At 61.8% G+C, this 111,293-nt stretch carries 103 protein-coding genes and 1 tRNA gene; 55 read left to right on the forward strand and 49 right to left on the reverse strand.

What is annotated here, in order from left to right; genetic code table 11:
- Window positions 1–241: 241 nt before the first annotated feature.
- A complete protein-coding gene (chrA, locus tag LJ738_RS13605) occupies window positions 242–1,534 on the forward strand; it encodes a chromate efflux transporter (protein ID WP_410779921.1) in 1,293 nt (430 codons plus the stop codon).
- Window positions 1,535–1,622: 88 nt separating this feature from the next.
- On the opposite strand, the gene LJ738_RS13610 is transcribed toward chrA, so the two are convergent.
- Window positions 1,623–2,990, reverse strand: a complete 1,368-nt coding sequence (locus tag LJ738_RS13610) for a lysophospholipid acyltransferase family protein (protein WP_227786955.1) — start codon at window positions 2,988–2,990, stop codon at window positions 1,623–1,625.
- A 135-nt stretch (window positions 2,991–3,125) separates the two neighbouring features.
- A complete protein-coding gene (locus LJ738_RS13615; protein ID WP_227786956.1) occupies window positions 3,126–3,644 on the reverse strand; it encodes a DUF6799 domain-containing protein in 519 nt (172 codons plus the stop codon).
- A 442-nt stretch (window positions 3,645–4,086) separates the two neighbouring features.
- On the opposite strand from LJ738_RS13615, the gene LJ738_RS13620 reads away from it, so the two are divergent.
- Window positions 4,087–5,031 carry a DnaJ C-terminal domain-containing protein gene (locus LJ738_RS13620; RefSeq protein WP_227787067.1) on the forward strand — a complete coding sequence of 315 codons (945 nt, stop codon included), beginning with the start codon at window positions 4,087–4,089 and terminating at the stop codon, window positions 5,029–5,031.
- Window positions 5,032–5,049: 18 nt separating this feature from the next.
- The gene (locus tag LJ738_RS13625) at window positions 5,050–5,373 is read left to right on the forward strand and encodes a chaperone modulator CbpM (RefSeq protein WP_227786958.1); all 324 of its coding nucleotides are present in this window, start codon (window positions 5,050–5,052) and stop codon (window positions 5,371–5,373) included.
- A 34-nt stretch (window positions 5,374–5,407) separates the two neighbouring features.
- Here the strand turns inward: LJ738_RS13625 and LJ738_RS13630 are convergent, their stop codons facing one another.
- From LJ738_RS13630 to LJ738_RS13650, 5 genes are all read right to left on the reverse strand, one after another.
- Window positions 5,408–6,157 carry a ZIP family metal transporter gene (locus LJ738_RS13630; RefSeq protein ID WP_227786960.1) on the reverse strand — a complete coding sequence of 250 codons (750 nt, stop codon included), beginning with the start codon at window positions 6,155–6,157 and terminating at the stop codon, window positions 5,408–5,410.
- Between the two features lie 201 nt (window positions 6,158–6,358).
- Window positions 6,359–6,724: a hypothetical protein gene (locus tag LJ738_RS13635; RefSeq protein ID WP_227786961.1), complete on the reverse strand. Its 366-nt coding sequence runs from the start codon at window positions 6,722–6,724 to the stop codon at window positions 6,359–6,361.
- An 82-nt stretch (window positions 6,725–6,806) separates the two neighbouring features.
- The gene (locus LJ738_RS13640) at window positions 6,807–7,430 is read right to left on the reverse strand and encodes a hypothetical protein (RefSeq protein WP_227786963.1); all 624 of its coding nucleotides are present in this window, start codon (window positions 7,428–7,430) and stop codon (window positions 6,807–6,809) included.
- Window positions 7,431–7,516: 86 nt separating this feature from the next.
- The gene (gene nadC, locus LJ738_RS13645) at window positions 7,517–8,383 is read right to left on the reverse strand and encodes a carboxylating nicotinate-nucleotide diphosphorylase (RefSeq protein WP_227786965.1); all 867 of its coding nucleotides are present in this window, start codon (window positions 8,381–8,383) and stop codon (window positions 7,517–7,519) included.
- 373 nt (window positions 8,384–8,756) lie between these two features.
- Window positions 8,757–9,158, reverse strand: coding sequence for a DUF4783 domain-containing protein (locus LJ738_RS13650; RefSeq protein WP_227786967.1), 402 nt, complete (start codon window positions 9,156–9,158; stop codon window positions 8,757–8,759).
- 170 nt (window positions 9,159–9,328) lie between these two features.
- Here LJ738_RS13650 and gpmI point away from each other — a divergent pair, with 170 nt between their 5' ends.
- Together gpmI and LJ738_RS13660 are read left to right on the forward strand one after the other, a co-directional pair.
- Complete coding sequence (gpmI, locus tag LJ738_RS13655) at window positions 9,329–10,879, forward strand: 2,3-bisphosphoglycerate-independent phosphoglycerate mutase (RefSeq protein ID WP_227786969.1); 1,551 nt, start codon at window positions 9,329–9,331, stop codon at window positions 10,877–10,879.
- 4 nt (window positions 10,880–10,883) lie between these two features.
- Entirely contained in the window at window positions 10,884–11,468 is a 585-nt protein-coding gene (locus LJ738_RS13660) for a hypothetical protein (RefSeq protein WP_227786971.1), read from the forward strand.
- 7 nt (window positions 11,469–11,475) lie between these two features.
- Here LJ738_RS13660 and LJ738_RS13665 read toward each other — a convergent pair whose 3' ends face one another.
- Together LJ738_RS13665 and prfA are read right to left on the reverse strand one after the other, a co-directional pair.
- Complete coding sequence (locus LJ738_RS13665) at window positions 11,476–13,020, reverse strand: hypothetical protein (RefSeq protein WP_227786973.1); 1,545 nt, start codon at window positions 13,018–13,020, stop codon at window positions 11,476–11,478.
- A 166-nt stretch (window positions 13,021–13,186) separates the two neighbouring features.
- On the reverse strand, window positions 13,187–14,260 hold the full coding sequence (prfA, locus tag LJ738_RS13670) for a peptide chain release factor 1 (protein WP_068189992.1): 1,074 nt from the start codon (window positions 14,258–14,260) through the stop codon (window positions 13,187–13,189).
- A gap of 113 nt (window positions 14,261–14,373) precedes the next feature.
- Here prfA and thrA point away from each other — a divergent pair, with 113 nt between their 5' ends.
- The 5 genes from thrA (at window position 14,374) to LJ738_RS13695 (ending at window position 21,504) form a co-directional block, all read left to right on the forward strand.
- A complete protein-coding gene (gene thrA / locus LJ738_RS13675) occupies window positions 14,374–16,818 on the forward strand; it encodes a bifunctional aspartate kinase/homoserine dehydrogenase I (protein WP_227786975.1) in 2,445 nt (814 codons plus the stop codon).
- Between the two features lie 82 nt (window positions 16,819–16,900).
- Window positions 16,901–17,833, forward strand: a complete 933-nt coding sequence (locus LJ738_RS13680; RefSeq protein WP_227786977.1) for a homoserine kinase — start codon at window positions 16,901–16,903, stop codon at window positions 17,831–17,833.
- A 157-nt stretch (window positions 17,834–17,990) separates the two neighbouring features.
- Complete coding sequence (gene thrC, locus LJ738_RS13685; RefSeq protein WP_227786979.1) at window positions 17,991–19,289, forward strand: threonine synthase; 1,299 nt, start codon at window positions 17,991–17,993, stop codon at window positions 19,287–19,289.
- Window positions 19,290–19,338: 49 nt separating this feature from the next.
- Window positions 19,339–20,076 (forward strand): c-type heme family protein, encoded by a 738-nt coding sequence (locus LJ738_RS13690; RefSeq protein ID WP_227786981.1) that lies wholly within the window; start codon window positions 19,339–19,341, stop codon window positions 20,074–20,076.
- A 135-nt stretch (window positions 20,077–20,211) separates the two neighbouring features.
- A complete protein-coding gene (locus LJ738_RS13695; protein WP_227786982.1) occupies window positions 20,212–21,504 on the forward strand; it encodes a protoporphyrinogen/coproporphyrinogen oxidase in 1,293 nt (430 codons plus the stop codon).
- A 4-nt stretch (window positions 21,505–21,508) separates the two neighbouring features.
- Here the strand turns inward: LJ738_RS13695 and LJ738_RS13700 are convergent, their stop codons facing one another.
- The 6 genes from LJ738_RS13700 to LJ738_RS13725 all read right to left on the reverse strand — a co-directional run bounded on the left by LJ738_RS13700 (window position 21,509) and on the right by LJ738_RS13725 (window position 30,480).
- A complete protein-coding gene (locus LJ738_RS13700; protein ID WP_227786984.1) occupies window positions 21,509–22,609 on the reverse strand; it encodes a glycosyltransferase in 1,101 nt (366 codons plus the stop codon).
- A gap of 115 nt (window positions 22,610–22,724) precedes the next feature.
- Window positions 22,725–24,137, reverse strand: a complete 1,413-nt coding sequence (locus LJ738_RS13705; RefSeq protein ID WP_227786985.1) for an MFS transporter — start codon at window positions 24,135–24,137, stop codon at window positions 22,725–22,727.
- Window positions 24,138–24,234: 97 nt separating this feature from the next.
- Complete coding sequence (locus LJ738_RS13710) at window positions 24,235–26,058, reverse strand: alpha-amylase family glycosyl hydrolase (protein WP_227786987.1); 1,824 nt, start codon at window positions 26,056–26,058, stop codon at window positions 24,235–24,237.
- 94 nt (window positions 26,059–26,152) lie between these two features.
- Entirely contained in the window at window positions 26,153–26,860 is a 708-nt protein-coding gene (locus LJ738_RS13715; protein WP_227786989.1) for an SDR family oxidoreductase, read from the reverse strand.
- 156 nt (window positions 26,861–27,016) lie between these two features.
- Window positions 27,017–28,906 (reverse strand): alpha-amylase family glycosyl hydrolase, encoded by a 1,890-nt coding sequence (locus tag LJ738_RS13720; protein WP_227786991.1) that lies wholly within the window; start codon window positions 28,904–28,906, stop codon window positions 27,017–27,019.
- Window positions 28,907–29,091: 185 nt separating this feature from the next.
- Window positions 29,092–30,480 carry a hydrolase gene (locus LJ738_RS13725; RefSeq protein WP_227786993.1) on the reverse strand — a complete coding sequence of 463 codons (1,389 nt, stop codon included), beginning with the start codon at window positions 30,478–30,480 and terminating at the stop codon, window positions 29,092–29,094.
- 584 nt (window positions 30,481–31,064) lie between these two features.
- Between LJ738_RS13725 and glgP the strand changes: the two genes are divergently transcribed.
- The 3 genes from glgP (at window position 31,065) to LJ738_RS13740 (ending at window position 34,109) form a co-directional block, all read left to right on the forward strand.
- The gene (gene glgP, locus LJ738_RS13730; protein ID WP_227786995.1) at window positions 31,065–32,711 is read left to right on the forward strand and encodes an alpha-glucan family phosphorylase; all 1,647 of its coding nucleotides are present in this window, start codon (window positions 31,065–31,067) and stop codon (window positions 32,709–32,711) included.
- A 137-nt stretch (window positions 32,712–32,848) separates the two neighbouring features.
- The gene (locus LJ738_RS13735) at window positions 32,849–33,511 is read left to right on the forward strand and encodes an SOS response-associated peptidase (RefSeq protein ID WP_227786996.1); all 663 of its coding nucleotides are present in this window, start codon (window positions 32,849–32,851) and stop codon (window positions 33,509–33,511) included.
- A 223-nt stretch (window positions 33,512–33,734) separates the two neighbouring features.
- Window positions 33,735–34,109 carry a hypothetical protein gene (locus LJ738_RS13740; RefSeq protein ID WP_227786997.1) on the forward strand — a complete coding sequence of 125 codons (375 nt, stop codon included), beginning with the start codon at window positions 33,735–33,737 and terminating at the stop codon, window positions 34,107–34,109.
- A gap of 58 nt (window positions 34,110–34,167) precedes the next feature.
- On the opposite strand, the gene LJ738_RS13745 is transcribed toward LJ738_RS13740, so the two are convergent.
- Both LJ738_RS13745 and LJ738_RS13750 read right to left on the reverse strand, forming a co-directional pair.
- Window positions 34,168–34,362: a hypothetical protein gene (locus LJ738_RS13745; protein WP_068189954.1), complete on the reverse strand. Its 195-nt coding sequence runs from the start codon at window positions 34,360–34,362 to the stop codon at window positions 34,168–34,170.
- Window positions 34,363–34,407: 45 nt separating this feature from the next.
- On the reverse strand, window positions 34,408–34,854 hold the full coding sequence (locus LJ738_RS13750) for a septal ring lytic transglycosylase RlpA family protein (protein ID WP_227786998.1): 447 nt from the start codon (window positions 34,852–34,854) through the stop codon (window positions 34,408–34,410).
- An 83-nt stretch (window positions 34,855–34,937) separates the two neighbouring features.
- Between LJ738_RS13750 and LJ738_RS13755 the strand changes: the two genes are divergently transcribed.
- A complete protein-coding gene (locus LJ738_RS13755) occupies window positions 34,938–35,171 on the forward strand; it encodes a hypothetical protein (protein WP_227786999.1) in 234 nt (77 codons plus the stop codon).
- Window positions 35,172–35,252: 81 nt separating this feature from the next.
- Here the strand turns inward: LJ738_RS13755 and LJ738_RS13760 are convergent, their stop codons facing one another.
- Complete coding sequence (locus tag LJ738_RS13760) at window positions 35,253–36,116, reverse strand: glycoside hydrolase family 25 protein (RefSeq protein WP_227787000.1); 864 nt, start codon at window positions 36,114–36,116, stop codon at window positions 35,253–35,255.
- Window positions 36,117–36,213: 97 nt separating this feature from the next.
- Between LJ738_RS13760 and LJ738_RS13765 the strand changes: the two genes are divergently transcribed.
- Window positions 36,214–36,489 (forward strand): VF530 family protein, encoded by a 276-nt coding sequence (locus tag LJ738_RS13765; protein ID WP_068189944.1) that lies wholly within the window; start codon window positions 36,214–36,216, stop codon window positions 36,487–36,489.
- 5 nt (window positions 36,490–36,494) lie between these two features.
- Window positions 36,495–36,818: a hypothetical protein gene (locus tag LJ738_RS13770; protein WP_227787001.1), complete on the forward strand. Its 324-nt coding sequence runs from the start codon at window positions 36,495–36,497 to the stop codon at window positions 36,816–36,818.
- A gap of 177 nt (window positions 36,819–36,995) precedes the next feature.
- Here LJ738_RS13770 and LJ738_RS13775 read toward each other — a convergent pair whose 3' ends face one another.
- The 8 genes from LJ738_RS13775 to LJ738_RS13810 all read right to left on the reverse strand — a co-directional run bounded on the left by LJ738_RS13775 (window position 36,996) and on the right by LJ738_RS13810 (window position 51,676).
- Complete coding sequence (locus tag LJ738_RS13775) at window positions 36,996–37,379, reverse strand: Hsp20/alpha crystallin family protein (RefSeq protein WP_227787002.1); 384 nt, start codon at window positions 37,377–37,379, stop codon at window positions 36,996–36,998.
- A 279-nt stretch (window positions 37,380–37,658) separates the two neighbouring features.
- On the reverse strand, window positions 37,659–39,497 hold the full coding sequence (locus LJ738_RS13780) for a BamA/TamA family outer membrane protein (protein WP_227787003.1): 1,839 nt from the start codon (window positions 39,495–39,497) through the stop codon (window positions 37,659–37,661).
- 115 nt (window positions 39,498–39,612) lie between these two features.
- A complete protein-coding gene (locus LJ738_RS13785; RefSeq protein ID WP_227787004.1) occupies window positions 39,613–41,169 on the reverse strand; it encodes a glycoside hydrolase family 32 protein in 1,557 nt (518 codons plus the stop codon).
- Window positions 41,170–41,201: 32 nt separating this feature from the next.
- The gene (locus LJ738_RS13790; protein WP_227787005.1) at window positions 41,202–42,104 is read right to left on the reverse strand and encodes a carbohydrate kinase family protein; all 903 of its coding nucleotides are present in this window, start codon (window positions 42,102–42,104) and stop codon (window positions 41,202–41,204) included.
- A 21-nt stretch (window positions 42,105–42,125) separates the two neighbouring features.
- The gene (locus LJ738_RS13795; protein WP_410779922.1) at window positions 42,126–43,448 is read right to left on the reverse strand and encodes a sugar porter family MFS transporter; all 1,323 of its coding nucleotides are present in this window, start codon (window positions 43,446–43,448) and stop codon (window positions 42,126–42,128) included.
- Window positions 43,449–43,616: 168 nt separating this feature from the next.
- A complete protein-coding gene (locus LJ738_RS13800; protein WP_227787006.1) occupies window positions 43,617–45,344 on the reverse strand; it encodes a RagB/SusD family nutrient uptake outer membrane protein in 1,728 nt (575 codons plus the stop codon).
- Window positions 45,345–45,366: 22 nt separating this feature from the next.
- Window positions 45,367–48,531 (reverse strand): SusC/RagA family TonB-linked outer membrane protein, encoded by a 3,165-nt coding sequence (locus LJ738_RS13805; RefSeq protein WP_227787008.1) that lies wholly within the window; start codon window positions 48,529–48,531, stop codon window positions 45,367–45,369.
- A 361-nt stretch (window positions 48,532–48,892) separates the two neighbouring features.
- Entirely contained in the window at window positions 48,893–51,676 is a 2,784-nt protein-coding gene (locus LJ738_RS13810) for a substrate-binding domain-containing protein (protein WP_227787009.1), read from the reverse strand.
- 288 nt (window positions 51,677–51,964) lie between these two features.
- Here LJ738_RS13810 and hemW point away from each other — a divergent pair, with 288 nt between their 5' ends.
- From hemW to LJ738_RS13835, 5 genes are all read left to right on the forward strand, one after another.
- Window positions 51,965–53,113 (forward strand): radical SAM family heme chaperone HemW, encoded by a 1,149-nt coding sequence (hemW, locus tag LJ738_RS13815; RefSeq protein WP_227787010.1) that lies wholly within the window; start codon window positions 51,965–51,967, stop codon window positions 53,111–53,113.
- Window positions 53,110–53,544, forward strand: coding sequence for a hypothetical protein (locus LJ738_RS13820; RefSeq protein WP_227787011.1), 435 nt, complete (start codon window positions 53,110–53,112; stop codon window positions 53,542–53,544). Before hemW ends, LJ738_RS13820 begins: the two co-directional genes overlap by 4 nt.
- Before the next feature lie 30 nt (window positions 53,545–53,574).
- Window positions 53,575–54,249: an alpha/beta hydrolase gene (locus tag LJ738_RS13825; protein WP_227787012.1), complete on the forward strand. Its 675-nt coding sequence runs from the start codon at window positions 53,575–53,577 to the stop codon at window positions 54,247–54,249.
- A 309-nt stretch (window positions 54,250–54,558) separates the two neighbouring features.
- Window positions 54,559–55,338 carry a cyclase family protein gene (locus LJ738_RS13830; protein WP_227787013.1) on the forward strand — a complete coding sequence of 260 codons (780 nt, stop codon included), beginning with the start codon at window positions 54,559–54,561 and terminating at the stop codon, window positions 55,336–55,338.
- 177 nt (window positions 55,339–55,515) lie between these two features.
- Window positions 55,516–56,259, forward strand: coding sequence for a hypothetical protein (locus LJ738_RS13835; protein WP_227787014.1), 744 nt, complete (start codon window positions 55,516–55,518; stop codon window positions 56,257–56,259).
- 78 nt (window positions 56,260–56,337) lie between these two features.
- On the opposite strand, the gene rpmA is transcribed toward LJ738_RS13835, so the two are convergent.
- Together rpmA and rplU are read right to left on the reverse strand one after the other, a co-directional pair.
- Window positions 56,338–56,613 carry a 50S ribosomal protein L27 gene (gene rpmA, locus LJ738_RS13840; protein ID WP_227787015.1) on the reverse strand — a complete coding sequence of 92 codons (276 nt, stop codon included), beginning with the start codon at window positions 56,611–56,613 and terminating at the stop codon, window positions 56,338–56,340.
- Window positions 56,614–56,694: 81 nt separating this feature from the next.
- Window positions 56,695–57,000: a 50S ribosomal protein L21 gene (rplU, locus tag LJ738_RS13845; protein ID WP_068198144.1), complete on the reverse strand. Its 306-nt coding sequence runs from the start codon at window positions 56,998–57,000 to the stop codon at window positions 56,695–56,697.
- 522 nt (window positions 57,001–57,522) lie between these two features.
- Between rplU and LJ738_RS13850 the strand changes: the two genes are divergently transcribed.
- The 11 genes from LJ738_RS13850 (at window position 57,523) to LJ738_RS13900 (ending at window position 67,966) form a co-directional block, all read left to right on the forward strand.
- Window positions 57,523–58,482 carry a ribonucleoside-diphosphate reductase small subunit gene (locus LJ738_RS13850; protein WP_227787016.1) on the forward strand — a complete coding sequence of 320 codons (960 nt, stop codon included), beginning with the start codon at window positions 57,523–57,525 and terminating at the stop codon, window positions 58,480–58,482.
- Between the two features lie 147 nt (window positions 58,483–58,629).
- On the forward strand, window positions 58,630–58,911 hold the full coding sequence (locus LJ738_RS13855) for a GIY-YIG nuclease family protein (protein WP_227787017.1): 282 nt from the start codon (window positions 58,630–58,632) through the stop codon (window positions 58,909–58,911).
- Window positions 58,912–59,268: 357 nt separating this feature from the next.
- Complete coding sequence (locus tag LJ738_RS13860; RefSeq protein ID WP_227787018.1) at window positions 59,269–59,892, forward strand: YceI family protein; 624 nt, start codon at window positions 59,269–59,271, stop codon at window positions 59,890–59,892.
- A gap of 278 nt (window positions 59,893–60,170) precedes the next feature.
- Window positions 60,171–62,552 carry a ribonucleoside-diphosphate reductase subunit alpha gene (locus LJ738_RS13865; RefSeq protein WP_227787019.1) on the forward strand — a complete coding sequence of 794 codons (2,382 nt, stop codon included), beginning with the start codon at window positions 60,171–60,173 and terminating at the stop codon, window positions 62,550–62,552.
- Between the two features lie 75 nt (window positions 62,553–62,627).
- Window positions 62,628–63,374: a DUF3800 domain-containing protein gene (locus tag LJ738_RS13870; protein ID WP_227787020.1), complete on the forward strand. Its 747-nt coding sequence runs from the start codon at window positions 62,628–62,630 to the stop codon at window positions 63,372–63,374.
- Between the two features lie 298 nt (window positions 63,375–63,672).
- A complete protein-coding gene (locus tag LJ738_RS13875; RefSeq protein WP_227787021.1) occupies window positions 63,673–63,984 on the forward strand; it encodes a hypothetical protein in 312 nt (103 codons plus the stop codon).
- A gap of 110 nt (window positions 63,985–64,094) precedes the next feature.
- A complete protein-coding gene (locus LJ738_RS13880; protein WP_227787022.1) occupies window positions 64,095–64,520 on the forward strand; it encodes a nuclear transport factor 2 family protein in 426 nt (141 codons plus the stop codon).
- 273 nt (window positions 64,521–64,793) lie between these two features.
- Complete coding sequence (locus tag LJ738_RS13885) at window positions 64,794–65,543, forward strand: DUF4386 domain-containing protein (protein WP_227787023.1); 750 nt, start codon at window positions 64,794–64,796, stop codon at window positions 65,541–65,543.
- A 229-nt stretch (window positions 65,544–65,772) separates the two neighbouring features.
- Window positions 65,773–66,672: an Abi family protein gene (locus tag LJ738_RS13890; protein WP_227787024.1), complete on the forward strand. Its 900-nt coding sequence runs from the start codon at window positions 65,773–65,775 to the stop codon at window positions 66,670–66,672.
- 73 nt (window positions 66,673–66,745) lie between these two features.
- Complete coding sequence (locus LJ738_RS13895) at window positions 66,746–67,468, forward strand: MBL fold metallo-hydrolase (RefSeq protein ID WP_227787025.1); 723 nt, start codon at window positions 66,746–66,748, stop codon at window positions 67,466–67,468.
- Window positions 67,469–67,666: 198 nt separating this feature from the next.
- The gene (locus tag LJ738_RS13900) at window positions 67,667–67,966 is read left to right on the forward strand and encodes a hypothetical protein (protein WP_227787026.1); all 300 of its coding nucleotides are present in this window, start codon (window positions 67,667–67,669) and stop codon (window positions 67,964–67,966) included.
- Between the two features lie 115 nt (window positions 67,967–68,081).
- On the opposite strand, the gene LJ738_RS13905 is transcribed toward LJ738_RS13900, so the two are convergent.
- Together LJ738_RS13905 and LJ738_RS13910 are read right to left on the reverse strand one after the other, a co-directional pair.
- Window positions 68,082–68,417 (reverse strand): DUF5615 family PIN-like protein, encoded by a 336-nt coding sequence (locus LJ738_RS13905; protein WP_227787027.1) that lies wholly within the window; start codon window positions 68,415–68,417, stop codon window positions 68,082–68,084.
- Between the two features lie 9 nt (window positions 68,418–68,426).
- The gene (locus LJ738_RS13910; protein WP_227787028.1) at window positions 68,427–68,651 is read right to left on the reverse strand and encodes a DUF433 domain-containing protein; all 225 of its coding nucleotides are present in this window, start codon (window positions 68,649–68,651) and stop codon (window positions 68,427–68,429) included.
- Between the two features lie 151 nt (window positions 68,652–68,802).
- On the opposite strand from LJ738_RS13910, the gene LJ738_RS13915 reads away from it, so the two are divergent.
- The gene (locus LJ738_RS13915) at window positions 68,803–69,198 is read left to right on the forward strand and encodes a hypothetical protein (RefSeq protein ID WP_227787029.1); all 396 of its coding nucleotides are present in this window, start codon (window positions 68,803–68,805) and stop codon (window positions 69,196–69,198) included.
- A gap of 188 nt (window positions 69,199–69,386) precedes the next feature.
- On the opposite strand, the gene LJ738_RS13920 is transcribed toward LJ738_RS13915, so the two are convergent.
- Window positions 69,387–70,253, reverse strand: a complete 867-nt coding sequence (locus LJ738_RS13920) for an SDR family oxidoreductase (RefSeq protein ID WP_227787030.1) — start codon at window positions 70,251–70,253, stop codon at window positions 69,387–69,389.
- A 94-nt stretch (window positions 70,254–70,347) separates the two neighbouring features.
- Between LJ738_RS13920 and LJ738_RS13925 the strand changes: the two genes are divergently transcribed.
- A complete protein-coding gene (locus LJ738_RS13925) occupies window positions 70,348–70,764 on the forward strand; it encodes a winged helix-turn-helix transcriptional regulator (protein ID WP_227787031.1) in 417 nt (138 codons plus the stop codon).
- Window positions 70,765–70,831: 67 nt separating this feature from the next.
- Here the strand turns inward: LJ738_RS13925 and LJ738_RS13930 are convergent, their stop codons facing one another.
- Complete coding sequence (locus tag LJ738_RS13930; protein WP_227787032.1) at window positions 70,832–71,584, reverse strand: DeoR/GlpR family DNA-binding transcription regulator; 753 nt, start codon at window positions 71,582–71,584, stop codon at window positions 70,832–70,834.
- A gap of 43 nt (window positions 71,585–71,627) precedes the next feature.
- On the opposite strand from LJ738_RS13930, the gene nudK reads away from it, so the two are divergent.
- Window positions 71,628–72,266 (forward strand): GDP-mannose pyrophosphatase NudK, encoded by a 639-nt coding sequence (gene nudK, locus LJ738_RS13935; protein ID WP_410779923.1) that lies wholly within the window; start codon window positions 71,628–71,630, stop codon window positions 72,264–72,266.
- Window positions 72,267–72,363: 97 nt separating this feature from the next.
- A complete protein-coding gene (locus LJ738_RS13940; protein ID WP_227787033.1) occupies window positions 72,364–72,675 on the forward strand; it encodes a hypothetical protein in 312 nt (103 codons plus the stop codon).
- A 19-nt stretch (window positions 72,676–72,694) separates the two neighbouring features.
- On the opposite strand, the gene LJ738_RS13945 is transcribed toward LJ738_RS13940, so the two are convergent.
- Both LJ738_RS13945 and LJ738_RS13950 read right to left on the reverse strand, forming a co-directional pair.
- Window positions 72,695–73,672 carry a hypothetical protein gene (locus tag LJ738_RS13945; protein WP_227787034.1) on the reverse strand — a complete coding sequence of 326 codons (978 nt, stop codon included), beginning with the start codon at window positions 73,670–73,672 and terminating at the stop codon, window positions 72,695–72,697.
- Window positions 73,673–73,811: 139 nt separating this feature from the next.
- Window positions 73,812–74,429, reverse strand: a complete 618-nt coding sequence (locus LJ738_RS13950) for a helix-turn-helix domain-containing protein (protein WP_227787035.1) — start codon at window positions 74,427–74,429, stop codon at window positions 73,812–73,814.
- Window positions 74,430–74,695: 266 nt separating this feature from the next.
- On the opposite strand from LJ738_RS13950, the gene LJ738_RS13955 reads away from it, so the two are divergent.
- The gene (locus LJ738_RS13955; RefSeq protein WP_227787036.1) at window positions 74,696–75,616 is read left to right on the forward strand and encodes a bestrophin family protein; all 921 of its coding nucleotides are present in this window, start codon (window positions 74,696–74,698) and stop codon (window positions 75,614–75,616) included.
- A 30-nt stretch (window positions 75,617–75,646) separates the two neighbouring features.
- Here the strand turns inward: LJ738_RS13955 and LJ738_RS13960 are convergent, their stop codons facing one another.
- On the reverse strand, window positions 75,647–76,063 hold the full coding sequence (locus LJ738_RS13960) for a hypothetical protein (RefSeq protein WP_068189882.1): 417 nt from the start codon (window positions 76,061–76,063) through the stop codon (window positions 75,647–75,649).
- Between the two features lie 238 nt (window positions 76,064–76,301).
- Between LJ738_RS13960 and LJ738_RS13965 the strand changes: the two genes are divergently transcribed.
- The 5 genes from LJ738_RS13965 to LJ738_RS13985 all read left to right on the forward strand — a co-directional run bounded on the left by LJ738_RS13965 (window position 76,302) and on the right by LJ738_RS13985 (window position 80,681).
- Window positions 76,302–76,871 (forward strand): GNAT family N-acetyltransferase, encoded by a 570-nt coding sequence (locus LJ738_RS13965; RefSeq protein ID WP_227787037.1) that lies wholly within the window; start codon window positions 76,302–76,304, stop codon window positions 76,869–76,871.
- A gap of 195 nt (window positions 76,872–77,066) precedes the next feature.
- The gene (locus LJ738_RS13970) at window positions 77,067–78,359 is read left to right on the forward strand and encodes a TPM domain-containing protein (protein WP_227787038.1); all 1,293 of its coding nucleotides are present in this window, start codon (window positions 77,067–77,069) and stop codon (window positions 78,357–78,359) included.
- 165 nt (window positions 78,360–78,524) lie between these two features.
- Window positions 78,525–79,082, forward strand: coding sequence for a GNAT family N-acetyltransferase (locus tag LJ738_RS13975; RefSeq protein WP_227787039.1), 558 nt, complete (start codon window positions 78,525–78,527; stop codon window positions 79,080–79,082).
- A 115-nt stretch (window positions 79,083–79,197) separates the two neighbouring features.
- Window positions 79,198–79,965: a creatininase family protein gene (locus LJ738_RS13980; protein WP_227787040.1), complete on the forward strand. Its 768-nt coding sequence runs from the start codon at window positions 79,198–79,200 to the stop codon at window positions 79,963–79,965.
- A gap of 77 nt (window positions 79,966–80,042) precedes the next feature.
- Window positions 80,043–80,681, forward strand: coding sequence for an HAD family hydrolase (locus tag LJ738_RS13985; protein WP_227787041.1), 639 nt, complete (start codon window positions 80,043–80,045; stop codon window positions 80,679–80,681).
- Between the two features lie 17 nt (window positions 80,682–80,698).
- Here the strand turns inward: LJ738_RS13985 and LJ738_RS13990 are convergent, their stop codons facing one another.
- From LJ738_RS13990 to LJ738_RS14005, 4 genes are all read right to left on the reverse strand, one after another.
- Window positions 80,699–82,360 carry an MFS transporter gene (locus LJ738_RS13990; RefSeq protein WP_227787042.1) on the reverse strand — a complete coding sequence of 554 codons (1,662 nt, stop codon included), beginning with the start codon at window positions 82,358–82,360 and terminating at the stop codon, window positions 80,699–80,701.
- A 395-nt stretch (window positions 82,361–82,755) separates the two neighbouring features.
- Window positions 82,756–83,790 (reverse strand): LacI family DNA-binding transcriptional regulator, encoded by a 1,035-nt coding sequence (locus LJ738_RS13995; protein WP_068189864.1) that lies wholly within the window; start codon window positions 83,788–83,790, stop codon window positions 82,756–82,758.
- Window positions 83,791–84,100: 310 nt separating this feature from the next.
- On the reverse strand, window positions 84,101–84,703 hold the full coding sequence (locus LJ738_RS14000; protein ID WP_227787043.1) for a pentapeptide repeat-containing protein: 603 nt from the start codon (window positions 84,701–84,703) through the stop codon (window positions 84,101–84,103).
- A gap of 218 nt (window positions 84,704–84,921) precedes the next feature.
- The gene (locus LJ738_RS14005) at window positions 84,922–86,994 is read right to left on the reverse strand and encodes an ExeM/NucH family extracellular endonuclease (RefSeq protein ID WP_227787044.1); all 2,073 of its coding nucleotides are present in this window, start codon (window positions 86,992–86,994) and stop codon (window positions 84,922–84,924) included.
- A gap of 207 nt (window positions 86,995–87,201) precedes the next feature.
- Between LJ738_RS14005 and LJ738_RS14010 the strand changes: the two genes are divergently transcribed.
- The 3 genes from LJ738_RS14010 to LJ738_RS14020 all read left to right on the forward strand — a co-directional run bounded on the left by LJ738_RS14010 (window position 87,202) and on the right by LJ738_RS14020 (window position 90,244).
- A complete protein-coding gene (locus LJ738_RS14010; protein ID WP_227787045.1) occupies window positions 87,202–88,542 on the forward strand; it encodes a Gfo/Idh/MocA family protein in 1,341 nt (446 codons plus the stop codon).
- A 282-nt stretch (window positions 88,543–88,824) separates the two neighbouring features.
- Window positions 88,825–89,679 (forward strand): pirin family protein, encoded by an 855-nt coding sequence (locus LJ738_RS14015; RefSeq protein ID WP_227787046.1) that lies wholly within the window; start codon window positions 88,825–88,827, stop codon window positions 89,677–89,679.
- Window positions 89,680–89,812: 133 nt separating this feature from the next.
- Window positions 89,813–90,244: a hypothetical protein gene (locus LJ738_RS14020; protein ID WP_227787047.1), complete on the forward strand. Its 432-nt coding sequence runs from the start codon at window positions 89,813–89,815 to the stop codon at window positions 90,242–90,244.
- Here the strand turns inward: LJ738_RS14020 and lysA are convergent.
- Window positions 90,241–91,473, reverse strand: a complete 1,233-nt coding sequence (gene lysA / locus LJ738_RS14025) for a diaminopimelate decarboxylase (RefSeq protein ID WP_227787048.1) — start codon at window positions 91,471–91,473, stop codon at window positions 90,241–90,243. The two genes, LJ738_RS14020 and lysA, sit on opposite strands and share 4 nt — an antisense overlap.
- 92 nt (window positions 91,474–91,565) lie before the next feature.
- Here lysA and LJ738_RS14030 point away from each other — a divergent pair, with 92 nt between their 5' ends.
- Window positions 91,566–92,102: a DinB family protein gene (locus tag LJ738_RS14030; protein ID WP_227787049.1), complete on the forward strand. Its 537-nt coding sequence runs from the start codon at window positions 91,566–91,568 to the stop codon at window positions 92,100–92,102.
- A 102-nt stretch (window positions 92,103–92,204) separates the two neighbouring features.
- Here LJ738_RS14030 and LJ738_RS14035 read toward each other — a convergent pair whose 3' ends face one another.
- Window positions 92,205–93,296 (reverse strand): NADH:flavin oxidoreductase/NADH oxidase, encoded by a 1,092-nt coding sequence (locus tag LJ738_RS14035; protein ID WP_227787050.1) that lies wholly within the window; start codon window positions 93,294–93,296, stop codon window positions 92,205–92,207.
- 476 nt (window positions 93,297–93,772) lie between these two features.
- Between LJ738_RS14035 and LJ738_RS14040 the strand changes: the two genes are divergently transcribed.
- From LJ738_RS14040 to LJ738_RS14060, 5 genes are all read left to right on the forward strand, one after another.
- Entirely contained in the window at window positions 93,773–94,657 is an 885-nt protein-coding gene (locus tag LJ738_RS14040) for a prephenate dehydratase (protein ID WP_227787051.1), read from the forward strand.
- A 17-nt stretch (window positions 94,658–94,674) separates the two neighbouring features.
- Window positions 94,675–95,880 carry a pyridoxal phosphate-dependent aminotransferase gene (locus LJ738_RS14045; protein ID WP_227787052.1) on the forward strand — a complete coding sequence of 402 codons (1,206 nt, stop codon included), beginning with the start codon at window positions 94,675–94,677 and terminating at the stop codon, window positions 95,878–95,880.
- A gap of 83 nt (window positions 95,881–95,963) precedes the next feature.
- A complete protein-coding gene (locus LJ738_RS14050; RefSeq protein WP_227787053.1) occupies window positions 95,964–96,809 on the forward strand; it encodes a prephenate dehydrogenase in 846 nt (281 codons plus the stop codon).
- Between the two features lie 175 nt (window positions 96,810–96,984).
- Entirely contained in the window at window positions 96,985–98,055 is a 1,071-nt protein-coding gene (locus LJ738_RS14055) for a chorismate mutase (RefSeq protein ID WP_227787054.1), read from the forward strand.
- A gap of 317 nt (window positions 98,056–98,372) precedes the next feature.
- Window positions 98,373–98,963 (forward strand): Hsp20/alpha crystallin family protein, encoded by a 591-nt coding sequence (locus LJ738_RS14060; protein ID WP_227787055.1) that lies wholly within the window; start codon window positions 98,373–98,375, stop codon window positions 98,961–98,963.
- Between the two features lie 226 nt (window positions 98,964–99,189).
- On the opposite strand, the gene LJ738_RS14065 is transcribed toward LJ738_RS14060, so the two are convergent.
- From LJ738_RS14065 to LJ738_RS14080, 4 genes are all read right to left on the reverse strand, one after another.
- Window positions 99,190–100,542: a M56 family metallopeptidase gene (locus LJ738_RS14065; RefSeq protein ID WP_227787056.1), complete on the reverse strand. Its 1,353-nt coding sequence runs from the start codon at window positions 100,540–100,542 to the stop codon at window positions 99,190–99,192.
- Between the two features lie 2 nt (window positions 100,543–100,544).
- Window positions 100,545–100,910: a BlaI/MecI/CopY family transcriptional regulator gene (locus LJ738_RS14070; RefSeq protein WP_227787057.1), complete on the reverse strand. Its 366-nt coding sequence runs from the start codon at window positions 100,908–100,910 to the stop codon at window positions 100,545–100,547.
- Between the two features lie 166 nt (window positions 100,911–101,076).
- Window positions 101,077–101,505: a hypothetical protein gene (locus LJ738_RS14075; RefSeq protein ID WP_227787058.1), complete on the reverse strand. Its 429-nt coding sequence runs from the start codon at window positions 101,503–101,505 to the stop codon at window positions 101,077–101,079.
- An 80-nt stretch (window positions 101,506–101,585) separates the two neighbouring features.
- On the reverse strand, window positions 101,586–102,842 hold the full coding sequence (locus tag LJ738_RS14080) for a TCR/Tet family MFS transporter (RefSeq protein WP_227787059.1): 1,257 nt from the start codon (window positions 102,840–102,842) through the stop codon (window positions 101,586–101,588).
- A gap of 165 nt (window positions 102,843–103,007) precedes the next feature.
- On the opposite strand from LJ738_RS14080, the gene LJ738_RS14085 reads away from it, so the two are divergent.
- The gene (locus tag LJ738_RS14085; RefSeq protein ID WP_227787060.1) at window positions 103,008–104,105 is read left to right on the forward strand and encodes an acyltransferase family protein; all 1,098 of its coding nucleotides are present in this window, start codon (window positions 103,008–103,010) and stop codon (window positions 104,103–104,105) included.
- A gap of 92 nt (window positions 104,106–104,197) precedes the next feature.
- Here LJ738_RS14085 and LJ738_RS14090 read toward each other — a convergent pair whose 3' ends face one another.
- Window positions 104,198–104,848, reverse strand: a complete 651-nt coding sequence (locus tag LJ738_RS14090; protein ID WP_227787061.1) for an alpha/beta hydrolase — start codon at window positions 104,846–104,848, stop codon at window positions 104,198–104,200.
- Between the two features lie 178 nt (window positions 104,849–105,026).
- Here LJ738_RS14090 and LJ738_RS14095 point away from each other — a divergent pair.
- Window positions 105,027–105,099, forward strand: a tRNA-Met gene (locus LJ738_RS14095).
- Window positions 105,100–105,140: 41 nt separating this feature from the next.
- On the opposite strand, the gene uvrA is transcribed toward LJ738_RS14095, so the two are convergent.
- Entirely contained in the window at window positions 105,141–107,708 is a 2,568-nt protein-coding gene (gene uvrA / locus LJ738_RS14100) for an excinuclease ABC subunit UvrA (protein WP_227787062.1), read from the reverse strand.
- 275 nt (window positions 107,709–107,983) lie between these two features.
- Here uvrA and gntA point away from each other — a divergent pair, with 275 nt between their 5' ends.
- On the forward strand, window positions 107,984–108,676 hold the full coding sequence (gene gntA / locus LJ738_RS14105) for a guanitoxin biosynthesis heme-dependent pre-guanitoxin N-hydroxylase GntA (RefSeq protein ID WP_227787063.1): 693 nt from the start codon (window positions 107,984–107,986) through the stop codon (window positions 108,674–108,676).
- The gene (locus tag LJ738_RS14110; protein WP_227787064.1) at window positions 108,645–109,235 is read left to right on the forward strand and encodes a DUF1989 domain-containing protein; all 591 of its coding nucleotides are present in this window, start codon (window positions 108,645–108,647) and stop codon (window positions 109,233–109,235) included. The genes gntA and LJ738_RS14110 overlap by 32 nt, the downstream gene beginning before the upstream one ends.
- Before the next feature lie 55 nt (window positions 109,236–109,290).
- Here LJ738_RS14110 and LJ738_RS14115 read toward each other — a convergent pair whose 3' ends face one another.
- Together LJ738_RS14115 and LJ738_RS14120 are read right to left on the reverse strand one after the other, a co-directional pair.
- Window positions 109,291–110,823 carry an NCS1 family nucleobase:cation symporter-1 gene (locus LJ738_RS14115; protein WP_227787065.1) on the reverse strand — a complete coding sequence of 511 codons (1,533 nt, stop codon included), beginning with the start codon at window positions 110,821–110,823 and terminating at the stop codon, window positions 109,291–109,293.
- A 275-nt stretch (window positions 110,824–111,098) separates the two neighbouring features.
- The coding region (locus LJ738_RS14120; RefSeq protein WP_317206804.1) for a glycerol-3-phosphate dehydrogenase C-terminal domain-containing protein at window positions 111,099–111,293 on the reverse strand (195 nt) is incomplete at its 5' end.

Consider the following 111,293-nt stretch of genomic DNA (forward strand, 5'->3'; position numbering starts at 1 on the left):
TCCGGATTACCAACCCGGCCTGTAAAGCGCAGGCCGGATTATCACCCCCACCTGTATAGCTATAGCCGGACGAGACAGCATGGCACTTTAGCTCAACCCGGCCCTGGTCCCGTTTAGCCATTGCTCAAAGAGACTTAATTGAGCCGTTGGTTGGCTAAGAGGCGGTGTAAATGTGCACTGTGCCTCGTCTACTGACTTCCGCATTTGCCTTACCTTCGGTATCAGGCAGCTGTTCTTCCCCGTGCAACCCCACCCCACCACGCCACCTACCCCCGTTTCGCTCACGCCGCCCCCGCGGCGCTCGGGCAAGCGCACCCGGCGGGTGCGGGGCATTATTTTTCTGAAGGACGTGGCCGCGCTGGCTTTCACGGCTTTTGGGGGGCCGCAGGCGCACCTGGCTATGATGTTCCGGCTGCTGGTAGACAAGCGCCGCTACCTGAGTGCGGCCGAACTGCTGGAATTGCAGGCACTGTGCGCGCTGCTGCCTGGGCCCACCTCGACCCAAACCATCACCGTCATTGGCTTCCGGCTCGGCGGGCCCAACCTGGCCTACCTCACCCTGCTGGTCTGGGTGACGCCCGCCGTGACCCTGATGACGCTGGCCGGCCTCACCCTCAGCCACCTCGACCCCGCCCGGGTCGCGGCGCTGGTGCAGTTTGTGCAGCCCGTGGCGGTGGGCTTTGTGGCGTTCTCCGCCTACCGCATCGCCGAAAAAGTCATCCATACCAAAATGGCGGTGGCCCTGATGGTGGCTTCGGCCATGCTGGCCTACTTTTTCCAGCTGCCGTGGATGCTGCCGCTGCTGCTGCTAGCCGGCGGCGCCGTAACCACGGTGCGCTACCGCAAGCACGCCATCATTCAGGAGAAAAAGCCGCTGCGGGTGGAGTGGGCCAACTTCCTGCTTTGGCTGGGCATTCTGGTGGGGGCGGCCGTGCTGGGCCATTACACCCGGCTGTTGCCGGTGCGGCTCTTCGAGAACTTTTACCGCAACGGCTCCTTGGTATTTGGGGGCGGGCAGGTGCTGGCGCCGCTGCTGTACGCGGAGTTTGTGGAGTTTAAGCACTACCTCACGGGCCCGGAATTCCTGTCGGGGCTGGGGCTGGTGCAGGCCATGCCGGGCCCAAACTTTTCGATAGCCGCCTACATCGGCGCGCTGGCCATGCGGCCCGCGGGCGGGGCTGGCATGCAGGTGATGGGCGCGCTGGTGGGCACGGCGGGCATCTTTTTGCCGGGCACATTCCTCATCTTCTTCGTGATTCGGTTCTGGGACCGGCTACGGCAATACCGCGTGGTGCAGGCTTCGCTGGAAGGCATTAATGCCGTGAGTGCCGGGCTGGTGTGCGCGGCCACCTTCCTGCTGTATCACCCGCTGCCCGACACAATGATTGCCTTGCCGTTCCACCTGGGCCCCATCAATACCCTGCCCGTGAACCCGCTGCTGGTGGGCACCACCTTCCTGCTGCTGCTCTGGGAAAAAGTGCCGAGCGTCGCCATCATCGCGGCCGCCTTATTGGCCGGCGCCATGTTGAGCTAAATCGTTGGTTGAGCCAAAGTTATTGGGCCGTTTTTGCTTGAAATTAAAGTTGAGCTAACACCCGTAACAGTCCATGGCAGGCCGGTTCTTATTGCTTAGCTACGCGTGCTAAATAAGCTTCCCGCGCTTCTTCCAACTGCTCCACCAGGGTGGCCCGCTGGCTCAGCAGCTCTTTGCCCACGGCCGGGGCGCTGCGGAACAGGCGCAAGGCGCGAAGCCGGTCCAGGCGGGCCGTCAGCGTTTCCCAATAGCTCAGGGCGTAGAAGCCGCTAAGGGGCAGGCTCAGCACGTAGAGGGCCGTCAGGCGCCAGTCGTGGGTGAGCCAGTGCTGCACGGCGGCCGCTTGCAGGGTGTACGCCAGGGGAAACGTTAGCATGCCCATCACCAGCATGATGGGAGCCACAAACTCCACGTCTTTGGTCGCGCGTTGGGCTACCATGGAGGGCAGAATGTAGGGCAGGTAGTTGTTCAGCACGCCATACAGCCACACGGGTGCGCCAAACACCAGGTTGAGCAGGCCCACCACGGTGCCCCGCTGCTGGCTTTCGAGGGCATCGTCGGTGAGGCGGTAGCGGCGCAGGTTTTCCAGGTACGATTGGAACTGCAGGCGCATGGACACCAGCCGGGAAGGTGCGTGCTGCTCAAACCAGGCCAGGGCTTGCAACAGCGTCTGGCTCAGCTGGAAGTTGTCGTAGAGGGTAGAAGCGTCATCGTTCGGGTTGAGGTGGTCGCCAAACGTTCGCTCCACCTGCTGCACAAAGACATCTTCGGCCGCGTCCCGTGTGATGACCAGGCGCCGCTCCAGCGCTTCGCGTATCGCATCGGTGAGCTGGTCGGCAGCCGCTTCGGGGTCCTGGGCGTAGAGTTCGGCGTAGTCGGCCACCACAATGGGCGTGGCCACGTTGAGCAGCACGTCGGACCGAAAGCGCGAGGGGTCGAAGTAATTGATGGCAATGGGCACTACCCTCAGCCCCAGCTTGAAGTGATGCCGGGCCTCGGCGCCCAGGGCAATGCGAGCGGCGCCGGTTTTGAGGGGGCGTAGCCGGCGTTCGCTCACGCTGGAGCCCTCCGGAAAAATCATGATGGTGCCGCCCCCGCTCAGATAATCATAGCAGCGGCCGAAGCTGGCTTCGTTTTGGGCCGCTACCTGCTCGGCCGTAGCCGGGGCGCCGCCCACCTCGGCGTCGTGCCGCCGGTAGATGGGAATGGAGTTGCCCGATTCCATGATGGCCCGCAAAATGGGATTCTGGAAAAACGTGCTTTTGGCCAGAAAGGCCACTGGCTGCCGGCACTGGATGGCGGTCAGCAGCGGGTCCATCAGGGTGTTGGGGTGGTTGCCGGCAAACAGCAGCGGCCCGGGCAGATTCAGCCGGTCCCGGTGCCGTACCTCGATGTGCCGGAAAAATACCCGCAGGGCCACCTGCACCACTGGCTTGATAACGGTATAAAAGAGCATGGGCCAAAAGGGGTTAGAACCGCTAAGGTAGGGGCGCCGCCGGTGCACCAGCGTGCTCCGGTAAGTGCAAAAAAAATCGCCGCCCTGCCCGAAGGCATGGCGGCGACTAATACACTTGGGCAGTGCGGAGCCGGTTTAGCGCTTGGCTTTTGCTTTGGCCCGCTTTTCGGCCGCTTTGGCTTTCTCCTCCGCCAGCTTGGCCTTGGCCTTGTCCTTGCGCTCCTTTTCTTCTTCCATTTTCTTGCGCTTGCCGGGGTATCTCAGGTCAAACGTCTTGATTTTGAGCAGGCTGTCGGCCTCAACAATCGACGCGCGGGTGGTAACGCGGCCGGTGAGCGATACCATGTCGCCCTCGTTCATTTGGGTCGTGGTGCCGTCGGTGGCGGTCACCAGGCCAGCGGGGGTAATGACAGTGCCATTAATCAGCTTCTTGTCGGCCGTGAGGGGGTTGGTAATGCCCAACTCGGTGAGCACGACCCGTCCTTTTTGCATGGTCAGGCCATCTTTGAGGCCCACGCCGGCATTAGCCGTCACGCGGGGCTTGGGGGCCACGCTGCCGGGGCGGCGTGGGGGTACGCGGGTTTGGGCCTGGGCGGCGGTGCCGGCCAGCAGCGCCACCAGTAGAATGCTATTAATGAGGAAGCGAGAATTCATAAGGAAGAGTTGAGGCAGAAAAAAAAGAAATAAAGGTTGAGTGGGTTAATAGCGCAATATACAATACTTTGTGCTAGCACTGGACCCGCCAACAATGTATTAGTGCAAAAGCAAGGCCAATTTTGCCCAAGCTGGCCTATTAACTTTCAGGGGCCGCATTCGTTCAATCAATTTCACCGGGGTAGGTTCGCCTGGTAATGGTGGCAACTGCTTTTTCGGTTGGTTAATATGAGCAACCTGGATACCTCAATCCCACCCGCTGCCGCTCGGTGTTGCTTCCGCCGCGAAGTGAATCGGCCGTTGGTTGAGCTGGAACGCGGACCAAAAACCGCTAGGCTGCCGCCGATATGGCCGCCCATCGGTGGAAGTTGCGCTATCGGCCACCATTGGGGCGAGTACCTCGTGTGCATATGACCCCGTCACCTCATCGCTCACCAACAAGATGGATTACAAAGACTATTACAAAGCGCTGGGTGTAGAAAAAACGGCCACAGCTGAGCAAATCAAAAAGGCTTACCGCAAGTTGGCCCGGCAGCATCACCCCGATGTGAACCCGAACGATAAGGGCGCGGAGCAAAAATTCAAGGAGATAAACGAAGCGAACGAGGTCCTCAGCGACCCGGAAAAACGAAAAAAGTACGACCAGTTTGGGGCCGACTGGCAGCGCTACCAGCAGCAGCCGAGTGGCGCGGGCCGCGGCGGCCAGCCCGGCGGTGGTTTCGACTGGAGCCAGTACACGCAGGGCGGCGGGGGCTTTGGCCAAGGCGGCCAGTTTGGCGAGGACGAAGACTTTTCCGACTTCTTTAGCTCGCTGTTTGGCGGCATGGGCGGGGGCGGGCGCCGGGCCGGAGGCGGCGGTAGCCGCCCCGGAGCCGGCGCCGACTACCAGGCCGAGCTGGAGCTGACCCTGGAGGAAGCTTACCACGGCGGGCCGCGCACCATCACGGTGAACGGCAAAAACCTGCGGCTCAACATTCAGCCCGGAGTGGCCGATGGCCAAACCATCCGGCTGCGCGACCAAGGCGGGCCCGGCCGCAACGGCGGGCCCAACGGCTCGCTGCTCATCACGTTCCGCATCAAGCCCGATGCCCGTTACGCCCGCACCGGCGACGACCTGACCCAGGACGTACCCGTAAGCATCTATAAGGCCCTGCTCGGTGGCGAGCAAACCGTCGAGACGCTCAGCGGGCCCGTCAAAATCAAGCTCAAGCCCGAAACCCAGAATGGCACCCGCCTACGCCTGCGCGGCAAGGGCTTCCCCGTTTATAAGCACCAGGGCCAGTTCGGCGACTTGTACCTGCGCCTGAACCTGACACTGCCCCAGCACCTGACGCCGCAGGAAAAAGAGTTGATACAGCAGCTGGCTGCCCTCCGGCCCGAAGACTAACCCCTATGTTTCGTTGCTATGGAAACGCACCTCCTCACCCTCACTTTTCAGGAATGCTCGACGCGCTACGGCCTGGGCCCGGCCGATTTGCAGGAGTTTTTGCAAGCCGGTTTGCTGCGTTTGGCCTCCACTCCCGAAACCATCATCGTAGATGAGCCCGACGACTTGCCTCGCTTGGCCCGCCTGCACTACGAGCTGGGCCTCTCCCCGGAGGCGCTCGACATCGTGCTGACCATGCGGCAGCGGCTGGTGCGGCTCCAGGCCCGGCTGGAGTACGAAACTGCCCGCGCCCGCCAACTGGAAAACTTCGTGCGCGGGGCCGGGCCGCTACTGGAAGGCTAGCGCTGCCTTCTGAAAACCAACCAGCTTTTTGAAGCTACGCCACGGCCAGGGCCAGCAACAGCCCGCCCATGGTAGCGCTCAGCTTGGGCCAGTTGAGCCGATGCTCTGGGCTGGTTTCGAACAGGATGGTGGTGGAAACGTGCAGGAAATTGCCGGCCACCAGCCCTAGTAGTGCTGCGTACAAGCCCCCGCGAAGCAGTTCCGACAGCACCACGTAATTGCTGAACACAATGCCAACCGGCGAGGCCAGTGCAAACACCAGCAGCCACGGCCACACCCGCCGGAAGGCGCCCAGCCGCAGCCTAAGCAGCGTGGCTAGTGCAAAGGCGGCCGGCATGTGGTGCAGGGCCACGCCCACCACAATGGCGTAGAAGTTCTGGCTCATTTGCCCCACTTCCGGAGTGCGCACCAGGATGCTGCCTTCTAAAAAAGAGTGCACTACCAGCGCGGCCAGCAGCAGGAATGGCACCCGGCCGGCAGGGTCGTGGGGGCCGTGGGCCGCCTCGTGGTGTACGTGCCCATGCTCCACGCCCTGCGAAAGCACTTCGAGCAGCAGCTGCCCAAAAAAACCGGCCAGCACCCAGTACCCCACCCGTTCCGGGTGGGCCGGTAGCAGTTGCAGGGCTTCGGGCAAAATGTGCGTGACCGTCAGCGTAAAGAGGTACGCGCCGCTAAAGGCCAGCAGTGGCTTCAGCCACTGGCTGCCCCGTGCCACCGGCACCCATGCCGCCGCCGCGCCCGCGCCCAGCACCGTGAGCAGCAGCAAAAAAATAGCAAACCCCATGCAAAACAGAATGAGGAATGAAGAATGAAGAATGAGGAATAAAGGCGTTGGGCCGCACCGGCCAATTCCTCATTCCTCATTCCTCGTTCTTCATTCAAAGGAAAAATGCCAGCTCCCAGCAGACGCAAAGCGGCAGCTTTGCGACCGCCGGCCGGCGGGCAAAGCTGCCACCCAACTAGTTATTACAACGCGGCCGAAGCCCTAGCGCTGTATCTGATGGCCACTGGCGGCGGTGTCTTCCTGGGTCGACTTGCCGGCGTCGTGCAGCAGGCCGCGCTTGCGCAGGCCTTCCTCCGCGTTGGCCGTCATGGCCGACTTTGCCGAAGGAGCCGGGCGCTGGTCCAGGTCGGCCGACGAGCTGATGGGCTTGGTGATGGCACCGCCTTTGGCCTGGTTGGGGGCGTAGGCTGTATTCTGGTCGAAATTGTCGGTAGGGCGGGTGCCGGGCGCAACCAGGTCGGAGGAAACTTTGTCGTCGTCGCGCCAGTCGGAGGGCTCGCTGCTGCAGGAGGTCAGGGCCAGGGAGGCGGTGGCTACGGCCAGCAACAAGGTGTGGGTCAATTTCATCGGAGAAAAATTAGCAGGGTATGAAGTTCAGAGAAAAGCGGCAAGCGCCGGGTTGCTACTGGTTGCAAAACGAGGCTGAACCTTAAACGGTTGTGGCCGTGGCATCGGCCGGCAGCAGGTTCTTGCGGCGCAGCAGGGCCTCAAACAACTTCACGTCGTTGGGCGAATTGAAGATGCGCAGGGGCAAATGTAAAAACACGGGCACGTCGAACGTGCGCGCCAGCCACAGGCGCCAGGGCGCCAGGCCCTCGGGTGGCGTGCCGGGCTTGAGGTACAGCAGGTAGGCGTCGGCATCGCGGCGGGCGCGGCCCACCATGTCCCAGGTCAGCTGCATGGCTTTTTCGGGGCCCACGCGCAGCAACAGCTGCTTCTGGTCCATCTCAAAGTTCATGCGCTCAAACAACGGCTTGCTCTGCTCCATCTGCGTCACGCCCGTGACCTGGGCCGAGCGGAACAGCACAAACAGCAGCGTGAGCACCAGCGCCAGGGCCAGCCACCACCACGAATGCACAAAAATGGCCGGCAGCAGCCCAATGGCAAACGGAATCAAGGCGTACACCCAATCCTTTTTCCACACTTCGGCCATGGCCAGGCGGGTGTAGGTGTTGGTGTCAAACTGGGTTTTCTTGGTGCGAATGGCCAGCGGCGACGCTTGCTGTGCCTGGCGGAAGCCGCCGCCTCCACCACGTTGGTTGGGTTGGTTCATTAGTGATAATTAAGTTAGTAGCTGATTGCGGAGGAGTAATGGCTGGCCCCAAACGGAACAACATTCAGCTCCAAAACAATCACCAATTAGTATGCTTTCAAGCTCAAGTCCAGGCTTTTCACGGAATGGGTAAGGGCGCCTACCGATATGTAATCGACGCCGGTGCTGGCGACTTCGGCAATTGTTTGCTCGGTAATGCCGCCGCTGGCCTCGGTGGGGAAGCGGCCGCCGATGAGGGCCACGGCTTCGCGTAGCAGCTCGGGGCTCATATTGTCGAGCATGATGCGGTCGATGCCGCCCGCGTCCACGGCCTGCTCCACTTCTTCGAGGGAGCGGGTTTCAATTTCGATGGGCAGTTGCCGGCCGATTTTGCCTAGGTAGGCGTGGGTAGCGGCAATGGCCTGGGCAATGCCACCAGCATAATCGACGTGGTTGTCCTTCAGGATAATCATGTCGAAGAGCCCGTAGCGGTGGTTTACACCGCCGCCGATGAGCACGGCCCACTTCTCGCAAATGCGGAAGTTGGGGGTGGTTTTGCGGGTGTCGAGCAGCTTGGCCTTGGTGCCGGCCAGTAGCGTGTTCAGGTGGGCCGTATAGGTGGCAATGCCGCTCATGCGCTGCATGCAGTTGAGCACCAGGCGTTCGGCCGTAAGGATGCTGCGGGCGGGGCCTTCCACGGTGAAGGCGATGTCGCCGTGCTTCACGGGCGTGCCGTCGGCCAGGAGCGCCGTCATGGTGAGGGCCGGGTCCACTTCTTCAAAAATGAGGGGCGCCAGCGCCATGCCGGCCAGTATGCCTTCGCCCTTCACCAGCAGGTGGGCCCGGTTGCGGGCGTCGGCCGGAATGGAAGAAAGGGCCGAATGGTCCCCGTCGCCCACATCCTCGGCCAAAGCCGTGCGAATGAAGTTGGTCAGGGCTTCGGGCGTGAGATAGGAAGCAGTAGGGGTTTGCACAGGACAAAGGTACGGCCCTTGTCTTTGCGAATAAAACGTGGATTTCAGGCTGTTTTAAACCATGTGCTGAGCAACGAGAAGGCTGTGTGAAGCGCGCAGCCTGCTAATCGTTTGTCATGCTAATCGTCCGCCTGCTAATCGTCTGTCATGCTGACGAAGGAAGCATCTTATCACGTTTGAACAAGTCGTTCTGCGGTGATAAGATGCTTCCTTCGTCAGCATGACAGGCGATTGGATAACTAAATGAGCTAGAGAAGCGCTGGGAGTGCTTCTGGAGTTGAGCTAAAGTCTTGTTCCCTTTAGCCCAATTTAGCTGCTCACAAAAAAGCCCCGGCCTGAAAAGGTCGGGGCTCTGTATGCTTAATGAGGAAGGTTATTCTTTGGTAAAGTCCAGCGTATCAATCAGCGGGGCGCCACGGGAGGGCTTGAGCTTCACGAACACGCGATACGTACCGTTGCGGCCGATATAGCGGCCAATGGCGTATTGAATGCCCTCTTTGCTTTCGCCTTGGTGAATAAACTCGAAGCTGCTGGGGGTGTTCTTCGCAAAGAAGTCCTTGATGACAATCTCCGCCTGGGTGGAGTTGTAGCCTTGTTTGTCGCCGTCGAAGCCAACCTCAACGGTAGGGGCGAGGTACTGTGATAGTTCACGGGACGAGCCATTGCGCATGGCCGCGCGCACCGCTCCGAGGTTATCGGCCTGCGCGTGGGCCGCTACGGCGCCGAACAGAAAGAGCCAACCAAAGAATAGAGTCCTAAAAAAATAGCGTTTCATTAGTACAGGTATAAATGCGTCATCCGCGTCAGATTAAAAGCTAAAATGGTGCCAGGAAGTAAAAGGGCTGTTTGCCGGCCAATAAACCCGTGCAAAAAGAAAGGAAAGTTAAAGCAGCCACGAAGGTAGATAATCCCAACCCATAGGCAGGTCGGCCGTATCTTTGTGCCATGAATAAGCAGGTTTTATTGGTGATTCTGGATGGGTGGGGAATTCCCCAGAATTCGGCGGTGTCGGCCGTGGACGCGGCTAATACGCCGTTCTACAATGAGCTGTTGCAGCGGTATCCGCACAGCACCTTGCAGGCCTCCGGCGAGGCCGTGGGGCTGCCCGAGGGCCAGATGGGCAACTCGGAAGTCGGCCACATGAACATTGGGGCCGGCCGCGTGGTCAACCAGGAGCTGGTGCGCATCGGCAAATCCATTCGCGAGCGGAAATTGGGCCAAATGCCGGCGCTGGTGAAGGCGTTTGAGTACGCCATTGCCAACGACAAGCCGCTGCACCTGATTGGCTTGCTGTCCGATGGCGGCGTGCATTCGCACATCGACCACGTAAAAGCCCTCTGCACCATTGCCCACGAAGCGGGCGTGCGGCGCGTATTTGTGCACGCTTTCACCGACGGCCGCGACACCGACCCCAAGAGCGGGGTGCGCTTCGTGAACGAGCTGGAACAGTCCCTGGAACGCAGCGGCGCCAAAATCGCCTCGGTGGTGGGCCGCTATTATGCCATGGACCGCGACCAGCGCTGGGAGCGGGTGAAGGTGGCGTACGACCTGCTGGTGAACGGCATCGGTACCCCATCGCAAAACCTGATTCAAACCATTCAGGAGCAGTACCGCGAAGACATTACCGACGAATTCCTGAAGCCCATCGTGAAGGTGGGCGCCGACGGGCAGCCGCTGGCCACCATTCAGGAAGGCGACGTGGTGCTGTGCTTTAACTTCCGCACCGACCGCGGCCGCGAAATCACGGAGGTGCTGACCCAGCACGACATGCACGCGTTCCAGATGAAGCGGCTGAACCTGCATTACCTGACGCTGACGAACTACGACGACACCTTTGCGGGCGTGACGCCCATTTTCGAGAAAGACAACCTCAACAATACGCTGGGGGAAGTGCTGGCGGCGCACGGCAAAACCCAGATTCGCATTGCCGAAACCGAGAAGTACCCGCACGTCACGTTCTTCTTTTCGGGCGGCCGCGAAAACACGTTTGAAGGCGAAACGCGCATCCTCCGGGCCTCGCCCAAAGTAGCGACCTACGACCTGCAGCCCGAAATGAGTGCCCGCGACTTGGTGGAGGCCTTGGTGCCGGAGCTGCAAGCCAAGGCGGCTGACTTTGTGGTGCTGAACTTCGCCAACCCCGACATGGTAGGACACACCGGCGTGTTTGAGGCAGTGGTGAAAGCCGTGGAAACGACCGACGCCTGCTGCCGCGTGGTGGTGGAAACGGCCCTGGCCGCCGGCTATGCCTGCATCATCATCGCCGACCACGGCAACGCCGAGTTCATGCGTAACGCCGATGGCTCGCCCAACACGGCCCACACCACCAACCTGGTGCCCTGCATCCTGGCCGATAACGACTACGTGGGCACTCTGGCCAACGGCAAACTGGGCGACCTCGCGCCAACAATCCTGGAGCTGATGGGCGTGCCGCAGCCGCTGGAAATGACCGGCCAGAGCCTGTTGCGGCCCAGTGTTGCGCCTGCGCCGAATGCGTAATCGCATGGCTCCGCTGCATCGGGCTTCGTGGTGGGCGTGGGTGGCCAGCGCCTTGCTGCTGGGCGGCTGCGGCGACGCCAGTCCCGCGGCACCGGCCGCCCGCCGCCCGCTCTACTTTGATGTAAAAGGCCTGCTCACGCAGCAGGTGGAGCAGCTGGCCCGGCGCCGGGCAGCCGTCACCAAGCGCGTGAGCCTGCGCGGCAACGCCCCCGAAACCGTGCGCGTGCCCGCCGTAAAGTGGGCCGATGAGCTGCAGATTTTCTTTCAGGCAGACATCAACAAAGCGGCCCTGCGCGGCGCCTACGCCGTGGATTCGGTGGCGCTGCCCGGTGGGCTGCTGCGCCGCACCTATACCCGCCTGCCCGGCCAGCCCAACGCTCCGGTGGCCCGGCTAACGGTGGTGCAGCAAGGGGCCGTAGCTCAGGAAGTATCCGCTACTATTGTCCAAAACAACCCGCTGTTTTCGGCCCAGAAGCAGCTGCGCTTCCAGCTGCAAAACGGGCAGCTACGCCATTACGAAGTGGTGGGAACCCAGAAGCTGGTGCTGTTCGACACGCTGCGCTACGCCGCGGCGGGGCAAGTAGAATAAGCCGCAGCTATTTGTGCTCATAGGCGCCCAAGCTGGGCTGGCTGGGGCGCGGCAGGTTGCGCAAATCCTTGGCGAGCACCGGGGCTACTGGTGTGCGCCGGGGCGTAGTAGCCGGCGATTTATCCTGCAGGGTATAATCCGGGTCGACAAAGGAGGTGCGTTTGAAGGCTGGGTCCACGTTGAGCAGGTTGACTCCGGCGGTGCCAACGACGCTGGGCGTGGTGGCGTAGAGCTTGGTGCGCAGCAGCGAGTTGCGGATGCTGAGCGTGGTGGCGTAGTCGGCGTAGTTTATTACCTGCAGCTCGTCTTCAAACGAGCCCCAGACGATGGAATTCTGCAGGTTCAGCGTGAGTGGCAGCTTTACCTGGGGGTTGTAAGGACTTTCGTTACTGAACGTGAGCGAGGCCGTTTCACGCAGGAAGGCCGGCGAGTAGTTGGCGATGGTGCAGAAGTTGAGGTTATACACCCCGCCGCCCACGCCCAGCACGGCAAACTCGCCGCAGTTGGTAAACAGGCAGTTGTTGGCCGTCACGCTGCCCGAGTAGCTGATGATGCCGCCCCCGGAAGCGGCCGTGGTGTTGGCGAAGGAAAGCTTGGCGCCGGAAATGTTGCGGATAACCGAATTCTCAATGGTCAGGCTCGGGTGGGGCAGGGTAATGCTTTCCGGGCTGATGAGCAGGGCGCCGAAAGTGGCATTTTTGATTTCCGCGTAGCGAATGCGGTTGTTCTTGCTGGTTTCGGTGAACACGATGCCGCCCCACTGGCCCGGGGCCTCGGCGTAGTACGGCTCGAGCCGGTCGGCCTGGAAGCGCACGATGTTGGCGTTGGTGGCCTTCACCGTGTCGGTGGGTACAAAGGCCGCGGGCTCGGTTAAGTCATTTACCAGCAAGGTGCCATCGACTTGCAGATAGGCACCGGCGTGCGAGTAGATGCGGGCGCCCTTGGGAATGCGCAGCGTAACGCCCTGTGCCACCACCACGCCCACGGTATAGGTTTTGCCCTGGCTCACGTAGGGGCTGTTGATGATGACGTGGGGCTTGTCGGTGGCCCAGGTCGTGTTCGTGCGGATGATGTCGGCGCGGTGGAAGTAGGCGTTCTGGCCGTAGGCCACCAGCTTCACGTTCTGGTCAGTGCCGTTGGTGCGGAAGCGCAGCTCGTCGGTGACGAGGAACTGCTTGGGCGAAGTGGCTTGGCCGTTGTCGCCCACTACGGCCCGCACCAGCACCAGCAGGCTGTCTTTGCCCCGGATGGTCACGCCCTGCGCCGAGGGGCGGGCATCACCGTTGATAACCACCGAAAACGCCGTGCCCGCGATGCCAGCCAGGTTAATGTCCGTCTTCACCGCGCCGCCGTTGCGGTTGTAAACCCACAAGCGTTTCGTCACCGTTTTGATGGTCGTAAACACCGTATCAAACAGGACCGTGTCCGTCCGGAATTCCGACCTGAACTCGAGGCTGCCGGAGGTTTGCACCAGGTCTTCTTTCGGCTCGCAGCCAGGCAGGAAAGCGAGCAGGCAGCTCAGAACAATAAATAGCGGGAAGAGGTGGCGCATGAAGGAGCGTAGAACCGAAGGGGAGCGCAAGTAACGGCAAGTCAGCTGGAAAAGTATTGCCGGCTGGAACCGCCCGTTGGACAGCGTTCCACAAGCCATTTAGCTCAATTTTTCTTGAGCAAAAATATCCCCTCCGGTCTACGGAGGGGATATTTTTGTTCGGCTATTACTTCGTTACGCCTTCCTGCAGGCGCTCGGCGCTTTCGGCAATGCGGAGCTGCTCCACAAAGTCGTCGATGTTGCCTTCCATGACGCTGGACAGGTTATACACCGTGTAGCCGATGCGGTGGTCGGTCACGCGGCCCTGGGGGTAGTTGTAGGTGCGGATTTTATCCGAGCGGTCGCCGCCGCCAATCATGCTTTTGCGCACGAGGCCGTCGGCTTCGTTCTTCTTGGCCAATTCCATGTCGTACACGCGGGAGCGCAGCACGGCCAGTGCCTTGTCGAAGTTCTTGAGCTGCGACTTCTGGTCCTGGCACTGGGCCACGAGGCCAGAGGGCAAGTGGGTGAGGCGCACGGCCGAATACGTCGTGTTTACCGACTGGCCGCCGGGGCCGCTGGAGCAGAAATAATCCTTGCGGATGTCGCTCATGTTCAGCTCCACGTCGAATTCCTCCACTTCCGGAATAACCACAATGGATGCCACGCTGGTGTGGATGCGGCCCTGGGTTTCGGTGGCCGGCACGCGCTGCACGCGGTGCACGCCGCTCTCAAACTTAAGCTTGCCGTACACGTCTTCGCCGCGCACGGCCACGATGATTTCTTTGTAGCCGCCGGCCGTGCCTTCCATGGCGTCAATCAGCTCCATTTTCCAGTTCTGCTTTTCGGCGAAGCGCATGTACATGCGCTGCAGGTCGCCGGCAAAAATGGCGGCTTCGTCGCCGCCCGCGCCGGCCCGGATTTCCATGATGACATCTTTCGAGTCGTTGGGGTCCTTGGGCAGCAGCAGGTCTTTAATAACGTCTTCGAGGCGCTCCTGCTCGGGCAGCAGCTCGTCGAGCTCGTCCTTGGCCATCTGGCGGAAGTCCTCGTCCTTTTCGGTCGAGATTACCTGGCGGGCATTTTCGATGTTGCTGAGCACGCCCTGGTAATTGCGATATTCAGTTACAATTTTCCCCAGTTCTTTATATTCTTTGTTGAGCGCTTTATAGCGCTTCAGGTCCGACATGACGTCGGGCTGCATCAGTTCCTCGTTTACATTATTGTAGCGCTGGCTGATGGCTTCTAGTTTATCAAGCATCGGTGTTCGGTAATTAGTCTGTAGTTTGCAAAGGTACTGAATTCAAACACCGCCGTTTGGCCTGGACGTTCCTTCAGAACCATTACCTAACATCTGCCCTGAAGTCCGAGTTTATGCAAGTGTTAAAATTCGGGGGTACCTCCGTTGCCTCCGCCGAAAATATTCGAAAATCGATTGCCATCGTAGCCACGGCTGCGGGCCAGGGAGAAGTGGTAATGGTGGTATCCGCGCTGGGCGGCACCACCGATGCGCTGATTGGCGCCGGCCGGGCCGCGGCCTCCGCCGACCCCGCTTATAGCGAAGCCCTCAACCAGCTGCAGCACCGCCACATAGCGGCGGCCCAGGCGCTGCTGGATGGCGGCGTGCAAAAGTCCGAGGCCGATGCCATTACCGTGCAATTTGTGGAGCTGCGGCGGTTTTGCGACGGCATTTTTGCCTTGGGCGAATTGTCGGCCCGCACGCTGGATAAGCTCATGAGCTACGGCGAGCTGCTGTCGTCGCGGCTGGTAGCGGCCGCGGCCAAATCCCAAGGCCTGGACGCCGTGTGGGCCGACGCCCGGCAGCTGATTCGCACCAATTCCCGCTTCGGCACCGCCGAGGTGAATACGGCGGCCACCGAGCAGCAGGTAGCCGCGTTCCGGGCCAAAAACCCAGGCAAAGTGTGGGTGGTGCCAGGGTTCATCGGGTCCGATGGGTACGGCGTGACCACGACGTTGGGCCGGGGCGGCTCCGACTACACTGCCGCCCTGCTGGCCGCCGCGCTCAACGCCGACGTGCTGGAAATCTGGACCGACGTGAGCGGCATGATGACCGCCGACCCGCGCCTAGTGCGCGGCGCGCGGCCTATCGACCGCATTTCGTACCAGGAGGCCATGGAGCTGTCGCACTTTGGCGCCAAGGTGCTCTACCCGCCCACCATTCAGCCCGTGATGCGGCGCGGCATTCCGCTCTGGATAAAAAATACCTTCGCGCCGGCAGACTACGGCACGCTGGTGGAGGTGAAGCCGCCCCGCACGGCGGCCGTGGTGCAGGGCATTTCTAGCATCGGCAACCTCACGCTGCTCAACCTGGAAGGCAGCGGCATGGTGGGCATTCCCGGCTTTTCGATGCGGCTGTTTGCGGCCCTGGCCCGCGAGCGCATCAACGTGGTACTCATCACCCAGAGCTCGTCGGAGCACTCCATTTGCGTGGGGGTAAACGAAGCCGACACGGCCACGGCCCAGGTAGCCGTGGATGAGGAGTTTGCGGTAGAAATTGCGGCGGGCCGCATCGAGCCGCTGCGTCCCGAGCGGGAGCTGGCCATTGTGGCACTGGTGGGCGAAAACATGAAGGACCACCCCGGCATCAGCGGCAAGCTGTTTGGGGCCCTGGGCCAGAACGGCGTGAACATCCGGGCCATTGCCCAGGGCGCTTCGGAGAAGAATATTTCGACCGTGATTCGGGCCGCCGACGTGCGCAAGGCCATTAACGTGCTCCACGAGGCCTTTTTTGAAGCCACCTACAAGCAGGTCAACCTCTTTATTCTGGGCCCCGGCAACGTGGGCAGCAAGCTTCTCGAGCAGCTGGCACATCAGCAGCAGCACTTGCTCGAAAAGCTGGGCTTGCAGGTGCGGGTGGTGGCCATTGCCAGCAGCCGCCACTGCATCGTGAACGAGCAGGGGCTGGACCTGACTGCCTGGCCCGCCGAGCTGGCCGACGCCCCGCCGCAGAGCCTGGAAGAGTTTACCCAGCTCATCATCAGCCGCAACCTGCGCAATTCCATCTTCGTGGACGTGACGGCCAACCCCGCCGCGGCCAACTGCTACGCCCACCTGCTGGAAAAAAGCATCGCCGTGGTGGCCTGCAACAAGGTGGCCTGCTCTTCAGACTACGCCCACTACGCGCGCCTCAAAAGCCTGTCGACGGAGTTCAACGCCAGCTTCCTGTTTGAAACCAACGTGGGCGCCGCCCTGCCCATCATCGGCACCCTCAACGACCTCACGCGCAGCGGCGACGTGGTGCGGCGCATGCAGGCCGTGCTCTCGGGCACGCTCAACTTCGTCTTTAATAACTACGACGGCACCCGGCCCTTCGCCGAGGTGGTGCGCCAGGCCCAGACCGAAGGCTACACCGAGCCCGACCCGCGCCTCGACCTGAGCGGCAGCGATGTGGCCCGCAAAATCCTGATTCTGGCCCGCGAAGCCGGGGAAGTGATGGAAATGAGCGACATCGAAATCGACACCTTTCTGCCCCCGGCCTGCCTCGACGGCGACGTGGAAGCCTTCTATACCCAGATGGCCGCGCACGAAGCCCACTTCCGGGCGCTATACGACGAGGCCACCGCGGCGGGAAAGCGCCTGAAATTTGTGGCGCGCTATTCTGACGGGCACGCCGCCGTGGGCCTGCAGCAGGTAGCGCCGGGCCACGATTTGTACGACCTGCGCGGCAAAGACAACGTGGTCCTCTTCTACACCGACCGGTACGTGGAGCAGCCGCTCGTGGTGAAAGGCGCTGGCGCCGGCGCCGAAGTCACCGCCTCGGGCGTATTCGCCGACATTGTCCGCGCTGCGCGGGTGTAAATCAGTGAACAATTATCAGTGAGCAGTTAACAATGCATACTGCTCACTGGTAACTGACAACTGTTAATTGTTTACTGAAAATATGCCCGATTCCGTTCTCGTTCACTCACCCGCTACCCTTTCCAACCTGGGCTGCGGCTTCGATGTGCTGGGCCTGGCCCTGGCCGCTCCCTACGATACCATCCGCATGCGGCGCACTGCCACGCCGGGCGTGTGCATCCGGCACCTCGATGGCTATAACCTGCCCACCGACCCCACCCGCAACGTGGCCGGCGTGGCCCTGCTGGCGCTCCTGCGGGAAGTGCCGGAAGAAGTCGGGTTCGATGTCGAAATCACCAAAGGCATTATGCCCGGCAGTGGCGTAGGCAGCAGCTCGGCCAGTGCCGCGGGCGCCGTGGTGGCAGCCAACGCGTTGTTGGGCAACCGCTTTACCAAAATGGAGCTGATTGACTTCGCCATGGCCGGCGAGGCCGTGGCCTCCGGCGCACGCCACGCCGACAACATCGCGCCGGCCATTTTTGGCGGATTCACCGTGGTGCGGGCCCTGGAGCCGGCCATTGACATTGTGGCCCTGCCCGCGCCGCCCATGTGGGTGGCCGTGGTGCACCCCCAAATTGAAGTGAAAACCAGTGAGTCGCGCAAAGTGCTGCCAGCCGCGGTGCCGCTGGGGCTGGCCGTGCGCCAGTGGGCCAACGTAGCCGGGCTGGTATCGGGCTTTCTCACGGCGGATTATGAGCTGATTGGCCGCTCGCTGGAAGATTACATCGTGGAGCCGGCCCGGCAGGCGCTCATTCCGGGTCTGGCTGAGGCGCGGAGACGGGCGCTGGCCGCCGGGGCCATCGGGGGCGGCATTTCCGGCTCAGGCCCATCCATTTTCATGCTTAACAAAACCGAGGCCATTGCGCAGGCGGTAGGGGAGGCGCTCGGCAGTGTTTTTGCGGAGCTGGGCATTGAGTTCAAAACCTACGTGGGGCCTGTGGGAACGGAAGGGGCTAAGGTTATTTGTGAATCGTAAGGTTTATAGTGAAGAACGTCATGCAGAGCGCAGCGAAGCATCTCGCCCGCTTCGTTGTGCCAATTGATTACTGCGGCACGCGAGATGCTTCGACTTCGCTCAGCATGACCGTTTAACGTGTCGTTGTTCCTGATAAATGTTAGCTGTTAATTGTTAAATGAAATACTACAGCCTCCGCCACCAGTCGCCGCGGGTTGACTTTCGCACCGCCGCCGTAACCGGGCAGGCGCCCGATGGCGGCCTGTATTTCCCCGAATCCATCCCGAAGTTTCCGGCGGGCTTTGTGCGCGAGCTGCGCAGCCTGAGCAAAGCCACGGTGGCCCTGAACGTGATGCGGCCCTACGTGGGCAGCACCATGCCCGACAGCGACTTGCAGCGCATTTGCGCCGAAGCAGTAGACTTTGACTTCCCGCTGGTGCCCGTGGAGCCGGGCGTGACGGCGCTGGAGCTGTTTCACGGGCCCACGCTGGCTTTTAAAGATGTGGGCGCGCGGTTTATGAGCCGCTGCCTGGGCTACTTTGCCCAACGCGGCGACACGCCGCCCGTGACGGTGCTGGTGGCCACGTCCGGCGACACAGGCGGTGCGGTGGCCAGCGGCTTTCTGGGCGTGCCGGGCGTGGAGGTGGTGATACTCTACCCCTCGGGCAAGGTGAGCCCGGTGCAGGAGCAGCAGCTCACTACCCTGGGCCAAAACATCACCGCCCTCGAAGTAGACGGCACCTTCGACGATTGCCAGGCCTTGGTGAAGCAGGCGTTCCGCGACCCGGATTTAGCCCAACGGCGCTATCTCACCTCGGCCAACTCCATCAACGTGGCCCGGTGGCTGCCGCAGCAGCTCTACTACTGCTTTGCCTGGCAGCAGTGGCCGGCTACGGCGCCCGCGCCGGTGGTGTCGGTGCCCAGCGGCAACTTCGGCAACCTGTGCGCCGGCTTGCTGGCGCAGGCCTCGGGGCTGCCGTTGGGCCATTTTATTGCCGCCTGCAACGCCAACGACCCCGTGCCGGTGTACCTGCGCACCGGCCATTTTACGGCCCGCTCCGCCGTGGCCACGTTCTCAAACGCCATGGACGTGGGCAACCCCAGCAACTTTGCGCGCATTCTGGAACTGTTCGACAACGACCTGGGCAAGATGCGGGCGGCCCTGAGCGCCGATACCGTGACCGATGCCGAAACCGTGGCCGCCATTCGGCAGGTCTGGGCCAAGGATGGCTACCTGCTGGACCCGCACGGCGCCGTGGCCTACACCGCCTTGCGCCGCTACCAGGAGCAGCACGCCGCGGCCGATGGGCTGATTCTGGCCACGGCCCACCCCGTTAAATTCCCCGACGTAGTGGAGCCGATTCTGGGCCACGCCATTCCGCTGCCCGCGGCGGTGCAGCACCTGCAGGGCCGGCCCAAACGAAGTATCCCGCTGGCGGTTGATTACGAACAACTCAAAGCCTATCTGATGGCGTAGGAACGGGCCGCGGCGCGTTCCCCGTTTCTTCGACTGCATGCAAACCTTGATGTCAAACCCCCTTTTTCGCCTCTTCAACTTGCTGCGCCCGGCAGCCAGTCGCGCCGGAAAGCGCAGCTCCCTTGTGCTGGCCGTGGCCCTGGCGGCCACCAGCTGCCGCCCCGACCAAATTGAGCACCTCAAGGACAGCAAGCGCATCGGCATCGAAGCCGAGAACTGGGAAGTGAAGCGCATCATGCCCAAAGACCTGCTGCACGCCACCCGGTGGGCCGGCGACTCGCTCAGCGCCACGGCCGATACGCTGCTGCGCCGAACCCTGGCCCGTGAGCTCGCTGCGGGCGGCGTGGCCCGGGCGGCCGCGTTTTGCAAGCCGGAAACCTACCCATTCGTGGATTCGCTGGCGGGCGTACTCAAGGCCACGCCCCGCCGCGTGAGCGAGCGGCCCCGCAACCCCGCGCACCGCGGCGTGCTGCCGGCCGGCGAAATGCGCACCGACACCACCCGCACCATCTCGCGCGAGTCGCAGGAAGTGTTTTTCTACCAGCGGCCCATTGTGCTCAATAATGCCCTCTGCTTGCGCTGTCACGGCGAAATCGGCAAAGACATTGCCCCCGCCGACTACGCCCTCATCCAGAAGCAGTACCCGCAGGACCAGGCCACCGGCTATCGCTTGGGCCAGCAGATGGGCGCCTGGCAAATGAGCCTGCGGCGCGACGGCGTGGCCGAGTTCTGGACCATGAAGACGCGCAAAAAGTGGAAGGAACACAAGATGCCCAAGCTGTTTTGAGCCGGCCTCGACTTTTGCGCGGCTAACTGCGTATGGAGCCTACTTCACGCAGTTCTGGTTATTACAACGATTCGCACGGTCCGGGCCCGGCAGTATTCCTAACCGGATTGGGCGTTATGTGCCATCTTTCCCTTCATGATTCTTAGTTCCAAACCCATTATCATCGTTGGTGCTGGCATGGCTGGCCTGGCTTGTGCCACATGGCTGCACCGCGCCGGCCGGCCGGTGCTCGTGCTCGATGCGGCGGATGCGGTGGGCGGCCGCGTGCGCACCGACGTTACCGCCGAGGGCTTCCGGCTCGACCGAGGCTTTCAGGTGCTGCTAACCAACTACCCGGAGGCCCGGCGCATGTTCGACTACCAGGCGCTGAACCTGAGAGCCTTCCGCTCGGGCGCCGTTATTCGGATGCCCGACGGCCAGGAAACCACCTTGCAAAACCCGTTGCAGCGCCCGCTAGCGGCCTTTTCGGCGCTTAAATCCCCCGTCGGTACCCTGGCCGATAAGCTGCGCATCGTGAGCCTGGTGCGGCACGTGCTGAAATACACGCCGGAAGAGCTGCTGGCTCGCCCGGCCACCGATACGCTCACCTTCCTGCGCCGCTACGGCTGGAGCGAGCAGATGATAAATACCTTTTTCAAGCCGTTTTTCGGGGGCGTTTTCCTCGACCGGGGCCTGAGTACGGCCAGCAATTTCTTCGAGTTCGTGTTTCAGCAGTTTGTGACCGGCGAAGCGGCCATTCCGGCCCTGGGCATGCAGCAATTGCCCGAGCAGCTGGCGAGCCGCCTGCCCGCCGGGTCCGTGCGCCTGAGCACGCCCGTGGCGGCGGTGGAGGGCACGCAGGTGCGGCTCACCTCGGGGCAGGTGCTGCAGGGCGCGGCCGTGGTGCTGGCCACCGATGGGCTCACGGCCCTGCGCCTGCTGGCCGGCCGCAGCGGCAACGCAGACGACGGCTTCAGCGTGAAGGCCGCCAGCTTTCCCACGGCGGCGCGTATCACCACGTGCACCTATTTCGCGGCCGAGGGCCATTCGCCGGGCCGGAACGATAAACTCCTGCGGCTGAACGCCAGCCCCAACGCGCTGGCGCACAACGTAAGCTTCCCGGCCGATGTAAGCGCGGCGTACGCCCCGGCGGGGAAGTCACTGGTTTCGGTGTGCACCCACGGCGAACGCAGCCTGAACGGAGCCGAGCTCACAACCCGCCTGCGCGAAGAACTGGCGGCATGGTTCGGGCCCGCGGCCCGGCAGTGGCAGCACCTGCGCACCTACCGCATTGCCGCCGCCTTGCCGGTGTACCTGGCGGGGCAGCCCGTTCGGCAGCCTCTGAAGCTGGCCGAGGGCCTGTACCGCTGCGGTGATTGGGCTGCTTATCCTTCGCTCAACGCGGCTTTGGCCACAGGCCGGGAAGTAGCCGAAATGCTGATTCAGTAGCGCCTCAGGCCTCGGCCCAGGCGTAGCGCCGCTGCTTCCACTCCACGGGGCCGGGCCAGAGCACGTACGCCAGCACCAGCACCGACATTAGGCACAGGTAGGGCTCGTAGAGCAGCAGCACGCCCAGCCGCTCGCGCCGCCCCACCCGGCGCAGGGCGGAATGCAAAAACAGGGTTTGGAGGAATATTTTGCCGCCGTACAGCAGTGCCAGCGGCGCCAGCGGCAGCAGGCCCGGCCAGAACAGCACGCTATAAAAGGCCGCGTAGAGCCCAAACAACCCGCTGAAGTACCACGGCAAATCGGTAGTGCCTTTCATCCAGCGCTTGCGCTGCTGGAGCAAGGCGGCCACGGTGGGCTGGGGAGCCGAAACCCCCAGTACGGCCGGCGAGCAAAGATTGCGAAAGCCCCAGCCCCTGGCCACGATGCGCCGAAACAGCTGCAAGTCTTCGTGGGTACTGAAGGCCATGTTCTCGTAGCCGCCCACGTCGTGGTAGGCGGTGCGGGTGAGGAGCATGTTGTTACCTAGGGCGGTGGTGGGCAGGCCGTGGTCGGCCAGCATGCTGATGAGGTTCAGCCCAAAAAGCCAGTCCAGCCCTTGCAGGCGCCCAAACAAGTTGCCCCCGGCCGTGGTGATGCCCGTGACCACGCCCACGCCGGGCGTGGCGGCGGCCAGCATGGCCGAAACCCAGTCGGGCGCCAAGGCCATGTCGGCGTCGGTAAACAGGAAATAGTCGGCCGTGGCTACGCGGCAGAGGTAGGCCAGGGCATTCGTCTTGCCCTGCACGGCCCCCACGCCGCCGGGCACCGCCAGCAGCCGAAACTGCGGCTTGCCCTCAATAAAGGCCCGCACCACCGCGGCCGTGTTGTCGGTGGAGCCGTCGTCGGCAATCAGGATTTCCAGGCGGCTGGCCGGATAGTGCTGGTCGGCCAGCGAGCGGAGGCAGCGCTCGATGGTGGCCTCCTCGTTGCGGGCCGCTACCAGAATGCTCACCCGTGGCCGGCCCACCCGCCGGGGCCCCCGCCGCCGGGCCCGCGGCCGGGGCCACACCAACGCGGCGATGCAAACACTAAAGAATAGCCCAAAGAAAACAGCCGCCAACAGCATACGAAACCCGAAAGGTGAACCTTCTGGATACGCAGGCAGGGCTGGCGGCTGTTGCCGGGATTAGTGCGGGTTTCTAAGCCAAAAGCTGTAGAAGTACGCAGCGGAAAATACCCAATTATACTTCCGGGTTGGCGGGGGCGAGGGCGTCGTAGCCCAGGCTTTCGGCGGGCTCTTCGATGGGCAGGCGAATGTCGTCGGCATCATGCACGCGCAGGGTGAGCAGGCCCGAGATTATCATGGACACGCCGCCCAGCATGAGGGTGTAAATGGGCTGGTCGTGAAACACGTGCTTGGTGAGCGGGCCCAGAATCAGGCCGGCGGCGCCTTGCGGAATCACGATAAAGAAGTTGAACACTCCCATGTAGTAGCCCATCTTATTGGCGGGCAGGGCCCCGGCCAGCATGGCGTAGGGCACCGACAGGATGCTGGCCCAGGCAATGCCCACGCCCACCATCGACAGCAGAATGTAGTGGTAGTCGTGAATGAAGTAGATGGAAATCAGCCCAACGCCACCCATTACCAGGGCCAGCATGTGGGTGAAGCGGCGGCTGGTGGCCCGGGCCACTACGGGCAGCAGCAAGGCCACTACCGCCGACAAGCCGTTGTAGACCGAGAAGCACACGCCCACCCAGTCGCCGCCTTTGTTATAGAGCGCCGAGGTGGTGTCGGTGGTGTGGAACACGTGGCTCGTGACGGCCTGCGTGGTGTATATCCACATCGAAAACAGCGCAAACCAGGAGAAGAACTGCACCACGGCCAGCTGGCGCATGGTTTTGGGCATGTGGAAGATGCCTTGAAACGACTCCCGGAAGCCGTTGGCAAAGCCGGCCGTGCGCTTCTTTTCGGCTTCGAATTCGGCCAGGTTTTCGGGCGGGTACTCCTTGGTGCGCAGGATGGTCCAGAGCACGGCGAGGAAGAATACCAGCCCGCCCACGTAAAACGCGTACTTCAGCGACAGCGAAATGTGGCCGGGCTCGGGCGTGTTGGATACGCCAAACCAGTTGGCAAATATCCACGGCAGCGAGGAGCCCACGATGGCTCCCACGCCGATAAAGAAGGTTTGGGCACCAAAGCCCGTGGTGCGCTGCTGCGAGGGCAGCAGGTCGCCGACCAGGGCCCGAAAGGGCTCCATGGAAATGTTGATGCTGGAGTCCAGAATCCAGAGCATGCCGGCCGCCATCCAAAGCGCCGTCACGTTGGGCATCACTACCAGGGCCAGCGAAGCCAGCACCGCGCCGATGAAAAAGAAGGGGCGCCGCCGGCCAAAAGTTGGGTGCCAGGTGCGGTCCGACAGGTAGCCGATGATGGGCTGCACCAGCAGGCCCGTGATGGGTGCGGCCAGCCACAGGTAGGCTATTTCGTCGGTCTTGGCCCCCATGGTTTCAAAAATCCGGCTCATGTTGCTGTTTTGCAGCGCAAAGCCGAACTGAATGCCGAGGAATCCGAAACTCATGTTCCAGATTTGCCAGAAGCTGAGGCGGGGTTTTTCGCGGGTACTAACCGAGGAAACGGCGGTGGGAGCAGCCATCGGAGAAGGGGAAGAAAGTGAAGGCCGCGCGGCCCTCCGGTGGTGGGGGCGGCGCGGCCTTCAAACTTACAAAATTCCGCCGTGTACTCCGGCAACGTTACCGGGGCTTTATTTCAAATATATAGGCCGATAACGGAGCTAGGGTGAGGTTGAGGGTGTTACGGGCCTCGCCCGGATTCAGAACGTCGGTGTAGGTGTAGAATTTTTTGGTGTTCAGGCCCATGGCGGCCACGGCCTCGGCGGGCACGTTGATGGTAGGGCGGTAGGTTTTGTCGGCGCTGAAGTTGACCACTACCAGCAGCTGCTGCTTGTCGGTGTAGCGGAGGTAGGTGTAGAGGTGCTTCTGGTTGTATTCCTTGCCCAGGTTGTTGGCGTCCTGCAGCTCGTAGAATCGCCCTTTGCGGATGGCGTCGCTGGTGCTGGCCAGGTTGAGCAGGTGGGCGTAGAAGCTGCGCAGGTTTTTCTGCTCCGCGCTGAGCTTGGCCCCGTCAAATTTGCCCTGGTTCATCCACTTCTGGTGCTCGGGCACGCCCCAGTAGTCGAAGATGGTGGTGCGGCCGTCTTCGCCGCTGAACCCTTCGCTGCCGTGCGCGGGCTCGGCCACTTCCTGGCCGGAATAGAGCATCACCGGGCCGCTGGCCAGGGTGGCCGTCACGGTCATGGCCGGAATGGCGCGCTTGGGGTCGGTGGCAAAGTCCTTGGAGGCAATGCGCTGCTCGTCGTGGTTTTCCAGAAAGCGCAGCATGTGCGACGCGAAGCCGTTGCTTTCTTCCTTCCACACTTTGGTGATGTCCTCGGTGGTGCCTTCCTGCCGCATGAGGCGGCGCAGCCCGTCGTAGAGCCCCACTTTGTCGTAGAGAAAGTCGAATTTGCCCTGCTCCAGATAGGTTTTGTACTGCTTGGGGTTGTAGGCTTCGGCGATGAAGATGATGTTGGGGTTCACCTTTTTCACCTCCGGAATGACGTAGGCCCAGAACTCCAGGGGCACCATCTCGGCCATGTCGCAGCGGAAGCCGTCTACTTTTTTGCCGGCCCAGAACACCAGGATGTCGCGCATCTTCTTCCAGGTGTCGGGCACAGGGCTGAAGTACGGCTTGCGGGCGTTCTGGTAGTCCACGCCGTAGTTGAGCTTGGTGGTTTCAAACCAGTCGTCGATGTGGGGCGCCTCCGAGAAAACGTCGTTGCCGGTGGCTTTGGCGGGGTTCTCGGTGTACTTGCCGTCTTCGCGCGGGCCCTTCAGGGGGCCTAGGGGGTTGTAGCCGGCGGGCACCACAAAGCTCTTGCCGGGCAGGTAGTAGAAGTTATTGTTGGGCGCGAAGGCCTTGGTCTTGTCGTCCTGGGCGCCCAGGTCCACTACGCCCTGGGGCTTGGCGTCCGACTTGTAGGACCGCGCCACGTGGTTCGGGATAAAGTCCATGAGCACCTTCAGCCCGTGGTCGTGGGTGCGCTTGATGAGGGCCTCGTACTCGGGCATGCGGTTTTTCACCACCACGGCCAGGTCGGGGGCCACGTCGTAGTAGTCCTTGATGGCGTAGGGCGAGCCGGCGCGTCCCTTCACCACGTCGGCGTCGTCGGCGGGGATGCCCTGGGCGGCGTAGTCCGTCATGGTGGCGTGCTCAATCACGCCGGTGTACCACACGTGGCTCACGCCCATCTTCTTGATTTCGTCGAGGGCCTTGTCGGTGATGTCGTTGAACTTGCCGCAGCCGTTTTCCGCGATGGTACCGTACGGCTTGTTCAGGGCCACCTTGTTGCCAAACAAGCGCGTCATCAACTGGTAGATGACCAGCTTGTTGTCCTGGGGTACCTCCGCGGTGGTGTTGGGGTCGTTGGTGGTGGTGCGTTTAGTAGGCACGGGAGGTTTGGGCAAGGAGAAAGCAGCCAAAGTGAGAAGGCCGCCGGCCAGCAACAATTTTTTCATGGTGCGGCAAGATAGCGCAGCGCTTAATGAAGAAGGAAGAATCAGCCCCTAATAGTGTGCAGGTAAGCCCAAAAATTCTTCCTTAAGTGAAATATTACCATTCCTGCGTGAACGGGTGTAGCATCAGCTCGTCTACTACCACGTGGGAAGGGGCCTCGAGCACGTAGCGCACGGCCTGGGCGATGTCGGAGGGGCGCAGGTGGGTTTTTTCGGCTTCGGCGCTGCCGGGCGTGGTGTCGTTGAAGTAGGTATCGACCAGCCCCGGGTAAATGGTGGTCACCTTGATGCCGTGGGGGCGCACCTCCTTGCGCAGGCTGGCCAGCAGCGCATCTTGGGCAAACTTGCTGGCCCCGTACACGGTGCCGTGCGGGAAAGTGCGTTTGGCTACATCGGACGTAATGCCAACGATGTGGCCCTTTTTGCGCTCTTTGAAGTGCGGCACCGCGGCCTTGCACATCAGGAAGGTACCCTTCACGTTGGTGTCGAATATCCGGTCCCACTCGGCCGCGGCAAAGTCCTCAAGCTGATTGAACGACCCCACCCCGGCGTTGCAGATGAGCATGTCGAGGCGCCCGAAGTTGCGCAGGGTTTCGGCTATCACGTGCTGGGCGTCTAGCTCGTCGGATACGTCGGCCACAATGCTCAGACCCTTGGTTTTGCAAGTCAGTTCGGCCAGCTCGGCCTCGCTGCGGGACACGGCCACTACTTTGGCTCCCTGCAGGGCGAGCAGCAGCGCCACGGCCCGGCCAATGCCGCGGCTGGCCCCGGTTACGATGGCGACTTGGTCGGTGAGGTCGGTCATAAGCGCAAGATGTCGCTAAGGTGAAAAATCAAGGTCCGCAAAGCCCACATACTACGGGTGCCGGGACTGAATTGAGCTGAGTCGAAGTAGCGACAAGAAGTTACAAAATATGCTCGTCTTTGCGATACTCCGTCTTCAACTCCGCGCAACGGCGCACTACTTCCGCAGCTCAACTACCCAGGCCGTGTGCGCGGGCACCTGCAGGGTCTTGAGGTCCGAGATGGTGGCGCCGCTCACAACTTCCCGCCCCGACGTGAAGCCGGCGAACCGCTCGGCGAAGCGCGTGCCGTCTACCTTTTTCTCGCTCTTGGTATTATTGGCAATCACCATCACGCACTCGCCGGCGTCGTTGTAGCGGAAGTACGTGTACACGCCGTCCTGCGGAATAAACTGCATGAGCTTGCCGCTCGAGAGCACGGGGTGGGTCTTGCGGTAGTTGGCCAGCTTGCTCACGTAGTCGAAGGCTTCGCCGGCCTGGCCGGGGCGGGTGGCGAAGTAGTTGGTTTTGTCGCCAGCCCAACCGCCGGAGAAGTCTTCGCGCACCTTGCCGTCGGGGTTCGAGAAGTTCTTCATCAGCACCTCGGTACCGTAGTAGAGCTGCGGGGTGCCGCGCAGGGTGAGCAGCCAGGCCATGCCGGTTTTGAACTTGTTAAAATCCTCGCCCACCACCGAGTAGAAACGGCTCATGTCGTGGTTGTCGAGGAAGGGCACGTTGCGCGTGGCGTCCACGTACAGCCAGTCGCCCTGCAGGGCGTGGTAGAGCTTGCTCAGGTCGCCGTTTTCGGTTTTCAGCGCATCGGAAATGGCGAAGCAGATTTGAAAGTCGAGCACGCCCGGCAGGTTCGACTTAAAGCCGTTCACCGGCGGGAAAATGTTCTGGGCGAAGAAGGCCTGCTCGGCCTCGGTGCCTTCCCAGGCCTCGCCAAACAAAGCCAGTTTGGGATATTCTTCGGCAATAGCCTTGCCCCAGGCCATCAGAAACTGCGGGTCGGAATAAGGGTAGGTATCGATGCGGTAGCCGTCGAGGCCGGTGCTTTCCACCCACCACAGAAAGTTCTGAATCAAGTACGTCGACACCAGCGGGTTGCCCTGGTTGACGTCGGGCATGGTCGTGTCAAACCAGCCGTCGTTGAACAGCTGGTAGTCGCGCTTCGAGCCGTAGGGGTCGTTGAGGGCGAAGGCGTTGTAGTTGCTGCGCGTGAAGTTGGGAAACTTGTGGAACCAGTCTTCGCCGGGCTTGTCGAGAAACAAGTGGTGGTAGCTGCCCCAGTGGTTGAGCACGATGTCCTGCACCACTTTCAGGCCGTTGGCGTGCGCGGCTTTCACAAACTGCACGTACTCGGCGTTGGTGCCGTAGCGCGGGTCAATCTTGTAGCAGTCGGTCACGGCGTAGCCGTGGTAGCTGGCCTTGGGCATGTCGTTTTCCACCAGCGGCGTGGGCCAGATGGCCGTGGCGCCCAGCTGCTTGAAGTACGCAAAGTGGTTCTGAATGCCCTTGATGTCGCCGCCGTGGCGGGCGTACATCGAGTCGCGGGCAATGTGGTTGACGCGGGTGCCCTTCACCACGTCGTTCTTGGGGTCGCCGTTCGAGAAGCGGTCCGGCATCAGCATGTAGATGAAGTCGGCCTGGGTGAGCCCCTGGGTGCGCTGGGGGTCCTGGTTGCGGGCCCGCAGCTCGTAGGCGTAGCTCAATTTCTTGGCCCCCTGAAAAGTGAGCTTGAGCTGGCCCGGTTTTGCGTCGGGGGCGATGTTGAGGTTCACCACCAGGTAGTTGGGGCTTTCCACTTTCTGCACGCCCTCCACGGTCACGCCGGGGTAGGGGGCCAGGGTGGCCGTGCTGGCCCCGATGCCGGGGCTGTGCACCAGCAGCTGCAGCTTGGGGTTTTTCATGCCCACCCACCAAAAAGTGGGGTCGATGCGCACGCTGGGGGCGGCTTTGGCGGCGGGAGCGGTGGCGGCCGGCAGGCCCGGGGCGAGGCGAGCCGAGACGGGAGCAGCCGTGGCCAGCAGCAGGGCCGCGGCCGGCAGTAAGCGGAAGAGGTTCATAAACGGTACCGTAAAAGAGCTTCGGAACGTCAAAGTAACGGTTTTAGTGGGCAAGGTCCTCTATAGCCGCCCCGCTTTCGGCGGCAAATCCCATCACAAAAAAAGCCTGCTCCTTGATAAGGAGCAGGCTTTTTAAGGAAAGAACAGGTGCTGGTAGGAAACGTAGCCCACCGACGCTGAGCAGCTTACTGCTGCTTGGCCAGCCAGAGCGAGGCGTTCATGTGCAGCTTGGCGTGGCTGGCAATTTCGGTCCAGCCGGGGTACACGGTGTTGCCGGGGCTGCCGGTGCCGTCGTCGGCCGGCGAGGAGTCGGTGATGACCACCACGCGGCCGGTGCCGTAGGTGCTGCTGGCGCACATGATGTTGGTGAGGCCCTGCGTGGCCGTGGTCTGCCAAATCAGGGGCTGGGCCTGCGAGCCGCTGGTTTTGGTGATGGTGGCGCCGTTGCTGAACTTGAGCTGGGTGACGTCGCCCTGCGAGCCGTGCAGGATGGTGTTGGTGCTGCTGGCCAATACGTTGCTGGTGGTTTCGGAAATGTTGGTGTAGTTGATGCTCAGGCCGAATGGGTTGGCCTGCACCGAGTTGTTGGTCATCAGGTCGTTCCAGATGTCAACCGAGTCGTAGCCGTCGCTGTTGCGGTCCGACACGTCGTGGTCGGAAATCAGGAACAAGCCGCCGCCGTTTTTCACGAAGTTGATGATGGCCGTCTTCTCCGCCGCGGTGAACAGCGTGTTGGGCTCATCCACCACAAACACGTTGTAGTTGGCCAGGTCCTGGGGGTTGGAGGCGTTGCCGTAGGTGAGAGCCGTGCCCGAGGGCAGGTTTTCCACCGAGTTGCCCAGCTTCACCAGGGCCACGCCCCAGGAGGAGAGGGCGGCCGTCCAGTAAGTTTCGGCCGTGGTGCTCGTGATGCCCGATGCTGCGGGGGTGGGGTAGCGGGGCGTTACGCCCGCGTCCACGTCCAGGGCCCAGTCGGCGTTGCCGGCCAGCTCGGCGTGGCTGGCGTCAAACAGGAACTTGGTGCCGCCCGTGGAGCCCCCGCCGCCGCCGCCGTAGCTCTGCACCGTGATGTTGTCGAAGTTGATGCGGTTAGTGGTGCCGTCGGTTTTGCGCACCTGCAGGCGCACGGCGCCGGCCAGGTTCACGGTGAAAGACGCCGTGCTGAGCGCAGTGGTGCTGGTGGTGATGGTGCTGCCCACTTTGGTGTAGGTGCTGCCGCTGTTGGTGGAGGCCCACAGCTCCCAGGTGCTGCTGGCGTCAGTGCCGTACTTGGCGTGGTCGACCGTAACGGCGCCGGCGCCGCCGGCCAGGTCAAAGTTCATGCTCAGCGAGCCGCTGTTGCGCACCCGCGCCGACTGCGTGCCGGTCTTGATATCGGCAGTGGTGTTGCCAATCAGGGCATCGTTCAGGGTCCAGGAGCCCGAGCCCAGCGTGACGCTGCCGGTGGTGTAGGCGGTTTTGGTGCCCGTCTCAAACCCCTCCGGGAAGCCCGGCGCCGAAACGTCGGCCCGGAGAACGGTGGCCGTGGGCGTAGCCGGTGTCAGCTCCGATTTGGAGCAGCTTGCAAATAGCATTGCTCCAAGTAGGGGCGCCGCTAAGGTGCGTACGGAAAAGGACATGCGCATAAGGGGTTGGGCTGAAATGGGAAGTGGAAATATTGAGTCAAAACTAATATAACTAGTTACTTACATTGCATAAAGGCTAGGTGTAAGATTATGGCATATAGGAATAGTGTAGTTGGCGGAAATAGTTATTACCGATTTCACGATTGTATTTATCTGTTAAAAATGGCTTCTTTTAAACCCGGCTTATAGCTCATCCGTTAGAGACTGGTTGTTCGGCCCTCAGCGTAGGGTATATTATTTTTTTAATTCTCCTTCCACGCAGGTGGCTTCTGCCTAAAAAGCTACGCCGCCGATAAGCACCGGCCCTAGACGGCCGGGCCTCTAGCCCAATTTCACGGTAGCCGTGCCTAGGCCGCTGGCGCATAGGGCTTCGGGGTCTTCGTCCGCTTTCGGGTATCGGGCATTTTGCGTTCTTTGTCGAATGCTTCGGACCTTGCGCCCCCCAACGGGCTAAGGTCAAGGTTCCGGCCTCCGTTTCTCCAACTTGTATTTTTTCTCTCAGGCGCAGGCAGTAGCGTGCGCGATATGTTTCTATGGCTTTTACGTTCAACCCTTACACGCCGGCGGCTAAATACAAGACGGCCGCGGCGTATTTCTCGATGGAGTTTGCCATCGACCAATCCCTGAAAACGTACTCCGGTGGCCTGGGCTTCCTAGCGGGCTCGCACATGCGCTCGGCCTACGAGCTGAAGCAGAACCTAGTGGGCATCAGCATCCTGTGGAGCTTCGGCTACTACGACCAGGGTCGCAACGAAGACCAGACCATGCGGGCCGAGTTCCGCCAGAAGCACTACTCATTTTTGGAAGATACCGGCCTGGTGTTTCCCATCACCATTCACGGGGCCGATGTGCACGTGAAGGCCCTGTACCTGGCGCCGGAGGTATTTGGCACCGTGCCGATGTTCTTCCTGACCACCGACATTGCCGAGAACGACTACATCTCGCGCACCATCTCGCACCACCTCTACGACCCGGATGCAGCGGCCCGCGTGGCCCAGAGTATCCTGCTGGGCGTGGGCGGCGGCAAGCTGCTCGACCTGCTCGGCCGCAAGACCGACGTGTACCACCTCAACGAGGGCCACGGCCTGCCGCTGGCATTTTACCTCTACGAACAGCACGGCCGCAACCTGGCCGAAGTGCAGAAGCGCCTGGTGTTCACCACGCACACCCCCGAGCTGGCCGGCAACGAAGAGCGCCCCATGAAGCTGCTCACCGACATGAGCTTCTTTGGCGACGTGCCCGAGCAGGAAATCCGCCGGGTGGCCCGCATCGAAAACGACGCGCTGAACTACACGCTCACCGCCCTGCGCTTCTCGCGCAAGGCCAACGCCGTGAGCAAGGTGCATGGCATCGTGAGCCTGGAAATGTGGGGCCACTACGAGGGCATTTGCCCCATCATCCCCATCACCAACAGCCAGAACGGCCTCTACTGGCGCGACCCGCAGCTGGCCGCCGCCAACAAAGCCAAGGACGATGCCGCCCTGCTGGCCCGCAAGCGCGAGCTGAAAAAGGACCTGTTCAAGATAGTGGCCGACCAAACCGGCAACCTCTTCGACCCCGACGTGCTGACCATTGTGTGGGCCCGCCGCTTTGCCGGCTACAAGCGCGCCGACCTGATTCTGCGCCACTTCGACCGGTTTGTGCAGCTGGCCAGCAACACCAAGCGGCCCATCCAGATGATTTGGGCCGGCAAGCCTTACCCCAAGGACTTTGGCGCCGTGGACCTGTTCAATGAAATCATCCAGCGCACGGCCCACCTGAAAAACTGCGCCGTGCTCACCGGTTACGAGCTGGGCCTGTCGGCCGCGCTGAAAAAAGGCTCCGACATCTGGCTCAATACGCCCCGCTTCCCGCGCGAGGCCAGCGGCACCAGCGGCATGACCGCCGCCATGAACGCCAGCGTGAACCTGAGCATTGCCGACGGCTGGATTCCCGAGTTCTGCCGCGACGGCGACAACGGCTTCCTCATCGCGCACGCCGAAGTGGAGCTGCCCGACAACGTGAAGGACGACCAGGAGGCCACCACTCTGCTCGACGTGCTCGAAACCAAGGTGCTGCCGATGTACTACGAGCAGCCCAAGCAGTTCCTGAAGGTGGTGAAAAACGCCATGAAGGACGTAGAGCCCGAGTTTGAGTCGGGACGCATGGCCAAGCAGTACTACGAGCAGCTCTACAAATAGAACGCCGAAGTTGCGAACCGGTAAGTGCCCAAACGGCCCTTTATCTATTCGGGGTAAACCTGAATGATAAAGGGCCGTTTAGTGTTAAAAAGAGGCAAAAAAGCCATTTTTAACCTCACCATTTCACGCCTTTCCGCATGTGTGGCCGTTATACGTTCATCGCCCCGGCGCCCGTCGTTGAGCAGCGTTTCGACGCCAAGTTCACCGAGCAGCCTCCCGCTACTTTCAATGCCGCGCCCTCGCAGCGCCTGCCGGTCATCACCAACGCCGCTCCCCACCAGATTCAGTTATTGAGCTGGGGCCTGGTGCCCAGTTGGAGCAAAGACCCCGCGCACGGCCCCAAGCCCATCAACGCCCGCGCCGAAACGCTGGCCGAAAAACCGTCTTTCCGGCAGCTGCTGGACCGCCGCCGCTGCCTGGTGCTGGCCGATAGTTTCTACGAGTGGCAAACCACGCCCGCGGGCAAGGTGCCGCACCGGATTCTGCTGCGCAGCGAGGAGCCGTTTGCCTTTGCCGGCCTCTGGGACGAGTGGCTCGACCGCAGCACCGGCGAGCTGCACCCCACGTTCACCATCGTCACCACCGACCCCAATGCGCTGATGGCCAATATTCACAACCGCATGCCCGTCATTCTGCCCAGCCGCTCTGCCGAGCAAGCCTGGCTGGATGATGGCCTGGGCATGGAAGCCCATCAGCACCTGCTGATGCCCTACGACGCGGCCGCCATGAAAGAGTACGTTATCAGCAAGCGCGTGAATTCGCCCGCTAATAATGACGCTGAAGTGCTGGCTGCGGCATAGGGTAACCTCACACCCGGCCCCTCTCCAAAAGAGAGGGGAGCGACGGCACAAGAACCAGCTCAACTCCTCAAAACAGAAAGCCCCAGCTCAAGATTGAGCTGGGGCTTTCTGTTGCTTAACGTCCGGCTCCCCTCTCTTTTGGAGAGGGGCCGGGGGTGAGGTGCCACCGTGGGGATTCCCCACCTACTAGCTCCATCGCCGCTATTCGTGTTACTTTGCCCGCATGAATTGGCGTAACCCCTGGCTTTTGCTGCTACTCATTTTTGTGCTCTCCACGGCCGTGCAACTGGACTTGCCGTGGTGGAGCATGGCGGTGGTGGCGTTTGCGCTGGGGTTTAGCCTGGTGCCTTCGGGCGGGGCGGCTTTTGGGGCGGGCTTTGGCGGGGCGGGGTTGAGCTGGCTAGTGCCGGCGGTCTGGCTCGCGTACCTAAACGAGGGCCTGCTAGCCCACCGGGTAGCTCAATTACTACCGCTGGGCGGTTCGGCCGTTGTTTTGGTGCTCGTCACGGGTGTGGTGGCGGGCTTGGTTGGGGGTGTGGCGGCGCTGGCGGGCACTTGGTTGCGTCAGGCTGTGCGTCCCGCTCCGCAGGCCAGTTAGTAGCCTGGTCGTAAGCGCGTTATTTAGCTCAATTCTCTGCTGAGCAGAAGGGTGCCAGCTACTTGGCGGTGTACCAGGCCAGCACTTCCAGGCCGGCGGCATCGTCTTCGGCTTCCACTACTTCGTCGAGCACGTACTGGACTTCGGCTTCGGACCAGCCTTCGTCTTCGGCGGCCGGCACCCACAGGTCGAGGGCGGCGTAGCGGTTGATGCCGGGTGGCAGGGTGCAGTGCACCTTCTTGCGAATATTCATAGGGGGCGAAATTACAAAAAGCGTGGCGGAGCCAGCAAAAAGGGTTTACCGGGAGCCGTCGGCGGGCTTTATCACGGTGACCAGCACGGGTACCACACCGGCTTCGATGATGTCGAGCTGGACAGCGGCGCGGCGCGACACGTCCACGATGTAGCCCTTGGTGTGCGGGCCCCGGTCGGTCACGGTCACGTCTACGGAGCGGCCGTTGCGGGTGTTGGTCACCCGGATGACGGTGCCAAACGGCAGGGTGTTGTGGGCGGCGGTCATCTCGCCGGGTCGGTAAGTGGAGCCGCTGGCCGTGGCCCGGCCCGCAAATTTATTGGCGTAGTAAGAGCCCAGGCCTTTCTGGGTGTAGGCGCCGCGCGGGGCGGCGGGGCCGCTGTGGCCCACGTTGCGGCTGCTGTTGCAAGAGGCCAGCAACGCCAGCACGAGCAGCGGAACAAGGCGGGCGCCCCATAGGCCGGTGCGCAAAAAGGTGTCTCTCAGATACATCTTCATCTAAAATTTAAAGTCCGCGACAATCTTTCGCTCCAATTCCAATCAACCACTTTTCCAACCCCTTTTTAACCTCAACCATGAAAACCTCCCTCAAACTTCTTGCCGCTCTTGCCCTGACGGGCTTCTGCTTCAGCGCCAGCGCTCAAGGCACCAAGCCAACGCCGAAAGCGGGCAAAACAGAAACCACCAAGACTGAAGAGACGACGGAAACCAAGAAAGAAGAAAAGACGGTAGCGGCCAAAGGCACCAAAATGGCGCACCACGGCGGCAGAATGCACCACACCAAAACGACCACAAAGAGCAGAATGTAATCTTTGCGGTCCCAAAAGGCTAGCCGTCCGGCTCGGTCATTTCCTTCGGGAATGGCGGGCCGGGCGGCTTTTTTATGAGGGTTAGCGGTGAGGAGAAGTGGGGGTAGGCGCAGCGGCCGAGGCGGGCACGCGCAGGGCCTGCAAAGACTCAAAACTGCCCTGGAAGACGTTGAAATCGACCACGCCCCGGATGCCCGGCACGTAGGCCTCGTCGGAATGCTGCCAGATTATCCACTTGTTGCGGGGCATGGTGGGGCGCTCCACTTCGTAGTGGGCCAGCCACAGCGGATAACTATCGAAGTGGCCGGCGAGGTGCCGCTTGTAGAAGCTGTGGTTGGAGTACAGGATGGGGCGCACACCGTAGTGCGCTTCGATGAGGCGCAGCCAGCGAGCCACCTCGCGGCGCAGCACGGCCACGTCGTGGAAATTGGCCGCTTCCACGTCGAGCACGGGCGGCAAGTCGCCGGGCCCGATGGGCACGGTGCGAGCAAATAGGTCGGCCTGCACCTGGCCGTCGCGGTTGGCCTGAAAGTAGTGGTAGGCGCCGCACAGCACACCGGCAGCCCGGGCATCGCGCCAGTTGCGGGCAAAGCGGGCGTCGCGCAGGGTGCCGCCCTCGCTGGCCTTGATGAAGGCAAACCGCACCCCGTGGCGGGCCACCTCCGGCCAGTCGATGCGGCCCTGGTACGCCGATACGTCGATGCCGTGCACCGAGTAGCCGGCCAGCAGCGGGGTTTTTTCGCGGCCCGTGAGGCCGCCCTTGGTGAGCGTGGCCCAGGTGCGGCGGGCGTAGCGGTTCAGCTGCACGCGGTGGCGCAGGTAGTACACCGTGGCCAGCACCGACCCCAGCAGCAGCAGCGCCAGCAGCCCGCGCCGCCAGGCCCGGCGCCGGGCGGGGCGGCGGGCCAACTTTGCGGGGCGGTGGGCGAGAGGCGATGAGGGCATAGGGCGAAGTTGCCCAAAAATAACGACCGGCCGCGGCGCATCGTGCGTCGGGCCCCGGGTTTTCGCGAACTTTACGGTTCCAGCTGCTTTTCTTCCTATGTCCTTCCTCCGCGCCGCCGACGCCCGCGACGAATCCGGCCACCTCATCCGCGAGTTGCACGGGGTCACGCTCGCCAATATCCTCGAATACCTTGTGGCCGCCTACGGCTGGCCCGAGCTCGACGCCCGCCTGCGCATGAACTGCTTCGCCGAAAACCCCAGCATCAAGTCTAGCCTGAGCTTTTTGCGCCGCACGCCCTGGGCCCGTACCAAAGTCGAAGAGCTCTACATCAAGGCGCGCTCTGCCGAGGTGCAGGGCCGCCCCCGCCCCTAGCTCCGATGGCCGACATAACCCAAAAATCCTCCAAACCGGCGCTGCTGGCCGGGCTGCTGCTCTTCATCGTTTTCGAAACGGTGGCCTTCTACGGCCTGCAGTACCTCACCTCGGGCCTGGGCGAGTCCAATCAGTACCAGGCCGAAAACACCATTGTCAGCAATTGGGTAAAGACCATGGTATTTTTTGTGGCGCACCTGGCCTTGGTCATTGTGGCCATGCTCATTCTCAGCAACCGCCTGCCGCGCCGCTACCGCGGGCAGGTGATGGGCTGGTTTTACCTGGCCCTGGTAATGAGCTTCGTGTTGATTATCCCGCTGTTCGGGTAGCCCTAAAAAACAAAACCACCGCTGCGGGCGGTGGCTCAAGAGTGAAATCCTAAAAGCGGGGGAAGCAGCCGGTCGGCCCCGGCGTTATTAATAGACTGCGGTGCCGGTCGGTCCCGGCGTTATCAAACTAATAAACAGATACTACAAGCAGGCGCCTCACGGCCGCTGCACGCGGCCTTAGTTGTGGCGAATGTCGATTTCGCGCTGCTGGTCGCTGGGGTTCATGAACGGGATGCGCACGCGCAGCTCGTCGCCTTCGTGCACCGCGTCGATGCGGGCCAGGTCCAGGTTGTTGGGCAGGTCGAGCGTTTGCACGAAGAGGGGCGCCGCCAGCTGGTCATCGGGCTGGTGGCGGTACTCGCCAAAGACCGTGAGGCGCTGCTGGTTGAGCACCACCCGGAAGCTCTCGGCGGGTACGGTAGGCATGGCCACGCGCAAAATCACGCCTTTGGGACGCTGCTCCACGCGCAGCTTGGGTTGAGCCACGCCGCCGCCGATGGTGTTGAGCAAGTCAAGCTGCGGGGCAATGGTACGGATGAATTTCGGGCTGATAAGTTTCATGGCAAGGAGCCGGATTTAGAGCGGCTTCGTCGTCTGTATGACAAATGATGTACCAATCTGAATCAGGGGCTAGCTAGTCTGTATATCAGACGTATTGGCTGGATTTTTTGTTCGAATTTTACAATTTCGGCCACTGTGGCGCAAACTCGTTTTTACCTTCGAAAAGGCAGACGAAATGGCGGGGTTTCCGCGCCCAGAATCAGCCCAATTTTGGCCTGGCATAGGCGCCTTGAGCGGCGTTTAGAGCCGCAGGTTAGCGGCGGTCCACCGCCCGTTGGGCTAAAAGCGGCTCGTGAGGCCGAAGTGAATCTTCGACGTTCTCAGTTCAAACGCCTGGTCGCGGGAGCGCCCCAGCGAGTACACAAACTGGAACAGCCCGGCGGCGGTGCGGAAGCTCAGGCCCGCCCCTAGGCCGGTGGGCTGGTCGGTGTAGCGGTCGTTCACCACGTCGTGGCGCGTGTAGGCCTGGTCGATAAAGACAAATGCGTACGAATCAGCGCCGATAAACTGCCGGAATTCGGCCGTGGCCAAGCCGTAGGAGCTGGTGTAGAACTGGTTTTCGTTGAAGCCCCGCAGGGAGTTTAGCCCCCCGAGACGTGCCAGGTCGTTGGTGAACAGGCGGGGGTTGAGCACGCCTTCGCCGCGCAGGCGCAGCAGCAGCACGCCCGCGCGCTTCACCGGAAAATACCGCTCGGCCCGCAGCCCGAAGGAGTACTGCGTGGAGCGCAGGCCAAGGCCGTTGTAAAACTCCTCCCGGATGCTGGGGTTGCGGGTGATGGTTTTAGTGCCCACGGCGCCCTGGCCGCTCAGAAGGTAGCCGCGGTGCGGAAAGAACAGGTCGTCGAGGCTGTTCCAGGTGTAGTTCAGGCCGTAGGAGTTGAACTGCGAGTCAATGTTTTCGGGCAGCTGCCTGAGGCTGACGTAGGTGAGGCTGTCGTAAAGCAAAAACGAACTGCGCTGCTCAAAGAAGAAGCTCACCCGCCCGGCCCGGGCGGTGGGGTAGCTCACCTGCACGCGGGGGCGCAGGGTGAGGAAGGCGTCGGTTTGTTTGTAGAGGTTGAAGGTGCCGGCCACTTCCAGCGGCGTTCCGAAGAAGTTGGGGTGCACGTACTGCACGTCGAGCAGCTGCGAGAGGGCGTCGGTTTTGCGCCACTGCAGCCCAACTTGCTTGCCACCGCCCTTGAGGTTGCGCAGGTTGATGGTGACGTCGCCGGTGAACTGCACGCCCGTTTTGGCCTGGTCGGAGTTGGGCAGAATGCCCACAATGGCATCGAACTGGTTCGAGGGCCGGTCGTCGAGCAGCAGGTACACCCGGGCCTTGCCCCTGGCAAACCGGACTTCGGGCTCGGCGCGCAGCCGCACGTACGGCAGCTGGCGCAGCAGTTGGGCCGCCGCGGCCACACGCTGCTGGCTGAAGGGCTGCCCGGGGAAAATCTGCAGGTACTTGGTGAGGAAGCGCTTTTTGGTCTTGGTGTTGCCCACTATCTGCAGCGAGTCGAAGAGCACCACGCGCCCGCGTTTCAGCACCACCCGGCCGGCAATGTCGTGGTCGTTGAGCTGAATGGAATCGAGGCCCACCGTGGCGAAGGGGAAGCCCTGGTTTTCGGCCTCTATCAGAATTCGCTCCTGCAGCCGGGCCCAGTCGGCGGGCAAGAACGCGCTATGTTGGAAGAACTTCTCGCGGTAGCCAGCGCGGGTGAGCAGGCCGTCGCCAAGGTTGCCGTTGCGCAGGTAGGCCCAGCGAAATGGCTGTCCCACGTAGAGGCGCACGCGCACGGTGTCGTGGCTCCAGCGCATGGCATCGGCCGAGGCCGTGAGGTAGGCATCGGCCTGCAGGCCCAGCACCAGGTCGCGCACTTCGCGCAGGGCGGCGAGGGAGTCGGGCACGGTGGTGCGCACTTTGTAGCGGCGCAGCAGCGGCCGGTCGGCAGCTTCGGCGTCGAGCAGCAGCACGCGCGGGTGGGCCAGAGCCCGGCGCGGCGCGGCGGCCGGAGCGGGCACGGCCGGGGGCGGCAGGGGAGGCGTGGCCAGTACCGGCTGGTTGGGCACGTTGGGGTCCAGCGTCGGGGTTTGAGCCCAGGCGCCGGACCGCCCCGCCAGGCTGCTCAGGAGCAGCATTCCCAAACAGCACAGTAGAAACCGGGTAGACATGCGGGGCGATAACGCGAAAGCCAGCGTTTAATTTCCCGAAGATAAACCCAGGAGCAAGCCGGCTGCATGCCTTGCGGGGCTGCTACTTGCTGCCGCCCAGGCCCGCGGCGCTGCTACTGGGCTTTGGGGCCAGATTTGCGTAGCTCAACTCCTGCACCGTGAAGTTGCCGCCGGCTTGCAGCTTCAGCTTCGAGAGCGGCTGGGTCGGGAAAAATAGTTCGCTCATCACCGTCAGGCCTTTGTCGGCGAACACCTCCACCGAGGTGGCGTCCACCAGCAGCGTGAGGTCGGCCTGGGGTGTCTTGGCCAGGCGCGGGGCCGTGTGGCGACCCGCAAACTTGGGGCTGAAGTCCGTGCGGCCCGCCTTAGTCCGGTCGATATAGTATTTATTGGTCGGTTTGTCGTAGCCGATGACCACCGTTTCGCCTTTGCCGTTGGCCAGCACCACCGAGAAGCTGGCCAGCTGCCGGGTGCTGATTTTCAGCTGGAACTTGTCACTCACATTTTTCAGCCGGGGCGTAAGGTCCACTTCCTTGTTGACTGCCACATCTTTCAGCGTCGTGGCCACGGGGAAGAGCCGGGCCACTTCCTTGGTGGGCTGCGAGGTGAGGTAAAGCTGCGCGCCTACCTGCTGCAGCCCCAACTCGCGCGGAACGGTGGTGGCGTTGCGCCAGGGCGCCGTGGGCACCTGATTGGCGTATTCCCAGTTGCTCATCCAGCCCAGGAAAATGCGGCGGGGGCCGGTGTTGGCAAACGTGACGCCGGCGTAGTCGTCGGGGCCGTAGTCGGCCCACTTCGTGTCGGTGCTGAGCGGGGTGAAGGCCTTGCCGTCGAAGTTGCCCACGAAGTACTGCGTGCCCGAGCCGCCGTTGGGGCCGCCGGGGTTCAGGTTCACCAGCAGCACCCAGTAGGTTTTGCCGTTCAGCGTCATTGGGAACAGGTCGGGGCATTCCCACACACCGCCGTGGGCGCCCAGTTTCTCGCCAAACTCGCTGGCTTTGGTCCAGGCTTTTAGGTCAGGGGAGGAGTAGAAAGTGATGCGGTCCTTGGTGGCCAGCGTCATTATCCACTGCTTGGCCACGTCGTTCCAGCTCACTTTCGGGTCACGGAAATCGTGGATGCCGGGGTTCTTCAGCACGGGGTTGCCGGCGTACTTCGTCCAGGTTTTGCCCGCGTCGAGGCTGTAGGCCAGGCTCTGGTTCTGAAAGGTGTCGGTGCCTTTCTTCTCGCCCTTGGGGTCGTGGTGCGTGAAGATGGCCACCAGCGGCGGCTGCCCGTTTTTGCCAAAGCCGCTCGTGTTTCGGGTATCCACCACGGCACTGCCGGAGAAAATGTAGCCCAGGCTGTCGGGGTACAGCGCAATGGGCTGCTCTTTCCAGCTCACCAAATCGGGGCTGGTGGCGTGGCCCCAGTGCATGGGCCCCCACACCATGCCGCCGGGGTAGTACTGAAAAAACAGGTGGTACGTGCCCTGGAAATACACCATGCCGTTGGGGTCATTCATCCAGTGGGCAGCGGGGCTGAAGTGGTAGGCCGGGCGGTACTGCGGGGTGGGCGCAGGGGCGGGTGCTGCTGTTTGGGCAGCGCTGTTGTGAACAAGGCCAAGGACGCTAAGCGCCAGCAGGAAAAGTTTTTTCATGGGAGCGAGGAGGGAGGACAAGCGGGGAGAACTTAAGAGGGAGAGGACACCGCGTGCGCCTGGCGCAGCGCGGCCACGTCGGCGGGGGTGATAAGGGGCGTGGCGCCCTGAAATGTGGCCACCAGCGCGCCGGTGGCGCAGGCAAACTGCAGGCACTCCTGCGGCGGTTGGCCGGCCAGCCAGCCGGTGAGCAGCGCCGCCAGAAAGGCGTCGCCGCTGCCGATGGTGTCCGTCACTTCCACCGGAAAGCCGGGGCTGCGGTACAGCCGGCCGCCGGTCCAGAGCAGGGCGCCGTCGGCCCCGAGCGTCACACAGACGGCCTGCAGGCTGAAGCGCGTGGCCAGCCACTCCAGCGCCGAATCATCTTCGGCACTTTTGCCAAACCACTCCAGGATTTCGGCCAGCTCATGATGGTTCATCTTCACCAGGTCGCTGTGCTCCAGCAGGTACTGCACCACGGGCCGGGTGTAGTGCGGCGGGCGCATGTTCACGTCGAACACCCGAAACTTTGCTTGCGGCAGCAGCCGGTACAGGGTTTCGCGGGTGGCGGGCGTACGGGCGGCCAGGCTACCGAAAACCAGCATATCGGCCTGGGCCACCAGCTCACTCAGCCGGTCTTCGTACTGAATGTAGTCCCAGGCCACGGGCTGCACAATCTTGTACACCACCTCGTTGCGGTCACCTATGTTGGCTTTCACCACGCCGGTGAGGTGGGTTTGGCCCCGTTGCACGTATTCTGTGCTCAAGCCGCGCTCCTGCAGGAAGGCGAGCAGCTCGGCGCCCAGGTCGTCGTCGCCCACGCGGCTGATGAGCGCCGCCGACTGGCCCAACTGGTGCAGGTGCACGGCCACGTTGAAGGGGGCGCCCCCAGGCTGCTTCCCCGATGGCAAAACGTCCCAGAGGGTTTCGCCGAAACAGACGATTCTTGGTTGCATAATTATATTGCAGTTAAGTAGTTAGTGAACAACCAGGGTCTTCTCCAATTGCTCGAGGGTGGTGCCTTTGGTTTCGGGCATGAAGCGCCACACAAACACGAGCTGCAGCACCATCATGGCCGCGAAAAAGGCAAAGGTGTGCCCGCCGCCCAGGTGCTCGGCAAACCACGGGAACGTGAAGGCAATAACCGCGGCCATCACCCAGTGGGTGGAGCTGCCCAGCGCCTGGCCCTTGGCCCGCACGTTGTTGGGGAAAATCTCGGAGATGAACACCCAGATAACCGCCCCTTGGGAGAATGCAAAGAAGGCGATGTACACGAACAGCAGCACCGGCACCAGCATGCCCCCAAACTGCTCGGTATAGAAGGCCCGGGCCACCAGCGCCAGCGTAGCAATCAGCCCAACCGAGCCGATGAGCATGAGCTTGCGCCGCCCAAACCGGTCGATGAAGTTCATGGCCAGCAGCGTGAAGGCGAAGTTGACCAGTCCCAGGCCCGCCGACGACAGCAATGCCGAGCCCTTGCCCAGGCCCGTCATTTCGAAGATGCGCGGGGCATAGTAAATAATGGCGTTGATGCCCGAAACCTGGTTGAATACTGCAAACAGCATGGCCAGCAGCACCGGCCCGCGGTAGGCCCGGGCAAACAGGGAGCCGCTCCCCGCCTCATCGGCCGCGTTGGTGGTCAGGATATTGCGCACGTCCTCGTCGGCCGTGTCGGCGTTGATGAGGCGCAGCACCTGGCGGCCTTCTTCTACACGGCCCTGGCCCAGCAGCCAGCGCGGGCTTTCAGGAATGCGGAACAGCAGCAGAAAAAATGCCAGCGCCGGCACGGCCTGAATACCCAGCATCCAGCGCCAGTCGTGCTCACCGGTGCCCGCCAGCAGGTAGTTGGAGAGGTAAGCGGCCAGGATGCCAAACACGATGTTGAACTGGAACATGCCCACCATGCGGCCCCGCACCGCCGGCGGCGACACCTCGGAGATGTAAAGCGGCGCCGTGACCGACGACGCGCCCACGCCCAGCCCACCCAGGAACCGGAACACCACAAAGAGCACCCAATGGCTGGTGAGCGCCGCGCCCAGCGCCGATACCAGGTACAGCACAGCAATGAACACCAGGGTTTTGCGCCGGCCCAGTTTATCGGAGGGGATGCCCCCAAAGATGGCGCCGAACACCGTGCCAATGAGGGCGATGGCAATGGTGAAGCCGTGCTCCACAGCACTCAGGTGCCACAGCTGCTGAATGGCCTTTTCAGCGCCGGAGATGACGGCCGTATCGAAGCCGAACAGGAAGCCGCCCAGCGCGACGACCATGGACCAGAAGAATACGTTGCGGTTTTTCACGAGGGAATAGCTTAAGGGAATAACCTTGATTTTTAGAATGTATGAACGTCATGCCGAGCGAAGCATCTTCTCGCGCCTGCTCTTCTATAACTTTAGGCAGAGCGAACCCGAAAAATGCTTCGTGCCTCAGCCTGACTGATGCCTCCCGGCGTGACGTTTTATTGAAAACTACCAGCCTGTATTCTGCTTGTAGAGACCTTTGCTAAAGTTGATTTGATTGAGCGGAATCGGCATATACTCGTCGCGGCCGGCCGTGAAGTGGGCCGTTTGCAGGTACTGGCGCTTGGTTTTCTCTGTCTCGATGTAGGTGTTCAGGTAGCTGGCGGCGATGCCCCAGCGGGTGAGGTCGAAGAAGCGGTAGCCTTCGAGGGCGAACTCCAAGCGGCGCTCGAAGCGCAGGGCTTCGCGGGCGTAGGCCTGTGTCCACTGGGCGGGTTGGTAGAGGCCGATGCGGTAGTTAGAGATGGGCTGGCCGGCGCTGGTTTTCAGGCGGCCGGTGCTGTTTTGGGCGCGCTGGCGAATCTGGTTGATAATGGGCAGGGCTTCGGCCTGGCGGCCCAGCTCAATGAGGGCTTCGGCCTTCCAAAGCAGCACATCGGCGTAACGGATGATGGTCCAGTTCTTCGAAGTGCTCATGAAGGGTGGGTTTTTCTGGAAGCTGGGGTCCGAGGGCAGCACGTTCTCCTTCATCGACATGAAGTAGCCGTAGATGCCCGGCACCCGCACCCACGAGTTCTGAAAGATGAACGTGGGGTCGTACTTGTAGGGGTGCGTGGGGATGGCCACGGTGTGGTCGAGGCGCGGGTCGACGGTATTGGTCTGGAAATCAGCCGGGGTTTCGGCGCGCAGGTCGCTGTTGTTGAATGTAGTGAAAAGCGGCAGGCCCTGGGCGTCGGTTTTGAAGGCGTTCACCAGGTTCTGGCTGGGCTGGTGGAAGCTGCAGCAGCCGTAGTCGGGATTCATGGGGTAGTTGAGCTCATTGCCGCGGTCGGTGCGGCCCTTGGGGGTGCCGTCGTTGCGCGAAAACTGGATGGCGAACACCGACTCCGGGCCGTTGTCGCCCACGGTAAGGAAGTTGGTGGCGAAGTCGGGGTGCAGCGAGTACTTGCCGGAGCTAATCACCTGGTCGGCCAGGGACACCACTTCCTGCAGCTTGGCCTGGTCGATGCCGGTCACGGCGTTGTTGTCGCTCTGGGTGTAGGCCTGGTAGAGCACCGTTTTGGCCAGGTAAGCCTGGGCGGCCGACTTGGTGGCGCGGCCGATTTCGGGCTGGGTAGCGGGTAGATTGGCCGCCGCAAAGCGAAAGTCATCGGCAATCTTGCCCCAGAGCTGGTCGTTGGTCAGGGCCACGTTCGATACCTCCGCGTACTGCTCAGTGGGCACGGTCTCGTCGATGTAGGGCACGCGCTTGAACAGCTCCTTCAGCAGGAAGTAGAAATGGCCGCGCAGGAACCGGGCCTCGCCCTGCCGGATGGCCTTGTTGGGCATGGCCGCGTCGCTCACCACCGCCAGGCGGCGCAGGGCATCGTTGGCCCGCGACACGCCGATGTGGAGCAGGAACCACAGCTCGTCGGTATTGCCGATGTCGGGGCGGTTGAATGAGAAGGTTTCGTAGAAGTGGAAGGCGTCCACGTCGGCCGTGCCGCCTCCGCCCTTGTAGGCGTCGCCGGCCCGGATGTTGCCGTAGGGCCACATGGAGGTGTAGGGCGTGCGGTACACGTCGTTGCCGAGCTGCGAGTACGCCGCGATGACCTGCTTCTCGATGTTGGCAGGCGTGTTCAGGTCCTCGTCGGCGAGCACGCCGGTGGGTGGCACGTCAAGGAATTTTTTGTCGGAGCAGCCGAAAGAGCAGGCGAGGAGCGAAAGCGCCAGCACGCTGGATTTGAAGATTTTCATGGGAATAAGCGCTAGCAAATCGTTAGAAGGAAACGTTGAGGCCGGTGGTGAAAATGCGCGGCACCGGGTACTGGTAGTTGGTCACCTCCGGGTCGGGACCGGTGAACTCGCTGCTCTTGTGCAACAGGAAGTTCTGCCCCTGCACGTACACGCGCACCCCCTGCAGCTTGATGCGGCTCACCACGCCAGCCGGCAGCGAGTAGCCCAACTGGATGTTGCGCAGCTTCAGATAAGAAGCGTTTTCGATGAAATAGGTCGACGAACGGCCTTCGTTGTTGGAGTTGATGAGCGTAGCGGCCGGAATGGAGGAGCCCGTGTTGGTGGGCATCCAGGCATCGAGCAAGCGCGTGCCCCAGTTTTCGCCGGAGGCCAGCGAGGCAAAGTCCGTCCGGAATTTGGAGTTGTTGTAGGAGTACAGGCCCTGCACGCCCTGCAGGAAGATTTGCAGGTCGAAGCCTTTGTAGCCAGCGCCCAGGTTGAGGCCGTAGTTGAAGTTGGGCACGCCTTCTGAAATCCAGGTCTGGTCGAAGTTGTCGACCTTGCCGTCGCCGTTCAAATCCTTGTACCGGATGCGGCCGGGGGCGGCGCCCACCTGCGTGGGGGCCCCGCTCACCTCGGCAGCGGTCTGGAACAGGCCATCGGCCACGTAGCCGTAGGTGGCGTTGATGGAGTGGCCCAGCCGGGTCACGTCCTGGCCGTTGCCGCCATAGGCGTTAATAACTTCGGCGGGCAGGAAAGTGAGCTTGTTGCGGTAGGTCGAAACGTTGCCGGTCAGGTTGTAGGTCACGCCGTTGTCCAGCTTATTCTGGTAGCCGAGCAGGAACTCCCAACCCTTGTTCCGGATGGAGGCGCCGTTCACGAATTTGTCGCCGCCTTCCCCTATCACCGCCGCGTAGGGCAGGTTCACGAGGATGTCCTTGCTGTCCTTCACGAAGTAGTCGACCGAGCCGGTGAGCCGGTTGTCCAGCAAGCCAAAATCAGCGCCTATGTTGGTCTGGGTGGTGGTTTCCCACTTCAGGTTGGGGTTGGCGCGCTGCACGCGGCGGTAGCCCGAGGGCAGGGCCGTGTTGTTGCCGTAGATGTCGTAGGCCGTGCCGTGGTCGTAGTCGAAGTTGGGGTCGAGCGTACCCAGCAGCGACTGGTAGAGGCCGCGGGCGGCGAAGTTGGCAATGTCCTGGTTGCCGGTCTGGCCCCAGCCGGCGCGCAGCTTCAGGTCCGAGATGAAGGGCGCATTGTTCTTAAGGAAGCCTTCCTCACTCAGGCGCCAGCCCACCGAGAGGGCCGGGAACACGCCAAACTGGTTGTCCGCGCCAAAGCGCGAGGAACCGTCGCGGCGAATGGTGGCCGAGGCCAGGTACTTATCGGCAAACGAGTAATTGACCTTGGCGAAGTACGACGCCAACCGGTAGGCCGTGGCCGAGCCGCCGTTGTCCTTGTTGGCCGAGCCGGCATCCAGCACTACATAGTTCGGGTCCTCGCTGGCGAAGTTGGTACGCGAGGCATAGGTGCTTTCGGAATAGTAGCTGATGCGCTCGGTGCCCGCCAGCAGGTCCAGTTGGTGCTTGTCTCCGAAGTTGAGGTTGTAGTTCAGGGTGTTCTGCCACACCCAGTTGCCGCCGAAGCTCGCGTTGTTGGTCACCCGGTTGTCCTGGTTCGACAGGAAGCCGGCCTTAAACGTCTTGTACAGCTCAGTGTATTTGTACAGGCTGTAGTCGACGCCAAAGCTGGTGCGCAGGTGCAGCCCTTTCAGGAGTTCGGCATCGGCAAAGACATTGCCGAAAGCCCGGCCCGTGTTGGAGCGGTTTTGCTGGTTGTCCGTGAGCAGGCGCAGCGGGTTGTCGCGGTCGCTCATGCCGGCCACGGGGCCGCCCCAGCCCACGCCGTCCACGGTGTGCACCGGCACGATGGACGGCAGCTGGCTGCTGCGGTCGCGCACCAGGTTCAGGTCGTACTGCGCCTGCTGGCTCTTGGCCAGGGTGAGGTTTTCGCCCACCTTCAGCTTGCCGCCGAAGAAGTTGTAATCGGTGTTGAGGCGCGCCGTGAAGCGGTTCAGGCCGGTGTATTTCAGCGTGCCGTTGTTGTCGTAGTAGCTCACCGAAAACAGGGCGCTGCCTCGCTCGCCGCCGCTGCTCACACTCAGGTTGTAAGACTGAATGAGGGCGTCCTGCTGCGTCTGCTTAAACCAGTCGGTGTCGGCGGGCCGCATTGTCTTTTCCGCGTCGATGAACTCGGGCAGCACCACCTGGTCGAGCACCCGGCGGCCGCTGGCGTCGAGGTGCGACTGAAAGTTGTAATACGGCAGGCTGGGCGTGGCCCCGTCGTTGGCAGCGGCCTGGAAGTACACCTTGCCGTAGTCCAGCGTGTTGAGCATCTGGATGTGCGGCCCCGGCTTCTGCACCGTGAAGAAAGTGGAGAAGTTGACCTGTGTGGCGCCCTTCTTGGCCTTCTTCGTGGTGATGATAATCACGCCGTTGCCGGCCCGCGAGCCGTAGATGCTGGCCGCCGAAGCGTCCTTAAGCACCTGAATGCTCTCGATGTCGTTCTGGTTAATCTGGTTGATGCCCTCCTTGGTTGGGATGCCGTCTATCACGTACAGCGGGTCGTTGTTGCCCAGCGTGCCGAAGCCGCGAATACGCACTGTGGCTGCGCTGCCCGGTGCCCCATCGGTGGTGATGTTCACGCCGGGCACGCGGCCCTGCAGGTTGCGGGTCACGTCGTTGGAGGCCATGTCCTTCACCTCGTCCACTTTGATAACCGATACGGCCCCGGTCAGGTCGGCCTTGCGCTGGGTTTGGTAGCCGGTCACCACCACTTCGTCCAGGGCCTTGGCGTCGGTGGCCAGCTGCACGGCCACGGTGGCCTGGCTGCCTACCGCCACCTCCTGCGTCTTATAGCCCACGAAGGAGAGCACCAGCGTGGCGCCGTCGGGTACAGTCAGGGCGAAGCTGCCATCGGGCCCGGTGGAGGTGCCCAACGCGGTGCCCTTCACCAGTACCGTCACGCCGGGCAGGCCATCGCCCTTTTCATCAGTCACGCGGCCCGTGATGGGGCGGTCGGCCAGGGCGGTGCTGGCCAACGCGAGCGCCGGTGGGGCAGTTTCATAGGGGCTCGCGCCAGCCAGCAACGGCCCGGTGACGAGCAGCGTCGGCAGCAAAAGCTGGCGCGCCAGGAGTACACTCTTTCGCATGGAAATAGAAATGATAGGTGGGAAATACTCGTGTGGCAGCCGCGTGCCCGCCCCTCGGGTTAGCTCAATTTTCTGCGGGGCGCTCCCTACCAAAGCCACCCGGAAACGATTGGGGGTGGCGGCCAGCGCTAAGGCCGGAGGAGCGAGGGCAGGAAAAGCAGGAAGTGGGCACGGCAGCTTCATGGCCCAAAGGTGGCCGATAACCGAGAGCAGGCGTTAGCCCAATTCACCCAAATAGTATCACAATTCGCTCACCCACAGCAAACAGTTTTATAAACTGATAACCAATAGGTTATGGGCGTAAGTATTCCCTCGGCAACAGCATGGCTATCACTCCTGATACTTCCCTGTCAAAATTGATTCAGACGCTCGGGGTGGTGTGCAGCGCCCGGAACTCAGAGGGCGAAATGCGGTACTTGGCCTTGAAGCTGGCCGAGAAGTACGAGGGCGAGGCAAAGCCGAGCTGGTAGGCCACATCGGCAATATTGAGCTCGGGGTTGAGCAGCTGCTGCCGGGCTTTGGTCAGGCGGATGTCCTGAATAAAGTCGGTAACGCCCGTGCCCAGCAGGGCCTTGGTTTTGCGGTAGAGCTGCACCCGCGAGGTGCCCAGGCTGCGGGCTACGTCCTCCACGCTCAGTTTGGCGTTGCCCAGGTTAGCCTCCACAATGGCCGTGAGGTCGGACAGGAATTTCTGGTCCACGCGTTGCGGCGCTACGGTGGCCGTGTCCACCGACAGCTCGCGCCGGAAATGCTCCCGTTGCCGGTCGCGGTTGCTGAGCAGGGTGCGAAGGTTCTCGAGGAGGAAGGTGGGGTTGAACGGCTTGGTGAGGTATAGGTCGGCGCCGGCCTGCACGCCTTCTACCTGCTGCTCCGGCGCGCTGCGCGCCGTGAGCAGCACCACCGGAATGTGCGAGGTACGCCAGTCGCCCTTGAGCTGGGCCACCACCTCCAGGCCGGTTATTTCCGGCAGCATCACATCGCACACAATCAGGTCGGGAATGGTGTCGGCAGCCAGGCGCAAGCCGGTGGCCCCGTCGGTAGCCGTCTGCACCTGAAAGTGGGGCCGGAGCTTCTGGGCCAGAAAGGCATTGACTTCCACGTTGTCCTCAACAATGAGGACCAGGGCCTTGCTGTCTTTGCCGGCGCGGCCCGCTCCCGGGGCGGCATCGGTTTCCTGGGGCGTGAGTTCGGCTTCGGCCAGCGCGAGGGGCGGCGCGGGCGCTTCTGTGCTGCGCATATCGGCGGGCAGCTCCTGCGGCAGCGTAATGGTAAAGGTGCTGCCCTGGCCCGGCGTGCTCGTGAATGCCAGCTCGCCGCGGTGCAGGCGCACCAGCCCCATCGAGAGCGCCAGGCCCATTCCCGAACCCTTGGCCACTCCTTGCTGCCCTTGGTAAAACCACTCGAAGATGTGCGTGCGGTCTTGCTCGCTGATGCCGCTGCCCGTGTCTTCCACGCTGATGCGCACCCGGTGCTCAGCCGGCAGGGCCTGAATGCTCACGGTTATTTGCCCGCGCTCGGGCGTGAATTTCAGGGCATTGGACAGTAGGTTGAAAATGACCTTGTCGAGGATGTTTACATCAAACCATAGCCGGATAGTGGGCTCGGCCGGCAAAAACCGCAGGCTGATGCCGCGCTGCCGGGCCGGCTTCTCAAACACGTCCATTATGTCGCGCACGAAGGCCACCACATTGCCTTCGGTGGCGCGCACAGGCATTTTGCCCACGTCGATTTTGCGGAAGTCCATGAGCTGGTTCACCAGCTGCAGCAGGCGCTGGGTGTTGCGCCGCACCAGGCCCAGGTCGTGCCGCTGGGCCGCGGATAGGTCGGCGCCATTGGTGAGCAGCTCTTCTACCGGGCCCATGATGAGGGTGAGCGGGGTGCGCAGCTCGTGCGAGAAATTAGTGAAGAAGCGCAGCTTGGCTTCGGTTTCGACCCGCGCCTGCTCGGCCAGCGCCTGAATCTGGTTGCGCTGGGTCCGGATTTCCTCGTTTTGGCCCGCCAGCTTGCGCGTGATGCGGCGGTTTACCTGGAAGGCCCGCCACACCACCACGCCCAGCACCAGGGCGCCCAGCAGGGCCGCGGCCAGTACGTAGAGCACAATTTGCTGGTTGGTGTAGGTGGCCAGCTGGGCCTGAAGCACGCGCTGCTGCCGCTGAATGTCCTGCTGCTGGCTGGCCAGCTTCTCGGTTTGCATCTTCATCGTCAGCACGTTGGTCGAGTCGATGACCATGGTACTGAGAATGTTTTCCTTCTCGTAGGGCTGCTTTTGCAGAATCTTCATGGCGGTGCGAATGGCCTCTTCGCCGCCCGGCGGGTACAGCAGCGTAGCCGTGAGCACCTTGTCCTGCACCAGCTGGATGCCGCCCTGCGGCCCGGCCAGGCCATCCACGCCGATTATGCGAATGCGCCGGTCCAGTCCCAGCTGCTTACATACCTGGTAGGCGCCCAGCGCCATCCGGTCGTTGTGGGCAAAAATCAGGTTCACCTCGGGGTGGGCCCGCAGCACGGCCGGCAGCGCCCGTATCACCGACGGCCGCTTCCAGTCGCCCTGCACCTGCGCCACGAGGTGCATGCCCGGGTACGTGGCCAGGCCCTGCACGAACCCGCGGTGCCGGTCCACGGCCGGCGACGCGCCTGCGGCGCCCAGCACTTCCAGCACGTTGCCCTGCTGGTGGAGCAGGCTGCTGGCGTAGTTGCCGGCCGTTTGGCCCACTTCCAGGTTGTTGCCGCCCACGTAGGCCGTGTAGAGCTTGGAGGTGGTGCGGCGGTCCAGTATCACCACGGGAATGCCCCGGTTGAAGGCCTCCTCCACAATGGGCGTAATGGGCTCGGCCTGGTTGGCCGATACTATCAGCAGGTCAATGCCTTCGTTCAAAAACTCCTGGATGTGTCGTTGCTGCAGGGCGCTGTTGTCGTGCGCATCCTTCATCCGGAAATTGACCTGCGGATAGAAACTGAGCTCTTTTTTCATGCCCGCCAGCATGGCCTGCCGCCAGGCATCGCCGTTGGTGCACTGCGAGAAGCCCACGCGGTAGGGCTTCGGTGCCGGCGCGGTGCAGCTACCAGCCAGAAGTAGCAGCAGCAACCCGAGGACCTGGCCCAACCAAGTACGGGGCCGTGCAAGCATAACAGCCAGTGGTTTCATGCGGCGCAAGTAGAAGAGCAGCTTCCCAACATTATTGATAAACCATCTGGTTGGGCTGACTAAGGTAAGTGGGCGGGGTAGTATTCTTGGCTACCATGCCTTAGGGCCTAATGCCGTACCCGCCCCCAGCTCCCGGGCCCAGCCGATAAAAGCCGCCCATAGCTAAGCATAAGGGAAGGCATTCTGCGCGGCGTCTACCTTTGTAGCTCGCGGCATTGCACGACGGGCAGGGAATTGGTGTTCCGTAGGCTACTCGTGCAAGGGCAGGTGCCCCGCGTTTGCGTTTCTATGGCCGGCCTTTACCTCCACATTCCCTTTTGCAAGCAAGCCTGTCACTACTGTGACTTTCATTTCAGCACCTCGCTGGGCCTGAAAAGCCGGCTGGTCGATGCCGTGGTGCGCGAAATTGAGCTGCGCCGCGACTACCTCGGCCCCAATACTGCCCTCGAAACCATCTACTTCGGCGGTGGCACGCCGTCGCTGCTCACCGCGGCGGAGTTGAGCCAGATTTTCACAGCCATCCACCGCCACTTCGCGGTAATGCCAGGGGCTGAAATCACGCTCGAAGCCAACCCCGACGACCTGAGCGCCGCCAAGCTGCACGAGCTGCAGCAGGCCTCGGTGAACCGCCTGAGCATTGGGCTGCAGAGCTTCTACGAGCCGCACCTGCGCATGATGAACCGCGCTCACACCGCCGAAGAATCCACCACGGCCGTGCGGCGCGCGCAGGACGCAGGCTTCGAGAATATTTCCATCGACTTGATTTACGGCGTGCCCGCGCCCGGCCACCACATCTGGGAAACCGACCTGGCCAATGCGTTTGCCCTGGGCGTGCCCCACGTGTCGGCGTATGCGCTTACCATTGAGCCGGGCACGGCCTTCGGCCACCGCCTGCAGAAGGGCACGTTCAAGGCCGCGCCCGATGAATTTGTGGCCACTCAGTTTGAAATGCTGCTGGCGGCCATGCGCGCCCACGGCTACGAGCAGTACGAAATCAGCAATTTCTGCCAGCCCGGCCGCGAGTCGCGCCACAACGGCAACTACTGGCGCGGCGTGCCCTACCTGGGCCTGGGCCCCAGCGCCCACAGCTACGACGGCCACAACCGCCAATTTACTTTGGCCAACAACCCGCAGTATGTGGCCGCCGTGCTCGAGCGCGGCGAAGTGCCCGTGACCGTGGATACCCTCACCGCCACTGACCGCGCCAACGAGTACCTGCTCACCACGCTGCGCACGGCCCGGGGCTGCGACCTGGCCCACCTGCGTACCGCGCACGGCTTCGACCTGCTGGCCACCCGCGCCGACTACCTCGCCGAGCTGCAGGCCAACGGCTGGGCGCGCATCTCCGGCGAAGTCCTTACCTTGACCGACGCGGGCAAGCTCCTGGCCGACCACATCACGCTGGAGCTGTTCCAAACCCCTGCCGTAGCCGCATGAAACTTCTGAGCGACAGCATTGCCGACGAAGCCGACTTCTTCGTGGAGCAGATTCACATTGTGGCCATTGTATTCGACAACACCGACGACGTGACCGTGTGGGCCACCACGCTTTTCGACAGCGACACGCACTTTTTCCACCTTGCCCTGCCTTTCAAAGCCCTGGACACGCTCCTGAGCCTGGCCCACACCCGGGCCGACGACCTGCAGGAGGAAGTGGCCGAAGCCCTGGCGGCCGAAGAATGGCCGGCCCTGCTCGAGTACAGCTCCGATGAGAAGCCGCCCGTGCCGCTGCCCAGCGTGGCCCTGAAACTCTCGGTGACCTACCCCGCCACCGAAGACGACGAAACCGAAGGCGAAGAAGGCCCCGACGACCCCCAGCCCCACAACATCTTCTACCTCGAAGGTGTGTTCGTGCGAATTGATACCTAAGCCGGTCACGGTCGCTACTGCCCGTTGCATATGGCCCCATCGCCTCCGGTCTTTTACCTGATTCCTGGGCTGGGTGCCGATGAGCGGGTCTTGCAATTCCTGCACTTGCGGGGCGAGGTGCACCTCCTGCACTGGCTGGCCCCTGAAACCCCCGACGAATCCTTGCCGCACTACGCCGTCCGGTTCGCGGCGGCCGTGCCAGTGGAGCAGGCCTGCTGGTTAGTCGGCATTTCCTTTGGCGGCCTGCTGGCGCTGGAAGTGGCCAAGCTGCGCCCGCGGGCCCAAGTGGTACTGATATCCAGCCTGGCCAATACCCGGCAGCTGCCGCCGCTGCTCCGCCTGGCCCGGGCCACCCGGCTGTACCGAGTAGTGCCGCCGCAGCTGCTGAAGCTGGCGCCGCGCCTGGCCCAATGGTTTTTCGGGGCCAAAAATGGCAAAGAGTACACGCTGCTCCACCAAATTATCGACGATACGGACCCCGTTTTCGCCCAGTGGGCCATTGCCCAACTCCTGGGCTGGGACAGCACCGGCGTGGGCCGGGCCATCCGCATCCACGGCACCCACGACCGGCTGCTGCCTGCCGGCACTGCCCCCATTGATTACCCCATTGCCGGCGGCGGGCACTTTATGATAGTCAGTCACGCCGCGCAAATCAGCCGCATCCTCAACCATCTGGCCGCGGCCGAGGAGCCCCAAGTCAGCTAGCGCCAAGAGTGCCCCCGCTGTAACTTGCGCAGCGCGCCCGGCTTACGCTTACCCAAGCACGGCTAACGGTCATGCAGAGCACAGCGAAGAGTCTCTACCTCAGTCAGTAGTAATCAACTCGTCTGTCATGCAGAGCGCAGCGAAGCATCTTATCACCGCAGAACGAATCGTTGTGGCGTGATAAGATGCTTCGCTGCGCTCTGCATGACAAATGGCGCGAGCGAGATGCTTGAGATTCCTCAGCATGACAGCCGGCGCGCATGAATCCGTTCTTTTCCCCATCTCCTTTCCCACCACACCTTGTCCGGCATGCTTCCTACTTACCCTTATGCCGGCCGCACTTATTCCTTCGACCCTGACGCGCCCATAGATATTTCCCTGCCTCTGGCCCCCGGCAAGGACCAGGTAAACTGCTTCTGGGCCGAGGCCGTGCAATTCGACACCATTCGGGTGGGCAGCTTTGTGGGCAGCGTGGCGCAGGGGGGCAGCACCAACTACCAGCGCGTGCACGTGACGCCCCACGGCAACGGCACCCACACCGAGTGCTACGGCCACATCTCGCCCGACCCGGCCGTGACGCTCAACCAATGCCTGCGCCGCTTCTTGTTTGTGGCCCGGGTGGTGAGCGTGGCCCCGCGCCCGCAGCCCAACGGCGACCAGGTGGTGATGCTGGCCGATGTGCAAGCCGCCCTGGCCACCCAGCCAGACCGGTCCATGCCCGAAGCCCTGGTGCTGCGCACCCTGCCCAACGACCCCGCCAAGCGCCACCGCCAGTACTCCGGCACCAATCCCACCTACGTGGAGCCGGCGCTAGCCGAGTTTCTGGTGGAGCACGGCGTGCAGCATTTTCTGCTCGACCTGCCCAGCGTGGACCGCGAAGAAGACGCCGGGCAGCTCCTGGCCCACCATGCTTTCTGGCAATACCCCGCGCAACCCCGGTACGGCGCCACCATCACCGAGCTGATTTTTGTGCCCGACGACGTAGTCGACGGACTTTACCTGCTCAACATTCAAATCACCAGCCTTGAGCTGGATGCCAGCCCCAGCAAGCCGGTGCTCTACCACCTGAGCCTGCCATCACCTGCCTAGGCGAACTAGACCTTTGCCATTCTACCAGGCGCCGCGGCATCTACCGGCTGCTGAATGCCAGCCTGCCCTTGGGCATAGACTGGGCGCTTACTGCAGGGCAGTGCACACAATATATTGGGCCGTTCAACGATTGGGAAGTAATATGCTCACCCGCTTATATAGCTCTCTTTCCATTTAATGACCAATCTCTCTACTGCCTACCTGCCGGCTATTGCAGCGCTCCTGCTTCTGCCCGTGCTGGCCCACGCGCAAGCACCTACCGCACCCACCTCCGAAAAGCCAGTTGCCGCTACGGCCGCCGAGCCCGCGCCCCGCCGCCTCCTGCTGAAGGTGGGATTAGCACCCTCCCGCTTGATTCCTCAATACCGGTGGCACGGAACCAACTGGACGCTTGCCCCCTCCGTGGGGGCCGAGTACCAGCTCACTCCGCACCTGACGCTGTACGGCCAGGCCGAAGTTGACTTTGTACTTGTGCAGCGCAGGTACAGCAATTATGCCTTTGGTCTCTCCAGGGAGCGTATGGTGCATTCTGGCGCGGTGGGAATAGGTGGGCGCTACTATTACAACCAGGAGCGCCGCGCGCAACACAATCGGGCGCATGGTCCCTTTGTGGGCAACTACGTGGCCCTCGAGGCCGCCGCTGAGCTGGACCGCCGCGAGTTCGTGACGTACGACCCGTATTCCAGCTACTACCCCACCGTGTACTCCGTTGACTACCGCACACAGGTGATGCCCGTGCTTACGGCGCTATGGGGCCTGCAGCGGCGGCTGGGCCAGCATTTTTTGTACGATGCCAGCGCGGGCCTAGTGGTGCTTGCGCGTCCTGTCACCTACAATTACTACGGGCCAAGCTATTTCAAGATGCTGTATGGGTTCGAGACAAGCCTTGCCCTCAACCTGCGCGTTTACTTGGTACACTAGCCCGCGTGGTGGCCAGTGCCCAACGCGAAAAAGGCTGCCTCTTGCGGGGCAGCCTTTTCTGGTTTATCGGGGCAGCAATTAAGCCGGTACCGAGAATACTTCGCGGGGGATAACCGTTACGAAAGAACGGTCTTTGCGGCCTTTCTTGAACGATACTTCGCCGTCAACGAGGGCGAACAGCGTGTGGTCCTTGCCCATGCCTACGTTCTCGCCGGCGTGGTGCTTGGTGCCGCGCTGACGCACGATGATGTTGCCGGCTACGAGGGCCTGGCCTCCGAAGATTTTTACGCCGAGACGTTTGGAATGAGATTCGCGGCCGTTGTTGGACGAGCCGACACCTTTCTTGTGAGCCATGGTATTTAAGCTAATGCTACCGGCAGATGGCCCGTAGCGGCTGGTTTAAGATGGAATCAGTAGCGTGAGCAAAAGCTCAGACTAGCCGATGCTGTTAATCATTACTTTGGTAAACGACTGGCGGTGGCCGTTCATCTTCTGGTAGCCCTTGCGGCGCTTCTTTTTGAAGACGAGAACTTTGTCACCCTTCACGTGAGCGAGGATAGTGCCGGTTACGGCGATATCGAGGGTGGGCGCACCGATGGTGATGGTGCCGTTGTCATCGGTCAGCAGGGCGTTGCCCAGCGTTACGGTGTCACCGACGTTGCCGGCCAGTTTGTGAGCGTAAACGAATTTGTTGGCCTCAACCTTGGTCTGCTGGCCAGCTATGTTGACAATTGCGTACATCAGCTTTCGCGGGTTTTTCTGAAATGGGAAGGCAAAAGTACGGCTTTGCTTTTGCAAATCCAAACCTAAGTTCTTAATCATCATTGGATGGCCCGGGCCGTGGCGATGCAAAACCGCCCGTGGGCGGGTGAAGCCTTGATTACGGTCACGTTAAAAATATCGAGGGGTACGCAGAGACTACGTACGTACACCCCTACTTTTTGGGGACAAGCGCCCTTTTCCACAAGCCGAATGTGGAAAAGTGGATTAAAAGCGGCTGATTTTGAGTGTTTTTTAGGTGAAAATCCTACGGTTGAGCTGCGGAAAAAACGTAGCGGCCATCCGCCGGAAAAAGTCCGGGCTTAACGAAAAATTAGGGAATAAACAATCCTAAAACGGTGGCAATCGGCCTCGCGGTTGAGGCTATATTTGAACCTGGAAGGCGGGCTGCTTTTCTGAGCTGTCAGCCAAACATCTGCCCGTTGCCGGCAGTTGACTGCCCACCTTCCTCGACGAAACCTGCCACTAAGTCCCCCAAAGTTTATGGAGCCGCTACTCGCCGAAAACCCCAACCGCTTTGTCCTGTTCCCCATCCAGAATGATGAGGTGTGGCAGTACTACAAGAAGTCACAGGCCTCCTTCTGGACGGCCGAGGAAATTGACCTCTCGCAGGACCAAAAAGATTGGAACGGCCTGAACGACAACGAGCGGCACTTCATCAAGCACGTGCTGGCCTTCTTCGCCGCCTCCGACGGCATCGTGAACGAGAACCTGGCCGTGAACTTCATGCAGGAGGTGCAGATGCCCGAGGCGCGCTGCTTCTACGGCTTCCAGATTATGATGGAAAACATTCACAGCGAGACCTATTCGCTGCTGATTGATACCTACATCAAAGACCCCAAGGAGAAGGACTACCTCTTCAACGCCCTCGAGACCGTGCCCGCCGTGCAGAAGAAAGGCGAGTGGGCCCTGAAGTGGATTAACTCCGAAAACTTCGCCGAGCGCCTCATCGCCTTCGCCGCCGTGGAAGGCATCTTCTTCTCCGGCTCGTTCTGCTCCATTTTCTGGCTCAAGAAGCGCGGCCTGATGCCCGGCCTCACGTTCTCGAACGAGCTGATTTCGCGCGACGAGGGCCTGCACTGCGACTTTGCCTGCCTGCTCTACAGCTACCTCGTGAATAAGCTGCCCGAGGAGCGGGTACAGGCCATCATTGCCGATGCCGTGCGCATCGAGCAGGAATTTGTGACCGACGCCCTGCCAGTGAGCCTCATCGGCATGAACGCCAAAACGATGGCCCAGTACATCGAGTTTGTGGCCGACCGCCTGCTGGTGTCGTTGGGCTGCGCCAAAATCTACAACGCCACCAACCCCTTCGACTTCATGGAAATGATTTCAGTGCAGGGCAAAACCAACTTCTTCGAGAAGCGCGTGGCCGAGTACCAGAAAGCCGGCGTGATGAGCGAGCGCAACGACAACGTGTTCTCGCTGGACGAGGATTTCTAAGAATTATTGCTTTCGGAGGCCTGCCCCCGGCATCTGTCATGCAGAGCGGAGCGAAGCATCTTATCACGTTCGGATGACTCGTTCCGCGGCGATAAGATGCTTCGCTGCGCTCAGCATGACAGACGCGAGGTGACATAGGTATATTCTATGCCCTATTTCGTCTACACCACTACAAATCCGGCTAAGGCGGTGCTGTACATCGGTGTGATAAACAACTTGGCTCACCGTCTGGCTCAACACTACGATAACCGAGGCAAAGCGGAGACTTTCGCGGGCCGCTACTTTTGCCATCATCTGCTTTATGTTGAGCAATTTGCGGACATAGCAAATGCTATTGCGTGGGAGAAGGAGTTGAAAGGATGGAGCCGCGCTAAGAAAGAGGCGCTGATTGCGACAGGTAATCCAGAATGGGAATTCTTAGTGGAGTAGGCGCTGGATTAGCGAATTTTTTACTGCTGTAACCGGGCTTGCTAACCTGTCTGTCATAATCCGTCTGTCAAGCAGAGCGCAGCGAAGCATCTTCTCGCCGCGGAACGAGTCATCCGAACGTGATAAGATGCTTCGCTGCGCTCTGCATGACAGACGATTGGGTTAGTTGCGGACGTGATAAGATGCTTCCTTCGTCAGCATGACAGCCGATTAAGGTAGGACAGGCGAGTGCAGACGAGCGGGGGGAGAGGCAATGGAAATAAATATGTGGGGTCAGGCAACGGGTAAGCTAAAAAAAGAGAGTTGAGGTAATCTCAACTCTTAGCTTGCCACTTTATCCACCACTTATTGCATTCTATGAAATACCGTTTACTCTTTTTATTGGGGTTGGGGGCCGTGGTGCCCGCTGTGCACGCCCAAACTGTGCCCGCTCCCGCGGCGGGGCTCATCGCCTCTTTGGAGACCAAGGCCTCGCGCTACACCACGGGCACGGGGCTGGTTACCTTTTTCTCCACGGCGCCCCTTGAGGACATTGAGGCGCTCAACTCGAAGGTGGGGGCCATTTTTGAGATGGCCACCGGGCAGCTGGCTTTCTCCATGCTCATGAGCGACTTCCAGTTCAAGAACGGGCTGATGCAGGAGCATTTCAACGAGAACTACGCCGAATCGGAGAAGTACCCGCGGGCCCGGTTTACGGGCAAGCTGCTGACCGTGCCCGACGAAGCCCAGCTGCGGAGCGGGCCCCAGCCGGTGTACGTGCAGGGCCAGCTCACCATTCACGGGGTGTCGCGCAAGGTGCGGGTGCCGGGTACGCTGCAGCTGCGCGACCACGACCTGGTGGTGACCTCCAAGTTTGCCGTGGCCCCGGCCGACTACCGCATTAAAATCCCGGCGCTGGTGCGCAACAACATCGCCAAGTCCATCGACGTGAGCGTGATAATGACCTGCCAGCCCACGCCGGCGCCCACGGCCAGCCGGTAAGCTCAACCGTAATAATATCTGCATATTCAATTGCCGCCCGGCCTGCTTTTAAAAAAGCGGCCGGGCGGCCTGTTTAAGGGACATGTGGAAAACTTCTATATTTTTTGCTTGCCCTCCCAAAACGGATGAGGTAATTTCCGGAATTGAATGAACCGAGGCCTCAGATTTCCGCAGGATTCTACGCTACTCTTTCTCATCTGACTTAGCTACTTGGCGTCGCGCACCCCCAGGGCCGACGGCTTTTTATACAGAAAAACCCACACCAAAACACTACCGGTATGCTAGTAATTAAACGCGACGGCCGCCGCGAATCCGTGAAGTTTGACAAAGTCACGGCCCGTATTGAGAAGCTTTGCTACGGCCTGCACATGGATTTTGTGTCGCCGATAGAAGTAGCTAAGAAGGTGATTGACGGCATCTACGACGGCGTGACGACCGTGGAGCTGGACAACCTCGCTGCCGAAACCGCTGCCTCGCTCACGACCAAGCACCCGGACTACGCCATCCTGGCGGCCCGCATTGCGGTGAGCAACCTGCACAAGGTGACCTCGAAGTCGTTTTCGAGCACCATGAAGCGGCTGTATACCTACGAAGACCCCAAGAACGGCGACAACGCCTCTCTGCTGGCCACCGACGTGTGGGAGGTGATTCATAAGAACGCCGCGACGCTGGACTCGGCCATTATCTACGACCGCGACTACAACTACGACTTCTTCGGCTTTAAGACCTTGGAGCGGAGCTACCTGCTGCGCCTGGAAGGCAAGGTGGTGGAGCGGCCCCAGCACATGCTGATGCGCGTGTCGGTGGGCATCCACAAGAGCGACATCGACTCGGTTATTAAAACCTACAACCTGCTGAGCGAGCGGTGGTTTACGCACGCCACGCCCACGCTGTTCAACGCGGGCACGCCGAAGCCGCAGATGTCGAGCTGCTTCCTGCTCACGATGAAGGACGACTCCATCGACGGCATTTATGACACGCTGAAAAACTGCGCGCTGATTTCGCAGAGCGCCGGCGGCATTGGGCTGTCGGTGAGCAACGTGCGGGCCACGGGCTCCTACATCAAAGGCACCAACGGCAACTCCAACGGCCTCGTGCCCATGCTGAAGGTGTTCAACGACACGGCCCGCTACGTGGACCAGGGCGGCGGCAAGCGCAAGGGCGCCTTCGCCGTGTACCTGGAGCCCTGGCACGCCGACATCTTCGAATTTCTGGACCTGAAGAAGAACCACGGCAAGGAGGAGATGCGCGCCCGCGACCTGTTTTACGCCATGTGGACGCCCGACCTGTTCATGAAGCGCGTGGAGGAAAACGGCGACTGGACCCTGATGTGCCCGCACGAGTGCCCCGGCCTCGACACGAGCTGGGGCCCGGAGTTTGAGAAGCTCTACACCCACTACGAGAAGACCGGCCGCGGCCGCAAGACCATCAAGGCGCAGGAGCTGTGGTTTGCCATCCTGGAAAGCCAGACCGAGACCGGCACGCCCTACATGCTGTTTAAGGACGCCGCCAACGGCAAGAGCAACCAGCAGAACCTGGGCACGATTAAGTCGAGCAACCTGTGCACCGAGATTATTGAGTACACCGACGCCGACGAAATTGCGGTGTGCAACCTGGCCTCGCTGGCGCTGCCCCGCTACCTCGTGACCGACAAGGCGGGCAACACCACCTTCGACCACCAGAAGCTGTACGAGGTGACCTACCAGGCCACGCTGAACCTGAACAAGGTGATTGACGTGAACTACTACCCGGTGCCCGAAACCGCGAAGTCGAACTTCCGCCACCGCCCCATTGGGCTGGGCGTGCAGGGCCTGGCCGATACGTTTATTGCCCTGCGCATGCCCTTCGAGAGCGACGAAGCCTCGGGCCTGAACAAGGACATTTTCGAAACCATCTACTTCGCGGCCATGACGGCCTCGAAGGACCTCGCCATCAAGGACGGGCCGTATGAGACCTTCCCGGGCTCGCCCCTGAGCCAGGGCAAGTTCCAGTTTGACCTCTGGGGCGTGACGCCCGAGTCGGGCCGTTGGGACTGGGAAAGCCTGCGCGCCGAGGTGGTGAAGCACGGCGCCCGCAACTCCTTGCTGGTGGCACCCATGCCCACCGCCAGCACCGCCCAGATTCTGGGCAACAACGAGTCGTTTGAGCCTTATACGAGCAACATTTATGTGCGGCGCGTGCTCAGCGGGGAGTTTATGGTGGTGAACAAGCACCTGCTGAAGGACCTGGTGGCCCTGGGCCTGTGGAACGACGGCATGAAGCAGGAAATCATCGCGGCCAACGGCTCGGTGCAGAACATTGCCCGCATCCCGCAGCACATCAAGGACCTGTACAAGACGGTGTGGGAGATTTCGCAGCGCCGCATCATCGACCAGGCCGCCGACCGTGGCGCCTACATCTGCCAGAGCCAGAGCCTGAACCTGCACGTGCAAAACGTGAACTTCGGCAAGCTCACCAGCATGCACTTCCACTCCTGGAAGCGCGGCCTGAAAACGGGCATGTACTACCTGCGCACCAAAGCCGCCGCCGACGCCATCAAGTTCACGGTGGAAAAGCAAGCCGCCGAAACCCTGGAGCCGATGGCCCTGGTCGAGCAGAACCAAAGCGACATGAGCTGCTCGCTGGATAACCCGGAGGGCTGCGAGGCTTGCGGGTCGTAAGAAAAGAGAATAATTTAGAATGCATAAAAAAGCCGCTCCTTTTATGGAGCGGCTTTTTTCTAAGCACAAGGCTGCATGTATTTAATGTATGTTGATGAAAGTGGGGACCCTGGAAAGTTCATGGGGAGCAATTCACCACATTACATCCTGAGCGGGTTAATCATATCGATAGATGATTGGAGCAATTCCATCGAACGGTTGATAAAGTTTCGAGAATCAATTCAGAAAAGCACAGGGCTCAGTAAGCGAGTCGAGTTGCATAGCAGTGAAGTAATTAGGCCGCACAAACTCGATGAATATAAAAGTATTCATAAGTCTGTTCGGGTACAATTGCTGAAAAGCTTTGTTGCTGAAATGCACAATTTCTTTCCCAATAGCAAGATTGTAAATATCTGCCTCGATAAGGTCACATTAACGCAATATGATGAATATCAAGAGGTGGCTTGGAAGCGCTTAATCCAGCGTTATGACACCTTTCTTAGGAAGACTAAATCGAAAGGCATCATAGTAGCTGATGACACTAATGAAGCTGCTTTGCGTAAGTTGATTCGCAAGATGCGGGTTTATAATCCAATCGAATCAAAATTCGGTGGAACTCATAACCCTGTGATAAATAATATCGTCGAGGATATATTCCACCGCTCTTCGACGCACTCTTACTTCATCCAAGCCGTCGATGTTATAGCGTACTGCTTGTACAGAAAAGAGTATCCAAAAGGCAGTTTAAAGAAGTTCGGATTCCAGTATCTATTCGATACGTTGGATGGATTGCTTCTTAAAGTTGCAGCTTCAAGTGACCCTCAAGGGATAGTTCGCCGCTAAAAAAAATGCCCCGGTTAAAAAACCGGGGACTTTGTCGTGGCCCAGCAGAGGCCACGGGGCCTAAGTGAGTCACAGTGCAAATATAACGTTTGTGGATAAATAATGGTTCTGTGTGGAAAACTTAAGCGAATTTCTTGGAACTTATAGTTAGAATCGATAAGCATTATACTTTTAATTCCTTCTTATCAGACGATTATAAAGCTAAATAGCTTCTCCAGCTGCCCCCGCCCGGGAGCGGCTGGTTTGTTTTTGGGGCGCGTAGGTAGCTTTGGGCTTTGCACCTTTTAGCTCCTTCCTGATGCGTACGTTTCTGCTGAGTGCCGTTTTCACGGCGATGGTTTCATTGACGGCCTTTGCCTCCCCGCCGAGCGTGGTGCTGGTGCAGTTTCATTATTTCGAACACGTCATAACCGTCACGCGCGGCGCAGGCAAAACAGAGAATATTCAAACACTGGCAAATTCTCCCAAGAACTACGCAGCCAATGCAGAACAGCTACAAACGCTATTTGCCAAACTTTACGAAGAAGGTTATGCACTTCAGTCTACTGCCACTAGTAGCGCGGGAAATAGTTCGACTGAAATAGTGAGCTATGTCTATGTCAAACCCTAGAGCAACTCAAAATTTGAGGGAGATTTCCGCTTCCCCAGCCGCCCCCGCCCCGGGGGCGGCTGGTTTGTTTTTGGGGTAGCCAAGTCCGCGGCAGTCATTAAATTCATTGCATGAAACCTGCTGCTTCCAGCCCAACCCCGAGCGACCCGGCGGCCGCCGTATTGGCCACCATCGAGCAACTGGAGACGCGCTTGCGCCTAGCCCAACTGGCCGCCGATGTCCCGGCGCTGGCCGAGCTGCTGGCCGACGACCTGCTGTTTGCCGACATGCAGGGGCGGCTGGTCAGCAAAGCCGAAGACCTGGAGGCGCATCGGTCGGGGCTGCTGCGGATAACGGCGGCGCGGCCCCTGCAGCAAATCGTGCGGGTCCTGAACGAGGCGACCGCCGTGGCTTCCGTGCTGGCCGATATGGAAGGCACCGCGGCCGGGCAGCCCTTCCACCAGCAGGTGCGCTACCTGCGGGTGTGGGCCCGGCAGGCCGGGCACTGGCAAGTGGTGGCCGGCCACGTGACCACCGTGGTGGTGCCCGAAAGCTAGCACTGGCTCAACCAGCGAGCGCGGCGGCTGCCGGCCGGGATTGGCACTTTCGTATCACTCAGCCGCTGCCGTTTCGGGCGCGGTTGGGGTGTTTTCGGGCTTTGGAATGACATAATCACCTTGCCTGCTTTCGGCCTCTCTACTGCCCGTTAATTCAGCAAGTAAAATCGATGCGCTACCAGACAACCTTGCGGCACAAAGAGGCATCAGAGGCGTGAGCAGCCAACCAAGGCTTTGCTCTCATGAGCCGCATGTTATCCGGCGCCCCTGCAAATGGCTTCTCGTACGATTGAAAACTCACCGTTGGTTTATGCCCGTATCGGGGGCGCGCTCTACCTGGTTATCATCCTGTTTGGTCTGTTTGCCGAAGGATTCGTGACCAGCAAGCTGCTGGTGTCGGGCGATGCGGCCGCCACGGCGCGCAACATTCTGGCTTCGCCGGGGCTGTGGCGCCTTTCCGTGGCCGGCAATCTGCTGGTGGTGCTGTGTGCCGTGCCCCTGCTGTGGATTGAGTACCTGCTGCTGCGGCCCGTGAGCAAAAGCCTGGTGCTGCTGGCGTTGTTTTTCAACCTGGTCTCGCTGGCGGTGGAGGCCATCAGCAAGGTGTTTCTGCTGCTGGTGATGCCCACCTTGGAAAGTGCCCAGTATGCCCAGGCCTTAGGGTCACGGCAGGTGCCCATGCTGGCCGACTTCTCCCTGAAGGCCCATGAAATCTCCTTCAACATTGCCCTCCTGTTCTTTGGCTTCACCTGCCTGGTGAATGGCTACCTGATTTTTAAGTCGGGCTACTTGCCAAAAGTGGTAGGCATCCTGATGCAGGTAGCGGGCGGGTGCTACGTGGTGGCTTGTTTGGCGGCTCTGCTTGCCCCGGCCCTCGCCGAAGCGCTGCTTCCTACTATTCTGCTGCCCTGCTTTATTGGCGAATTGTCGTTGTGCCTGTGGCTGCTGGTGAAGGGCGTGGATACCGTAAAATGGCACGCGCAAACGAGCCGGAGTGCGCCTCGTTTAGCTGCGGCCGGATAAGCTGCACGCGCCAGCGCAGTACCGTAGCCGGGTTCAAGGCGATACTTGGTAGGGGCTCTGGGGTATCGCCCAGCCGCTGCCACCCCGGGCGCGGCTGGGTTGTTTTTTGGCGAGAACTTGTTTTCTAGCCTGACCGTTATACTTTTGCAACAACAACACCCGCCACGCCTCTAGGTCTTATGACTCACGCGCACCAGGGCGGGTTTTTTGTTGTCCAAACTTTTGGAATTTGCAGTACCTCAAACCAGCCATTCCTATTGCACAACAGTTGGCTTTACTGAAAAGCCGAGGCTTGATAATTACAGATGTGGGCGAAGCGGAGCGAGCGCTAGCCCGGCTGAGCTATTACCGGCTGAGTGCCTATTTCCTGTCGTTTCAGACTCCAGGAGACTCCACCCACGCCTTTAGGCCGGGTATTACTTTCACCGAAACCCTTCGGCTCTATGAGTTTGATGAGGAACTGCGGTTGCTGGTGTTTCGGGCTACGGGCACAGTTGAAATTGCCTTACGAGCCCAGCTAGCTTACCACAACTCTTTGCTGCTAGGGCCGCACTGGTACGAAAACCCCGCGGCGGCGGTGAATGCTTACCGATTTCAGGAGAACCTAAACAACCTAGACAAGGAATTGGCGCGCGCTAGCGAGATGTTCCTCGACCACTACCGCGCAACGTATACCAATCCAGCCCGGCCGCCCAGCTGGATGAGCCTAGAAGTGGCGTCGTTTGGCTTAACGTCAAAGTTCCTCAACAACCTGCGGTCTTCCCCGGCGTCGGTGGCAATAGGGGCTTACTTCGGCGTGGACGAAATTGTATTAAAAAGCTGGACGCGGATGCTGAGTTACGTACGCAATGTGTGTGCCCATCACGCCCGTTTGTGGAATCGGACGCTGACGGTGAGGCCCAAGCTGCCGCGCCGCACATCCCACCGCTGGCTTGCAAATCCGCGCATTGCTGACGACCGGCTGTATAGCGTCTTGGCCATAGCTGCTTATTTGCTGACAACCATCGAACCAGCAGCGGGACGGCGCTTCAAAAACGACTTGCGTGCGTTGCTGCAAATCCATCCATCTGTACCAGTCACCGTCATGGGCTTTCCAGCAGACTGGGAGCAGGATGGTTTTTGGCAGTAGTACCGGAACTCCAGCTTCACCAGCCGCTCCCGCCCCGGGCGCGGCTGGTTTGTTTTTGGGGGTAGCTTGCGGAATGAAGCAGATAAGCGACCACCTGTATCAAGTCAGCCTGGGCATTGTGAACGTGTTTCTGCTGCAAGGCGACGGCCTTACGCTGATAGACACTGGTGTGCCGGGCAGCACGGAAAAGGTGTTGGCCGCTATCCGCAAAGGCGGCAAAAACCCGGAAGACATTCGGAACATCGTGCTCACGCACTGGCACCCGGACCACGCCGGCAATGCGGCCGAACTCAAGCAGCGCTTCAAGGCCCGCGTGTACGCCCACGCGGCCGAAAGCGACATTCTGGAGCAGGGCGGCGGCCCGCGGCCCCGTTACCTAACCCCCGGGCTGGTGAACTGGGTGGCTTTCCGGTTATTTATCAAAGGCATCAGCCCCCAGATTGCTCCCGTCATCGTGGATGAGCAGGTGCAGGACGGCGACGTACTGCCCCTGGCCGGTGGGCTGCGGGTGGTGCACACGCCCGGCCACAGCGCGGGCCACATGGCCCTGTTGGTGGAGCCGGACGGCGTGTTGATTGCGGGCGACATCTGCGCCAATGCCTCGGGCCTGGACTACAGCATCGTGTACGAAGACCTGGCCGTGGGCCGGCAAAGCATTCTGAAAGCCGCCGACTTATCCTTCGACCAGGCGGTTTTTGGGCACGGCGGCCCCGTGACGCAGCAGGCCAATGCCAAGCTGAAAGCGCGGTTCCAGCAGCCCAATCCCTTCGCCGGCAAACCCCTCAAGCCCGTCTAAGCTCCCGCAACTGAGTGTTTCGATTGGAACTGCGGCACTGGGGTGGGCTGGGTGGGGATAGATGTTTGGCGACGTGCTGGTTCAGATAGACAATGCATTGTACGTCAAGGCTGTATTGTCCAACTGGACATTAACATTTGCACTGGCGTACGCGTACACGCGCTATCACTCCCATTGCGCCCTAGGCGCCCCAAAGCCATGAACAAGCACTTGATGTACATACTCGCTGCAGGTTTGCTCTTGGGCGGTTGCAGCCAGGAAAAGCAAAAACAGCGCGAAGCTGACAACGCCCGCGAAGATGCGCAAAAAGCCCAGGCCGACGCCGACGCCGAGCGCGAGCGCGCCGTTGCCAAACAAATGCGCGCCGACGCCGAAACCAAAGCCCACGACCTCGAAAAGCACGCCGACGCCGTGAAAGACGCGGGCGGGAAAGGCACTACTAAAGTAACCGAAGAGCGCAAAACCACCCGCTACGAAACTGAGCGCAAGCGCCGCTAGCGCGACGCCCAGCCACTACCCGTTTTTGCCAGGTGGGCCCATACTTGCTGGGCCCGCGTAATATCTCCAGCCGCTTCCATTCAGGGGGTGGCTGCTTTATTTTTGGGGTAGCGGTCTAAGGCAGGATACTGCCAATCTCTATGAATGGTTTGCCGGCGGCCAGTAGCTCCAGAGCGGCCGGGAGAGTGGTGCGCAGTACTTCTTGCAGCCGCTCGTTAGAAGTGTTGCCGCAGGTGAGCCAGAGCACCTGAGGCGGTGGGCCAAACTGGTCGAGCAGGTGGCGGAAGACGGCGTCTTTGGTGAGCACCACGGCCCCGGCGGCTTTGGCAGCTTTGAAGATTTCTTCGTCCTCGGCACCGCGCAGACCCAGGTCGCGCAGGGCTACGGCTTGTACATCAGCAAAAGTCCACGTTAGCCACGCGGCGATGAGCGGCGAGAGGGTGCGCGTCAATCCAGAAGGTCATGCGGCGAGGCGTGGGTAGTCAATCTGGCGGGCGGCGTATTGCAAAGCGGCTTGCAGGTCGGGGGCTTCAAGGTCGGGCATTTCGGCCAGAATCTGCTCGGCGGTGAGGCCAGCGGCGAAGAGTTGGAGCACGTCGGCCACGCGAATGCGCATGCCGCGAATACAGGGCCGGCCGCCGCACTGGCGCGGGTTGGTGGTGATGCGCGAGAGCAAGGATTCCATGGGACTAAGATACTAGCGTTTCGATGGCCGCTTTCGCCCTGGGCGTAGCTAGCATGTTTTTGGGCTAGCTTGCTGCTCCTAGCCCGTACTAATACTGCCCCACAACTTGATGAAGGCACTGCTTTCCGAACGATTTGCCCTCCACGGGCTAATGGCCCTTCTCCTGGCTACATCGGTGTGTCACGTGCTGGTCGTGGCCGGCGTGATTCCCTTCGCCGTGGTGTGGGGCAGCAGGCTGCGCGACCATTCGCAGATGGTGACGTTTGAAGCCGTGTCCCTAACCGTTACCCTGCTCATGCTGGCGGCAGTGGCTGTGCAAGCCCGCTACGTGAAAATCAGGATTCCTCACCGGGTAATGACCGTGGTTTTCTCGCTGATGTTTCTGCTTTTCCTGGCCAATACCGCCGGCAACCTCGTGTCGAAGAATGAACTCGAGAAGCTGATTTTTACGCCCATGACGCTGCTGCTGACGCTTTTTAGTCTGCGGGTTGCAGTGGGCAGCGCCCCCGGCCGGGCCGGATTAGGGGTCGCTGGAAGAGGAGCTTAATGCTGGGGCAATTGGGCTGAGTTAATCCAAGCTGTTCGTCGAATTAGCGTGGCCAGTCATTCTGGGCACTGGAGGTGGCTGTTTGATTTTTGGGGTAATAAGCCGCTTTTTGAAAAACACGACCACAAAAAAGCCGTTGTGCAACGCAGAGCATTGCACAACGGCTTCTGAAAGCTGGGGATTCCGGGCTAGGCGGGCTGGGCATACACGCGGGCCAGGTGCTCGGGCAGCGTGACAGGGGCCCGGCCCAGCAGCTGCTGGAAGGTGTCGCTGGGGTGGTTGAACTCGTTGTTGCGCATGGCCTCGGTCATGCCCACCAGCATCTGAACCACGGGCTCGGGCGTGTGCTGAGCGCGTAGGCCGGCGGCCATGTCCTCGAGCGAAACCGGGACGTACTGCACGGGCTGGCCGGTGGCAGCGCCGAGGGCAGCGGCCACGTCAGCCATGGAGTAGGCCGGGGCGGGGGCAATGTCGTAGGTTTTGTTTTCGTGGCCGGCGCTGGTGAGGGCGTTGGCCAGCGCCTGGGCAATGTCGGCGCGCAGCGGGAAGGCTACTTTGCCGTCGCCCACCGCCGAGTATAGGAGGCCGGTTTGCGCGGCATCGCCCACCAGCATCGGCACCAAATCGAGGTACAGGCTCACGCCAAAAATGGTGTAGGTGAGGCCCGAGGCTTTGAGGTAGGCTTCGGTTTCAAAGTGGCTGGCCGCGGCGGCAAAGGTCGAGTTGGGCGACGGCCGCAGCATGCTGGTGTACAGCAGGTGCGGCACGCCGGCCTGCTGGGCGGCGTCGATGGCGCGGCGGTGCTGGGCGGTGCGGTCTTCCAGGTCGCTGCTCGAAATCAGCAGCACTTTGTCGGCGCCCTGGAAGGCGGCTACCAGGGAGGCGGGGTCGTTGTAATCGCCTGCCCGAACCTGCACGCCCAGGGCGTGGAGCGCAGCGGCTTTATCGGGGGTGCGGGCCAGGGCCACAATGCTGGTGGGCGCTACGCCGGCGGCGAGCAGGGCTTCGATGGTGGCGTGGCCAAGGTGGCCGGTGGCGCCAGTGATAACAATCATGGGCTGATAATTAAAGGGTAGTTACTTTTGGTAACTCAAAAGTATTTACCTGGTTTACCTTCCACAAGAAGGCACCTCCAGCTACCTAAGGTACATGAACATAACCGTTGCTGACCCTCAGCCCCATGCAGTGGCTAAGGCGCTGAAAGAAATTATGCAGGTCCCGGAAAACGGAGGGGGCATTTGCCCCGTGCGCGACGTGCTGGACCGCATCGGCGACAAATGGTCGCTGCTCATCATCCTAAACCTGGGCGCCGAAGAAAACCTGCGCTTCAACGAGCTGCGCCGCCGGGTAGAGGGCATCTCGCAGCGCATGCTCACCGTCACGCTCCGCAACCTGGAGGCCGACGGCCTGGTGGGCCGCACGGTGTATGCCGAAGTGCCGCCCCGGGTAGAATACCGCCTCACCGACCTGGGGCGCAGCCTGGCCGGGGCCGTTATCGGGATTGGCAACTGGGCCAGCCAGCACGCGCCGGCCATTGCGGCGGCCCGGGCTCGGTTTGCCGCATAGAGGCGGGAGAGCCAGAGCTGCCAGGTTGCCGGCCGTTGCGCCGGGCGCGGCTGGCTGTGTAGCCGGACTAAGCCAGCACCTGCAGGCCGGCTTTGCGGTATTGGGCCAGCAGCGCGGCGGGGGCGCCCGGGTCCGTGACCAGCGTGCCGACCAGCGACAGGGGCGCAAATTGAAAGTATTTGTCCTGCTCCAGCTTGCTGGAGTCGCAGAGCAGGTACACGTGGCGGGCCGCGGCGGCCGCCGCGAGGCTGATGGAAGCTTCGTGCTCGCTGTTGGCGCTGAGGCCCCGGCCGAGGGAGAGGCCGTCGACGCCCAGGAAGGCCTTGTCGACCTGGTAGCGCCGGAGTTGCTCGGCGGCCACGAGGCCGTGCATGGCCTGCCGCTCGGCATCGACTTCGCCCCCGGCCACCACCACTTGCACTGCCGAGCCCGCCAGCTCGAAGAGCACGGGCAGCGAATTGGTGACCACCCGCAGCTTGCGGTGGCGAATGAGCCGGCACAGCGGAAACGTGGTGCTGCCGCAATCGATAAACAGGGTGTCGCCGTCGGTAATCTGGGCCGCGGCCAGCCGGCAGATGTGTTCTTTCTGGGCCAGGTGGGCGGTGGCTTTGCGGGCGAAGGCCACCGGGTCTTTGGCCACGCGGGGCAGCACTGCCCCGCCGTGGGTGCGCACCACCAGGCCCTTGGCGGCGAGCTGCGCCAAATCGCGCCGGATGGTGATGGGCGTGGTCTGGAGCTGGCGGGCAAGGTCGGCCACTTCCACGCTGCCGTGCTCGTCCAGAATAGTCAGCAGGTGCTGCTTGCGCAATTGGAAATTCATTCTGCTGGTGTTACTTACCTCAAGTAATCACAAATAAACAGAAATGAACACAAACGAACAAGTATCCATGCTCAACGAACACATTCGCCTGCGCGAACAGGAGGTTCTGTCCGACAACTGGTACACGCTGCGCAAAATAACTTTCGACTACCAGCGAAAAAACGGCACCTGGGAAACCCAGTCGCGCGAGGCCTACGACCGCGGCAACGGCGCCACCATTCTGCTGCACAATCCCGCGGCCGATACTGTGGTACTCACCCGCCAGTTTCGCCTGCCCACCTTCGTGAACGGCAACCCCACGGGCATGCTCATCGAAACCTGCGCCGGCCTGCTCGACGACGAGCACCCCGACGCGGCCATTATCCGCGAAACCGAAGAAGAAACCGGCTACCGCCTCACCGCCGTGGAGAAAGTGCTGGAAGCCTACATGAGCCCCGGCTCGGTGACCGAGCGCCTGTACTTCTACCTGGCCGAGTACTCGCCCAGCACCGAGCGGCTGGCAGGCGGCGGCATTGAGGAAGAGGAAATCGAGGTGCTGGAGCTGCCCCTGGCCCAAGCGCTGGCCATGGTGGCCACCGGCGAAATCCAGGATGGCAAAACCATTATGCTGCTGCAGCACCTGCGCCTCAAGCAGCTCACGGCTCAACTTCGCGCTGCGACCCATCGGGAGGCGGTGAAATAAAAAACCGGGCCGCTGCCAAGACGGCAGCGGCCCGGTTGCGCTTGCGGTAGCTGGCCGGGACTATATTTGATTTTACCTCACTTTCACCTCCCTACCCATGCTGAAGCTCCTGATGAGTGTTGTTTTTACGGTGATGATTTCGCTCACTGCATTCGCTACGCCGCCCAGTGTGGTGCTGGTGCAGTTTCGTGGGTACCAGCAAGATATTACGGTCACGCGCGGAGCTCAACAGACGGAAAGAATAAAGGCTCCCTCGGTCCTCGATAAAAACAAAAACGCCAGCGTCGAACAGCTCCACGCGCTGTTTGCCAAGCTGTACCAAGAAGGCTACACCCTGCAGAATAGCTCCGTAACTGGTTCTGCCGACGCCCGGGCCGAACTGGTGACTTACGTTTTTGTGAAGCCCTAGCAGGGGCCGGGTCGTTGGGCTAGGGGCGCACCAGCCCAAACCGCCCGGCTGGCACGTCCAGAATCACGGCGTGCTCGCGAAAGGGCTCGTTGCCGAGCATGCCGCCCATGCCGGAGAAGCGCATCAGCAGGTTTTGCATCAGGCTGGTGCCTTCCATGTACGTGACGGTGCGCAGCGGCAGGGCGGCGGGGCCCAGCTGAAGCGACGCGGCTGTGGCCACCGTGTGCGCCGTCAGGGTCTTGTCCCAAGACTTTACGGGGACGGTGTGCACGGGCGCTTGGGGGCGGGCCAGCTCCTGCCACGTGGCCTGGCTGGTGAGCAGCGTGAAGGCACTGGTGCCCGAGTCGAAGAGCAGCTGCCGGGGTTCGCCCTGTAGCTGCATGCTCAGCAGCACGCGGCGGTTGGTGAAGGCCAGGGGCACGAAAGCGGTGCGGTGGGTTAGGCTGTCGGGCACGCGGGTATCCAGGCTGAAGCGCTGGCGGGCGTAGTCGAGCACCAGCACCCGGCCGTCTAGCACGTCGGCCCCCAGCGTGCCGATGATGAACGGGGCAGTGCTATCGGCGGGCAGCGCGTCGGCTCCCCGCGGCATCACCCGGACCCAGTGCGCCTGCACCTGCCCCCGGCCCATGGCGAAGCGGAAGTTGTGCAGCGTATCCGAGGGGCTGGAGCTGCCGAAGGGGAGGGCCGGGTAGCGGGCCTGCAGCGCCGCCAGCGGGCGGGCGTAGAGCACCGAGTAGGGGGCGCCCGTATCGAACTGCAGGTAGCAGGTGTGGGGGCAGTTCGGCAGCTGCACCGGCACCAGCAGCCCGGCGTGCGGCATGGCCCGGCCAGCGGCGGTATCGGCCAGCCAGGTAAAGGCGCACGAGGCGGGCAGCCTCGACACCACCAGCTGATTGGCTGGCGGCAGGAACCGCTGGCGCATGTAGAAATAGCCGCCGATGCCGCCGGCGACGAGCAGCGCCAGCACAGAAAGAATGACTTTGAAAAGAGGCTTCATGGAAGGAAATGAGCAGGTGGTTTGGTGGCCCAAAACTATCGGGCACCTGGCCCGAAACCCTGCGTCATTTTACCGCCATTTTGCCGCCACTTGAGCTAAAGCACTGATGGATAAGGGCAATGATTTTTGTGGCCTGCGCCTACAGCCGGAAGCGGTATAGGTCGAGGCGGCCCCGGCGCAGCTGCAGCTGGTAGTAGGCCAAGGTGAGTGCATTGGCTGCGTAGGTGAGCCCCAGTACGGCAAAGTATAGCCCGGGCAGCGCGGTGTGGAAGTAGCGCTTCGCCACCATCTGGCACCCCACCGCGAGCAGGAAGGCGAAGAAGCAGCCCACCTGCCACAGCACCTGGAAGCCCAGCACCCGGCGGCCCAGGTCGGCGGCGTGGGCTACCTGGTGGCGGGTGCGCCACAGCAGCCACGGCACCACAAGGTTGAGCAGGGGCAGCAGCAAAAAGCTGAGCGCACTGAGGTTGAGCAGCTGCAGAAACTCCGGGTCATGGCGTAGGGCGGGCGGCGCGGGGGCGGCCAAGCTGGGGGCAGGAGGTGCTTTGGTTTCGGCCGGCTCGGGGGCGTCCCGCAAGTCGTCGAGGGGCACGTTGAGGGCGGCCGCCAGGGCCTGCACCGTGTGGCCGCGCGGCACGGAGTCGCCTTGCTCCACTCGCTGAATGGTGCGGAGGCTCACACCGGACTGCTCGGCCAGCACTTCCTGCGACAAACCTTTGCTTTTGCGGAGAGCCGTGATGCGGGCAGCAGAAAACATGGAGCTGAGTAGGAGGGTAGGATTAAGAGTATGAATAGGTGCCTGCCGCCTTTGCTGCGGGCTGCATGCTTGGTCAAATGCGCGGCCGCACTTACGAATTGAGCTAAAAGCCGCGCATGGGACAGAGAATCAATTAATAACTAAGTGCCCCAACACCCCGCTTAGTAACAAATATATAGCGGTGCGCCAGCCCAATTGCAGCGTTCCTGTAGCGCCTTGAGGGCCTTTAGGTCAGCCGTTGAGCGGTTCCTGACGTATCCGTTGCCATGATTATCCGTGAGAAAGACAATTGGCTGCGGCTGCTCTTCGTGTGGCACGGCTCGGTGCTGCCCCAGATTCTGCCGCGGTTGCTGGCGCTGTTACTGCTGTCGGTGGCCGTGGTGGTGGGCCACGGGCAGCTGTTTCACTATAAAATTCCGCTCAATGCCTCGGCCTTCACGCTGTTTGGCATCACGCTGGCCATCTTCCTGGGCTTCTACAACAACGCCAGCTACGACCGTTTCTGGGAGGGCCGCAAGCAGTGGGGCGCCCTGCTGAACACCACCCGCTCCTTGGCCCGGCAGGCCATCACCCAGAGCGGCCAGCCCACCGGGGCCCCGGCCACCGCGCACTTCGTCCGGCTGCTCATCGCCTTCACCTACGCCCTCAAGCACCAGCTGCGGCACACCGACGCCACGGCCGACCTGGCCCGGCTGCTGCCCGCGCCGCTGGCCCAGGCCGTGCAAGGCGCCACCTTTAAGCCCGTGCTGCTGCTGCTGGAGCTGGGACGCTGGGTGCAGCACCGTAAAGCCGCCGAGGAGCTGGACTCGAACACGCAGCTGGCCTTCGACCACAACTTCAACCAGCTCTCCGACATTGTGGGCGGCTGCGAGCGCCTGGCCGGCACGTCCATTCCCTATACCTACAGCGTGATGCTGCACCGCACTACCTACCTCTACTGCTTCCTGCTGCCCTTTGGCCTCGTCGACAGCATCGGCTGGATGACGCCGCTCATCGTGGTGTTTGTGGGCTACACCTTCATGGCCCTCGACGCCATAGTGCGCGAAATCGAGGAGCCCTTCGGCACCGGCCCCAACGACCTGGCCTTGAATACCATGAGCCACATGATTGAATCCACCCTGCTGGAAATGATAGGGGAGCCGGCTCCCGCGCCTCCGGTACGCCAGAGCGCCTACCTGTTCGATTAGAACGGCCCAGCGGGCTGCCCCGCGCCGGGCCTAGGTGCGAATGGCAACCGTGAGGCTGCTGAGCCACTCGTACGCGGCCGCCAACTCGTCGAAGATGGCCACCTGGGGCCGCCGGTCGATGAAAGCGGCCATGAGGTTGACGTTGCCGCGGCAGCTCAAGAGCGGGCTGTTCACCCAGGCCACGTAGTTGAGGCCGTTGCGCGCCGCCTCGGGCAGGTAGTCGTAGGCCACCCACCGGGCCAGCTCCCAACTGGTTTCCGTGATGTGCGTGTTGTCGTTGAGGATTTTGCGGGCCCCGGTCTGCTGCAGAAGCACGGATATCTGGGCACAGGCGGCTTGCACCAGCTCAAGTGCTTGCGGGCCTTTCCAGTCCAGGTAAAGCCACGCGTTTTCGTCGTCGTAATGCGCATCGAGAACTTCGGAAGCGAGCAGAAGGTCGAGAGCCATAAGCCGAACAATCAAGTGGAAACAAGCTGTAAAGATACGGCCTGCCTCTTGAAATACAGGCGCTTCCGGTTAAATTGCAATTGTTGGGCTGGCCTGCGGGAATGGCGCGTCACGAGAGCAGCCAGAAGATAAATTGACGACTAGCTTCGCAGCAGTCATGCCGCCTCCGGCTCGGAGGTTATTGGGCGGTTAGCGTATACACCGCTTTCGCACCCGCTAAGGGTTCTGTTTCTTTTCTATGATTCCGCTCATCACCCAAACGCCCCGCCTCATCATCTTGGCGGCCAGTCGCGCGCTACTCACGGCCGAACTGCATAAGCCTCAGTATTTTCCGGTGCTGCTGGGTGCTGCCATGCCCGCCGACTGGCCGCCCGGCGAGTACGACCGCGAGGCCATGCACTATTTTCTGGAACAGCTCACCGCCGGCGGGCGCGACTCGGCCGGGTGGTTTGGCTGGTACGCGCTGCGCAAAGCCACCGACGACACGCCCCGCACCCTCATCGGCACGGGCGGCTTCATGGGCCCGCCCGATGCGGAGGGTACGGCCGAAATCGGCTATTCCATCTCGGCCGACTGGCGCCGGCAGGGCCTGGCCACCGAGCTAGTGAGTGGGCTGGTGCAGCAGGCTGCCGCTACGGGCATGGTGCGCCAGCTGGTGGCCCACACCGAGACCGAAAACCTGGGCTCGCAGCAGGTTCTGCTCCGCAACGACTTTGTGCTGGCCGGCCCCGCCGCCGATGCCCGTCTGCGCTTTGAGCGCGCCGTGGCGCCCGCCGCCGACCCCGCGCTGGGCGCCGGTGGCGCGTAGCGGCTCCCGTGGTGCGGCCCCGTTTTCAGCGGTAAAATTTGGGCCGGGAATCAGCCACTGAAAGGGCCGCGGCCCGAAGCTGCAACCGGGCAACGCCCACAAACCCGCCTGAAATGCCGGGCCGCCACAGCTAACCTGGCGGGCCTGCCGTAAAAGGCGAAGGAATACACTTGGTTTCACCTTAGCTCCTTCGCCATGCATCGTCTCCTGATTCTTTTGCTGCTGTTTGTTTCGGCCGGGCTCAATGGGCCCGCCGCCGCTCAAACCGGCACCGCCGAGGGCTTGCCGCCCCGGCCCACGCCCTTCCGGTTCGTAAACGACCAGGCCCAACTGCTGGCCCCGGGCGACGCGAAAAAGCTGGAAAGCGGCCTGCGCCGCTACGCCGACAACAACGGCACGCAGATAGTAGTCGTGACTGTGCCCACCCTGGCCGGGCGCGATGTGGCCGACTACGGCCGGGCCCTCGGCACGGCCTGGGGCATTGGTCAGCGCGACAAAAACAACGGCATTGTGGTGCTGCTCAGCGCCCAGGACCACAAGCTCACCATTCAGCCCGGTAGCGGCGTCCAGGCCCAGATTACGCCGGAGGTCACCAGCCGCGCCATCAGCAAGATGACGCCGGCCTTCAAGCAAGGCAATTATTTCGGGGGCCTGCGGGCGGGCCTCAACACCTTGATGCTGGCCGCCAACCCCAGCTCAGTTTCCCAGGCCACTACCGCCACTACTTCTTCCTCGGCTTCTTCTTCCCCGGCTTCGGCCGAAACCGGGACCAATATGCAGCGCCAAGCCAAGGAACCGGTGAGCCCCACCCCGAACGACCCGCTGCTCACGCCCCCCACCACGGAGCCCGATTCCGGGCCCGGCATGGGCACGGTGCTCCTTGGCGCCCTGGTAGTGGGCGGCATCATTTGGCTGCTGGTGCGCATGCTTCGGGGCCGCAACCAGTCGGCGGCTACGGCTGCCCAGTCGCGCACCACTCCGGATTTTCTGCCCAACCGCAACCCCGGTGGCGGCTCTCCCAATGGTCCCGTGAACATGCAGCGGGGCGGTAGCAACTTCGGCGGTGGCGGCGGCAACTTTGGCGGCGGAGGCGGTGGCATGGGCAGCGGCATGGGCGGCATCCTGGCGACGGGAGCCGCGGCAGCAGCTGGCGCATACCTGGGCAACCGCATGGCATCGGGCCACGAAGCCCCGAGCCATGGCCTGGCCGGCGACGGCACCACCCCGCAGCACTTCGACCCCAACACGGCGGCCGGCGCCGCGGGAGCAGGCGCCATGGGCACCGGCGCGGCCGACGACTACTTCTCGGGCCGGGATAGCAGTGCCGATACCAGCACTCCGGACTACTTCTCCGACGACACCGCGGCGGATAATTCGTCGAACGACTTCTTCTCTTCCGACGATAATTCCTCCTACGATGACCCGTCTTCCGGCGATTCCGGGGGCGGCGGCTTCGACAGCGGCAACGACAACAGCGGCTCCTGGTAGCCGCAGCCTGAGCTGGCAAACGGGCCCCGATGCACTTGGCACCGGGGCCCGTTCTTTTTGAAGCAGAGCGGCAGGTGCGGGCAAGCAGGAGCGGGGAGGCGTTGACCACTTGTTGGGCTGGCCCTCTATCTTTCGTCGTCTTTTCGTCGCTTCCTTTTTCTGCTTATGTCTTCGAATCCCAGTTCCGCAGCACCCACCGTTCCCGTTCTCGAAACCAGCCGGCTGCTGATGCGCGGCTACCAGGCGACGGATTTTCCGGCCTTGTTTGCCATGTGCCAGGAGCCCGGGTACTACCGCTACCTCACCCCCAAGCCCCTGCCCAGCGAAGAGGTGTGGAAATTGCTGCTGCGCAGCGCCGGGCACTGGGCGGTGATGGGCTACGGCTTCTGGGTCCTGGAAGAAAAAGCCACCGGCCAGTTAATCGGCGCCGCGGGCTACCTCCACCTCAAGCGCGACCTGGACCCGCCGCTGGGCGAGGCTCCAGAAATTGGTTGGGGCCTGACTCCCGCGGCCCACGGCCAAGGCTACGCCTCCGAGGCCGTGGCCGCCGCCATTACCTGGGGCGAGGAGTACTTCAACCACGCCCGCACCGTGTGCATCATTCACCCAGAAAACCAGGCTTCGCTGCGCCTTGCAGAGAAGTTCGGCTACCGCGAGTACGCCCGCACCACCTACCACGACGGCCCCATTGTGCTGCTGGAACGCGCTGGCCGGGCCGGATAAGGCGGGCCGACATGGCTGCCGATTGAATTACTATCCCACCAGAACTGTCTGGTTCGACGCGCCCGGCTGTTTTGCGTAGGCGCTACTTTACTATTTCCTCTGCTCAACAACGCTTATGGCTCCACGCCCTTATATCCTCGCCGAAACTACCTGGAAAACCGTTCAGGAGCACAAATACGAAGTAGTGGTGCTGCCCTGGGGCGCCACCGAGGCCCACAACTACCACCTGCCCTACGCCACCGACAACATCCAGAACGATTACGTGGCCGCCGAGGCCGCCCGCAAAGCCTGGGAGCAAGGCGCCAAAGTGGTGGTGCTGCCCAACATTCCCTTCGGCGTGAATACCGGCCAGCTCGACATTACCCTCGACATGAACCTGAACCCGAGCACGCAGCTGGCCATCGTGCGCGACCTGGTGCAGGTGCTGGCCCGGCAGGGCATCCCCAAGCTGGTGATTCTGAACGGGCACGGCGGCAACGACTTCCGGCAGATTCTGCGCGAGCTGCAGGCCGAATTCCCTCAGGTGTTTCTGAGCACGCTCAACTGGTTTAAGGCCGCTGACCGCAGCCAGTACTTCACCGCCCCCGGCGACCATGCCGACGCCCTGGAAACCAGCGCCATGCTGCACATCGTGCCCGAGTTGGTGAGTCCCCTGTCCGAAGCCGGCGACGGCGCGGCCAAGCAATTCCGCCTCACGGCCATGCGGCAGGGCTGGGCCTGGGCGCAGCGCGAGTGGAGCAAAGTATCGGCCGATACCGGCGTGGGCAACCCGGCCGAAGCCACCGCCGAAAAAGGCCAGGCCTTCCTAGACGCCGCGACCACCAACATCGGCCAGTTTTTGGTGGAGCTGGCGGCAGCCGACCCCCAGGATTTGTACGAATAAAAACCAGCCCAATAACTGGCTTGTTTGCTACGTGCTGGCCCGATGCATTTGCAGCGGGTGGCGCTTGATATGCTTATATGTCATCACGTTTCGATAGTGTAATTTTTGACCTTGACGGCACGCTCTGGGATGCGTCGGTCGCCATTACCAAAGCTTTTCAGGCTGCCAAAAGCAGCGTCGACTACATCGACAACGACGTGACGCTGGCGCAGGTGCAGGCCGTGACCGGCCAGCCCTACGAAGTGGTGTACGAGCGGCTCTTCCCGAACCTGCCACCGGCTAAGTTCGACGAGTACCGCGCGCTCTGTGCCCGCCAGGAGCTGGCCGCGGCCCGGCAGCCGGGCGGCACCCTATACCCGGGGTTGGAAGCTGCCCTCGCCTACCTGCGCGGCCGGGGGTACCGGCTGTTCATCGTCAGCAACTGCCAGTTGGGCTACGTGGAGGCTTTCTTCGAAAACAGCCAGCTGGCGCATTACTTCGAAGGCCACCAGTGCTTCGGCACCAGGAAGCTGCCCAAGTCCGAGAACATCCGCGAAGTGGTGGCCCAATACGGCCTGCACGCGCCCGTGTACGTGGGCGACACCCCCGGCGACCTGGCCGCCAGCCAGGCGGCGGGCGTGCCCTTCATCTTTGCTACCTACGGTTTTGGCCAGATTGAGCCAACCGTGGCCCCCCGGCGCATAGCCCAACTGGCCGATTTGCAGGAATTGCTCTAGGTCGGCTGGCTACAGGGCTACCGCTGGCTTTCCAGGTTCTGCAGGGGCGTGGCCATTTCCACGTTGGAGGTGTTGGGGAAGGCCAGAAAGTGCGTGACGCGAGGCTCGCCAGGCCCGCAGTGAAACCGCCGCACCTGGGCCTCCACAGCTAGGTCTTCCTTGGTGAAGCGGTGGTGCTGGCGCTGGTGCTCGCCCCAGGTGGCCACGTAGAAAAACTCGGTGATGTGCGTGGGGTGCGCCAGGTCCGAGAACACCCCGGCGCGCAGGGCCCCGTCGCGCAGCCGCAGCCGCTTGAGCTGCTCGGCCGCCTCCCGGAAGGCGGGCCAGTTGGCCGGCTCCACGCAGTATTCCACCATCACCACCACGGGGCCGTCGTCGGGGTCGATGTCGCCGCCTTCCACGGTGGGGTCGGGCCAGTGCTCGGCCGGGGCCAGGTCGAGGCCTTCGGCCGAGAGCATGGGGAAGGGCACGGCCAGCAGGGCGCTGGCCAGCATCCAGCCGGCCGCAATCAGCAGAGACGTGTCGAGGCTGAGGTGGTCGGCCAGCTCGCCCCAGGCCAGGCTGCCCACCGACAGGCCGGCCTGAAACACCAGCATGTACACGCTAATCACCCGCGCCTGCACCCACTTGGGCACGCTCAGCTGCACAGTGGTGCTGAAGCTGGTCATCACCATCAGCCAGGCAATGCCCGAGAGGAACATCACGGCGTAGAGAATGTAAATCTGGGTGATGAGAGCCAAGGCCAGGTTGGTGCCCGCAAACGCGAGCACGCCCAGCAGCACCCGCTGGTTGAAATTGAGCCGCGAGCCCGCCCGGCCCATCAGGAACGCGCCCGTGACGGCGCCCGCGCCCAGCCACGACAGCATCACGCCGTAGTGCCCCGAGCTCAGGTGCAGCTTGCGCGCAATAACCACCGACACCAGCCCCCACATGGCCGCCGCCCCAAACGAAAACGCGAACGTGCGCACCAGCACCCCGTAGATGGCCGGCGAATACTGTACGTAGCGCATGCCGGCGCGCAGGGCCCCCATAAAGTTCTCGGCCGGCCCACTGGTTTCGGTGGCTTCGCGCTTCCAGAAATACACCACGGCCCAGGTGCCCAGAAAGGACACGCCATTCAGGATAAATACCCAGCCCGAGGAATAGTAGGCAATGATGGCCCCGCCAATGGCCGGCCCAATGGCCCGCGCAATGTTGTTGCTGACGCCGTTGAGGGTAATGGCAAACGGCAGCACCGGCCGCGGCACTAGCTCGGTGGTCACGGTTTGCCAGATGGGCGCATTCAGGGCCGCGCCCATGCCCAGCAAAAACGTGAAGCCCAGCACTCCAAACGCCGAAATGCCGCCCGTAAGCGTGAGCACGCCCAATATGGTTGCCACAATCGCCATGAAGCCCTGCGTAAACAGCAGCAGCTTGCGCCGGTCTATCAAGTCGGCCATGGCGCCCGCGGGCATGCTCAGCAGGAAAGCCGGCAGGCTGGTGGCCGTCTGCATCAGGGCCACGAGCAGGGCCGAAGTCGTGAGGGTGGTGACGAGCCACACGCCGGCCACGTTTTGCATCCAGGTGCCCACGTTCGACACCATGCCCGCAATCCAGATGGCCCGGAAAAGACTGTAGGTAAAGGGCGTCAACAACGTGGCCTTGGGGACGGCGGCAGGCGGCAGAGCGGAATCAGGCATGGAAAACGGTCAGGAACTACCCTCTTCTAACAAGCGAAAGGGCTACTTGGCTTCTCCTACGGCTCCGAGCAGGTTAGGGTATTCGCCGCGGGTTACTTCCTTGCAGCACGTTACCGATAGTCTGTCAATAATCGTTTGTCATGGTCATGCTGACGAAGGAAGCATCTTTACCTCGATACTATTCCAATCGTCTGTTATAATCGTTTGTCATGCTGACGAAGGAAGCATCTTATCACTGCAGAACCAATCGTTGAGCCGTGAGAAGATGCTTCGCTACGCTCTGCATGACAAATGGCGTCAGCATGACAAAAGGCGCGAGCGAGGTGCTTCGCCACGCTCTGCATGACGGCCTACTCAGCAGCCAATTACACTGCATATCCTCTTGCGCAATGCCATTACCGGCGCTGCGACGACTCCCTCACCAGCAGCTTGGGCTTGAGCACAATGGGCTTGGGCGGACCCTGGCGGTTGGGGCCGCTTTTTAGCATTTTCTGCAGCAGCTGCACCGCCGTTTTGCCCATCTGCTCGCAGCGCTGGTCCACGCTGCTCAGCATGGGCTCGGTGAGGGAGGTGAACATCTCGTTGCTGAAGCCGACGATGGCTAAATCCTGCGGCACGCGCAGCCGGTGGATTTTGGCCACCTGCAGGGCGCCCACGGCGGCCAGGTCGTTGGAGGAAAATACGGCGTCGGGGCGTTGCGGCAGCTTCAGGAGCTGGCGCATGGCCTGCATGCCGCCCTTCTGGTTCATCTCACAGAAGACTTCCAGGTCTTTATCGTTGGCCAGGCCGTGGGCCGAAAGAGCATCGAGGTAGCCCTGGTGACGGTTTTTGTGAATGTTCAGGTGCAGCGGGCCGCTGAAGTGGGCAATGCGCGTGCAGCCCTGCTCAATAAGGTGGGTCACCACCTGGTAGGCGCCCTGGTAGTCGTCGAGCACCACGGCGCTCACGTTGCTGCCCTCAAAATCCTCCACCACCCGGTCGAAAAACACCAGCGGAATGTTCTGCTGGCGCACGGCCTCGAAGTGGCCGAAGTCGTGGGTGGTGTTGGCCAGCGAAACCAGAATGCCTTCCACCTGCGAGTTCATCAACAGGTCGATGTTCTTGTGCTCCTGGCGCGTGTCTTCGTTCGACTGGCATATCATCACGTTGAAGCCCAGCTTGGCGGCTTCGGTGGCGATGCCGTGCACCACCTGCGGGAAAAAGTGGCCCGTGATATGCGGCACCAGCACACCCAGCGTGTTGCTGCGGCCCCGGCGCAGGGCGGCGGCCAGCTGGTTGGGCTGGTAGTGCAGCTCTTCGGCCAGCTGGCGCACCCGGGCCTTGGTGGCCTCGCTCACGTCGTCGTGGTCGCTCAGCGCGCGCGAAATCGTAGAGGGCGAGAGGCCCAGCGTCTTAGCTAGGTCGGTAATGGAAGCACGGCGATTAGCCATCTGGTGGTTGTAGCGAGGTGAGAAAATGCCCGTGCCCGGTCATAAACCATTGGCCACGTGCCCTGGCACTGCCGGAGAAGGGAGGTGCGATGCCCAGCGGGCGCTCCGGCACTGCGTGCTGACAATTTGCCGAAAGGGGGCAGGCGGCCCAGTCAATGGAGCTGCCTTTTCGGGCGTAGATGGGAATTCTATTGCAATCTACTCCGGGGCGCGGAATCGAACCGGGCCCCGAAGAAATTTTTTGCGCCCGCTGCTACGGCAGCGCTTATCGGGGTGCTACTGCCCGGGTGCCAAGGGCCCGGCTTGGGGTTTATTCGATTACCAGCTCGTACTTGGCCACCACGCCCAGCAGGCCGTGCAGCGTGAAGCGGGCGCCCCGCAGCTGGTTGCTCTCGGGGTCGATAATGAAGCCAGTGGCGGAGGTAAAATCGGCCCCCACGAGCTGGGTTTTTTGAAACACAGCGCCAGCCAGGGAGCAGTCCTGAAACACGGCGGCCGAAAGGTCGGCGTCGGCAAAATCGGCCTCGTCCAGGGCGCAGCGCACGAAGCGCGTGGCCGGCATCTTGCGGGCCGCAAAGGAGGCGTAGCGCAGCTGACACTGGTCGAAGTGCACGCCAAACAGCATGTCGCGGCACGCCGTGAACTGCAGGCCCAGCAGCTTACAATCGTCGAACGCCACGTTCTGCAGCGCCGTGCCCGCCAGGCCCGCCGACGACAAATTGCAGCGCTCAAACAGGCAGTCGCTGAAGCGCTTGTTGCTCAAATCAGCCCCGCTAAAATCGCAGCCCACGAAGCGGTACTCGTCAAATTCGGTTTGGCCCGCCAGGTGGCGCGCATCCCAGCGCTCCGCCACGTTTTCGTCCGGGAAGTAGTGGGGCTTGTGGGCGGCAGTGGGCTTGCGGCGTGGTTTCATGGCAGCGGATAAGTGCGCAAAAATAGGTTGGTGGTTGTGAAGGCACCTCACCCCCGGCCCCTCTCCCGCGGAGAGGGGAGCCAGGCGATAATCCTTTGAATAGAAAAAGCCCCGGCTCAATTTTGAACCGGGGCTTTTCATTTTTAAGAAATTGAGCTAAAACTTGGGCCACCGTGGATCCCCTCTCTTATGGAGAGGGGCTGGGGGTGAGGTTCATCCTACAATTTCACCACGCGCTGCACCTGGCTAAAAGCCGCCCCGCTCAGCCGGAGCACGTAAGTGCCCGCCGCCAGGTGGGCCGTGCGCTGGCTGATTTCGGCCTGCAACTCCGCCGCCGTGCCCTGCAGCACGAGGACCGACTGGCCCAGCAGCGACACGACTTCCAGCGTCAGCGGAAGTGTGGGAGCTGGGGCTGCGATAAATAGGTTGAATGCCCCGGCCGCAGGGTTGGGAAACACCTGCATTTGCACGGCCGCGTACGGTTGGCGGGTGGCCGTGACGGTGCTTCGGAAATTCAGCCCAATAAGGACCGGGTCGTGGTCGGAGGAGCGAAAAGGACTGGTGGTGTTGGTATTGGTGCCGGCCTCGTCGTACTCCAGAAATTCGGGCTCGCTGGCGTTGATATGCCATTTCTCCACGGCGGCGTGGCCTACCAGATTGGGGGTGAGCACGGCGTGGTCGAGCGAGCCGCTGAGCCCGCTGAACACGTACGACGCGCTGCTGGCCGGGCTGCCCACCACCAGCCCGGCAGCGCGCAGAATGTCTATGGGGTCTTCCTCGTAGTTGGCGTTGTAGTCGCCCACGCTCACCACGTAGCGCGTGCCGACGGGCTTCACCGTACCGTTGATAAACTGCACGAGCCCGGTGGCCTGGCCCTTGCGGCGCAGGTTCGACGGGCCCTGGCCATCGCCCTGGTCGGCGTTGGCGCCGCTGCCGCTGGCTTTCGATTTGAAATGGTTCACGACGAGGGCAAACGTATCGGGAGCAGCCGTGCGGTTCGTAATGAAAAGTTGAGCTACCGGTGGGCGCTCGAATATGCCCGTGGCGCTGGCGATGAGCACATTGCCATACGCCGTGACCACTGCCGGCTTGTAGATAATGGCGCAGTGAATGAGGTCGGTATTGTTTGGCTGACGCAGGATTCCGTCGTTCACGAAGGCGTAGGTGCCGGCGCCCAATGCCTGGTTCAGGCCGTTTACAATGTCCTGAATAGCTGAGTTGGCGCCGGTGCCGTCGTTCTCAATCTCAATCAGGCCCACCACGTCGGCGTTCATCTGGGTGAGGGCGGTGAGGATTTTGCTGCGCTGGCGGTTGAAATCGGCCAGGGTGGTGGCCCCGCGCGCCGTGGGAAAGCCGGCGCCCGCCCCGTCGCCGTTGAAGTAATTGAGCACGTTGAAGCTGGCCACCTTCACCGCAATGGGCCCGAAAGTGGGCACCGGTGGGCGCACCACCGTGAGCACCGGCGCATCGGGCCCGGCCAGCGGCTGCACGCGCCACTTGCTGTTGCCGTAGCCCAGAATGCCGCGCAGGCGGGCCACGGTGCTGCCCACGCGCACGGTTTGGGTGGCGGCGTCGAGGTAGGGGATGGGCAGGAGATTAGTGGCCGCGCGGCCGTCGTCGAGGATAAAGGAACGGGCGGTATTAGCTGCCTGGTAGGCGCCCACGGCGGCCACGTTGCCGGTGCCGGTGCTGCTGGTGCCGCTGGCCGGGTCATCGTTGGGGTCCACAAACTGCGTGGGCTGATAAATAAGGCCTTGGGTTGCCAGGGTCAGCTCACCGCGCGACTTCAGCGCCGCCACATCCGATACTGTGACCGGCGCCGAAAACTGCACCAGCATGCCTTCATATTGCTCGGCTGCAGCGCTGGAAAAGGTGGCATTGTCCAGGGTGGTAAACGTCGGCAGCGCATGGCCCACTGACACCACCGCGACGGCCGGCCCGGTGAGCACCGCCTGGCCAAACGAAGGCGTAGCGGCCGTTTCCTCTACCGCGCCGGTTATGCGCACTTGGTCGCCAACGGCGACCGTGGGGGAGGTTTGCACCACAAACAGCGCATCGGAAGTGGCCGCATTGCCGTCGGCGTCGGCGGCATCGTTCTGCACATAAAAGCCGGCCGGGCTCAGCCCCGCGTACACGCCCGTTACCACGCCTTCAATGGTATAGGTGCCCGCGGCGGCAAGAGCCCCACTGCCCTGAATAACGCCGATGGGCGTGACCTGCTGCGCCTGCGCCGACGCGCTGGCCAAAGCATAAGCAGCAACCAGTAATAACGTCTTGGTAAAGAGTTTCATCAACTGAATAATGGGGCTAGAAAACAGGGCCCCAAATGTATTGGTATTTCAACGCATCGAGGGCGGGCCTGGCAAGCAGCGAGGAGGCATTGCGCGGTGGGCCGCATCGAGAACCTTGCGCCAAGGCGCAGGAGCAACATTCCGCGGCAAGCGCAACACCAAAGCAAAAAAGGCACGTAAGGCTAAGCTCCACTTTTCCTTTTGCCGATGCTCCGAGAAACTGCTGCTACCCCTGCTTTTGAAGCCATACCCGAAGCGGACTGCGACGAGTCGCGCCGCCAATTCATCAACCACGCCGGCCGGGGCCTGCTGGCCGTGAGCGTGGCCGGCACTTTGCCCGTGGCAGCCGCCAAGGCCCAAGCAGCGGCCAGTGCGGCCCAAGCGCCAGCTACCGGCCCCACCGATGTGAAGCTGCCGCCCCTGAACGCGCCCACCGAGCCACAAAGCGCCGGCCCGCCCAACCCCGACCCCGTAGACCAGCGCGTGGGCTTTGCCCTGGTGGGCCTGGGCCACCTCACCCTGGAAGAGCTGCTGCCCGCTTTCGCCCATTGCAAGCACGCCAAGCCGGTGGCCCTAGTGAGCGGCGACGCCGACAAAATGGGCAAAATAGCCCGCCAGTACGGCATCAAGCCCAGCAGCTGCTACTCCTACCAGACCTACGACCAGCTCAAGAATAACCCCGAGGTGGAGGTGATTTACATTGTGCTGCCTAACTCCATGCACGCCGAATTCACCGTTCGCGGGGCGCAGGCGGGCAAGCATATTCTCTGCGAAAAGCCCATGGCCAACTCTGTGAAGGAGTGCGAAGAAATGATTGCGGCCTGCAAGAAAGCGGGCAAAAAGCTCATGATTGCCTACCGCATTCAGTACGAGCCGCTCAACCGCATGGCCCAAAAGATGGTGCGCGACAAAACCTACGGCCCCACCAAGCTCATTGAGATGGTGAATACCCAGAACCAGGCCCACGACAACCAGTGGCGCCACAAAAAAGCCCTGGCCGGCGGCGGTGCCCTGCCCGATATCGGCCTGTATTGCCTCAACACCACCCGCTTTTTGCTGGGCGAAGAGCCCACCGAGGTGTCGGCCAGCATCTACAGCACGCCGGGCGATGCGCGCTTCAAGGAAGTAGAGGAAAACGTGAGCTTCCGGCTACGCTTCCCCAGCGGCGTGATGGCCAGCTGCGTGACCGGCTACGGCAGCTTCAACAGCAAGGCCTACACCGTGCACGCCGAAACCGGCAGCATCAGGATGGACCCTGCTTTTACTTACCACGGCCTGCACCAGGAGCGGGTGCACGCTCCCGGCGGAAAAGAGCTCAAGGAAACTCCCGGAGGCGACGAGAAGAACCAGTTTGCCCTGGAAATGGACCACATGGCCGAATGCGTGCGCCAAAACAAAACGCCCTACACGCCCGGCGAAGAAGGCCTGCAGGACCAGCGCATCATGGAAGCCATCTACCAGTCGGCCAAGGAAAACAAGCCGGTAAAGCTGGACAACGTGCGGAAAATCGACGCCTTTCGCGGCACGCCGCCCACGGACGAGGCATAAACTTTAGTCGGCTACTTGGTCTTAATAAACCGTGTCATGCAGAGCGCAGCAGTTCGCTCGCGCCTCTTATCATGCTGGCGCTGTCTGTCATGCAGAGCGCAGCGAAGCATCTTATCACCGTTAAACGAGTTGTGCTGACCTGATAAGATGCTTCGCTGCGCTCTGCATGACAGCCGATTTTCGACAGACGATTGGGTTAACTACCCCACGCAATACGCTTCAACTGCGCTCAACATGACGGGCTACTTTAATATTTGATTCTACCTTCCCAATACTGACTTCATGCGCACCATTAAGAAGCAGCACCGCGCCATCAATGCGCCCATTGCTGACCTTGTGACTTACCGGGCTCTGCCCACGGATTCGGTGGAGCACATCGACCCTTTCCTGTTTCTGAACCACCACGGTCCGCAGGTGTACCGGCCCAAGAACAACGGCTTGCCGTTCGGCCCGCACCCGCACCGCGGCTTCGAAACGGTGACGTTCATTCTGGATGGCGACATCCTGCACAAGGACAGCAGCGGCCACGAAAGCGTGATTGAAGCCGGCGGCATTCAGTGGATGACGGCCGGCAGCGGGCTGATTCACGCCGAAGTTTCCTCCGACCAGTTCAAGCAAACCGGCGGGCTGCTCGAAATTCTGCAGCTGTGGGTGAACCTGCCGGCCAAGGACAAGATGGTGGCCCCACGCTACATTGGGCTGCAAAAAAATGAGATTCCGACGGTGACGCTGGACGGCGGCGTGGTCATTCACGCAGTATCGGGGCAATGGGCTGGCACTGCGGGGGCCGTGCAGCCCTTGGCCGATGTGCAACTGGCGTGGGTTGAGCTGCCGGCCGCGGCCACCGTTACCCTGCCCATTGCGGCGGCGCGCAACATCTTCTTTTACGTGGTGCGCGGCACCGTGCGCGTGAACGGCGCCGAAGCCAAGTCCCGGCAGCTGGTGGAATTCAACCACGACGGCGACGAGCTGACCATCGAAGCCACCGATGCCGACGCCTTGGTGCTACTCGGCCACGCCCTGCCGTTCAACGAGCCCATTGTGTCCTACGGCCCGTTTGTGATGAACTCCGAAGCCGAGATTCAGCAGGCCTACCGCGACTACCAGCGCGGCGCTTTCGGCACATGGGAGGGCTAGCCCAAAGCATTAATTTTGCCCCAGCCTTAACCACCGCTTGGCCTTTTCGGTTGAGGAGTTGCCCAACCCACGGGCCCTTGCCAGATTGCACCAGGGCGCCGGGTTGGCAGGTGCCTGCTTTGTTGTTAGACAGTTGATTTCTAAATCTGCCCGCTCCCTTTATTTCGAAAACAGCATCGGCCGCATCTGGGAGGAGCCCGAAGGCTTTCTGCGGCTCGAGTACCGTGCCGGGCTGCGCGAGCCCGTACAGTTTCGGGCGTTGCTCACGCACGCCGTGCAGGCCATGAGCCGGCGGCGCTGGGAGAAAATGTTGGTAGACCAACGCGAAATGGCCCCGCTGAGCCCCAGCGAGCAGGAGTGGATGGCCACCGAGTGGCTGCCCCGCGCCGTGCAGGAAGGCGGCTACCGCTACGGCGCCATCCTGATTGCCAACAACGTGTTTGCGCGCCTCGCCATGAACCAGTACGTCATGGCCAGCCGCGGCCAGAGCCACGTCTACCGCACCTTCGAAACCGAAGAAACGGCGGTGGCGTGGCTCCTGGCGCAGCCCAAGCCGTTGGGCTAAACTGCGTTTTCGCGCACTACCTCCTCGGCGTCTACCTGCCCGGCCAGCAGGTCTTCGAAGGTCTGGCGGTGGCGGATGAGGCGCAGCTTGCCGTTTTCCAGCAGCACTTCGGCGGGCCGGGTGCGCGAGTTGAAGCTGCTGCTCATTTCAAAGCCGTAGGCGCCGGCGTTGTGGAACGCCAGCAAGTCGTTTTCGCGAATCTCGGGCAGCAGGCGGTCCCAGGCAAAGGTGTCGGTCTCGCAGATGTTGCCCACCACCGTGTACAGCCGCTCGGTGCCCTTGGGGTTGGTCAGGTTGCTGATGTGGTGGTAGCTGTCGTAGAACATGGGCCGAATCAGGTGGTTGAAGCCCGAGTTCACGCCTGCAAATACCGTGGCGGTGGTTTGCTTCACCACGGCCACGTTCACCAGCAGGTAGCCGCTTTCGCTCACCAGGTACTTGCCCGGCTCAAACCAGCACTCCAGGGGCCGGCCGTACTCTTTCTCAAAGCCTTTGAAGGCCTCGGCCACTTGCTTGCCGAGCGTGGCCACGTCGGTTTCGGCATCGCCGGGCTTGTAGGGCACCTTGAAGCCCGAGCCCAGGTCCAGGAAATCCAGCTCGGGGAAGCGCCCGGCGGCATCAAACAGGATTTCCAGGGCCCGCATGAACACGCCCACATCCTTGATTTCGGAGCCCGTGTGCATGTGCAGGCCGCGCACGTGCAGGCCGGTGCCCTTCACCACGCGCTCGAGGTGGCGCAGCTGGTGAATGCTGATTCCAAACTTGCTATCGATGTGGCCGGTTTGAATCTTGTAGTTGCCGCCCGCCTCGATGTGGGGGTTCAGGCGCACGCACACCGGGTAAGACCCGCCAAACGCGGCGCCGAAGCGCTCGAGCAAGGAAATATTATCAATGTTGAGGTTTACGCCCAGGTTTTTGGCCTCCACCAACTCCTCAAACGTCACGCTATTGGGCGTAAACAGGATGTCGTCGGGCGCAAAGCCCACGTGCAGGCCCAGCCGTACCTCGTTGATGCTCACGCAGTCGAGCCCCGCGCCCAGGCTGTGGATGTGGCGCAGAATGCTTACGTTGCTCAGCGCTTTGCAGGCATAAAAAAAGCGCGTTTTGTGCCCCGAGAAGCCCTTTTTTAGCTTTTCGTATTGGCGCGTAATGGTCGCTGAATCGTAGACGTAAAGGGGGGTGCCGAACTGGTCGGCAGCGGCGCGCAGCGCATCGTTAATACCTGACATAATCACAAAAGTAAGGCCCGCAGCGGCGCCTTAAATGAATCTCAAGCAGATAGTACATTCACGCCTCCCCCATAGTTTCCCTTTTCCCCTTTATGCCCAACCCCGAGACCCTCGAAGTGTGGCTGCGCGGCCCCCTGCCTAGCGTGCCCCCGCTGCTGCAGCCCATGGCCCACGCCCTGCTGCAGGCCCGCGAAGAGCTCACCGCCGCCATGCGCACTTTCCCAGCCGCGCTACTCAACGAGCGGCCCGCCGGCGTGGCCTCCGTCGGCTTTCACCTGCAGCACCTCTCCGGCGTGCTCGACCGGCTATTTACCTACGCCCGCGCCGAGGCCCTAAGCGCCACCCAGCTCGCCGCCCTGGCTGCCGAAACCCCGCCACTACTGATTCAGGCCGACTCGGTAACGCAATTGGTGAGCCGCTTCACTACGCAGGTAGATAAAGCTTTAGCTCAACTTCAAACCACCACCGCAGCCAGCCTAACCGAACCCCGCGGCGTGGGCCGGGCCCAGATTCCCTCCACCGTGCTGGGCCTGCTGGTACACGCCGCCGAGCATACCTCCCGCCACCTGGGCCAACTGCTGGTCACGGCGCGGGTAGTCCAGGCTGAAAGGCAAAATGAAACGATGTAGAGACGCGACACTTCGCGTCTTGGCGTTTGCACAGTTTGGATAATCGTCCAGAGCCGATGTTCAACGACAAGACGCCAAGTATGGCGTCTCTACATCGTTTTTCTACCGCGGACCAGCAGCCACGTGAGCCCGCGGCTTGGCGCGCTCGTATTGCACCGGCCACGGCATCTCAACGCCCAGGTCGTGGGCGGCGAACAAGGGGAAGTAGGGCTCGCGTAAAAACTCGCGGGCCAGCAGCACCACATCAGCTTGCCCGTTGGTCAGAATGGCTTCGGCCTCGGCGGGGGTGGTAATCAGGCCAACGGCCCCGGTTAGCATGCCCGTTTCCTGCTTGATGCGCTCGGCGAACTGCACCTGGTAACCGGGGCCCACCGGAATGGGCGCCTTGGGCACGTTGCCGCCCGTCGAGCAGTCTATCATGTCCACGCCCCGCACCTTGAGCATGGCCGCGAGCTGCACCGATTCGTCGGCATTCCAGCCGCCTTCGGTCCAGTCCGTCACCGACATGCGCACGATGAGCGGCAGCTCGGCGGGCCACACTTCGCGGGTGGCCGCCACCACCTCAAGCAGCAGCCGGATGCGGTTTTCGAACGTGCCGCCGTACTCGTCGGTGCGGTGGTTGCTGAGCGGCGACAGGAACTCGTGCAGCAAGTAGCCGTGGGCCGCGTGCAGCTCAATTACCTGGAAGCCGGCAGCCAGTGCCCGCTCCGCCGCCGCCCGAAAATCGGCAATTACCTTTTGCAGGCCGGGTCCATCGAGGGCGTGTGGCGTGCCGTAAGTGGGGGCAAATGCCAAGGCACTGGGGCCCACGGGCTGCCAGCCGCCTTCGCTTTCGGGTACGTGGCCCTCGCCTTTCCAGGGGCTGTAGGTGCTGGCTTTGCGTCCGGCGTGGGCCAGCTGAATGCCGGGCACGCTGCCCTGGCTTTTCAGGAAAGCTGTGATGCGCGTGAGCATGTGCAGGTGCTCGTCTTTCCAAATGCCCAGGTCGTCGGGGCTGATGCGGCCTTCGGGCGAGACGGCCGCCGCTTCGGAAATGATGAGGCCCGCGCCGCCCACGGCGCGGCTGCCCAGGTGCACGAGGTGCCAGTCGGTGGCAAAGCCGTCCACGCTGCTGTATTGGCACATGGGCGACACCACAATGCGGTTTTTCAGGGTGACGCCGCGCAGGGCAAGGGGTTCAAAAAGAGTGACCATGGAATGGATAAAATAACTGCGAAGGATAAGTGGGCTAAACTCGATTCTCGCGCCTTAGGTTATCGGCGGCGCCTTTCGCGCTCTGCATGACCGGCTATTGGGCATGATATTCAGTTTGCACATTACTCTTGCAATTCTCCCGCCCGTGCCTATCTTGCCGCCGTATTCACTGCCCCATGCTCCAGACGCGCTTCTTTTTTGGCTATTATTACTTCTGCGCCACCGCGTAGAACGAGCCGCCGTTTGTAGCTAACCCACCAGCACTACCAGCGCCGCTCGTTCTTCGAGAGGCGCTTTTTTAATGCCCGTTTCCAGATGCTCCCTACGCAACAGGTCTTTTTTTATTACGGCTATTACTTCTTTTTTAAAGAGAAGCGGGCCCTCTGTTGCTAGTGTCAACCATCACACTACTACCAACATCCCCAGGGCCCCGCACAACGGAGGCCTTTTTTATTGCTCGTTTTTTCAGAATTGCCATGCCTAAGCACGTGTCCATCCAGGGGTTCAAGGGAAGTTTTCACGAAGTGGCCGCCCGCCAGTATTTCGGGGCGAAGCCGGACCTGCTGCCCTGCGCCACGTTTGCCGCCGTGGTGGCCCACGTGGTCAACGGCTCGGCCGAGGCCGGCCTGATGGCCATGGAGAACTCGCTGGCCGGCAGCATTCTGCCCAACTACCTGCTGCTGGAGCGGACCGCGGTGCGCGTCACCGGCGAGGTGTACCTGCCCATTCACCAGCACCTGCTGGCCCTGCCCGGCACCACGCTGGCCGATGTGCAGGCCGTGCACTCGCACCCCATGGCCCTGCGCCAGTGCGGCGAATTTCTGGACGGCCACCCGCACTGGAAGCTGGTGGAAACCGACGACACCGGCCACAGCGCCCAACTCCTGGCCGAGCACCGCACCCCCGGCGTGGCCGTGGTGGCCGGCGCCCAGGCCGCCGAGCAGTTCGGGCTCAACATCCTGGCCCCCGCCATTCACGACGATCCGCACAATTACACCCGTTTTCTGGTGCTGGAGCGCGCCGAAACTGCTCAGGAAGACCCCCTAGCCGACAAAGCCTCGCTGTATTTCCATGCGCCCCACGCGCCGGGCAGCCTAGCCCAGGTGCTCACCCGGGTGGCCTCCCATGGCCTCAACTTGAGCAAGTTGCAGTCGTGCCCGCGCCCGGGTCAGCCCTGGCACTACGGCTTTCATGCCGATGTAGAGTTTGACGAGCTCGCGCAGCTCAACGCCCTGCTCCACGACCTGGTCCCCGTCACGGAGGAGCTGCGGGTGCTGGGCGCCTACCGCCGCGGCCACTGGAATACCACCGAAATCGCCACTGCCGATGCCGGCGCGGCCACGTCCCCCAAAGCAGCATGAACACCCCGCAATTTCCCATGCAGATTTCCACTGCCAGCCGCCTGGCCCAGACCGGCGAGTACTACTTCTCGCGCAAACTGCGCGAACTGGCCGCTCTCAACGCCGCCGGCGCCAACATCATCAACCTCGGCATCGGCAGCCCCGATTTGCCGCCGCACCCCAGCGTGACCGCGGCCCTAACCGCCACCGCCGCGCTGCCCAACGCCCACGGCTACCAAGGCTACCAAGGCACGCCGGCGCTGCGCGGCGCCATGGCCGACTTCTACCAGCGGCACTACGGCGTGGCCCTGGACCCCGCCACCGAAGTGCTGCCGCTGCTGGGCTCCAAAGAAGGCCTGATGCACGTGGCCATGACGTTTCTGGAAGCCGGCGACGCCGTGCTTATCCCTAACCCCGGCTACCCGACCTACCGCGCCGTGGCCGAAATCTGCGGGGCCGAAGTGCGCGAGTACGACCTGAGCGCCGCCACCGGCTGGCTGCCCGACCTGGACGCGTTGGCCGCCACCGACCTCTCGCGGGTGAAGCTCATGCTGGTGAACTATCCCCATATGCCCACTGGCACGGCCGCCGACCTGCCGTTTCTCACCCGCCTAGTGGCGTTTGCCCGCGAGCACCACATTCTGCTGGTGCACGACAATCCGTACGGTTTCGTCCTGAACGAAACGCCGCCCATCAGCCTGCTGGCGGTGCCGGGTGCGCGCGAGGTCGCGCTTGAGCTGAATTCGCTGAGCAAATCGCACAACCTGGCCGGTTGGCGCGTGGGCATGCTGGTGGGCCGGGCCGATTTGCTGGCCGACGTGCTCCGCTTCAAAAGCAACATGGATTCGGGCATGTTCCTGCCGGTGCAGCAAGCCGCCGTGGCCGCGCTGGCGCTGGGCGCCGACTGGTTTGAGGCCCTGAACGCCACGTACCGCGCCCGTCGCGAGCTGGTGGTAGAGCTGCTGCGGGCCCTGGGCTGCGCGCCCGCACCGGGCCAGGTTGGGCTGTTTATCTGGGCCGCCGTGCCCGCGGGCATTGCCGATGGCTACGTCCTCAGCGACGCCGTGCTGGCCGAGGCCCGGGTTTTCCTCACGCCCGGCGGCATCTTCGGCAGCAATGGCCTCGGCTACGTGCGCGCCAGCCTCTGCCAGCCCGAAGCGGTGCTGCGGGAGGCGCTGGAACGGGTAGAATTGATGAATAAACGTCATGCTGAGCCTGCCGAAGCATCTCTACCACGAGAGTAATAAATACTAGCTCAACGAACCACGCGAGATGCTTCGACTGCGCTCAGCATGACATACTTCTGAACAATGAATATTCCAAAGTCATGAACGTCACCATCATCGGTCTCGGCCTTATCGGCGGCTCGCTCGCCATCAGCCTGCGCCACCACGGCTTAGCGCAGCGCCTCATCGGCGTGGAGCAAAACCCCGCGCACGCCCGCCGAGCCCTGGAACTGGGCCTGGTCGATGAAATCGTCATGGACCTGCCCGCCGCCGTGCAGCAGGCTGATTTGGTGGTGGTGGCCGTGCCCATGGATGCCATGGTGAGCGTGCTGCCGCCCGTGCTGGATGCCACCACCGCGCAGCAGGTAGTTATCGACGTGGGCTCGACCAAGCAGGCGCTGCTGGCGGCCGTGGCCCAACACCCCAAGCGGGGCCGCTTTGTGGCCGTGCACCCCATGGCCGGCACCGAGCACTCGGGACCCGAAGCCGCGGTAGCGGGCCTGTTTGAAGGCAAAACCGTCGTGCTCTGCGATACCGATAAGAGCGACCCCGATGCCGTGCGCGTGGTGGAGCAGCTGTTTCATGCGCTGCCCATGCGCTTGCTCTACCTCGACGCCACTGCCCACGACCTGCACACGGCCTACGTGTCGCACATCTCGCACATCACGTCGTTTGCCCTGGCCCTTACGGTGTTGGAGAAGGAAAAAGAAGAGCAGCGCATTTTCGATTTGGCCAGCGGCGGCTTCGAGTCCACGGTGCGACTGGCCAAAAGCTCGCCCGCCACGTGGGTCCCCATCTTCCGCCAAAACCGGCTCAACGTGCTCGATGTGCTCGACGAGCATTTGCACCAATTGCAGCACCTGCGCGACCTACTCGAGCGGGAAGACTACGCCGGCCTAACCGAACAGATTCAGCAAGCCAACCACATCCGCAAAATCCTGCCTTGATTGGTCTCAGGAACAATAAAAAGAACGTCATGCTGAGCGCAGCCGAAGCATCTCTACCGCAATACTACCCAATGCTGTTTGCAACGAAGCGGGTGAGATGCTTCGGCTGCGCTCAGCATGACGACCTAATAACTAAAAACAAAAAATAACAACCCCAACCATTATGGTACCCACAATGAAATCCGCGCTGTTTAACCGCCAGCCCGACGACAAGCCGTTTCTTATCTCGGGCCCGTGCTCGGCCGAAACCGAAGAGCAGGTGCTCGACACCTGCCAGCGCCTGGCGGCCACCGGCAAGGTGCAAGCCCTGCGCGCCGGCATCTGGAAGCCGCGCACCAAGCCCGGCATGTTTGAGGGCGTGGGCACCAAAGGCCTGCCTTGGCTCAAGAAAGCCAGCGAGCTCACCGGCCTGCCCACGGCCGTGGAAGTAGCCACCGCCAAGCACGTAGAAGACTGCCTGGCCTTCGGTATCGACATTCTGTGGGTGGGCGCCCGCACCACCGGCAACCCGTTTTCGGTGCAGGAAATTGCCAACGCCCTGCGCGGCGTGGACGTGCCGGTACTCGTCAAAAACCCCATCCATCCGGAGCTGGAGCTGTGGGTGGGCGCCGTAGAGCGGCTCCAAAAGGCCGGCCTGGAGCACGTGGGCCTAATTCACCGGGGCTTTTCCAGCTACGGCAACACCGATTTCCGCAACGCGCCGATGTGGCACCTGCCCATCGAAATGAAGCGCCGGATGCCCGAAATGCCCCTGCTCTGCGACCCCAGCCACATCTGCGGCCGGCGCGATACCTTGTTTGCGGTAGCCCAACAAGCCCTCAATCTGGGTTTCGACGGCAACATGATTGAGTCGCACCAAAACCCCGACGCGGCCTGGAGCGACGCCAAGCAGCAAATCACTCCTGAAGTCCTCCGCGACCTGATTGAGGGCCTGGTGTGGCGCCACGAAACCACTAACCAGCGCGAATTCCTGACTGCGCTGGCCAGCTTCCGCGAGCAAATCAATCAGCTCGACGCCGAAATTATGCAGCTGCTGGGCCGCCGTATGGGCCTGGCGGAGAAAATTGGGCAGTACAAAAAAGAAAATGACATCACCATCCTGCAAACTGCCCGCTGGAACGAGGTGCTGGAGCGCGCCCTGCGCCAAGGCAAATCGGTGGGCCTCACGCCCGAATTTGTGGAGCAATACCTGGCTGCAGTGCACCTGGAATCCATCAACCGCCAGAGCCGGGTAATGGAATCGTAGCGCGCGGGCCGCGTCCTTGCAAAGGCGTCGTGGCCCTGGCATTAGCCAGGGCCACGACGCCTTTTTGGGTTAGAGCCGCGCTCCTTTCTGAGCCTATTGCTCCGGCCGCACGGAGGCGCGCAGTAAAGGAGTGCAGCTGAGTTTTGGGGAAGGCGTCAGCGCCCCTTTTGTTTGGTGAAAAAATAGAAAAAAGTGCCATTACGGTTCAGTATACGGGCTTTTTTGTGAAACAACGTGTTGGGCAGAGTAGTAAAATATATTGCCCGCGAGGGTAGTTAGAACTTCTATTTTTTTCCCACCCTTAACCCAACTATACCATGGCTATTCAAAAGTATCAGGACTCTTTCGGCGACATCATGCCGCAGAGTTTTTCGACCATGCTTGACCGGTTCTTTCAGGACTCTGTGGCGGGCCGAGGCCGCGTTAATGCATTTTCGCCCCAAGTAGATGCTTACGAAACCGACAAGGGCTATCAGATTGACGTGGCCCTGCCCGGCCTGAAGCGCGATGACGTCAAGGTAGATTTCCAGCAGGGCCGCCTTACCATCTCCGGCGAGCGCCAGTTCAAAAACGAGCAAAACGACCGACGCTACCACATTGTGGAAAGCTCGTACGGGTCGTTCCAGCGCTCCTTCCAACTGCCCGACACCATTGAGCCACGTCAGATTCAAGCCAGTTTTGAGGACGGCGTGCTGCACGTGACGGTGCCCAAAGACGAGGAGAAAACCATGCGCCACCAGATTCAGATACAGGGCGCACAGGCTGGGGGCCAGCCAAGCGGCCAGCTGTCCGAGCGCATGGGCCAGCAAGCCACCGACGTGCAGGTGCAGCAAGGCAATGACCAAGGCAACGGCCAGAAAGGCGGCAACCAAGGCGGCCAGCGCCAGAAGGAATCGGCCTCGCGCTAAGCAGCGGGTATAAAGTTCGCACAGCACCAGAATGCAACCGTTTTCCGAATTTTGTGCGGATTTAATACCAAGAGTACAAAATTAAGGGGCCGTGCATAGCGCATGGCCCTTTTTAGTTTAGCTCAATTGCTGGCTTGGCGCCAGGTAGTGCTAGCCGCACAGGTTGGTTTGCATGACCCGCTCGGCCCCAGTACAACATTAATGAGGAGCGGCCTGACCTAGTGAGTTATCTGCGGTTCGGAGACGCACTGGCAGTTCCTACGGGCTGGCCTTGTGCATCGAAATACTGCTGCTTGGTTTGGCCGCCATCTTGAAACTGGGCGCGGTAGCGGGGTGCGGCCGCATCGGCTTTGGAGTCGGGGCCAATGAACTGCAGCTTGGCATTGGGGTAATTCTTGAGCAGGTAGGCCTGAGCGGCGGCGATGGCAGCTTTTTGCTCAGGCGTAGCCGGTACTAAAGGGGCGACTTTATCCACTTTCTCGTTGAGCGCCAGCACGGCGGCCGAATTCTGGTTGGCCGTGGTTACTACAATGGCCACCGCCCCACTGGCTGCGCCAAACGCCTGGCGGGCCTGCTTTTCGTCCAGCATATGGATGTAGGCAATGCTTTTCTGGTCGAGGGCGTACACTGCCGCCTTGTCGCTCAGCTTGCCATCGAGGTAGTACACGGCTGGGCCGGGCGCGGCGGTTTGGGTGACAGGCGCGGCCGCAGCGGGTGACAGCGCCGCGCCCACACCCACGGCCAAGCCCACCGCCAGCGGCAAAGCCAGCAGGTAGCGCCCGGTCTGGGCCAATGCGGAAGCAGGAGAATTCATCATGATAACGCGGTTTTTGAGGGTTGGGAAGGTGAAATGGGAGACGAGCGAAGGCCCGGCCACGCCTTGGCTGAGGCGCAGCAGGCTGTATTGGTAGGCCTGGCGGTCGAGGCCGGTTTGCAGGGCGGCGTGGTCGGCGAGGTATTCGAGGTTGTCGAGCAGGGCCCGGCGCAGCAGCCAGGCCGCGGGGTTGCACCAGGCCATGGCCTGGGCCACTTGGGCCAGCAGCACGTCGAGCGTGTGCCACTGACGCACGTGCACTTGCTCGTGGCGCAGCACGGCCGCCAGCTCGGCGCCGGCGTGCTGTAGCGGGTTGAGGTAGATGGTGCGCCAGAACGAAAATGGGCTGACCGCGCCCGCCAGCACCCGGATGGGCTGGCCCAGCACCACCGAAGGGCGCGAGGTGCGCCGCAGCTGCCACAGCGACAGCAGCTGCACCAGCAGCCGGCCCAACAGCACCGCCGCGCCACCGGCGTACAGCAGCAGGCCCCCTGCTTCCCAATCGACGGCGGGCGCCACCGGGCCCGCGACCACGGCGCTGTGAACGGGACTGGTTTCTACCAGCACAAAAGCTGCTGGCAAGGACGCTTCGGCGGGAAACAGCGCCGGCAGGGGCAGCAACGGATACGCTGCGGAAAAAAGCAGGGCGAACAGCAGGTAAAAGCGGTTCAGCGAGAAAAAAGTGAGCCGGCGCAGCAGCCCAAAATACGCCAGCGCAAACAGCAGCAGCGCCACATTAGCTTTCAGCAGGTAGATAGAGGACATGGCTACTCAGCTTTTTTGCTTTCAATGAGCTTGATAATCTCCTGCAAATCAGCCGCGCTGATTTTGTTGTCCTGCGCGAAAAACGACACCAGGTCCTTGTAGGAGTTCCGGAAATGCTTCTGCACCAGCGTGCCCAGCGAGCTGCGCTGGTAATCATCGGCCGATACTACCGGCACGAAGCGGAAGGAGTTGCCCAGCTTTTCGGCCCGCACGTAGCCCTTGCGTTCCAGGTTGCGCACCGTGGAGGCCAGCGTGGTGTAGGGCGGGCGCGGCTCGGGCAGGCGTTCCAGTACTTCCTTGATAAAGCCGCCGTTGCTTTGCCAGAGCACGTGCATGGCGTCTTCTTCGGGTTGGGTAAGGCGTTCCATGAGTGGGAGTGTCTTGTTATTACGATTGTTTCGTAAATCTACGATAATTTCGTAATGGTGAAAATTATGTTCCTTTAATTTTTTATTGACTGAAACAAAAAGGCCTTTCCAGCAATGGAAAGGCCTTTTTATGGAAAATATTTTTGGGTTGGCCAACGGCGGCCGGTTATGGATGCGCAGTTCCTTGTTGAGCTGTCAGCCAGTTGATGGCTTCGCCTTCGTCGCCGAAGAACCCGACCACAAAGGGTTGGCCTACATAAGAATCGATGGGAGCAAAGGCCGGCCCGGTCACAATTTGCTGGTGCAGGTCGGGGCCCACGAGGTAGGCCACGTAGAGCCGCGCGCCCAACTGGGCGGCCATGTCGGGGAAGAATTCGGTCAGCAGCCACTGCGTAGTCTGCGGGTCGTTTAGGGTGCGGCGGCGGATGTCCTGCAGCCAAAAGCAGCACTTTTCGCGCAGCCCCGCCTGGGCTAGTTCTTCGTAGGCAGCCGGCAATTGGGCTGGGCCGGGCTGGAACCCCCAGCGCCCCACCAGAATGCCCAAATCGGGGCGGGGCGTGAGTTGCAGCAGCGGCAAGGGCGGGTTCTGAATCATGCGGAAAGGCGGGGAATGGCAAACGAAGCAACTCGGGCAGCAACAGCTACCAAAGTACTACGCCAGCCCAATTTGAGCGACTAGTGCGCCGGAATAGCTTCGGCAGGTGGCGCGCTGGCTTCTACGGGTGGGTGTTTGCGCAGCGAGCGCACGGCCAGCCCCACACTGGCCAGTGCCAGCACTGCCCCCAGCAAAAACGGCGCGCCCGGAAACTGCACCGGCGCCGTGGGCCGCGTGAAAAACGCAAATAAGTAAGTCATCATCAGCGGCCCCACCACGCCCGTGGCGCTGATGAGGCTGGTGAGCGAGCCCTGCAGCTCGCCCTGCTCATTGGCGGGCACCTGGCCCGAAATGGTGCCTTGCAGGGCTGGCCCTGAAATGCCTCCCAGGCAGTAGGGGGCCAAGAACACCAGCATAAGCCACCCCCTCGACGCAAACGCGAACAGCACAAAGCCCAGCGCATAGCACAGCAGCCCCACCACAATGGCCCGGGCCGCGCCCAGCCGCGGGATGGCCACGCGCACCAGCCCGCCCTGCACCAGACCAGAAAACAGCCCAATTACCGCCAGTGAGATGCCTACCAGCTTCTCGGTCCAACCAAATTTGAGCATGGTGTAAAACGTCCAGACCGACTGCGTAGCCGAGCCCGCCAGGTAAATCAGCACCAGCGCAGCCACCAGGCCCAGCACCGCGGGGTAGTGCCCTAGCCGCAGCAGCGAGGCCACCGGATTGGCCCGCCGCCACTCAAACGGCCGCCGCTTGGCGGGCGCCAGCGACTCGGGCAGCACAAAAAAGCCGTAGAAGAAATTGCACAAACTCAGCCCGGCCGCCACCATAAACGGCACCCGCGAGCCAAAGTCGGCCAGCAGCCCGCCCACCGCCGGCCCAATGATGAAGCCAATGCCAAACGCCGCGCCCACCAGCCCAAAGTTTTGGGCCCGCTTCTCGGGCGTGCTGATGTCGGCAATATAGGCCGTGGCCGTGGTGAAGCTGGCCCCCGTGATGCCCGCAATCACGCGGCCCACAAACAGCCACGCCAGGGTAGGGGCAAAGCTCAGAAAGATGTAGTCGAGCCCCAGGCCCAGCAGCGCCGCCAGCAGCACCGGCCGCCGCCCCAGCTTGTCGCTGAGCCCGCCGATTACCGGCGCGCAGCAAAACTGCGCCATGGCATACGCAAACGTGAGCCAGCCCGAATATTCCGAAGCCCGGCTCAGCCCCTCGCCCGTGAGCTGCTGAATCAGCTTGGGCACCACCGGAATGATGATGCCCAGCCCAATTACGTCAATCAGAATCGTGACGAAGATGAAACCAAGAGCGGGAGAACGTTTATCGGACATGGCAAGAAAGCAAATACAAAGGCGCCGCTGTCACCGGCAACCGGTCAAAGGTCAGTAGAAAAAAGGACGAGTCCACCCCCACATTATATCCGCGGCGGCGGGCGCGGGTTGCGCAGCAGGCGCCCCGCGTATTTTGCGGCCTCGCTCCAGGGTTCTGCTTCTTTCATGCCTGCTCCGCTACCTACTGCCCTCCCGTACCGCCCCGAACTCAACGGTCTGCGGGCCGTGGCCGTGGGCATTGTGCTGGTGCAGCACTGGCTGCAGCCGGCGTTTCCGCTGGGCGAGCTGGGCCCAAGCTTGTTCTTTGTGCTCAGCGGCTACCTGGTGTCGGGCATTATCTGGAAATACGAAGCCTATGTGGGGGCGTCCGGGCCCTGGTGGCACCGGGTGGGCACGTTCTACCTGCGGCGGGCGCTGCGCATCCTGCCGTCTTACTACCTGGTTTTGGCCGGCTGTGCGCTGCTGCCGCTGGCCATGGTGCGCGAGTACCCCGGCTGGTACGTGCTGCCGGGGGCCAACTTCCTGGTGTACCGCTTTGGGGGCTGGGGCGACGGCGTGGGCCACTTCTGGACCATTGCCGTCGAAATTCAGTTTTATCTGTTCTGGCCCTTGCTGCTGGGCATCTTAGGCCGTCGGCTAAAGCCGCTGCTGGCGCTGGCTGTCTTGGGCTGGGTGTTTCGGGTGCTGTGGTCGCTGTGGGTGAACCCAAACATGGTGCACATGCTGCTGCCCGCCAATCTGGATTTGTTTGCGCTGGGAGCCGTGCTCCAAGTGGCGCAGCACCAGTCTTGGCTAGCGCGGCTGGCCCGGGGGCGGTATGTGCTGCTGGCGTGGCTGAGTTGGGCTGCCTTGCACCGGTGGCTCCCGCCGGGGCCCTGGGCTCAGTTTTGGGCCGTGAGCCAAGGCAAGTGGTTGGCGATTGCCGATTTTCTCACGATTTGCTGGCTGCTGTGCGTGCCCGCGGCCGGCCGTCGCCTGGGCTTGAGCCATGCGGCCACGCAGTGGGTGGGCCAGCGCAGCTACGGCATTTACCTCTACCACCTGCCGCTGCTGGTGTTTTGGCAGCGGCTGGTATACCATTTCGTGCCCGATGCCGCGGGCCGGGCCGCTCTCATGGGGCCCTTGTCCATCCTGTGCGTACTCGGACCAGCGGTGCTCCTGCTCAGCGCGGCATCCTGGCATTTCGTAGAAGCTCCCATCGACCGCTTCAAAAACCGGTTCCGGTACGTTTCTGCTCCGCGGCCCCTGGCAAAGCACGTTTAGGATGGTAACGGTACGCAAAAAGCTGCCCTGGATAATTTTGGGTTTGCCTCCACTATGAAATTGGGCTGGTTGCCTGTGCTGCGGCCAGCCGGCTAGGCTTCTCCGCTAGCGCCCAAGGCAGCTAGCGGTAGCGGCCCGGCGTCGACGAGGCGCTGCTGGGCGCTCAGGCCCACATCCAGCAAATCCTGCATCAGGCCTTCGCCGGCTGCTTCCGGCGTGTACGTATCGGTAGTGGTGCTCACCACCAGCACCGGCCGCTCGGGCAGGGCTACCAGGGTGGCCCGCCGGTCAATCCCGGCCGGAAACACGGGGGCGCACAGAATCAGCCGGATGTATTCGACGCCATTGCCCGCCAGCCAACGGCAGGCCGCGGCTGCCCCGTGGCCGTATCCGAGCACCGTGAGCGGCGTATCTGGCGGGCAGGCGGCCAGCACCTCATTGGTAAGGGCATCGAGGTAAGCGCTCAGGTCGTCGAAGTCCGGAAGCAGCGAGTCGGGCGCAAACCAGGCAGCGCCGGTGCGCGGTTCTTCTCCCTCGGCTGCGGGCAATTCAAAACGGCTCAACGCTTCGGGTAGCACCAACAGGCGCTCCGGGGTATCGAGGTTGCGGAGCTGGTCGGCCAAGTCGCCTACGGGCTGGTCGTGGCCGTGCAGGCATACCCACACGTGCTCAATGGCTGGACCAGGCTGGCCCAGGCTCAAATAGCGGGCCGTGCGCGGCGTAGTAAAGGGGAGCGGTATCATAGCAGCGGCCCGGAATAGTGATGAATAAGCCCAAGTCTATACGTCCTATCCCAGCCTGCTGCTTAGTAGCGACGCGTTTTTTCTGCCTGACAACCACACGTTAACCCTTGCCATGCCGCTAAAAAGACATTTTTTGTGGCTTTACCCGAAAGTTTGCTTACCTTTGTATCACAAACAGTGCGGGGTGGAGCAGTTGGTAGCTCGTTGGGCTCATAACCCAAAGGTCACTGGTTCGAGTCCAGTCCCCGCTACCTAAAAGGCCGTTTTCCTTATGGAAAACGGCCTTTTTCTTTTACACCCTTACGGTATCAGACTGTTGCAGGTGGCGCACCAGATACGGGGCGGTCCGGCTGGCCTTCACTTTGGCTACCTCTTCTGGAGGTCCGGCCGCAACGACGTGCCCCCCTTCTTCGCCCGCGCCGGGTCCGATGTCGATAACCCAATCCGAGCCGGCCACTACGCGCATGTCGTGCTCCACTACGATGACGGTGTTGCCTGCTTCTACGAGGCCGTCGAGTTGGAGCAGGAGCTTCTCTACATCGGAAGGGTGGAGGCCGGTGGTGGGCTCGTCGAGGATGTAGAGGGTGTTGCCGCGGCCGATGCGCTGCAGCTCGGTGGCCAGCTTGATGCGCTGGGCTTCGCCGCCGGATAGCTCGGTGGCGGGCTGGCCGAGGCGCAGGTACCCCAGGCCCACTTCGCGCAGCACGGTGAGGGCTCGGTGCACGGGCGGCTCTTCGGCGAAGAATTCCCAAGCGTCGTCCACGGTCAGGCCCAGTACTTCGGCGATGTTTTTGTCGCGGTAGGTTACTTCCAGGGTTTTGGCGTTGTAGCGGGCGCCGTGGCAGACGGGGCAGGGCGCGTATACGCTGGGCAGAAATAGCAGCTCAACCATCACGAAGCCTTCGCCCTGACAGTTTTCGCAGCGGCCTTTGGCCACGTTGAAGGAAAAGCGGCCGGCATCGTAGCGCCGTTTTTTGGCCGCAGGCGTGGCGGCAAACAGCTTGCGCACGTGGTCGAACAAGCCGGTGTAGGTGGCCATGTTGGAGCGCGGCGTGCGGCCGATGGGCTTCTGGTCGACCCGCACCAGGCGCTTGATGCCTTCCATGCCGCCCGTAATCTGGCCGCCGAGGGTGACCGGGGCGGGCTGGTCCAAGGCATCGGCTTCCTCTTCTTCCAGGGAAATTTCCTGGCCCAGGTGCTCGGCTACCAGCTCAACCAAAACCTGGCTTACCAGACTCGACTTGCCGGAGCCGGACACGCCCGTGACAGTGGTGAACACGCCCAGCGGAAAGGTCGCCGAAAGATTATCGAGGTTGTTGCGTGTGACGCCAGCCAGCTTGAGCCACCCCATGGGGGTGCGCGGCTCGCGGCTGGGTAGCTCAATTTCGGAACTGCCGAACAGGTGGCGCCGTGTTTGCGACTCAGTTACTTGCCGCAGCCCTTCGGGCGGGCCGCTGTAGAGAATGTGGCCGCCTTTTTCGCCGGCGGCCGGCCCCACGTCTACCAGCCAATCGGCTTGGCGGATAACGTCCAAATCGTGCTCGACAACGAACAAGGAATTGCCCGCGCCCTTTAAACCGTCTAGCGCGGCTAGCAGCGCTTCGGTATCGGCGGGGTGCAGGCCAGCGGAGGGCTCATCGAGCACATATACTACTCCGAACAAATTGGAATACAGCTGGGTGGCAAGCCGCAGTCGTTGCAGCTCGCCTGGCGAGAGGGTAGGCGTGGCGCGCTCCAGCGAGAGGTAGCCCAGGCCCAAATCCAGCAGCACGACGAGGCGGGCAGCTAGGTCTTCGGCAATGCGTTGGGCCACGATGGCTTGCTCGGGGTGCTCGGTATCGTGTTGTTGCTTGCCGGCCTTGCCTTTGGCATAGGGTTGCAGCAGGCCAGCCAGGCGCTTGAGGGGCAGCCTCGACATTTCGGCAATGTCGAGGCCGGCAAATTTCACCGACAAGGATTCTTTGCGCAGCCGCTTGCCCTCGCAGGTGGGGCAGTCGCTGCTGAGCATATATTGGGCCACCCGCTTCTTCATCAGCGGGCTGTGGGTGGTGGCGAAGGTGTGCAGCACGTGCCGCCGCACGCCGGTGAAGGTGCCCATGTAGCTGGGCTCCATCTTGCGCTTCACGGCGTAGCGCGTCTGCTCGGGGGTGAAGCCGGCGTACACGGGCACCACCGGCTGTTCGTCGGTGAAGAGAATCCAGTCCCGGTCTTTCTGGGGCAGGTTGCGCCAGGGCGTGTCCACGTCGTAGCCCATGCTCACGAGGATGTCGCGCTGGTTTTGGCCACCCCAAGCCTGGGGCCAGGCGGCAATGGCCCGCTCCCGGATGGTGAGCGAGGGGTCGGGCACCATGCTATCCTCGGTCACTTCGTACACCCGGCCCAGGCCGTGGCAGGTGGGGCAGGCGCCTTCGGGCGTATTGGGTGAAAAAGACTCCGCGTAGATGATGCCCTGGCCCTTGGGGTAGTCGCCGGCCCGCGAGTAGAGCATGCGCAGCAGGTTGGACAGCGTGGTGACCGAGCCCACCGACGAGCGGGTGCTCGGGGCGCCGCGCTGCTGCTGCAGGGCCACCGCCGGCGGCAGGCCGTCGATGGAATCGACTTCGGGCACGGCCATCTGGTGAAACAGCCGACGGGCGTAGGGCGACACCGACTCGAGGTAGCGGCGCTGGGCCTCGGCGTAGAGCGTGCCAAAGGCCAGGCTGGATTTGCCCGAGCCCGACACACCCGTAAACACCACCAAGGCATCGCGCGGCAGGTCGACGTCGACGTTCTTGAGGTTGTGCTCGCGGGCGCCGCGCACACGCACGAATCCGGTGGCGCGGGCGTCGTCGGAAGGAGAAGGAGAGGAAGGGGTGGCCATGGACTGTCTAACGCGAAGCTTGCCTCCGAGGTTAAAATCAGGCGCCCCTATGAGGAGCTGTACACCGCGCTGGGAACCACCCTGCAAAGCAGAAGTTAAAGCAGGGCCTTAGGGCAGTTTTATCCGCTAAATCGGAGGGAGTTAGGTATGGCCTCAAATATTTGTGTTGAAGGTTTGATATGAATTAATTAAACATAAAATTGCATCAGGCCGTAACCAAAGCACAACAATTGGTTTTCGTACTCGAATTAGCGGGCGGCTTAAATGATAGATATATGGTTGATATAAAAGAACATGCAGAGGTACAAGCGTATTTTGATTTCATAAGCAAAAAAGAATTTCCCTGCGTAGCGGCCAAGACGGCCCTGACCTGGCAGCAGCTCAATTGCCTGGTGGTGGACCACCTGGCTTGCCCCAAAGACGACGCCGCCATCCTGGAATTTCTCTATGGGTTTGTCGACACCTACCGGCAGTCGGAGAAGCTCTACCACAGCGCGGCCATCATCTTCCGCGGGCCCAGTCAGCCCAACGAAGCGCTGTTTGAGGAGCTGTTCTGGCAGCGGCTGCAGTCGCTGGCCAACCTCGACGCCCGGCAGTTTGGCTACGACCCCCGCGTGGTGGCCGACCCCGGCTCGCCCGAGTTCAGCTTTAGCCTGAAAGAGGAGGCCTTCTTCGTGGTGGGGCTGCACCCGGGCAGCGGGCGCGCGGCCCGGCAGTTTCAGTACCCCACGCTGGTGTTCAACCCGCACGCGCAGTTCGAGCAAATCCGGAATAACGGCCGCTACGACAACCTGCGCGATACCATCCGAACCCGCGACGTGGCGTATTCCGGCTCCGTAAACCCCATGCTGCAGAACTACGGCGCCGCTTCCGAAGTATACCAGTACACCGGCAAAGCCTACGACGATGCCTGGCAGTGCCCCTTTCTCAGCCCCCATGCCCGACCCTCAGCTCATTCCGCCGCGTAGCGGCACCGCCTTTCTGCTCCGCCAGGGCCAGCGCCTCAAGGTAACCGACCCGCAGGGCGAGCAAGTGTCAGACTTCGTGTGTTTTAACCAGCACGACCCGGCCGAGTACCTGTCATCGGGCCGCACCATCGACTACGCCGAAACCATTTTTCTTACCGTTGGGCACCCGTTCTACTCCAACCGGAGCAACGTGATGTTTGAGCTGGTGGAAGACACCGTGGGCCGGCACGACTTTCTGCTCACGCCGTGCTCGGCCGATACTTTTCGCATCATCTACGGGCACGAGCACCCGCACCGCGGCTGCTTCGGCAACCTCAGCGAGGCCCTGGCCCCGTATGGCATCGGCCCCGACCAGATTCCGATTTGCTTCAATATTTTCATGCACGTAACCGTGGACGGCGACACGGGCAAAGTGGGCGTGCTGCCTCCCAAAAGCCGCGCTGGCGACTACGTGGTGCTCGAAGCCAAAATGGACCTGATTGTGGGCATGACGGCCTGCTCGGCCGAAATGTCGAACAACTACGCCTTCAAACCCATTGCCTACGAGGTGCTGGCGTAAGCTATTTATTGGGTGTAAAAGTCCGCACCCGAATGATGGGGATAAGCTGGTACGCTTACGCCAACGATGGCGACGACGCAGGCTGGGAAAGGGCACTGGGCGCGGGCCGGGCCGACTGGCGGGCGGCATATCCCCGCATGAGTAGCAAGTAAACGCCGCCCGACACCAGAAAGCCCACAAACCAGGCGTAGTTGTACACGGCCACCAGGCCGGGCCACACCGCGCCTTTGTCGAGCACGCCAATGGCGGTGAGGAAGCCCGGTACGTTGGGCAGAATGCCGACGATAAGCGCGACGATGGCGGCGATGTTGAAGCCGTTGCGGTAGGCGTAGCGGCCGTGGTACTGGTAGAGGTCGGGCACGTCGAGCTGCTGGTGGCGGATGAGGTAGTAGTCCACAATCATGATGCCGCCGATGGGACCCAGCAGGCCCGAATAGCCCACCAGCCAGGTGAAAATGTAGCCCGAAGGGTCGGCGATGAGCTTCCAAGGGAAGATGAGCACGCCGAGCACGCCGGTGATGTATCCGCCCATTTTGAAGCTGATGCGGGTGGGCGAGAAGTTGGCGAAGTCGTTGGCCGGGCTCACGATATTGGCCGCGATATTGGTGGCCAGGGTGGACAGGGCCACGGCCAGCATTGCCACGCTCACCAGCACCTTGCTGTCGAACTTGCTGGCCAGCACCACCGGGTCCCAGATGGTTTTGCCGTAAATAACGAAAGTGGCTGAGGTAACCACCACGCCCACAAACGAAAACAGGGTCATGGACGTGGGCAGCCCTAGCGCTTGGCCCACCTGCTGGGCCCGCTGGCTGGTGGCGTAGCGCGTGAAGTCGGGGATGTTGAGCGAGAGCGTGGCCCAGAATCCCACCATGCCCGTGAGCGAGGGGAAAAAGAAAGCCCAGAATGCCGCGCTGGAAGTGAATTTGCTGGGTTGAGCCAGAATTGGACCCAGCCCGTGCCCGGCCGAGATGGCCCACCACAGCAAGGCCAGCGCCGCTACGGGTAGAAAATACGCCTTGAACACCAGCAGCTTGCGAATGCTATCGACGCCGAGGTACACCACGTACATGTTTACGAGCCAGAACAGGAAAAATACCAGTGCCGGCCCCGTAGCCAAGCCCCAGCTGGCCGGGAAAATGAGTGGCAACGTGGCCAGCCCCGGCACCCACAGCACCGCCATCTGGTAGAGCGCATAGCCGCCAATCCAAGTCTGGATGCCGAACCAGCCGCAGGCAATAATGGCCCGGAGCAGCGCCGGCACGTTTGCACCGCGCACGCCAAAGCTGGCCCGCGCCAGCACCGGAAACGGGATACCATACTGCGCCCCGGCCCGGCCGTTGAGCAGCATGGGCACCAGCACGATGGTGTTGCCCAGGAAGATGGTGAGCAGCGCTTCCCACCAGTTCATGCCGCCCTCGATGAGTGAGCTGGCCAGCATGTAGGTGGGGATGCACAGGCTCATGCTAATCCAGAGCGCGGCGTAGTTGCCGGTACCCCAGGTGCGCTCCTGCGGCGGAACTGGCGCCAAGTCGGGGCTGGTGAGGCCAGCGGCGTACGGCTCGGTGGCGAGTGGCGGCGTGGTATTCATGCGGTTGTCGGTGAAAAAGGCCCCGGCTAATGTAAGCGTCTCGGCGATAAGAACCTCTTGTTGAGCTTGCCCAGGAAATTTGGCGAGTTGAGTTCTGTCAATTCAATCGGCTGTCATGCTGAGCGCAGCGAAGCATCTTCTCACGGCTCAACGATTCGTTCTTCGGTGATAAGATGCTTCGCTGCGCTCAGCATGACAGCCGATTGTAGGGGCTGCTGAGATATATACTTGCTGTGCTGGCCTGTAATTGCACATTAGACAAGTGGTTGAGCTCGCTACTTGTTGAGCAAGTAGCCTCGCGCTAGCTTGCCAAACTGAGCTACTTGCTGCGTCTGCCACGCCGCGTCGTGGCCCAATTCCTGCGCCAGCAGGGCGGCTATCGTGGGAGCCGCGCGCAGCGCGGCGGCCGCGTCCAGAAACAGCAGGCGTACGCGCCGAGCCAGTACGTCTTCCACGGTGCGGGCCATTTC

Origin of the sequence: Hymenobacter plasmatis, assembly GCF_020711255.1 — a bacterium.
Classification (GTDB): domain Bacteria; phylum Bacteroidota; class Bacteroidia; order Cytophagales; family Hymenobacteraceae; genus Hymenobacter.

Excerpts from the sequence above, each read along its gene's own strand:
- LJ738_RS13610 (WP_227786955.1), bottom strand. The coding sequence starts at position 2,990 with ATGCTCTTTTATACCGTTATCAAGCCAGTGGTGCAGGTGGCCCTGCGG.
- LJ738_RS13615 (WP_227786956.1), bottom strand. The coding sequence starts at position 3,644 with ATGAATTCTCGCTTCCTCATTAATAGCATTCTACTGGTGGCGCTGCTG.
- LJ738_RS13620 (WP_227787067.1), top strand. The coding sequence starts at position 4,087 with ATGGATTACAAAGACTATTACAAAGCGCTGGGTGTAGAAAAAACGGCC.
- LJ738_RS13625 (WP_227786958.1), top strand. The coding sequence starts at position 5,050 with ATGGAAACGCACCTCCTCACCCTCACTTTTCAGGAATGCTCGACGCGC.
- LJ738_RS13630 (WP_227786960.1), bottom strand. The coding sequence starts at position 6,157 with ATGGGGTTTGCTATTTTTTTGCTGCTGCTCACGGTGCTGGGCGCGGGC.
- LJ738_RS13635 (WP_227786961.1), bottom strand. The coding sequence starts at position 6,724 with ATGAAATTGACCCACACCTTGTTGCTGGCCGTAGCCACCGCCTCCCTG.
- LJ738_RS13640 (WP_227786963.1), bottom strand. The coding sequence starts at position 7,430 with ATGAACCAACCCAACCAACGTGGTGGAGGCGGCGGCTTCCGCCAGGCA.
- LJ738_RS13650 (WP_227786967.1), bottom strand. The coding sequence starts at position 9,158 with ATGAAACGCTATTTTTTTAGGACTCTATTCTTTGGTTGGCTCTTTCTG.
- gpmI (WP_227786969.1), top strand. The coding sequence starts at position 9,329 with ATGAATAAGCAGGTTTTATTGGTGATTCTGGATGGGTGGGGAATTCCC.
- LJ738_RS13660 (WP_227786971.1), top strand. The coding sequence starts at position 10,884 with ATGGCTCCGCTGCATCGGGCTTCGTGGTGGGCGTGGGTGGCCAGCGCC.
- LJ738_RS13665 (WP_227786973.1), bottom strand. The coding sequence starts at position 13,020 with ATGCGCCACCTCTTCCCGCTATTTATTGTTCTGAGCTGCCTGCTCGCT.
- prfA (WP_068189992.1), bottom strand. The coding sequence starts at position 14,260 with ATGCTTGATAAACTAGAAGCCATCAGCCAGCGCTACAATAATGTAAAC.
- thrA (WP_227786975.1), top strand. The coding sequence starts at position 14,374 with ATGCAAGTGTTAAAATTCGGGGGTACCTCCGTTGCCTCCGCCGAAAAT.
- LJ738_RS13680 (WP_227786977.1), top strand. The coding sequence starts at position 16,901 with ATGCCCGATTCCGTTCTCGTTCACTCACCCGCTACCCTTTCCAACCTG.
- thrC (WP_227786979.1), top strand. The coding sequence starts at position 17,991 with ATGAAATACTACAGCCTCCGCCACCAGTCGCCGCGGGTTGACTTTCGC.
- LJ738_RS13690 (WP_227786981.1), top strand. The coding sequence starts at position 19,339 with ATGTCAAACCCCCTTTTTCGCCTCTTCAACTTGCTGCGCCCGGCAGCC.
- LJ738_RS13695 (WP_227786982.1), top strand. The coding sequence starts at position 20,212 with ATGATTCTTAGTTCCAAACCCATTATCATCGTTGGTGCTGGCATGGCT.
- LJ738_RS13700 (WP_227786984.1), bottom strand. The coding sequence starts at position 22,609 with ATGCTGTTGGCGGCTGTTTTCTTTGGGCTATTCTTTAGTGTTTGCATC.
- LJ738_RS13705 (WP_227786985.1), bottom strand. The coding sequence starts at position 24,137 with ATGGCTGCTCCCACCGCCGTTTCCTCGGTTAGTACCCGCGAAAAACCC.
- LJ738_RS13710 (WP_227786987.1), bottom strand. The coding sequence starts at position 26,058 with ATGAAAAAATTGTTGCTGGCCGGCGGCCTTCTCACTTTGGCTGCTTTC.
- LJ738_RS13715 (WP_227786989.1), bottom strand. The coding sequence starts at position 26,860 with ATGACCGACCTCACCGACCAAGTCGCCATCGTAACCGGGGCCAGCCGC.
- LJ738_RS13720 (WP_227786991.1), bottom strand. The coding sequence starts at position 28,906 with ATGAACCTCTTCCGCTTACTGCCGGCCGCGGCCCTGCTGCTGGCCACG.
- LJ738_RS13725 (WP_227786993.1), bottom strand. The coding sequence starts at position 30,480 with ATGCTATTTGCAAGCTGCTCCAAATCGGAGCTGACACCGGCTACGCCC.
- glgP (WP_227786995.1), top strand. The coding sequence starts at position 31,065 with ATGGCTTTTACGTTCAACCCTTACACGCCGGCGGCTAAATACAAGACG.
- LJ738_RS13735 (WP_227786996.1), top strand. The coding sequence starts at position 32,849 with ATGTGTGGCCGTTATACGTTCATCGCCCCGGCGCCCGTCGTTGAGCAG.
- LJ738_RS13740 (WP_227786997.1), top strand. The coding sequence starts at position 33,735 with ATGAATTGGCGTAACCCCTGGCTTTTGCTGCTACTCATTTTTGTGCTC.
- LJ738_RS13745 (WP_068189954.1), bottom strand. The coding sequence starts at position 34,362 with ATGAATATTCGCAAGAAGGTGCACTGCACCCTGCCACCCGGCATCAAC.
- LJ738_RS13750 (WP_227786998.1), bottom strand. The coding sequence starts at position 34,854 with ATGTATCTGAGAGACACCTTTTTGCGCACCGGCCTATGGGGCGCCCGC.
- LJ738_RS13755 (WP_227786999.1), top strand. The coding sequence starts at position 34,938 with ATGAAAACCTCCCTCAAACTTCTTGCCGCTCTTGCCCTGACGGGCTTC.
- LJ738_RS13760 (WP_227787000.1), bottom strand. The coding sequence starts at position 36,116 with ATGCCCTCATCGCCTCTCGCCCACCGCCCCGCAAAGTTGGCCCGCCGC.
- LJ738_RS13765 (WP_068189944.1), top strand. The coding sequence starts at position 36,214 with ATGTCCTTCCTCCGCGCCGCCGACGCCCGCGACGAATCCGGCCACCTC.
- LJ738_RS13770 (WP_227787001.1), top strand. The coding sequence starts at position 36,495 with ATGGCCGACATAACCCAAAAATCCTCCAAACCGGCGCTGCTGGCCGGG.
- LJ738_RS13775 (WP_227787002.1), bottom strand. The coding sequence starts at position 37,379 with ATGAAACTTATCAGCCCGAAATTCATCCGTACCATTGCCCCGCAGCTT.
- LJ738_RS13780 (WP_227787003.1), bottom strand. The coding sequence starts at position 39,497 with ATGCTGCTCCTGAGCAGCCTGGCGGGGCGGTCCGGCGCCTGGGCTCAA.
- LJ738_RS13785 (WP_227787004.1), bottom strand. The coding sequence starts at position 41,169 with ATGAAAAAACTTTTCCTGCTGGCGCTTAGCGTCCTTGGCCTTGTTCAC.
- LJ738_RS13790 (WP_227787005.1), bottom strand. The coding sequence starts at position 42,104 with ATGCAACCAAGAATCGTCTGTTTCGGCGAAACCCTCTGGGACGTTTTG.
- LJ738_RS13800 (WP_227787006.1), bottom strand. The coding sequence starts at position 45,344 with ATGAAAATCTTCAAATCCAGCGTGCTGGCGCTTTCGCTCCTCGCCTGC.
- LJ738_RS13805 (WP_227787008.1), bottom strand. The coding sequence starts at position 48,531 with ATGCGAAAGAGTGTACTCCTGGCGCGCCAGCTTTTGCTGCCGACGCTG.
- LJ738_RS13810 (WP_227787009.1), bottom strand. The coding sequence starts at position 51,676 with ATGAAACCACTGGCTGTTATGCTTGCACGGCCCCGTACTTGGTTGGGC.
- hemW (WP_227787010.1), top strand. The coding sequence starts at position 51,965 with ATGGCCGGCCTTTACCTCCACATTCCCTTTTGCAAGCAAGCCTGTCAC.
- LJ738_RS13820 (WP_227787011.1), top strand. The coding sequence starts at position 53,110 with ATGAAACTTCTGAGCGACAGCATTGCCGACGAAGCCGACTTCTTCGTG.
- LJ738_RS13825 (WP_227787012.1), top strand. The coding sequence starts at position 53,575 with ATGGCCCCATCGCCTCCGGTCTTTTACCTGATTCCTGGGCTGGGTGCC.
- LJ738_RS13830 (WP_227787013.1), top strand. The coding sequence starts at position 54,559 with ATGCTTCCTACTTACCCTTATGCCGGCCGCACTTATTCCTTCGACCCT.
- LJ738_RS13835 (WP_227787014.1), top strand. The coding sequence starts at position 55,516 with ATGACCAATCTCTCTACTGCCTACCTGCCGGCTATTGCAGCGCTCCTG.
- rpmA (WP_227787015.1), bottom strand. The coding sequence starts at position 56,613 with ATGGCTCACAAGAAAGGTGTCGGCTCGTCCAACAACGGCCGCGAATCT.
- rplU (WP_068198144.1), bottom strand. The coding sequence starts at position 57,000 with ATGTACGCAATTGTCAACATAGCTGGCCAGCAGACCAAGGTTGAGGCC.
- LJ738_RS13850 (WP_227787016.1), top strand. The coding sequence starts at position 57,523 with ATGGAGCCGCTACTCGCCGAAAACCCCAACCGCTTTGTCCTGTTCCCC.
- LJ738_RS13855 (WP_227787017.1), top strand. The coding sequence starts at position 58,630 with ATGCCCTATTTCGTCTACACCACTACAAATCCGGCTAAGGCGGTGCTG.
- LJ738_RS13860 (WP_227787018.1), top strand. The coding sequence starts at position 59,269 with ATGAAATACCGTTTACTCTTTTTATTGGGGTTGGGGGCCGTGGTGCCC.
- LJ738_RS13865 (WP_227787019.1), top strand. The coding sequence starts at position 60,171 with ATGCTAGTAATTAAACGCGACGGCCGCCGCGAATCCGTGAAGTTTGAC.
- LJ738_RS13870 (WP_227787020.1), top strand. The coding sequence starts at position 62,628 with ATGTATTTAATGTATGTTGATGAAAGTGGGGACCCTGGAAAGTTCATG.
- LJ738_RS13875 (WP_227787021.1), top strand. The coding sequence starts at position 63,673 with ATGCGTACGTTTCTGCTGAGTGCCGTTTTCACGGCGATGGTTTCATTG.
- LJ738_RS13880 (WP_227787022.1), top strand. The coding sequence starts at position 64,095 with ATGAAACCTGCTGCTTCCAGCCCAACCCCGAGCGACCCGGCGGCCGCC.
- LJ738_RS13885 (WP_227787023.1), top strand. The coding sequence starts at position 64,794 with ATGGCTTCTCGTACGATTGAAAACTCACCGTTGGTTTATGCCCGTATC.
- LJ738_RS13895 (WP_227787025.1), top strand. The coding sequence starts at position 66,746 with ATGAAGCAGATAAGCGACCACCTGTATCAAGTCAGCCTGGGCATTGTG.
- LJ738_RS13900 (WP_227787026.1), top strand. The coding sequence starts at position 67,667 with ATGAACAAGCACTTGATGTACATACTCGCTGCAGGTTTGCTCTTGGGC.
- LJ738_RS13910 (WP_227787028.1), bottom strand. The coding sequence starts at position 68,651 with ATGGAATCCTTGCTCTCGCGCATCACCACCAACCCGCGCCAGTGCGGC.
- LJ738_RS13915 (WP_227787029.1), top strand. The coding sequence starts at position 68,803 with ATGGCCCTTCTCCTGGCTACATCGGTGTGTCACGTGCTGGTCGTGGCC.
- LJ738_RS13920 (WP_227787030.1), bottom strand. The coding sequence starts at position 70,253 with ATGATTGTTATCACTGGCGCCACCGGCCACCTTGGCCACGCCACCATC.
- LJ738_RS13925 (WP_227787031.1), top strand. The coding sequence starts at position 70,348 with ATGAACATAACCGTTGCTGACCCTCAGCCCCATGCAGTGGCTAAGGCG.
- LJ738_RS13930 (WP_227787032.1), bottom strand. The coding sequence starts at position 71,584 with ATGAATTTCCAATTGCGCAAGCAGCACCTGCTGACTATTCTGGACGAG.
- nudK (WP_410779923.1), top strand. The coding sequence starts at position 71,628 with ATGAACACAAACGAACAAGTATCCATGCTCAACGAACACATTCGCCTG.
- LJ738_RS13940 (WP_227787033.1), top strand. The coding sequence starts at position 72,364 with ATGCTGAAGCTCCTGATGAGTGTTGTTTTTACGGTGATGATTTCGCTC.
- LJ738_RS13945 (WP_227787034.1), bottom strand. The coding sequence starts at position 73,672 with ATGAAGCCTCTTTTCAAAGTCATTCTTTCTGTGCTGGCGCTGCTCGTC.
- LJ738_RS13950 (WP_227787035.1), bottom strand. The coding sequence starts at position 74,429 with ATGTTTTCTGCTGCCCGCATCACGGCTCTCCGCAAAAGCAAAGGTTTG.
- LJ738_RS13955 (WP_227787036.1), top strand. The coding sequence starts at position 74,696 with ATGATTATCCGTGAGAAAGACAATTGGCTGCGGCTGCTCTTCGTGTGG.
- LJ738_RS13960 (WP_068189882.1), bottom strand. The coding sequence starts at position 76,063 with ATGGCTCTCGACCTTCTGCTCGCTTCCGAAGTTCTCGATGCGCATTAC.
- LJ738_RS13965 (WP_227787037.1), top strand. The coding sequence starts at position 76,302 with ATGATTCCGCTCATCACCCAAACGCCCCGCCTCATCATCTTGGCGGCC.
- LJ738_RS13970 (WP_227787038.1), top strand. The coding sequence starts at position 77,067 with ATGCATCGTCTCCTGATTCTTTTGCTGCTGTTTGTTTCGGCCGGGCTC.
- LJ738_RS13975 (WP_227787039.1), top strand. The coding sequence starts at position 78,525 with ATGTCTTCGAATCCCAGTTCCGCAGCACCCACCGTTCCCGTTCTCGAA.
- LJ738_RS13980 (WP_227787040.1), top strand. The coding sequence starts at position 79,198 with ATGGCTCCACGCCCTTATATCCTCGCCGAAACTACCTGGAAAACCGTT.
- LJ738_RS13985 (WP_227787041.1), top strand. The coding sequence starts at position 80,043 with ATGTCATCACGTTTCGATAGTGTAATTTTTGACCTTGACGGCACGCTC.
- LJ738_RS13990 (WP_227787042.1), bottom strand. The coding sequence starts at position 82,360 with ATGCCTGATTCCGCTCTGCCGCCTGCCGCCGTCCCCAAGGCCACGTTG.
- LJ738_RS13995 (WP_068189864.1), bottom strand. The coding sequence starts at position 83,790 with ATGGCTAATCGCCGTGCTTCCATTACCGACCTAGCTAAGACGCTGGGC.
- LJ738_RS14000 (WP_227787043.1), bottom strand. The coding sequence starts at position 84,703 with ATGAAACCACGCCGCAAGCCCACTGCCGCCCACAAGCCCCACTACTTC.
- LJ738_RS14005 (WP_227787044.1), bottom strand. The coding sequence starts at position 86,994 with ATGAAACTCTTTACCAAGACGTTATTACTGGTTGCTGCTTATGCTTTG.
- LJ738_RS14010 (WP_227787045.1), top strand. The coding sequence starts at position 87,202 with ATGCTCCGAGAAACTGCTGCTACCCCTGCTTTTGAAGCCATACCCGAA.
- LJ738_RS14015 (WP_227787046.1), top strand. The coding sequence starts at position 88,825 with ATGCGCACCATTAAGAAGCAGCACCGCGCCATCAATGCGCCCATTGCT.
- lysA (WP_227787048.1), bottom strand. The coding sequence starts at position 91,473 with ATGTCAGGTATTAACGATGCGCTGCGCGCCGCTGCCGACCAGTTCGGC.
- LJ738_RS14030 (WP_227787049.1), top strand. The coding sequence starts at position 91,566 with ATGCCCAACCCCGAGACCCTCGAAGTGTGGCTGCGCGGCCCCCTGCCT.
- LJ738_RS14035 (WP_227787050.1), bottom strand. The coding sequence starts at position 93,296 with ATGGTCACTCTTTTTGAACCCCTTGCCCTGCGCGGCGTCACCCTGAAA.
- LJ738_RS14040 (WP_227787051.1), top strand. The coding sequence starts at position 93,773 with ATGCCTAAGCACGTGTCCATCCAGGGGTTCAAGGGAAGTTTTCACGAA.
- LJ738_RS14045 (WP_227787052.1), top strand. The coding sequence starts at position 94,675 with ATGCAGATTTCCACTGCCAGCCGCCTGGCCCAGACCGGCGAGTACTAC.
- LJ738_RS14050 (WP_227787053.1), top strand. The coding sequence starts at position 95,964 with ATGAACGTCACCATCATCGGTCTCGGCCTTATCGGCGGCTCGCTCGCC.
- LJ738_RS14055 (WP_227787054.1), top strand. The coding sequence starts at position 96,985 with ATGAAATCCGCGCTGTTTAACCGCCAGCCCGACGACAAGCCGTTTCTT.
- LJ738_RS14060 (WP_227787055.1), top strand. The coding sequence starts at position 98,373 with ATGGCTATTCAAAAGTATCAGGACTCTTTCGGCGACATCATGCCGCAG.
- LJ738_RS14065 (WP_227787056.1), bottom strand. The coding sequence starts at position 100,542 with ATGTCCTCTATCTACCTGCTGAAAGCTAATGTGGCGCTGCTGCTGTTT.
- LJ738_RS14070 (WP_227787057.1), bottom strand. The coding sequence starts at position 100,910 with ATGGAACGCCTTACCCAACCCGAAGAAGACGCCATGCACGTGCTCTGG.
- LJ738_RS14075 (WP_227787058.1), bottom strand. The coding sequence starts at position 101,505 with ATGATTCAGAACCCGCCCTTGCCGCTGCTGCAACTCACGCCCCGCCCC.
- LJ738_RS14080 (WP_227787059.1), bottom strand. The coding sequence starts at position 102,842 with ATGTCCGATAAACGTTCTCCCGCTCTTGGTTTCATCTTCGTCACGATT.
- LJ738_RS14085 (WP_227787060.1), top strand. The coding sequence starts at position 103,008 with ATGCCTGCTCCGCTACCTACTGCCCTCCCGTACCGCCCCGAACTCAAC.
- LJ738_RS14090 (WP_227787061.1), bottom strand. The coding sequence starts at position 104,848 with ATGATACCGCTCCCCTTTACTACGCCGCGCACGGCCCGCTATTTGAGC.
- uvrA (WP_227787062.1), bottom strand. The coding sequence starts at position 107,708 with ATGGCCACCCCTTCCTCTCCTTCTCCTTCCGACGACGCCCGCGCCACC.
- gntA (WP_227787063.1), top strand. The coding sequence starts at position 107,984 with ATGGTTGATATAAAAGAACATGCAGAGGTACAAGCGTATTTTGATTTC.
- LJ738_RS14110 (WP_227787064.1), top strand. The coding sequence starts at position 108,645 with ATGCCCGACCCTCAGCTCATTCCGCCGCGTAGCGGCACCGCCTTTCTG.
- LJ738_RS14115 (WP_227787065.1), bottom strand. The coding sequence starts at position 110,823 with ATGAATACCACGCCGCCACTCGCCACCGAGCCGTACGCCGCTGGCCTC.